Annotated in this window: 101 protein-coding genes (1 of these 101 running past the window's edge); 44 read left to right on the forward strand and 57 right to left on the reverse strand. The window is 71.5% G+C overall.

Translation table 11 applies throughout. The features are described 5' to 3' along the window. Positions 1-516: the final stretch of a DEAD/DEAH box helicase gene (locus QSK21_RS22050; protein ID WP_285698658.1), read on the forward strand. Its footprint begins 1,071 nt before the window's first position; only the last 516 of its 1,587 coding nucleotides appear in the window; its start codon lies beyond the left edge, outside the window; its stop codon occupies positions 514-516. A gap of 75 nt (positions 517-591) precedes the next feature. On the opposite strand, the gene QSK21_RS22055 is transcribed toward QSK21_RS22050, so the two are convergent. After that, complete coding sequence (locus tag QSK21_RS22055) at positions 592-1,386, reverse strand: glycerophosphodiester phosphodiesterase (protein ID WP_285698539.1); 795 nt, start codon at positions 1,384-1,386, stop codon at positions 592-594. A 69-nt stretch (positions 1,387-1,455) separates the two neighbouring features. Between QSK21_RS22055 and QSK21_RS22060 the strand changes: the two genes are divergently transcribed. Both QSK21_RS22060 and QSK21_RS22065 read left to right on the forward strand, forming a co-directional pair. Continuing rightward, the gene (locus tag QSK21_RS22060) at positions 1,456-2,334 is read left to right on the forward strand and encodes an alpha/beta fold hydrolase (protein ID WP_285698541.1); all 879 of its coding nucleotides are present in this window, start codon (positions 1,456-1,458) and stop codon (positions 2,332-2,334) included. Between the two features lie 102 nt (positions 2,335-2,436). Beyond that, positions 2,437-3,333, forward strand: coding sequence for an oxygenase MpaB family protein (locus QSK21_RS22065; protein ID WP_285698543.1), 897 nt, complete (start codon positions 2,437-2,439; stop codon positions 3,331-3,333). Here the strand turns inward: QSK21_RS22065 and QSK21_RS22070 are convergent. The 3 genes from QSK21_RS22070 to QSK21_RS22080 all read right to left on the reverse strand — a co-directional run bounded on the left by QSK21_RS22070 (position 3,330) and on the right by QSK21_RS22080 (position 5,697). Then, the gene (locus tag QSK21_RS22070) at positions 3,330-4,241 is read right to left on the reverse strand and encodes a RecB family exonuclease (RefSeq protein WP_285698544.1); all 912 of its coding nucleotides are present in this window, start codon (positions 4,239-4,241) and stop codon (positions 3,330-3,332) included. The genes QSK21_RS22065 and QSK21_RS22070 overlap by 4 nt on opposite strands. 4 nt (positions 4,242-4,245) lie before the next feature. Further along, the gene (locus QSK21_RS22075) at positions 4,246-4,956 is read right to left on the reverse strand and encodes an MBL fold metallo-hydrolase (protein WP_285698545.1); all 711 of its coding nucleotides are present in this window, start codon (positions 4,954-4,956) and stop codon (positions 4,246-4,248) included. Between the two features lie 93 nt (positions 4,957-5,049). Beyond that, positions 5,050-5,697, reverse strand: a complete 648-nt coding sequence (locus QSK21_RS22080) for a DUF6758 family protein (RefSeq protein ID WP_285698546.1) — start codon at positions 5,695-5,697, stop codon at positions 5,050-5,052. 82 nt (positions 5,698-5,779) lie between these two features. Between QSK21_RS22080 and QSK21_RS22085 the strand changes: the two genes are divergently transcribed. The 3 genes from QSK21_RS22085 to QSK21_RS22095 all read left to right on the forward strand — a co-directional run bounded on the left by QSK21_RS22085 (position 5,780) and on the right by QSK21_RS22095 (position 8,748). Next, positions 5,780-6,205, forward strand: coding sequence for an NUDIX hydrolase (locus QSK21_RS22085; RefSeq protein WP_285698547.1), 426 nt, complete (start codon positions 5,780-5,782; stop codon positions 6,203-6,205). 145 nt (positions 6,206-6,350) lie between these two features. Further along, positions 6,351-6,881: a hypothetical protein gene (locus QSK21_RS22090; RefSeq protein WP_285698548.1), complete on the forward strand. Its 531-nt coding sequence runs from the start codon at positions 6,351-6,353 to the stop codon at positions 6,879-6,881. A gap of 220 nt (positions 6,882-7,101) precedes the next feature. Then, on the forward strand, positions 7,102-8,748 hold the full coding sequence (locus QSK21_RS22095) for a serine/threonine-protein kinase (RefSeq protein ID WP_285698549.1): 1,647 nt from the start codon (positions 7,102-7,104) through the stop codon (positions 8,746-8,748). Here QSK21_RS22095 and QSK21_RS22100 read toward each other — a convergent pair. Further along, the gene (locus tag QSK21_RS22100) at positions 8,723-9,874 is read right to left on the reverse strand and encodes a CPBP family glutamic-type intramembrane protease (RefSeq protein ID WP_285698551.1); all 1,152 of its coding nucleotides are present in this window, start codon (positions 9,872-9,874) and stop codon (positions 8,723-8,725) included. The two genes, QSK21_RS22095 and QSK21_RS22100, sit on opposite strands and share 26 nt — an antisense overlap. Positions 9,875-9,938: 64 nt before the next feature. After that, entirely contained in the window at positions 9,939-10,880 is a 942-nt protein-coding gene (locus tag QSK21_RS22105; RefSeq protein ID WP_285698553.1) for an HpcH/HpaI aldolase/citrate lyase family protein, read from the reverse strand. Positions 10,881-10,923: 43 nt separating this feature from the next. Between QSK21_RS22105 and QSK21_RS22110 the strand changes: the two genes are divergently transcribed. Beyond that, positions 10,924-11,436, forward strand: a complete 513-nt coding sequence (locus tag QSK21_RS22110; RefSeq protein ID WP_285698554.1) for a hypothetical protein — start codon at positions 10,924-10,926, stop codon at positions 11,434-11,436. Here the strand turns inward: QSK21_RS22110 and QSK21_RS22115 are convergent, their stop codons facing one another. Together QSK21_RS22115 and QSK21_RS22120 are read right to left on the reverse strand one after the other, a co-directional pair. Then, complete coding sequence (locus QSK21_RS22115; RefSeq protein ID WP_285698555.1) at positions 11,437-12,339, reverse strand: RNA polymerase sigma-70 factor; 903 nt, start codon at positions 12,337-12,339, stop codon at positions 11,437-11,439. 2 nt (positions 12,340-12,341) lie between these two features. Further along, positions 12,342-12,914: a carboxymuconolactone decarboxylase family protein gene (locus tag QSK21_RS22120; RefSeq protein WP_285698556.1), complete on the reverse strand. Its 573-nt coding sequence runs from the start codon at positions 12,912-12,914 to the stop codon at positions 12,342-12,344. Between the two features lie 460 nt (positions 12,915-13,374). Between QSK21_RS22120 and QSK21_RS22125 the strand changes: the two genes are divergently transcribed. Next, entirely contained in the window at positions 13,375-14,718 is a 1,344-nt protein-coding gene (locus QSK21_RS22125) for a magnesium transporter MgtE N-terminal domain-containing protein (protein WP_285698558.1), read from the forward strand. A 2-nt stretch (positions 14,719-14,720) separates the two neighbouring features. Next, entirely contained in the window at positions 14,721-15,221 is a 501-nt protein-coding gene (locus QSK21_RS22130) for a DUF1003 domain-containing protein (protein WP_285698560.1), read from the forward strand. Between the two features lie 13 nt (positions 15,222-15,234). Here QSK21_RS22130 and QSK21_RS22135 read toward each other — a convergent pair whose 3' ends face one another. After that, positions 15,235-15,696, reverse strand: a complete 462-nt coding sequence (locus QSK21_RS22135) for a MarR family winged helix-turn-helix transcriptional regulator (RefSeq protein WP_285698562.1) — start codon at positions 15,694-15,696, stop codon at positions 15,235-15,237. Between the two features lie 132 nt (positions 15,697-15,828). Here QSK21_RS22135 and QSK21_RS22140 point away from each other — a divergent pair, with 132 nt between their 5' ends. Then, on the forward strand, positions 15,829-16,968 hold the full coding sequence (locus QSK21_RS22140; protein ID WP_285698563.1) for an Mrp/NBP35 family ATP-binding protein: 1,140 nt from the start codon (positions 15,829-15,831) through the stop codon (positions 16,966-16,968). A gap of 52 nt (positions 16,969-17,020) precedes the next feature. On the opposite strand, the gene QSK21_RS22145 is transcribed toward QSK21_RS22140, so the two are convergent. From QSK21_RS22145 to sigE, 5 genes are all read right to left on the reverse strand, one after another. Further along, entirely contained in the window at positions 17,021-17,383 is a 363-nt protein-coding gene (locus QSK21_RS22145; protein WP_285698564.1) for a sec-independent translocase, read from the reverse strand. Between the two features lie 103 nt (positions 17,384-17,486). Continuing rightward, the gene (locus QSK21_RS22150; RefSeq protein ID WP_285698566.1) at positions 17,487-19,400 is read right to left on the reverse strand and encodes a S1C family serine protease; all 1,914 of its coding nucleotides are present in this window, start codon (positions 19,398-19,400) and stop codon (positions 17,487-17,489) included. Between the two features lie 226 nt (positions 19,401-19,626). Next, positions 19,627-20,832 (reverse strand): sigma-E factor regulatory protein RseB domain-containing protein, encoded by a 1,206-nt coding sequence (locus QSK21_RS22155; protein WP_285698567.1) that lies wholly within the window; start codon positions 20,830-20,832, stop codon positions 19,627-19,629. Beyond that, positions 20,829-21,530 carry a zf-HC2 domain-containing protein gene (locus QSK21_RS22160; protein WP_285698568.1) on the reverse strand — a complete coding sequence of 234 codons (702 nt, stop codon included), beginning with the start codon at positions 21,528-21,530 and terminating at the stop codon, positions 20,829-20,831. The genes QSK21_RS22155 and QSK21_RS22160 overlap by 4 nt, the downstream gene beginning before the upstream one ends. Positions 21,531-21,692: 162 nt before the next feature. Beyond that, the gene (sigE, locus tag QSK21_RS22165) at positions 21,693-22,436 is read right to left on the reverse strand and encodes an RNA polymerase sigma factor SigE (protein WP_285698569.1); all 744 of its coding nucleotides are present in this window, start codon (positions 22,434-22,436) and stop codon (positions 21,693-21,695) included. Between the two features lie 257 nt (positions 22,437-22,693). Between sigE and QSK21_RS22170 the strand changes: the two genes are divergently transcribed. Together QSK21_RS22170 and QSK21_RS22175 are read left to right on the forward strand one after the other, a co-directional pair. Next, complete coding sequence (locus tag QSK21_RS22170; RefSeq protein ID WP_285698570.1) at positions 22,694-23,296, forward strand: O-methyltransferase; 603 nt, start codon at positions 22,694-22,696, stop codon at positions 23,294-23,296. 10 nt (positions 23,297-23,306) lie between these two features. Next, positions 23,307-23,903 (forward strand): hypothetical protein, encoded by a 597-nt coding sequence (locus QSK21_RS22175; RefSeq protein ID WP_285698571.1) that lies wholly within the window; start codon positions 23,307-23,309, stop codon positions 23,901-23,903. Here QSK21_RS22175 and QSK21_RS22180 read toward each other — a convergent pair. Both QSK21_RS22180 and QSK21_RS22185 read right to left on the reverse strand, forming a co-directional pair. Then, a complete protein-coding gene (locus QSK21_RS22180; RefSeq protein WP_285698572.1) occupies positions 23,900-25,375 on the reverse strand; it encodes a leucyl aminopeptidase in 1,476 nt (491 codons plus the stop codon). The genes QSK21_RS22175 and QSK21_RS22180 overlap by 4 nt on opposite strands. Positions 25,376-25,544: 169 nt before the next feature. Beyond that, entirely contained in the window at positions 25,545-25,712 is a 168-nt protein-coding gene (locus tag QSK21_RS22185) for a DUF3117 domain-containing protein (protein ID WP_285698573.1), read from the reverse strand. Between the two features lie 159 nt (positions 25,713-25,871). Between QSK21_RS22185 and QSK21_RS22190 the strand changes: the two genes are divergently transcribed. Together QSK21_RS22190 and QSK21_RS22195 are read left to right on the forward strand one after the other, a co-directional pair. Beyond that, the gene (locus QSK21_RS22190; RefSeq protein ID WP_285698574.1) at positions 25,872-26,657 is read left to right on the forward strand and encodes a PaaX family transcriptional regulator; all 786 of its coding nucleotides are present in this window, start codon (positions 25,872-25,874) and stop codon (positions 26,655-26,657) included. Positions 26,658-26,670: 13 nt separating this feature from the next. Then, positions 26,671-27,489, forward strand: a complete 819-nt coding sequence (locus tag QSK21_RS22195) for an enoyl-CoA hydratase-related protein (RefSeq protein WP_285698575.1) — start codon at positions 26,671-26,673, stop codon at positions 27,487-27,489. Between the two features lie 51 nt (positions 27,490-27,540). Here QSK21_RS22195 and QSK21_RS22200 read toward each other — a convergent pair whose 3' ends face one another. Genes QSK21_RS22200 through QSK21_RS22210 form a run of 3 tightly spaced genes read right to left on the reverse strand, consistent with a single transcriptional unit; the run spans position 27,541 to position 29,096 of the window. Continuing rightward, entirely contained in the window at positions 27,541-28,125 is a 585-nt protein-coding gene (locus tag QSK21_RS22200) for a DNA-3-methyladenine glycosylase I (protein WP_285698577.1), read from the reverse strand. A gap of 9 nt (positions 28,126-28,134) precedes the next feature. Continuing rightward, positions 28,135-28,629, reverse strand: coding sequence for an SRPBCC family protein (locus QSK21_RS22205; RefSeq protein ID WP_285698578.1), 495 nt, complete (start codon positions 28,627-28,629; stop codon positions 28,135-28,137). Further along, positions 28,626-29,096 (reverse strand): hypothetical protein, encoded by a 471-nt coding sequence (locus tag QSK21_RS22210; protein ID WP_285698579.1) that lies wholly within the window; start codon positions 29,094-29,096, stop codon positions 28,626-28,628. The genes QSK21_RS22205 and QSK21_RS22210 overlap by 4 nt, the downstream gene beginning before the upstream one ends. Before the next feature lie 44 nt (positions 29,097-29,140). Here QSK21_RS22210 and QSK21_RS22215 point away from each other — a divergent pair, with 44 nt between their 5' ends. Next, the gene (locus tag QSK21_RS22215) at positions 29,141-29,485 is read left to right on the forward strand and encodes a hypothetical protein (protein WP_285698580.1); all 345 of its coding nucleotides are present in this window, start codon (positions 29,141-29,143) and stop codon (positions 29,483-29,485) included. A 30-nt stretch (positions 29,486-29,515) separates the two neighbouring features. On the opposite strand, the gene QSK21_RS22220 is transcribed toward QSK21_RS22215, so the two are convergent. The 3 genes from QSK21_RS22220 to QSK21_RS22230 form a co-directional block, all read right to left on the reverse strand. Continuing rightward, positions 29,516-30,835: an alkaline phosphatase PhoX gene (locus tag QSK21_RS22220; RefSeq protein WP_285698581.1), complete on the reverse strand. Its 1,320-nt coding sequence runs from the start codon at positions 30,833-30,835 to the stop codon at positions 29,516-29,518. A 137-nt stretch (positions 30,836-30,972) separates the two neighbouring features. Continuing rightward, positions 30,973-31,611, reverse strand: coding sequence for an LOG family protein (locus QSK21_RS22225; RefSeq protein WP_285698582.1), 639 nt, complete (start codon positions 31,609-31,611; stop codon positions 30,973-30,975). Continuing rightward, positions 31,611-32,420 (reverse strand): LOG family protein, encoded by an 810-nt coding sequence (locus tag QSK21_RS22230; protein WP_285698583.1) that lies wholly within the window; start codon positions 32,418-32,420, stop codon positions 31,611-31,613. Before QSK21_RS22230 ends, QSK21_RS22225 begins: the two co-directional genes overlap by 1 nt. Before the next feature lie 295 nt (positions 32,421-32,715). Here QSK21_RS22230 and QSK21_RS22235 point away from each other — a divergent pair, with 295 nt between their 5' ends. Further along, positions 32,716-32,913: a hypothetical protein gene (locus QSK21_RS22235; protein WP_285698585.1), complete on the forward strand. Its 198-nt coding sequence runs from the start codon at positions 32,716-32,718 to the stop codon at positions 32,911-32,913. Here QSK21_RS22235 and dapE read toward each other — a convergent pair. Together dapE and QSK21_RS22245 are read right to left on the reverse strand one after the other, a co-directional pair. After that, positions 32,910-33,965, reverse strand: coding sequence for a succinyl-diaminopimelate desuccinylase (gene dapE, locus QSK21_RS22240; RefSeq protein ID WP_285698586.1), 1,056 nt, complete (start codon positions 33,963-33,965; stop codon positions 32,910-32,912). The two genes, QSK21_RS22235 and dapE, sit on opposite strands and share 4 nt — an antisense overlap. Before the next feature lie 21 nt (positions 33,966-33,986). Then, positions 33,987-35,315 (reverse strand): alpha/beta fold hydrolase, encoded by a 1,329-nt coding sequence (locus QSK21_RS22245; protein WP_285698588.1) that lies wholly within the window; start codon positions 35,313-35,315, stop codon positions 33,987-33,989. 310 nt (positions 35,316-35,625) lie between these two features. Between QSK21_RS22245 and QSK21_RS22250 the strand changes: the two genes are divergently transcribed. The 3 genes from QSK21_RS22250 to QSK21_RS22260 all read left to right on the forward strand — a co-directional run bounded on the left by QSK21_RS22250 (position 35,626) and on the right by QSK21_RS22260 (position 37,905). Then, positions 35,626-35,910 carry a cupin domain-containing protein gene (locus QSK21_RS22250; protein ID WP_285698590.1) on the forward strand — a complete coding sequence of 95 codons (285 nt, stop codon included), beginning with the start codon at positions 35,626-35,628 and terminating at the stop codon, positions 35,908-35,910. A gap of 107 nt (positions 35,911-36,017) precedes the next feature. After that, positions 36,018-36,707 carry an SMODS-associated NUDIX domain-containing protein gene (locus QSK21_RS22255; protein WP_285698591.1) on the forward strand — a complete coding sequence of 230 codons (690 nt, stop codon included), beginning with the start codon at positions 36,018-36,020 and terminating at the stop codon, positions 36,705-36,707. A 7-nt stretch (positions 36,708-36,714) separates the two neighbouring features. Continuing rightward, positions 36,715-37,905 (forward strand): hypothetical protein, encoded by a 1,191-nt coding sequence (locus QSK21_RS22260; RefSeq protein WP_285698592.1) that lies wholly within the window; start codon positions 36,715-36,717, stop codon positions 37,903-37,905. 62 nt (positions 37,906-37,967) lie between these two features. Here the strand turns inward: QSK21_RS22260 and QSK21_RS22265 are convergent, their stop codons facing one another. Both QSK21_RS22265 and QSK21_RS22270 read right to left on the reverse strand, forming a co-directional pair. Continuing rightward, positions 37,968-38,342 (reverse strand): hypothetical protein, encoded by a 375-nt coding sequence (locus QSK21_RS22265; RefSeq protein ID WP_285698593.1) that lies wholly within the window; start codon positions 38,340-38,342, stop codon positions 37,968-37,970. Positions 38,343-38,388: 46 nt separating this feature from the next. Beyond that, on the reverse strand, positions 38,389-39,225 hold the full coding sequence (locus QSK21_RS22270; RefSeq protein WP_285698594.1) for a 2,3,4,5-tetrahydropyridine-2,6-dicarboxylate N-succinyltransferase: 837 nt from the start codon (positions 39,223-39,225) through the stop codon (positions 38,389-38,391). 45 nt (positions 39,226-39,270) lie between these two features. Between QSK21_RS22270 and QSK21_RS22275 the strand changes: the two genes are divergently transcribed. Next, positions 39,271-40,170 carry a hypothetical protein gene (locus tag QSK21_RS22275; protein WP_285698595.1) on the forward strand — a complete coding sequence of 300 codons (900 nt, stop codon included), beginning with the start codon at positions 39,271-39,273 and terminating at the stop codon, positions 40,168-40,170. A 633-nt stretch (positions 40,171-40,803) separates the two neighbouring features. Here QSK21_RS22275 and QSK21_RS22280 read toward each other — a convergent pair. Next, on the reverse strand, positions 40,804-41,175 hold the full coding sequence (locus tag QSK21_RS22280) for an ATP-binding protein (protein WP_285698596.1): 372 nt from the start codon (positions 41,173-41,175) through the stop codon (positions 40,804-40,806). A 148-nt stretch (positions 41,176-41,323) separates the two neighbouring features. Between QSK21_RS22280 and QSK21_RS22285 the strand changes: the two genes are divergently transcribed. Genes QSK21_RS22285 through QSK21_RS22295 form a run of 3 tightly spaced genes read left to right on the forward strand, consistent with a single transcriptional unit; the run spans position 41,324 to position 42,510 of the window. Next, on the forward strand, positions 41,324-42,136 hold the full coding sequence (locus QSK21_RS22285; RefSeq protein WP_285698597.1) for a helix-turn-helix domain-containing protein: 813 nt from the start codon (positions 41,324-41,326) through the stop codon (positions 42,134-42,136). Positions 42,137-42,180: 44 nt separating this feature from the next. Next, complete coding sequence (locus tag QSK21_RS22290) at positions 42,181-42,300, forward strand: DUF397 domain-containing protein (protein ID WP_352231311.1); 120 nt, start codon at positions 42,181-42,183, stop codon at positions 42,298-42,300. Between the two features lie 39 nt (positions 42,301-42,339). Next, positions 42,340-42,510: a DUF397 domain-containing protein gene (locus QSK21_RS22295; RefSeq protein ID WP_502871590.1), complete on the forward strand. Its 171-nt coding sequence runs from the start codon at positions 42,340-42,342 to the stop codon at positions 42,508-42,510. A gap of 777 nt (positions 42,511-43,287) precedes the next feature. On the opposite strand, the gene QSK21_RS22300 is transcribed toward QSK21_RS22295, so the two are convergent. From QSK21_RS22300 to QSK21_RS22325, 6 genes are all read right to left on the reverse strand, one after another. Continuing rightward, a complete protein-coding gene (locus QSK21_RS22300) occupies positions 43,288-43,830 on the reverse strand; it encodes a hypothetical protein (RefSeq protein ID WP_285698599.1) in 543 nt (180 codons plus the stop codon). 82 nt (positions 43,831-43,912) lie between these two features. Beyond that, positions 43,913-44,365 (reverse strand): hypothetical protein, encoded by a 453-nt coding sequence (locus tag QSK21_RS22305; RefSeq protein WP_285698600.1) that lies wholly within the window; start codon positions 44,363-44,365, stop codon positions 43,913-43,915. Positions 44,366-44,542: 177 nt separating this feature from the next. Continuing rightward, entirely contained in the window at positions 44,543-44,995 is a 453-nt protein-coding gene (locus QSK21_RS22310) for a hypothetical protein (RefSeq protein WP_285698601.1), read from the reverse strand. Beyond that, entirely contained in the window at positions 44,985-46,568 is a 1,584-nt protein-coding gene (locus QSK21_RS22315) for a hypothetical protein (RefSeq protein ID WP_285698602.1), read from the reverse strand. Before QSK21_RS22315 ends, QSK21_RS22310 begins: the two co-directional genes overlap by 11 nt. A gap of 212 nt (positions 46,569-46,780) precedes the next feature. Next, entirely contained in the window at positions 46,781-47,752 is a 972-nt protein-coding gene (locus tag QSK21_RS22320) for a hypothetical protein (protein ID WP_285698604.1), read from the reverse strand. 138 nt (positions 47,753-47,890) lie between these two features. Continuing rightward, positions 47,891-48,667, reverse strand: coding sequence for a Crp/Fnr family transcriptional regulator (locus QSK21_RS22325; protein ID WP_285698606.1), 777 nt, complete (start codon positions 48,665-48,667; stop codon positions 47,891-47,893). A gap of 115 nt (positions 48,668-48,782) precedes the next feature. On the opposite strand from QSK21_RS22325, the gene QSK21_RS22330 reads away from it, so the two are divergent. The 4 genes from QSK21_RS22330 (at position 48,783) to QSK21_RS22345 (ending at position 52,179) form a co-directional block, all read left to right on the forward strand. Next, the gene (locus QSK21_RS22330; protein ID WP_285698608.1) at positions 48,783-49,319 is read left to right on the forward strand and encodes a hypothetical protein; all 537 of its coding nucleotides are present in this window, start codon (positions 48,783-48,785) and stop codon (positions 49,317-49,319) included. After that, entirely contained in the window at positions 49,316-49,927 is a 612-nt protein-coding gene (locus QSK21_RS22335; RefSeq protein WP_285698609.1) for a hypothetical protein, read from the forward strand. The genes QSK21_RS22330 and QSK21_RS22335 overlap by 4 nt, the downstream gene beginning before the upstream one ends. Positions 49,928-50,225: 298 nt before the next feature. Continuing rightward, the gene (locus QSK21_RS22340) at positions 50,226-51,278 is read left to right on the forward strand and encodes a DUF5753 domain-containing protein (protein WP_285698610.1); all 1,053 of its coding nucleotides are present in this window, start codon (positions 50,226-50,228) and stop codon (positions 51,276-51,278) included. 73 nt (positions 51,279-51,351) lie between these two features. Then, complete coding sequence (locus tag QSK21_RS22345) at positions 51,352-52,179, forward strand: SAM-dependent methyltransferase (protein WP_285698611.1); 828 nt, start codon at positions 51,352-51,354, stop codon at positions 52,177-52,179. A gap of 15 nt (positions 52,180-52,194) precedes the next feature. Here QSK21_RS22345 and QSK21_RS22350 read toward each other — a convergent pair whose 3' ends face one another. Next, complete coding sequence (locus tag QSK21_RS22350) at positions 52,195-53,337, reverse strand: acyl-CoA dehydrogenase family protein (RefSeq protein ID WP_285698612.1); 1,143 nt, start codon at positions 53,335-53,337, stop codon at positions 52,195-52,197. Between the two features lie 80 nt (positions 53,338-53,417). Here QSK21_RS22350 and QSK21_RS22355 point away from each other — a divergent pair, with 80 nt between their 5' ends. Continuing rightward, positions 53,418-54,125, forward strand: a complete 708-nt coding sequence (locus QSK21_RS22355; RefSeq protein ID WP_285698613.1) for a MerR family transcriptional regulator — start codon at positions 53,418-53,420, stop codon at positions 54,123-54,125. Between the two features lie 33 nt (positions 54,126-54,158). Here QSK21_RS22355 and QSK21_RS22360 read toward each other — a convergent pair whose 3' ends face one another. Genes QSK21_RS22360 through QSK21_RS22385 form a run of 6 tightly spaced genes read right to left on the reverse strand, consistent with a single transcriptional unit; the run spans position 54,159 to position 58,802 of the window. Beyond that, positions 54,159-55,781: a polyamine aminopropyltransferase gene (locus QSK21_RS22360; protein WP_285698614.1), complete on the reverse strand. Its 1,623-nt coding sequence runs from the start codon at positions 55,779-55,781 to the stop codon at positions 54,159-54,161. A 32-nt stretch (positions 55,782-55,813) separates the two neighbouring features. Continuing rightward, positions 55,814-56,242, reverse strand: a complete 429-nt coding sequence (locus QSK21_RS22365; protein WP_285698615.1) for a DUF350 domain-containing protein — start codon at positions 56,240-56,242, stop codon at positions 55,814-55,816. After that, positions 56,239-57,159 carry a hypothetical protein gene (locus QSK21_RS22370; RefSeq protein ID WP_285698616.1) on the reverse strand — a complete coding sequence of 307 codons (921 nt, stop codon included), beginning with the start codon at positions 57,157-57,159 and terminating at the stop codon, positions 56,239-56,241. Before QSK21_RS22370 ends, QSK21_RS22365 begins: the two co-directional genes overlap by 4 nt. Further along, the gene (locus tag QSK21_RS22375) at positions 57,156-57,611 is read right to left on the reverse strand and encodes a DUF4247 domain-containing protein (protein WP_285698617.1); all 456 of its coding nucleotides are present in this window, start codon (positions 57,609-57,611) and stop codon (positions 57,156-57,158) included. Before QSK21_RS22375 ends, QSK21_RS22370 begins: the two co-directional genes overlap by 4 nt. Further along, entirely contained in the window at positions 57,608-58,183 is a 576-nt protein-coding gene (locus tag QSK21_RS22380) for a DUF2617 family protein (RefSeq protein WP_285698619.1), read from the reverse strand. Before QSK21_RS22380 ends, QSK21_RS22375 begins: the two co-directional genes overlap by 4 nt. A gap of 10 nt (positions 58,184-58,193) precedes the next feature. Next, positions 58,194-58,802 carry a DUF4178 domain-containing protein gene (locus QSK21_RS22385; RefSeq protein WP_285698621.1) on the reverse strand — a complete coding sequence of 203 codons (609 nt, stop codon included), beginning with the start codon at positions 58,800-58,802 and terminating at the stop codon, positions 58,194-58,196. Positions 58,803-59,057: 255 nt separating this feature from the next. Between QSK21_RS22385 and QSK21_RS22390 the strand changes: the two genes are divergently transcribed. Further along, entirely contained in the window at positions 59,058-61,523 is a 2,466-nt protein-coding gene (locus QSK21_RS22390) for a PfkB family carbohydrate kinase (RefSeq protein ID WP_285698622.1), read from the forward strand. Positions 61,524-61,549: 26 nt separating this feature from the next. On the opposite strand, the gene dapC is transcribed toward QSK21_RS22390, so the two are convergent. Both dapC and fdxA read right to left on the reverse strand, forming a co-directional pair. After that, positions 61,550-62,635 (reverse strand): succinyldiaminopimelate transaminase, encoded by a 1,086-nt coding sequence (gene dapC / locus QSK21_RS22395; protein ID WP_285698661.1) that lies wholly within the window; start codon positions 62,633-62,635, stop codon positions 61,550-61,552. A gap of 181 nt (positions 62,636-62,816) precedes the next feature. After that, positions 62,817-63,143, reverse strand: a complete 327-nt coding sequence (gene fdxA / locus QSK21_RS22400; protein WP_197010200.1) for a ferredoxin — start codon at positions 63,141-63,143, stop codon at positions 62,817-62,819. A gap of 111 nt (positions 63,144-63,254) precedes the next feature. On the opposite strand from fdxA, the gene QSK21_RS22405 reads away from it, so the two are divergent. Continuing rightward, entirely contained in the window at positions 63,255-63,503 is a 249-nt protein-coding gene (locus QSK21_RS22405) for a putative acetyltransferase (RefSeq protein ID WP_285698623.1), read from the forward strand. A 50-nt stretch (positions 63,504-63,553) separates the two neighbouring features. On the opposite strand, the gene QSK21_RS22410 is transcribed toward QSK21_RS22405, so the two are convergent. The 3 genes from QSK21_RS22410 to QSK21_RS22420 form a co-directional block, all read right to left on the reverse strand. Continuing rightward, positions 63,554-64,258, reverse strand: a complete 705-nt coding sequence (locus QSK21_RS22410) for a polysaccharide deacetylase family protein (RefSeq protein WP_285698624.1) — start codon at positions 64,256-64,258, stop codon at positions 63,554-63,556. 250 nt (positions 64,259-64,508) lie between these two features. Beyond that, the gene (locus QSK21_RS22415; protein WP_285698663.1) at positions 64,509-65,381 is read right to left on the reverse strand and encodes a crotonase/enoyl-CoA hydratase family protein; all 873 of its coding nucleotides are present in this window, start codon (positions 65,379-65,381) and stop codon (positions 64,509-64,511) included. A 100-nt stretch (positions 65,382-65,481) separates the two neighbouring features. After that, positions 65,482-65,883: a hypothetical protein gene (locus QSK21_RS22420; protein ID WP_285698625.1), complete on the reverse strand. Its 402-nt coding sequence runs from the start codon at positions 65,881-65,883 to the stop codon at positions 65,482-65,484. A 138-nt stretch (positions 65,884-66,021) separates the two neighbouring features. On the opposite strand from QSK21_RS22420, the gene QSK21_RS22425 reads away from it, so the two are divergent. Both QSK21_RS22425 and QSK21_RS22430 read left to right on the forward strand, forming a co-directional pair. Continuing rightward, positions 66,022-66,840 (forward strand): class I SAM-dependent methyltransferase, encoded by an 819-nt coding sequence (locus QSK21_RS22425; protein ID WP_285698626.1) that lies wholly within the window; start codon positions 66,022-66,024, stop codon positions 66,838-66,840. A 45-nt stretch (positions 66,841-66,885) separates the two neighbouring features. After that, on the forward strand, positions 66,886-67,566 hold the full coding sequence (locus QSK21_RS22430) for a hypothetical protein (protein WP_285698627.1): 681 nt from the start codon (positions 66,886-66,888) through the stop codon (positions 67,564-67,566). A gap of 17 nt (positions 67,567-67,583) precedes the next feature. Here QSK21_RS22430 and QSK21_RS22435 read toward each other — a convergent pair whose 3' ends face one another. Further along, a complete protein-coding gene (locus QSK21_RS22435) occupies positions 67,584-68,594 on the reverse strand; it encodes a zinc-binding dehydrogenase (protein WP_352231310.1) in 1,011 nt (336 codons plus the stop codon). A gap of 4 nt (positions 68,595-68,598) precedes the next feature. On the opposite strand from QSK21_RS22435, the gene QSK21_RS22440 reads away from it, so the two are divergent. The 3 genes from QSK21_RS22440 (at position 68,599) to QSK21_RS22450 (ending at position 70,381) form a co-directional block, all read left to right on the forward strand. Further along, positions 68,599-68,931: a YnfA family protein gene (locus QSK21_RS22440; RefSeq protein WP_285698628.1), complete on the forward strand. Its 333-nt coding sequence runs from the start codon at positions 68,599-68,601 to the stop codon at positions 68,929-68,931. Between the two features lie 122 nt (positions 68,932-69,053). Next, positions 69,054-69,647: a hypothetical protein gene (locus QSK21_RS22445; RefSeq protein ID WP_285698630.1), complete on the forward strand. Its 594-nt coding sequence runs from the start codon at positions 69,054-69,056 to the stop codon at positions 69,645-69,647. 71 nt (positions 69,648-69,718) lie between these two features. Then, positions 69,719-70,381 carry a hypothetical protein gene (locus QSK21_RS22450; protein WP_285698631.1) on the forward strand — a complete coding sequence of 221 codons (663 nt, stop codon included), beginning with the start codon at positions 69,719-69,721 and terminating at the stop codon, positions 70,379-70,381. Positions 70,382-70,402: 21 nt separating this feature from the next. Here QSK21_RS22450 and QSK21_RS22455 read toward each other — a convergent pair whose 3' ends face one another. From QSK21_RS22455 to rraA, 4 genes are all read right to left on the reverse strand, one after another. Next, entirely contained in the window at positions 70,403-71,032 is a 630-nt protein-coding gene (locus QSK21_RS22455; protein ID WP_285698633.1) for a LysE family translocator, read from the reverse strand. 12 nt (positions 71,033-71,044) lie between these two features. Continuing rightward, positions 71,045-71,947, reverse strand: coding sequence for a Gfo/Idh/MocA family protein (locus QSK21_RS22460; protein WP_285698634.1), 903 nt, complete (start codon positions 71,945-71,947; stop codon positions 71,045-71,047). Between the two features lie 28 nt (positions 71,948-71,975). Further along, on the reverse strand, positions 71,976-73,289 hold the full coding sequence (locus tag QSK21_RS22465) for a hypothetical protein (protein WP_285698635.1): 1,314 nt from the start codon (positions 73,287-73,289) through the stop codon (positions 71,976-71,978). Positions 73,290-73,589: 300 nt separating this feature from the next. Next, positions 73,590-74,075 (reverse strand): ribonuclease E activity regulator RraA, encoded by a 486-nt coding sequence (gene rraA, locus QSK21_RS22470; protein WP_285698637.1) that lies wholly within the window; start codon positions 74,073-74,075, stop codon positions 73,590-73,592. 94 nt (positions 74,076-74,169) lie between these two features. Between rraA and QSK21_RS22475 the strand changes: the two genes are divergently transcribed. Beyond that, positions 74,170-75,282, forward strand: coding sequence for a protein kinase domain-containing protein (locus QSK21_RS22475; protein ID WP_285698638.1), 1,113 nt, complete (start codon positions 74,170-74,172; stop codon positions 75,280-75,282). On the opposite strand, the gene QSK21_RS22480 is transcribed toward QSK21_RS22475, so the two are convergent. Then, the gene (locus tag QSK21_RS22480; protein ID WP_285698640.1) at positions 75,279-75,767 is read right to left on the reverse strand and encodes an Lrp/AsnC family transcriptional regulator; all 489 of its coding nucleotides are present in this window, start codon (positions 75,765-75,767) and stop codon (positions 75,279-75,281) included. The genes QSK21_RS22475 and QSK21_RS22480 overlap by 4 nt on opposite strands. Positions 75,768-75,875: 108 nt before the next feature. Between QSK21_RS22480 and rocD the strand changes: the two genes are divergently transcribed. From rocD to QSK21_RS22495, 3 genes are all read left to right on the forward strand, one after another. Continuing rightward, the gene (gene rocD / locus QSK21_RS22485; RefSeq protein ID WP_502871589.1) at positions 75,876-77,090 is read left to right on the forward strand and encodes an ornithine--oxo-acid transaminase; all 1,215 of its coding nucleotides are present in this window, start codon (positions 75,876-75,878) and stop codon (positions 77,088-77,090) included. 100 nt (positions 77,091-77,190) lie between these two features. After that, positions 77,191-77,769: a PadR family transcriptional regulator gene (locus tag QSK21_RS22490; RefSeq protein WP_285698641.1), complete on the forward strand. Its 579-nt coding sequence runs from the start codon at positions 77,191-77,193 to the stop codon at positions 77,767-77,769. Further along, complete coding sequence (locus tag QSK21_RS22495) at positions 77,766-79,427, forward strand: DHA2 family efflux MFS transporter permease subunit (protein WP_285698642.1); 1,662 nt, start codon at positions 77,766-77,768, stop codon at positions 79,425-79,427. The genes QSK21_RS22490 and QSK21_RS22495 overlap by 4 nt, the downstream gene beginning before the upstream one ends. A 23-nt stretch (positions 79,428-79,450) precedes the next feature. On the opposite strand, the gene QSK21_RS22500 is transcribed toward QSK21_RS22495, so the two are convergent. The 3 genes from QSK21_RS22500 to QSK21_RS22510 all read right to left on the reverse strand — a co-directional run bounded on the left by QSK21_RS22500 (position 79,451) and on the right by QSK21_RS22510 (position 82,369). After that, positions 79,451-79,981: a DUF6113 family protein gene (locus tag QSK21_RS22500; RefSeq protein WP_285698666.1), complete on the reverse strand. Its 531-nt coding sequence runs from the start codon at positions 79,979-79,981 to the stop codon at positions 79,451-79,453. A gap of 23 nt (positions 79,982-80,004) precedes the next feature. After that, positions 80,005-80,913, reverse strand: a complete 909-nt coding sequence (mshB, locus tag QSK21_RS22505) for an N-acetyl-1-D-myo-inositol-2-amino-2-deoxy-alpha-D-glucopyranoside deacetylase (RefSeq protein ID WP_285698643.1) — start codon at positions 80,911-80,913, stop codon at positions 80,005-80,007. Between the two features lie 70 nt (positions 80,914-80,983). After that, complete coding sequence (locus QSK21_RS22510) at positions 80,984-82,369, reverse strand: serine/threonine-protein kinase (RefSeq protein WP_285698644.1); 1,386 nt, start codon at positions 82,367-82,369, stop codon at positions 80,984-80,986. 179 nt (positions 82,370-82,548) lie between these two features. Here QSK21_RS22510 and QSK21_RS22515 point away from each other — a divergent pair, with 179 nt between their 5' ends. Next, positions 82,549-84,663 (forward strand): S9 family peptidase, encoded by a 2,115-nt coding sequence (locus QSK21_RS22515; protein WP_285698645.1) that lies wholly within the window; start codon positions 82,549-82,551, stop codon positions 84,661-84,663. Between the two features lie 120 nt (positions 84,664-84,783). Here the strand turns inward: QSK21_RS22515 and QSK21_RS22520 are convergent, their stop codons facing one another. Then, on the reverse strand, positions 84,784-86,529 hold the full coding sequence (locus QSK21_RS22520; protein WP_285698647.1) for an ABC transporter ATP-binding protein: 1,746 nt from the start codon (positions 86,527-86,529) through the stop codon (positions 84,784-84,786). Beyond that, a complete protein-coding gene (locus QSK21_RS22525; protein ID WP_285698648.1) occupies positions 86,526-88,268 on the reverse strand; it encodes an ABC transporter transmembrane domain-containing protein in 1,743 nt (580 codons plus the stop codon). Before QSK21_RS22525 ends, QSK21_RS22520 begins: the two co-directional genes overlap by 4 nt. A 290-nt stretch (positions 88,269-88,558) precedes the next feature. Here QSK21_RS22525 and QSK21_RS22530 point away from each other — a divergent pair, with 290 nt between their 5' ends. From QSK21_RS22530 to QSK21_RS22545, 4 genes are all read left to right on the forward strand, one after another. After that, a complete protein-coding gene (locus QSK21_RS22530) occupies positions 88,559-89,821 on the forward strand; it encodes a PP2C family protein-serine/threonine phosphatase (RefSeq protein ID WP_285698649.1) in 1,263 nt (420 codons plus the stop codon). Positions 89,822-89,950: 129 nt separating this feature from the next. Next, the gene (locus QSK21_RS22535; RefSeq protein ID WP_285698651.1) at positions 89,951-90,640 is read left to right on the forward strand and encodes a succinate dehydrogenase cytochrome b subunit; all 690 of its coding nucleotides are present in this window, start codon (positions 89,951-89,953) and stop codon (positions 90,638-90,640) included. A 2-nt stretch (positions 90,641-90,642) separates the two neighbouring features. Then, positions 90,643-92,589 (forward strand): fumarate reductase/succinate dehydrogenase flavoprotein subunit, encoded by a 1,947-nt coding sequence (locus tag QSK21_RS22540; RefSeq protein ID WP_285698667.1) that lies wholly within the window; start codon positions 90,643-90,645, stop codon positions 92,587-92,589. Beyond that, positions 92,589-93,341: a succinate dehydrogenase/fumarate reductase iron-sulfur subunit gene (locus QSK21_RS22545; RefSeq protein WP_285698652.1), complete on the forward strand. Its 753-nt coding sequence runs from the start codon at positions 92,589-92,591 to the stop codon at positions 93,339-93,341. Before QSK21_RS22540 ends, QSK21_RS22545 begins: the two co-directional genes overlap by 1 nt. Here QSK21_RS22545 and QSK21_RS22550 read toward each other — a convergent pair whose 3' ends face one another. Next, positions 93,342-94,283 (reverse strand): LysR family transcriptional regulator, encoded by a 942-nt coding sequence (locus tag QSK21_RS22550; RefSeq protein WP_285698668.1) that lies wholly within the window; start codon positions 94,281-94,283, stop codon positions 93,342-93,344. Between the last annotated feature and the right edge of the window lie 377 nt (positions 94,284-94,660).

Genomic DNA, 94,660 nt, shown 5'->3' on the forward strand with positions numbered 1-94,660 from the left:
GAGACCTACTCCACCTCCGAGCACTTCTACGCGGCGCTGAACATCCCCGCGGGCACCACCGGCAAGCTCCCCAAGGAGCAGCGCGGTGAGCGCGCCGGGCTGGACGCCGAGGAACTCGAGGACATCGGCGAGACCGGCAGGTCCCGCTCCGCCCACCGTGTGCGCGACCGTGACCGGGATCGCCCGGTGCGGCGGCGCAAGCGCAGCCGTACCCGCACCCGCGGCGGCAAGCCCATCGAGGCGGCCTCCTCGGGAGCCGCCGCCTCCGCCAGGCAGGCCGGTGACACGGTGACCGGTGACACGGCGACCGAGTCCGCCCCGACCGGCGGCCCCGCCGTGGCGGCCGAGGGCGACCACCCCGCCACCGGTCGCAAGCGCGGCCGGAGCCGCCGCCGCACGCGCAGGGGCGACCCGGTCGTCCCCGCCTCCGCGGCGGCCACCGACGGCGACGCGGCGGCGCAGGCCGCGCAGCACACGCGCAAGGCGGCGCGGGCGACCGACGTCCACAACTCCTGATCCCGCTGCGAGATCACGCCCGCTTCGTGATCTCGCCGTGGGCGGCCTTCCCGCCGTGGGCCGGCTGGCGGTCGCCTACCGGACGCGCCGATGCGCGCGCTGGTGGGCGCGCAGGCCCAGGGCCGTGGCGGGATGGTCGGTGATCAGGACGGAGACCCGGGGGTCGTTCAGGAACCGCCGCATCAGCGGGACCGCGTTCACCGTCCAGAGCATCACGGGGAAACCGGCGCGGGCGCACTGGCCCAGCACGCCGGTGCGGGCCAGGCGGTGGTTGAGCGCCACCATGTCGGCACCCGAGGCGCGGAGTGTGCGCACGGGCGCGAAGTCGCGGACCATGCCGCGCTCCCAGGGGCCGCGGCCCACCGACAGCGCGACCGTCACGCCCGGGAAGTAGCGTTTGACGAGCGCGACCACGTCGGGGTCGCGGGTGGTGACGACGAGCCGTTCGGGCCCGCAGGTCTCCTGGGCCATCGTGATGACCTCGTGCTCGGCGCCGTGCTCCTTGAGGTCGAGGTGCGCGCCCGCCCGATCCCCGATGATCTCCAGCGCCTCGCTCACCAGCGGCACCGGGCGCGGCGCCAGGTCCAGCAGCCTGGGGTAGGTGCAGCGGCTCAGCGGCACCCCCGCCACGGTACGATCATGGTGGACGACCAGCGTCCCGTCGGCCGTGCGGCGGACGTCGATCTCGACGTAGTCGGCACCGGACGCGACCGCGGCCCGCAGCCCCGCGAGGCCCGTCTCGTCCCGGCGGTGCGCCGAGACGGCCGTCGCTCCGGGACGCGCGGCACGGTGTCCCGCGCCCTGTTCCACTCGACGTCCGGCGCGCAGTCCCATGCGGCGTCCGGCCCCCCGCCCAGCCCCCTGCTCCACGGCTTGGACGCTACCAGCCAAGCCGCTTGACCGGTTACCTTGGATCCGAATTTAGTATGGTGGCACTCTGTGAGTACGCCCCGGTTCGTGACCTTGCCTCCCGGCGTCGGCCGGACGTCGGTCCAGACCTCCCGAGGCGCCTTCGCGGCGCTGGAGGCCCTTCCGGGATCGGGCGTACCCGAACGCTGTCCCGCCTTGCTGGTGCCCGGCTACACCGGTAGCAAGGAGGACTTCATCGCCGTCCTCCAGACCCTCGCGCGGGCCGGGCGCCGTGTCGTGGCGGTGGACATGCGCGGCCAGTACGAGACGCCGGGCCCCGACGACCCGGCCGCCTACACCCGTGCCGAGCTGGGCGCCGACATCGCCGCGCTGGCGGAGGCGCTGGGCCCCGACCCGGTGCACGTGGTGGGGCACTCCTTCGGCGGGCTGGTGACGCGGGAGGCGCTGCTGTCGGGACGCCTCAAGCCGGCCTCGTACACGATCATGAGCTCGGGGCCCGCCGGGGTCACCGGCAGGTCGGCGGAGCGCGCCAGGGCCCTGGCCGACGCCATCCCGCAGCTTGGCATGAAGCGGATCTGGGAGCTGCACCTGGGCCCGGACGCGGTCGGACGCGGGCTGCCCCAGGAGATCGTCGACTTCCTCAAGGCGCGCACGCTGGGCAACTCCGAGACGGGCCTGGTGACGATGGCGGCGGAGCTGGTGTCCTGCCCCGACCAGGTGGACGAGCTGGCCAAGTACGCCGAGGACACGGGCCTGCGCACGCTGGTGATCTACGGCGAGGACGACGACGCCTGGGAGCCGCGCGAGCAGGCCGCGATGGCCGAGCGGCTGGACGCGGCGAAGGTCGTCATCCCGGGCGCCGCGCACTCCCCCGCGGTCGAGGCGCCCGAGACCACCGCCAGCGCCCTCACCGACTTCTGGAACCACGCCGAGCGCTGCACCCGCTGACGCGGTGACGTGCGCGGTCCTTCGTACGGCCGGGGCCGGTGGTACGGTCGGGGCGGTGTAATGACACACTTACCTTCGTTTGTCTCAGGAGGAGGTGCGTCCATGCCGGCGACCGTCCAGCCGCCCGAGAGCGTCACCTGGCGCGTCCACATCGACCGGTCCATGTGGGTCGGAGGGGTGCGCAGCCTCATGCTGCAAGCCCTGCACCCGCTGGCGATGTGGGGCGTCTGGCAGAACTCCAACTTCCAGGAGGACCCCTTCGGGCGGTTGCAGCGCACGTCGGACTTCGTCGGGGTGGGCACGTTCGGCAGCCCCGAGGAGGTGGAGAAGGCCGGGGCCAGGGTCCGCGCGATCCATCGCAGCCTGCGCATCCTCAACCACGACACGGGCAGGAAGGAACGCCTGGACCAGCCCGAACTGCTCCTGTGGGTGCACTGCGCCGAGGTCTACTCCTACCTTGAGGTCGCGCGGCGGGCCGGGCTCCCGATGACCGACGCCATGGCCGACCGCTACCTGGACGAGCAGCGGCAGAGCGCCACGTACGTGGGCCTGCACGCCGAGGACGTACCCGGCAGCGTCGCCGAGATGGAGACGTACATGGCCGAGATGCGCCCCCGGCTCAGGGTCACCGAAGAGGCCGCCGCGACGGTGCGCTTCCTGATGTGGCCCTCGATGCCCGAGAACCTGAAGTTCCTGGCCCTCGGTAAGCCCGGCTGGTTCACGTTCGGCGCGCTCTGCTACTACACGCTCCCCGACTGGGCACGCCACATGTACAAAGCCCTCCCCGAAGTGCCCCAGCCGGCGGTCACCGCGGCGTTGCGTTCCTTCCGGCTGGCGATGAACTCCGTCCCGGAACGCTGGCACGACTACGCCTTCGCCAAGCAGACCCGCGACATGCTGGCGCGAGCCAGGCAGCGGCTGGCCGCCGAAGGCTACGACGTGAGCCACGGACTGCGCGGCTTGAAAGACCCCCGGCGCTGGCCCACCTTCGCCGGTTAGGGGGCTTCGGGTTCCGGGGGGTTCGGTTCGGCCAGGGCGGCCCAGGGGTCCTTGCGGGGGGCGGCCGCCTGGCCTTCAGGGCAGTGGCGGGCGAAGTCGCACCAGGAGCACAGGGCGGACGGCCGCGGTGGGAAGAGGCCGTTGTAGGGGGTGTGGTCCACCGGGTCGGCCGGGTTGGCGCGTGTTGCGGAGCGGTGGGCGAGGTCGCGGTAGCCCTGGTCGGCGGCTGCGGCCTCGGCGGCTATCTGCTCGGCGCGGCGCAGGTGACGTTGCAGGGACTCATCGGTGTGGTCCCACGCGGCCACTTCGCCGGTGGGCAGGTGGTGCAGTTCCACACGGCGGCAGGGGCGGCGCAGGACACGGGCGGCGGCGAGGGCGTACAGGGCCAGTTGCAGGGACCCCCTCGCGTCGTCGGAGGTGAGGACGTGGCGGCCGGTCTTGTAGTCGACCACGACCAGTTCCGCGCCCCGCACGTCCAGACGGTCGATGCGTCCCGAGACGGCGATGCGGTCGGTGCGGGTGGCGACCGTGCGTTCCACCCCCAGGGGCTCGTCGGTGGGGTCGAGGCGCGCGACGTACCGTTCGACCATCTCGCGGGCCCGCTCACGCCACCGGGCGGACTGCTCGGCGTCCCGGTAGCCCTCGGTCAGCCAGCCGCGCCTCACCAGCGTGCCGGCCGCCTCGACGGTGCGCTCGTGCTCGGGGAGGCGCCACCAGGACGCCAGCGCGTTGTGGACGCTGGCACCCAGGCTGTTGTGCGCCCAGGGCGGGCCCTTCGGCGGGGACGGGCGATCCAGGTACGTCATCCGGTACCGCCTGGGGCAGTCCAGCCAGGCGTTCAGCCGTGACGGCGTACAGGTGTACAGCCGCTGCGGCATGCCGTCGAAGCCGAGCTGCTCGGCGGCCATGGTCTTAGTCGTCGTCGCCTTCTTGGGCCAGGGCGCCCCAGCTCTCCCAGCGGGCGTCCTCGTCACCGACCGTGGTCTCCTCCCCCTGGCCTGGGAGCACCCGCAGGTCCTTGGGCAGCGGGGTCAGCAGCGCGCCGATCGAGTTGAGCTGTTTGCGCAGGTCCTCGTACACCCCGCCGATCGAGCCCGGACGGCCGCGGTGCAGCGTGTCGCCGGAGAACAGGACGCCGAGCTGCTCGCTGATCAGGCAGACCGAGCCGGGGGTGTGACCGGGGGTGTGCACGATCTCCAGCGCGGAGCCGGCGATCTCGAAGACGCCGCCGTCCTCCAGCCAGATGTCCGGTTCGAGGGAGCGCAGGGCCTTGGCGTCGTCCTCGTCCTCCTCGTTCTTGGCGAGGCGGCCGAAGTAGTCGCGCCACAGCAGCCGGTCGCCGCGGTGCAGCGCGATCGGCGCCCAGTTCTCCTCGTCCTCCTCGCCGGCGGCGGCCACCTCCAGCACCGCGTTGAGGTGGTGCTCGTTGCCGTCGGTCAGGATGACGGCCATGACCTCCCGCTCGCCGACCTCCTTGAGGATGGCCTCGGCGTCGTACGCCGGGTCGATCACGATGACCTCGTCGTCGTCACCGACGAGGTAGGTGTTGTTCTCGACGTCGTACTCGGTGTCGTCCAGGGTGACCGTCCCGGACGTCACCACCTGTTCGATGCGCGCGTCCACGCCCCGCACCCTATCGCGCGGTGCCCACTGCGGGGTGCCCACTGGATGGGTCCCTCCGGACGCGGTGACGGCGAGGGGCTCGCCGGGTACGCGTCAGGGGTTGAGGCGAGGGGTGAAGGCGCCGTAGGGAAGGTCCAGTTCCATGCCGGGCTCGCGCAGGTCGAGCAAGTGCGGCTGTTCGAGGATGAGGACTCCCGCCTCGGCCGGCCACAGGACCACCCACAGCCAGTTGCCCATGGCCTCACCCGCGTACACGGCCCGGTCGGGTTTCGCGGGCACCGCCCACACGGGGACGGAGTGGCCCCCGCTGCCGGTGGGCCCCTGCACGTCCAGCTTGCCGTGGGGAGGGCTGCTGTCGAAACCGACTCCTGGGTCGGGCCCGTCCAGGCCCGCGTAGTACGCGCCCAGGCCGATGCCCGGTTCCTCCGCTATCAACAGCATGTCGGCGGGGCCGCTCAGAAGGCCCGGACCGGTCAGGGCGACCGTGCAGGCGCGGGCGCCGCTGCGTTCGTCGCCGACCGAGCAGAACCCGGTGACGAGCCAGCCGTGCGGCAGCGGCCAGGGCACCCATACCGGGACGCGGGCCTCGGCCAGCACGGCGGCGAGACCTACCGCGCTGGGGCGTTTCGGGGGCTGCCTCGGCAGCACCGCCCCGTGCGCGTCGCAGCTCCAGTCACTGGACCAGAGGCTGGGCGCGTGCAACCGCCCGCCGCAGCGGGGGCAGGTGGGCTCCGCCCTCATGGCTACCAACAGTGCGGTGTGGCCGCTATCACGTCAAGTTGGCGCAGCTCAACAGGAGGGAAAAGGGGAACAAAATACAGTCGTGAACGATGACGGCGAAAAGGCCGCCCGTCGCGCGGGGGTCACCGTGCGCTGCGTGGGCGGCATCGCGGTGGACGGGGACGGCCGGATGCTGATGATCAGGCGCGGGCGGGCGCCGTCGGCCGGGCTGTGGTCGGTGCCCGGCGGCCGGGTCGAGCCCGGCGAGAGCGATGAGGCCGCCGTCGTCCGTGAGCTGCGGGAGGAGACCGGCCTTGAGGTGTCCGTGGGACGGCTGGTCGGCACGGTGGAACGCCCCGGCCCGGGAGTGGTCTACGAGATCCACGACTTCGAGGTGACCGTGGAGGGCGGCACGCTGCGGGCGGGCGACGACGCGGCGGAGGCCCGCTGGGTCACGCCCTCGGAGCTGCGCGTTCTCCCGACGGCGCCGGGGCTGCTGGACGCCTTCACCGCCTGGGGCCTCATCTGACAGCTCCCCCGCGCACCGGCGGCTCCAGGATGCTGCACGGGCGGACGGGCGCCGGGGGTTCAACCGGAACACCAACTGTCACCTGCCCGATGGAGGTTGGTTCATCGCCCTTGCCCGTTTCTCCACCGGCTGGTGGAGTTGAAAGATGCGCAAGACGGGGTCGCTCCTGGTGCTGCTGGCCGGAGTGCTGGCCCTCACCACCCTGGGCACCGTCGTCCTGGTCCGGACGGTGTCGTCCGAACCCGCGGCCACCGAGCGCACCGCCGCGCGGAACCCCTCTCCCCCGCCGCCCCCGTCCCCGTCCATCCCCCCGACGGTGACCGCCACCTACGCCTCCCGCGTCAAGGACTCCCGCGCCGTCGTGGCGATGACCGTCCGCGGCACCAACGCGATCGCCTACGTCTGCGACGGGCGGCGGCTGGAGGCGTGGCTGCGCGGCAGGATCTATCCCGAGGGGCTGGTCCGGTTGCAGGGCCCGAAGGGCATCCTCACCGGATCGGTCCAGGGCACGAACGTGATCGGCGCGGCCAGCCTCGACGAGGACAGCCTGTTCGCCTTCAAGGCCGCCGCCGTCCAGGCCCCGTCCGGCCTGTACCGCGCGACCTCGACGGTGCGCGGCGCGCGCCTGGTCGGAGGCTGGATCGTGCTGCCAGCGGCGACCAGGTCGGTGTCGTGAACCTCGCGCGGACACCCCGCCCCGCGCCGCCGCTCGACCCCGCCGCCGGAGCCGTCACGGTCGACGGCGTGCGGATCCCGGTCGCCCCCGCCGACCCCGCCCGTCCCTAGCCGTCCTCCGGGACGACGGAGACACCACGAACATCGCGGAACCAGAACGGAGCCGGACGCTGACCAAGCTGAGCGGGACGGGCGCCCGCCGGGTCGGGCCGTACGAGGTGGTGCGGCGGCTCGGCGCGGGCGGCATGGGCGTGGTGTACCTCGCCGTGGCGCCGGACGGAGGCCGCGTCGCGGTGAAGGTGATGCACCCCGCGTGGGTCGCCGAACCGGGCTTCCCCCACCGTTTCGAGCGGGAGGTGGAGGCGATCAGGCGCGTCGCGCCCTTCTGCACCGCCCCCGTCGTGGACCACGCCGTCACCGAGGACGTGGCCTACATCGTCACCGAGTACGTGGAGGGGCGCACCCTCTGGGACACGGTGAAGGAGGACGGGCCGTTGTCCGGGGCGCGGCTGGAGTCGGTCGCGGTCGGGACGGCCGTGGCGCTGAACGCGATCCACCGGGCCGGGGTCGTCCACCGGGATCTCAAGCCGGGCAACGTGATCCTGTCCCCCGAGGGCCTGCGGGTGATCGACTTCGGGATCGCCAAGCTCGCCGGGGCGGGACCGATCACCGGGAACGTGGCCATGGGGACGCCTCCGTTCATGGCCCCGGAGCAGGCCGCGGGCGACGAGGTGACCCCCGCGGCCGACGTGTTCTCCTGGGGCGCGGTGGTGACCTTCGCCGGCACCGGCGAACCCCCGTTCGGGCAGGCGTCCCCGGACGTGATGTTCTACCGGCTGATGCACGAGGAGCCGCGGCTCGGCGGCCTCCCCGGCCGGCTCCGCACGCTGGTGGCCGGTGCCCTGGAGAAGCGGCCCGAGCGCCGCCCCGGGGCCCGCGAGCTGATCGACGAGCTGGCGGGGCGTCCCCTCGGGGAGTCCGCCAAGGCGGTCCTGCGGAGCGGCTGGAGCGCGCTGGGCCCGGTGCCCCCGACGGAGCGGGACCTGCCAGCAGAGGAGCCCGAGGAGCCCGAGGAGCGGCCCTCAGGCGGCGAACCGCCCGAACCGCCGGGGACGGAGCCTCCGCCGTCCACCGACGGCCCTGAGGCGCCGGACCGCCGCCTGGCGGGCCGCCCCACGGCGCTCCGGCTCGGGCGACGCCCGCTGGCCGCGCTGGCCGCCGGTGCCGTGGCCGTCGCGGGCTTCGCGCTCTACCAGGTGTACGGGACGGGAGGCACCGCCACGACGGGCACGTCCTTCGAGGAGTCGTTCGACACCGAGGGCGACTGGCCCCGCGCCGTGACCGCGGCCGGCACGGCGCGCTACTACAAGGGCGGCTACCTGCTCCAGCCGCTGCCCGACCAGGGGATGGCGGCGACCGCGCCGGTGAGGGCGGACCGGATGACCTCCGTCCGGCTGTCCACGACGGCCCGGATGCAGGTGGGCGCCGGCGAGTACGGGATCTGGTGCGCGGGCACGCCCGTCACCGACGCGCAGAGCCGGTACTCCTTCTCGGTCACGACGGACGGGCGCGCCGGGATCACCAAGGAGGGCAGGGACGGCGCCAGATGGGTGCTGGTCCCGTTCCGCCCCGCCCCGGGCGCCGCCGTCCCGTCCGGGGAGAACCGGATCGAGGCCGAATGCCGGTTCACCGGCGACGGCACCGCGCTGCGGATGCTCGTCAACGGACGGGAGGTCGCCGCGTTCCGCGACCGCCGCGCCGCCTACGGGCCGGGCGCGGTGGGAGTCGCCGCCATCTCCCGTCCCGGACCGGGCGGCGGCGCGACCGCGCGGTACGAGTCGTTCAGTGTCCGGAGGCCGCCGGAATAGGCTCCGGCTCGGCCTCGGCCGGGCCGGGGACGGTCGTCTCGATCCCCAGCCTCCGCACCAGCCAGAGCACCCCCAGCGCGTACAGGATCATCGGGACCACGTCGGCCAGCACGTACTGCCACGGCACCGCGCCTTGCACGATGTCGAGCCGGCCCACCGCCGCCGGCGCCAGGAACGCCAGGAAGTTGTTGAACACGTGCAGCGCGATCGACGCCTCAAGGCCGCCGCTGCGCACCGTGATCCAGCCCGCGATCACGCCGAACGCGAAGATGTCGAGGATCCCCCAGCCGGTGTAGCCGTGGCCGGAGGTGAACAGCGCCCCGCCGACCACGATCCCCGGCCAGGGCGTGCGGAACACGACGCTGAGCGCCCGCCCGACGCGTCCCCGGGCGGTCTCCAGGGTGCACGCGCCGACCGCCTGAAGCAGCCAGCCGCGGAACACGTACTCCTCGGCGGACGCCTGGAACGGCACCAGCAGGACGATCACGGCCGCCGCCGCCAGGAACCGGCCCCAGCCCACCCACCGCTCGTTCGCCTCGGCAGGATCGTCCACGGCCAGGTCCGCCAGCCACATCGTCCCGTACGACACGGCGCAGAACGCGATCGCCAGGCCCGCGCAGACCAGCAGCCAGCGCCAGCGCAGCCGCCCCACGACCGAGGAGACGGTGCCGGGACGCCGCCGCTGCACCAGCCAGGGCACCAGCAGGGCGAACGGCAGGAAGACGGCCAGCGTGGCGAGGTTGAGGCCCAGGTCGGCCAGGTCGTTGCCCAGGATCGAGTCGCCGGTCCCGTCCAGGTTCGGCTGCTCGCCGGTGATCAGGCTGGAGACGATCAGCGCCACGATGCCCAGGACGATCACCATGGCGAAGCCGCCGAACAGGATGGTGAACGTCCCCACCAGCGGCCGCCACCAGCGGTGCGCCGCCGTGCGCGCCATCCGGTGGTACGGGGACCCGGCCGGGGTCGGCACCGTCCATGGAACCTTCGCGAAGGGTGGTTGCAGCCCGTACTGGTGCGGATAGGGCGCCGGGTAGGCACCGGCCGGGAGAGGCTCGGCCTGCTCGGGTCCCCGGTTCACCGCGCCCGGATCGGGCGGGGCCCAGTCCCTGTCCGCCGGATCCGACACGCCAGACCTCCCTGCCAGGCGAAACGCTGGTCCTCACACAAAGCGTACGGGCCGGCGCGCGCCGTCAGGTCGACGGGGGCTCGAACACCGAGGTCCGCTTGAGGCCCGCCGCCCGTCCCTTGGCGGCGACGACCAGAGCCATCTTCCGGGACGCCTCGTCGATCATCTCGTCGCCGAGCCTGGCCGCGCCGCGTCCCTCCACCGTGGTGCTGTGATCATAGGCGTCCAGGATCAGCTCCGCCCGGTCGTAATCCTCCTGTGAGGGTGAGAACACCGCGTTGCCCGCCTCGATCTGGGACGGGTGCAGCACCCACTTCCCGTCGAAACCCAGCGCCGCCGACCGCCGCGCCACCCGCGTGAACGCCTCCACGTCCCGCACGTTGAAGTACGGTCCGTCGATCGCCTGCAGATCGTGCGCCCTGGCCGCCATGAGGATCCGCATCAGGATGTAGTGGTAGGCGTCGCCCTCGGTGTAGCCGGGCGGCTGCTCCCCCACCACCAGCGTCCCCATGTTGATCGACGCCATGAGGTCGCCGGGCCCCAGCACCAGGGACTCCAGCCGCGGCGACGACGCCGCGATCGCGTCGACCGCGACCATGCCGCGGGCGTCCTCGATCTGCGCCTCGATCCCGATCCGGCCGACCTCGTACCCCATGGCGCGCTCGATCTGGGTCAGCAGCCGGTCGAGCCACCGCACGTGGGACGGGTCGCTCACCTTCGGCAGCATCACGCAGTCGAGGTCGGCGCCCGCGCCCTCCACCACCTCGATCACGTCCCGGTACGCCCAGTGCGTCTCCAGGTCGTTGACCCGCACCACCCGGACCTTACCGGTCCAGTCGCCCTCCTTCAGCGCGGCCACCACGTTCGCCCGCGCCTTCTCCTTCGCCCCGGGCGCCACCGCGTCCTCCAGGTCGAGCATGACCTCGTCGGCGGGAAGCCCCTGGGCCTTCTCGATGAAGCGGGGGTTGCTCCCGGGAACCGCCAGGGTGGTACGTCGCGATCGCATGCAGCGGATGCTATCCAGCGGGCTCATGTGACACTCTGCCGGTATGAGCGAATGGTCGGCGCTGGTGGAGGAGGCGGCCAAGAAGTCGGGGCTGGTGTGGCTGGAGCTGCCCGGCCTGCCGCAGCCGCGCGCCGCCTGGCATCTGTGGCACGACGGTTCCCTGTACGTCCTGACCGGCGGCGAGGGCGAGCAGCCCCTGCCGGGCCTCCCCGAGGCGCGGACCGTGCCGGTGACCCTCCCCAGCAAGGACAAGCGCGGCCGCCTCATCACCTTCGTCGCCGCGGTCGAGCAGGTCCAGGCCGGCACGGAACTCTGGGACGAGGTGGCGCCGCTGCTCGCCAAGGAACGCCTCAACGCCGCCACGCACGAAGGGCAGGTGGAACACTGGGCGGAGGAGTCGTACATCGTCCGCCTCACACCGACCGGCGAGGTGACGCAGGAGCCGGGCCGGGACGCGGGCGACTACGCGACCGTGCGCCCCGTACCGAGCCCGGCCACCACACGTGGCCGGGCCCCGCGCATGTTCGGCGGCAAACGCCGCAAGGCGGACCGCTGACTACATCGGCAGCTCGCTGTTCGCCGTGATGGCGCGCAGCTTGTCGGGATTGGCGACGACGTGGACGGCCGCCACCTTCCCCCGCTCGTCGACGTCCACGGTGATCGTGCAGATCGGCCGCTCGGGCCCGTCCACCACGATGCCCGGCACGCCGTTGATGTCGGCGCTCCGGATCCGCATGTCCTCGGGTTGCACCCCCGCGTACGGCCGGCCGGTGACCCCCGCCACCCAGCGCGCCACCTTGTCCGCGCCATGGATGATCCGCCGCGCCGCCTTGATCTTGCCGCCGCCGTCCGTCCACAGCGCGACGTCGGGGGCGAGCACCTCCATCAGCTTGTTGAGGTCGCCGCCCAGCGCCGCGTCCACGAACCGGTCGATCACCGTTTGCCGCTCCCGCCGGTCGATGGAGAACCGGGGGCGCCGTGCCTCCACATGCTTGCGGGCCCGCGTACCGATCTGCCGCACGGCGGTCTCCGAACGGTCCAGCGCCTGCGCGATCTCCGCGTACGGGAACCCGAACACGTCCTTGAGCAGGAACACGGCCCGCTCCAAGGGGCTGAGCGTCTCCAGCACCACCAGCATCGCCATCGACACCGACTCGGCCAGCTCGGCCTCCTCCGCCACATCCGGCGAGGTCAGTATGGGCTCGGGCAGCCAGGGCCCGACATACGTCTCCCGCTGCACCTGGGCCGACCGAAGCCGGTCCAGCGCCAGGTTGGTCGTGATCCGCACCAGGTAGGCCCGGGGATCCTCCACATCGGACCTGTCCGCGGCCGACCAGCGCAGCCAGGCGTCCTGAACGGCGTCCTCGGCGTCCGCGGCGGTCCCCAGCATCCGGTACGCCACCGCGAACAACAGGTCGCGGTACTCCTGGAAGCTTTCCTCCAGCGAAGCGACCCCCACGTTCACACCTTTCCGCGCTTCACTCCGACCGGCACCGCCTCACAGCGGTCCTTGAACCCCTGGCCTGTCAGACCCGCCGCCGCGTTGAACCGCGACCGCAGGTTCTCCAGGGCCACCATCATCGTCAGCTCCACCAGCTGCCGTTCGTCCAGGTACCGGCGAAGGCCCTCGGTCAGCTCGTCCGTGACGACCGGAGGGTCCGCCGTCATCGCCTCCGCGTACTCCAGGACGAGGCGCTCGTCCTCGTCGAACAGGTCGCTCTCGCGCCACCGCGGAACGGCCTCCAGCTTCTCCAACGGGATCCCGTGCGTCACCGACTCCCACGTCCCGAAGTCCACGCACCAGGAACAACCGATCTTGACCGCCGACGCCATGACGGCCAGGTCCTTGAGCCGATGCGGCACCGCGTCCCAGCGCGCCACGGACATCTCCAGCATCCCGTACCCGGTCACCACCCCCAGGTGATGCCCCATCGCCCGCGCGGGATCCAGCTCGGCCCCGAACTTACGGCGCGAGAACCAGGAGAACAGCCGGTAACGCAGTGTCCGCGGCGGGTCAAGAGAGATGCGGCTCACGACAAACTCCTCCACTCACGCAGGTGTCGCCATGCACGACGCCCCCCAGCCCCAAAACGTGACAAGGCACCCAAAAATGTGAGCCACCCGACACCAACGGTCGCCCAGCGTTGCGCACCGAAGCCAGGGGCGAGCGCCAGCAAGACCCTGATCGCGCAGCGAGCCCCCAAGGCGAATCGAAGCGATGCAGCGATCCCACACAGCCGCGACAAGCGACGAGCGCAGCTCGCACCTGCAAATAAACACAGCCGCAACTACCTCAGCCCGCAACCCCAGCCCCGAACGGCGGCCAGGCGTTGCGATCGCGACCGGAGGCAGATTCGAGCGCCAGCGAGAATCTGATCGCGTAGCGAGCCCCCAGGCGAGTCGGAGCGATGCAGCGATCGCCGCAGGCGCGACAAGCGACGAGCCCCCAGGCGAGGAGCGCAGCTCGCGGCTGCCATAAGAATAAGCTCAGCATATGACCGGTGTTCCGGGGCGGGTTTTCATTGCGAGGCTGGCCGGGGTGGCCGTGTTCGATCCGGCGGGCGACCAGGTCGGGCGGGTTCGCGATGTGGTGGTGGCGTTGCGTCTGGGGGCGCGCCCGCCGCGGGTGCTGGGGCTGGTGGTGGAGGTGGCGCCGCGCCGGCCGGTGTTCTTGCCGATCACCCGGGTGACGGTGGTGGAGGCGGACGCGATCGTGTTCGACGGCCGGCTCAATGTGCGGAGGTTCCAGAAGCGCGAGGCGGAGACCCTGGTGATCGCCGAGATGCTGGACCGGACGGTGCGGCTGGTGGAGGGCGATGAGCCGGTCGTGGTGGTGGACGTGGCCATGGAGCCGACGAGGACGAGGGATTGGCTGCTGTCGAAGGTGGCGGTGAGCCGTGCCGTCCGGGGTGGGCGGTTGCGGCGGCGTGGCGAGACGTTCGTGGTGGATTGGGATGCGGTGCACGGGTTCTCGGCGGTGGAGTACGGCCAGGGCGCGGCGGGGTTGATCGCGGCGTTCGAGCGGATGAAACCGGCCGATCTTGCGGGGGTCGTGCATGAGCTGCCGGAGAAGCGGCGGGACGAGGTCGCGCGGGCGCTGGACGACGAGCGGCTGGCGGATGTGCTGGAGGAGCTGCCGCAGGACGACCAGGTCGAGATCTTGGGGCGGCTGGAGGTGGAGCGTGCCGCCGACGTGCTGGAGGCGATGGATCCGGATGACGCGGCCGACCTGCTGGGCGAGTTGCCGACCGAGCAGCGGGAGCGGCTGCTGACGCTGATGGAGCCGCAGGACGCGGCGCCGGTGCGGCGGTTGCTGACCTATCCGGATTACAGCGCGGGCGGTCTGATGACCACGGATCCGGTGGTGGTGCCGCCGGACGCCACGGTGGCGGAGGCGTTGGCGCGGATCCGCAATCCCGATCTGAACCCGGCCTTGGCGGCGCAGGTGTACGTGTGCCGTCCGCCCACGGCGACGCCCACGGGCCGTTACCTGGGCACGGTGCATTTCCAGCGGTTGCTGCGGGAGGCGCCGCCGACGCTGGTGAGCGGGATCGTGGACACGGAGCTGGATCCGTTGCGCCCGGCGGTGTCGCTGGAGGCGGTGGCCACGTACCTGGCCACGTACAACCTGGTGGCGGGCGCGGTGGTGGACGAGAACGGGCATCTGCTCGGCAGTGTCACGATCGATGACGTGCTCGACCACATGCTGCCCGTGGACTGGCGGGAGAACGCCATGGAAGCGGCCGCCGAGGGTACGGGGGATCCGGAGGAGGAGGCCCTTCGTGGCGGCCCGGCCGCCGGGGGTGAGCGGGACACGACCGACCGACAGGGGAGGTGACCATGACGACGCCACGCCTGGATCAGCCGCGTGAGCTGCGCCGTAGCCTGTTGCCCCGCCCGCATTACGATCCCGAGTCGTTCGGCCGGCTGTCCGAGCGCTTCGCCAGGTTCCTCGGGACGGCCCGGTTCCTGGTGTACATGACGGTCTTCGTCACGGTCTGGATCGGCTGGAACCTGCTGGCGCCGTCCTTCCTGCGCTGGGACCCGTACCCGTTCATCTTCCTGACGCTGGCGCTGTCGTTGCAGGCGTCGTACGCGGCGCCGCTGATCCTGCTGGCGCAGAACCGGCAGGACGACCGGGACCGGGTGCAGTACGAGCAGGACCGGGCCCGTGACGAGCGCGCCATCGCCGACACCGAGTACCTGACCCGCGAGATCGCGGGGCTGCGGCTGGCGTTGAGCGAGGTGGCCACCCGCGACTTCCTGCGTTCCGAGCTTCAGGCACTGATCAGGGAACTGGACGGGGAGCGCAAGGAGACCTCGGGCGCGCCGCTGCGCTGAACCGGGGCAAGGGTCAGCCGGGAGAGGCGGGGTCGCCGAGTTTGCCGAGGATCCGGGCGAACGCCTCCCGTTCCTCCTCGTCCAGCCGTCCCAGGACGTGCCGGCGGATGCCCTCCCGGTAGGTGGGGGTGGCCTCGTCCAGCCGCCTCCTGCCCTCGGGGGTGAGCACCGCGTAGAACCCGCGCGCGTCGCTGTCGCAGGCCGCGCGCTGCACCAGCCCTCCCCGCTGCATGCGGTCGATCAGCCGGGTCAGCCCGCTGCGCGACAGCAGCACCCGGTCGGCCAGGTCGTTCATCCGCAGCTTGCCGCCCGGGGTCTCGCCCAGGCGCACCAGGACGTCGAACGCGCCGAGCGCGAGCGCGTGGCGGGTCGTCATGTCCGCTTGGAGCCGGCGGGAGATCTGCACCTGGGCGCGCAGCATGTCCCGCCAGAGGGTGGATTCCTCGGCGTTGATGGAGGTGGACGACGTTGTCACGGGGGCGATCGTACGGCGCGCGGCGCCGGGGTGCGAGGGGAACGGCGTCTCGCGGAGAGTATCGGCCGTGTCGCATCAGGTAACGGGGTGCCGGGTTCGCGGGCATCGCCCGGGTGTCCATACCATGGGGGCATGGCCTCCCAGTTGACGACCGAGCAGGTGACCGAGGCGCTCGCCACGGTGAACGATCCCGAGATCCGTAAGCCCATCACCGAGCTCGACATGGTCAAGAGCGTCGACATCGCGCCCGGCGGCGCGGTGCGCGTCGGCGTCTATCTGACCGTGGCCGGGTGTCCGATGAAGGACACGCTGACCCGCAGCGTCACCGAGGCCGTCTCGCGGCTCGACGGCGTGTCCTCCGTCGCGGTCGAGCTGGACGTGATGAGCGAGGAGCAGCGCAAGGCGCTGCAGACCAAGCTGCGCGGGGGCGAGCCCGCCAAGGAGATTCCGTTCGCCAAGCCCGGCTCGCTGACCAGGGTGTACGCGGTGGCCAGCGGCAAGGGCGGCGTCGGCAAGTCGTCGGTCACGGTCAACCTGGCCGCCGCGCTGGCGGCGCAGGGCCGCAAGGTGGGCGTGGTGGACGCCGACATCTACGGCCATTCGGTGCCGCGGATGCTGGGCGTCCGGGAGGCGCCGACCAAGGTGCAGGACATGATCATGCCGCCGTCGGCGCACGACGTGAAGGTGATCTCGGTCGGGATGTTCACCGCCGGGAACCAGCCGGTGGTGTGGCGCGGCCCGATGCTGCACCGCGCGCTGCAGCAGTTCCTCGCCGACGTCTACTGGGGCGACCTGGACATCCTGCTGATGGACCTGCCGCCGGGCACCGGCGACATCGCGATCTCGGTGGCGCAGCTCCTGCCGTCCGCGGAGATCCTGGTGGTGACCACGCCGCAGCAGGCGGCCGCCGAGGTGGCCGAGCGGGCGGGCGCGATCTCGGCGCAGACCCACCAGCAGGTGATCGGCGTGATCGAGAACATGTCGTACCTGACCTGCGCGCACTGCGGCGAGCGGCAGGACGTCTTCGGCACGGGGGGCGGCCGGACGGTGGCGGACGCGCTGGCCAGGACGCTCGGCACCCGCGTCCCGCTGCTGGGGCAGGTCCCGATCGACCCGCGGCTGCGCGAGGGCGGCGACACCGGCACTCCGCTGGTCCTGTCGGATCCGGACGCCGAGGCCGCCAAGGAGCTCCGCACGATCGCCGACACCCTGGGCACCCGGTCGCGTGGGCTGGCCGGAATGTCCCTCGGCATCTCCCCGAAGCGGCGCTGACCGCGAGCCGCTCTGAGCCGGCGCCGCCGGGCCGGGTGGTTGGACGGCGCCGTTAGGTCGCCTCGTTGTCGAACGGGGGGCGCTCGCCGTATTCGAGGCCGCCCGGCATCGTGGTGTAGGACGGTTCGTCGTCGAAGACGCCGCTGCCGTTGGCGGTGGTGGGCCGCAGGTCGTCGTCGTGGTCTTCGAGCAGGTGCTTGCGGACGAACGTCTTCGGGTTGAGGTCGGCGACGTCGAAGTCCTTGAACTCGGGTCCCAGGCCCTCTTGCAGTTCGGCCTTGGCGTTGTTGGCCATCTGGCGTACCTGGCGCAGTGCCCGGCCCGCCTGGGCGGCCGCCTGGGGCAGCTTGTCCCCGAAGATGACCAGGGCGAGCACGACGAGCACCACCATCTCGCCGAGTCCGACGTCGAACAACCCGACCTCCACACGCGCCAAGGGGCCGGACCGTCGCGGTCCGGCCCCTTAAGGGTATCCACCTTCGGTCAACGCCCTGTATCGGGCAATCGACTCTTAACGGTCATCCTGCCTCCAGCGTCACCGGAACGGTCGTCTCCCTCCCGTCGCGCTGGTAGGTGACCTGGATCCGGTCGCCGGGCGCCTTGCTCCTGATCAGCGCGACCAGGTCGGCGGGCCCGTCGATCGGGCGGCCGTCCACCTTGGTGATCACGTCGCCGGGACGCAGGCCGGCCTTGTCCGCCGGGCCGTTCGGGGTCACCGGCTCCTGGCCCTGCGGGGCCGAGCCGATGATCCGCGCGCCGCCCTCCTGGAACTGCGGGTCGGGGATCACGCCGATCCTGGCCTGCTTGACCGAGCCGGTGTTGATGATCGACTCGGCCACCCGCTTGGCCTGGTTGATCGGGATGGCGAAGCCCAGGCCGATGCTGCCGGACTGGCTCTCCCCGCCGAGCCCGCGGCCGCCCACGGTGAGGATGGCGGTGTTGATGCCGATCACCCGGCCCTTGCCGTCCACCAGCGGGCCGCCGGAGTTGCCGGGGTTGATGGCCGCGTCGGTCTGGATGGCGTTGAGGTAGGAGGAGATCTCCCCGTTCTCGCCGCCGGTGGGCACGGCCCGGTTCAGCGCGCTGACGATGCCGGTGGTCACCGAGCTGTCCAGCCCCAGCGGCGAGCCGATGGCGATCACCGGGTCGCCGACCGCGAGCTCGTCGGAGTTGCCGGGGGTCAGCGGGGGCAGCGAGTGCTGGCCCTGCGGCTTGAGCACGGCGATGTCGGAGCCGGCGTCGCGGCCGGTGAGCGTGGCGGGCAGCCGCTTCTTGTCGTTGAACACGACCTCGATCTCGCCGCCGGACGCCACCACGTGGTTGTTGGTGATGATGTAGCCGCCGTTGACGATGAAGCCGGTGCCGCCGACGCCGTTGCCGCCGCCCTGGGAGACCCGGATCGACACGACGCTGGGCAGGACCCGCTGCGCCACGCCGGCGACCGAGTCCGGCGGGCGGTTCTTGGGCTGGCCCGAGTTGTCGCCGCCGAGGCTGACCGAGGGCTGGTCGGCGGGCCGCCCGTCCCCGCTGGCCATGACCCCGATGCCGGCGCCGACGCCGCCGGCCACCAGCGCCACGATCAGCGCGACCACGGCCAGCACGCCCAGGCCGGGCATGCCGCGGGACGCGGACGGGAGCGGCGGCACCGGCGCCCAGTTCGGGGAGCCGGGCGGGCCGCCGTACCCGCCGGGCGGCATGGGACGGGGAGCGCCGGGAGGGCCGCCGGCGGGCATCCCGCCCTGGGGCGGCCCCGCCTGGGGTCCCGCCGGAGGCGGCTGGTGCGACTGCTGGGGCGGCCAGCCGTACGGGGTGCCGTGGCCGCCCGCACGCGGGTCCTGGCCGGGCTGCTGGTGGGCCGCCATCCTCGGGTCGTGCGGCTCGTACCCGTGCGGGACGAAGCCGGGGCGCATCCGGCCCTGCTCACCCTGAGGCGGGGGCACGGGCCCGTCCGGGACGACACCGTCGGGGACCACATCCTGCCGGACCCCCTCACCGGGCCCGGCGGGCGGCGCGGGGGGCGCGCCCGGCCCGGCAGGGGCGGAGGCACCCTGCACGCCGGCAGCCTGCACGCCGGCACCCTGGACGCCGGGCATGGGCCGGTCGACGGCCGTCGGCTGCGGCGGCGCGGGAATGTCGGTGTCGCGGGCGTAGGAGTCGGGCGGCGCGAACCCTGCGACCAGGCGGTCCGCCACTCCGGGACCCTTCTCAAGACCCGCCGCTCCGGACGGCTCGGGGTCGTCGTCCCGATCGTCCGGGGCGTCGTCGCGGTCGCTGCGGACCTCCCGGGCACCCCGGTCGTCCCGGTCGTCGCCGGCCCGGACCTCGGCGCCCGTCTCCGAGGGCTCGGCCGCGTCGTCACGGCCACCCCCGGGACCGGGCGGAAGGCCGTCCTTCTCAGACGCCCCGGCCGGCCCGCGGCTCTCTTCCGTCATCCCCAACTCCTACCGAGCATGGTCTACCCGTCATCGCGCTCATCGTGCCCGGCGGGGCGTGTGATGAGCATAAAACGCCCCAGGCCCCCGTTCCCGCGCGGTCCCGCAAGGGTATGGCGTACAAAGCAGGCATACGGTTCCATGACATCATTCCCCGCACGCCACCTCAATTCGCGCCCGCCACGCCGGGCCGCCCGAGGCCCCCGGCCGCGCCGCCGGACGGGACTCACCCCAACGGGTTGGCCCAGGACAGCAGCCTGCGGAACCCCCGTCCCAGCCGGGAGCGGAGGGCGTCCTCCTCCCGCGGCAGGGAGTTCACCACCAGATCGGCGGTGTCGGGCGGAGCGTCGGTCAAGACCGTGTAAACATAGCCGTCCTTGGCCCAGACCGCCCAGTGGTGCAGCGAATCACGGCGGAACACCGTCCGGTCCCGGTTGGTGGTACGGCGCCAGCCGGTCAGGCGGGACTCGTCCAGCGCGCCCCGCTGGACGAAGACCGACACGGCGGCCAGCCCGTCGGAGTAGCTGAGATGGACGATGTCGCTCTCGGTCCTGTCCCGGGTCCTGACGGCCGCCTGCTCGTGGGGGCCGGGCCTCTGGGCGGCGGCGGGACGGCGCGCGTCGTACAGCGTCAGCCGCCCCGGCAGGGCGCCGGCGACGGGCCAGCCCTGGTCGCGCAGGACGGCCAGTTCCCTCCCGTCCAGCCGGTCGGCCCAGGGGACGGCGGACGCCGCCGTGCTCGGCGACGCGGTCGCGGTGAGCGTCCGCGGCCCGTTCCGGCCCGCGTCGCCCGGCCGCGACACGCGCAGCTCGCTGAAACCGGTGGTGGACACGGCCTGGCCCCTGGCGTTCATCAGCTCGCGGTGCAGCATGAGCCCGGTCTCGTGGTCGATCCAGAACCTGCCCGCGGTGGTGCCGTCCACCCTGCGGGCCTCCACGACCCGCGCCCGGCGGCCGCAGACCGACGCCTCCGGTCCCCGGACGACCCGGTAGTTGCGGATCAGCAGGCCCAGGATCTCCGAGGTGAAGCCCACCGCGCCGTTCCAGACCGGCAGGCTGTCCGGCTGGTACGTCCGCGCCGTGCCCGCCTTGGGCTGCGACCGTGCCCCGCCCGCCGGGAAGGAGGGATCGTGGTCGTAGTAGGTGCCGTCGCCCGGGGTGTGCTCGACCTTGACCCGCTGGGTCGCCGGGATGGAGCCGCTCCACGTGGTGAGGAACTGCGTGCCCTGGTAGCGAACGCGGAGCGCCGCGCCCGCCGCCGTGTGCAGCAGCCGCACGGCCTCGGGGTCGTTGCGGGCGCGCTGCGCCTTGTGCAGGTCGCCGGCCAGCGCGACGGCGACGGCCACCGCGCCTGCCACGCCGCAGACGAGTACCGTCCGCAACCGCCCCCGCCGCCCGGAGGCGGCGCCGCCCTCGGAGGGCCCGGCGATCACGGCTCCGGGACGGGCGGGACGGAGGAACCGTGGTCGACCGGGTCGCCCATCGGCACGTCGCCCGAGGTCAGCGCGTGCTCCACGGCGAAGCGGTCGAAGGCGGGGCTCACCGTCGGCACCTCCCGCTGGCCACCGGCCGCGTACGAGGCGGCGCCGAGCCCGATCACCAGGGTCGCGGCGCCGACGGCCAGATAGCGGCGCCGCACGTGGCGGGGCATCGTCGCGGGCCCGCCGTAGAGCGGGACGCTGAGGCCGTGCCGGGCCAGGGCGTGGGCCGAGGTGACCCGGGACGCGCGAACGTGGGCCGCGGGCCGGTTGGCGCGCGTACGCGGGCGCCCATGAAGGGGTGACGCGACCGGGACGCGGGGCGGTGAGGCGTCCAGCGGCGGCACGTCGACCGGGGGAACGTCCAGTGGTGGAACGGAGGGAGCAGAGGGTCCGGAGGGGGTGGCAGGCCCGGAGGCCGTCTCGGCGAGGCCGCGGAGACGAGCCAGGAAGTCGGTGGAGGGAAGGTCGTCGGACCCGTCGCTCGCGGGAAGGTCGCCGAGCCCGCGCAGCCGCCGCTTGAGGCGGCGCAGCATGTCGGCCTCCGAGCGGCACCGCGCGCACCCCGCGAGATGGGCCAGCGCGCGATCGCGTTCGTCGTGACCCAGCTCACCGTCGACCAGAGCGGTGAGACGCTCCCCCAGACAACTCACGCGGTTCCGGCTCCCTCGTGTCGATCCGTCGTCGCTCGGATGCGGTTCAGCGGTTCAGCGGTTTCATCGGCGTCGTGCTCGCGGTCGTGCTCGCGTTCCGCGCCATGGTGCGGCGGCCTCCTCCGGGGAAGCGCCACGGGCACGCGGACCCGCGGCGTGCCGTTAGCCGCCGCCTGACGGGGACTCGCCCGGGCCGCCGTGGGCGGGAGCCGCGACCAGGTCGCCGCCCGTATCCTCCCCCATGACCAGGGTCGCCGCGACGGGTTCGGCGTCCTCGCCGACCTCGGTACGGCGGCGCGGCGCGCGGTGCTCCAGCGCCGCCCTCAACTGGGCGCGTCCCCGGTGAATACGACTTCGCACGGTTCCCAGTTTGACACCCAAGGTCGCCGAGATCTCCTCATACGACAGGCCCTCGATGTCGCACAGCACCACGGCCGCGCGGTATTCGGGGGCGAGGGCGTCCAGGGCTGCCTGGACGTCGGCGTCGAAGTTGCGGTCGTCGAACGCCTGCGCCGGCGTGGGCTCGCGGCCCTGCAGGCGCTCGGCGGCGTCGTCGCCGAGCCCCTCGAACCGGATGCGCTGGCGGCGCCGCGCCATGTCGAGGAACAGGTTGGTGGTGATCCGGTGCAACCAGCCCTCGAACGTGCCCGGCGTGTAGTTCGACAGCGAGCGGAACACCCGGACGAAGACCTCCTGCGTGAGGTCCTCGGCGTCGTGCTGGTTGCCGGTCAGCCGGTAGGCGAGCCGGTACACGCGCCCGGAGTGCTCGCGCACGACCTCGTCCCAGGACGGCGGTGCCCACTCCGCGTCCGGCGCGTTCTCCCGGGCCGCGGCGGCGCGGCCACGCCCGGCGATGGCGGGCAGACCGCCCACGGCGCCGGTCAATGTCATTGCTGCGACTCCCATGATGCCGGGTCGTTCCTCTCTGCTGGCCTGGACGGTCGCGCCTGGGCTGGGGCGTTGGTGAACCGAGACCGTGCAGTCGGTGATCTCGCCTTTCCGTACCGGGCCATAACAGGCCGGCAAGGGTGAAGCGGTCACCCCCTACAACGCGCTGAACCGACGATGCGTTCCCGTGCAGCGATATGGTCTTCCCAGCATGAGCCAGGCGGGGGTCCCGCGAGGAGGCAGCCATCGACGCCATAGAGGCCACGCTGGCCTACGTGGAGGAATTCCTCCCCGAAGACGAGGCGCTACTGAACGCGCGGCGGCGCGGGGAGGAGGTCGGCGCTGCGCCGGTCGGTCCCGCCGCGGGTGCGGCGCTGCGCTTCCTGGCCGCCCTGATCGGCGCCAGGACGGTCGTGGAGGTCGGCTCCGGCTGCGGTGTCTCCGGGATCTGGCTGCTGCGCGGCATGGCCAGGGACGCGGTGCTGACCAGCGTGGACGTCGAGCCCGAGCACCAGCGGCTGGCCAAGCTGGCCTACGCGGAGGCGGGCCTGGGCACCTCCCGCACCCGCATGATCACCGGCCGGGCGCTGGAGGTGCTGCCGCGGCTCACCGACGGCGCCTACGACATGGTGTTCTGCGACGCGCTGAAGACCGAGTACCCGGAGTATTTGACGGCGGCGCTGCGGCTGCTGCGGCCCGGCGGGGTGGTGGCGTTCGACAACGCGCTGTGGCACCACCGGGTCGCCGACCCCTCCAAGCACGATCCGGAGACCACCGCGATCCGTGAGGTGGGCACCATGATCAGGGACGATGAGCGGCTGGTGCCGCTGCTGCTCCCGGTCGGCGACGGCCTGCTGTGCGCCGTCAAGCGGTCCTGAGGCGGGCGCGATGGCCGCCGGGGCGCCGTTCACGGTACGGACCAGGCCCTCGTGGCAGGGGGTCTGGCAGCTGGTGGCCTTCCTGATCTTGGTGCTGGCCTCGGCCGGGTTCGTGGGCGGCGGCCTGATCCGGGGCACCGGGTCCCGCAGCCTGGTGGTGATCATCCTGGGCACGATGGGGCTGGCGCTGTTCGGGGCGGGGCTGCTGGGCGCGGTGGGACGGGTCCTGGGACGGCGGCCCGTCCTGGAGCTGACCGACGAGGGGGTGCGGCGCCCGGCCCGCTGGCCGCTGCCGCGCCGGGCCGACCGGCTGCTGCCCTGGTCGCGGGTGGAGGCGCTGGCGGCGCTGCGCCGCGGGGTGCCGGGCACCCGCCGCGGCGAGCAGGATTACCTGGTGTTCCTGCCGTCGGACGAGCTGGTCGAGCTGGCCCGTACGGCGGAGCGGCCGAGGCTGGTCGCGCTGACCCTCACCGACGTCCCCGCCACGGCGGAGGCGGCCTCCTGGTGCTTCCCCGTGGAGCCGTCGTGGGACGCGCCGCTGAAGGAGGTCGTGGTGCAGGTGCGCCGCCGCCGCGAGGTCCCGGTGATCGACCGCCGGAACCGCTAGGAGCCCGCCAGCCAGCGGAGCAGCAGACGGGCGCCGAAGCCGGTGGCGCCCTTGGTGATCTCGGCGTCGTCGGACGTGGCGCGTCCCGGGCCCGCGATGTCCAGATGCGCCCAGGCCCGGTCGCCGGCGAACTCGCGCAGGAAGAGCGCGGCGGTGATCGTGCCGGCGCCGAACCCGGGGCGCCCGGTGTTGGACACGTCGGCCACGTCGGAGTCGATCGCCGCGCGGTAGTCGGCCACCAGCGGCAGCCGCCACACCGGCTCGCCCGCCGCGGCGCCCGCCCCGGCCAGCGCGTCGGCCAGGCCGTTGTCGGTGGCGAACAGGGCGCCGTGCCGCAGGCCCAGGGCCACCTTGGCGGCCCCGGTCAGCGTGGCCAGGTCGATCACGACGTCGGGGTCGAGCTCGGCGTCGGCGTAGGCGAGCGCGTCGGCCAGGACGAGACGGCCCTCGGCGTCGGTGTTGAGCACCTCCGAGGTGATGCCGCCGAAGTGGGTGATCACGTCGCCGGGGCGCATGGCCGAGCCGGACGGCAGGTTCTCCGCGGCGGCCACCAGACCGGTCACCCGGTCGGCGACACCGAGATCGCGCAGGGCGCCCATCGCCGCGATGACGGCGGCGCCGCCCGCCATGTCGGTCTTCATGGTCTTCATGCCCTCGTTGGGCTTGAGGGACAGCCCGCCGCTGTCGAACGTGATGCCCTTGCCGACCAGCACCACATGGCGGCCCGAGCCCGTCCCCGGGTAGGCCAGCTCGATCAGCCGTGGCGGGCGGGACGACCCCGAGCCCACCGCGATCAGGCCGCCGAAGCCGCCCTCGGCCAGCTCCTTCTCGCCGAGCACCCCCACCCGCAGGCCGGACGCGGAGGCGACCTCCTCCGCGCGCTCGGCCAGCCAGGACGGGCTCTTCTCCGCCGAGGGGGTGTTGGCCAGGTCGCGGGCCAGGGCGGTGGCGCGGGCGAGCACGGTGCCGCGCTCCACGGCGGGCCCGGCCGCCTCCGGCCCCGCTTCGGCCAGGACGGCCAGGGTGCCGAGCGGCGCCTTCGATCCCGTGGAGGCTTCGGCCTGGGCGCCGATCCTGAACCGGTACGAGGCGAGCAGGGCGCCCTCGACAAAGGCCGACAGATCGCCTTCGGGGACGCCCGCCGCCAGCGCCGTGCGGCCCTTCCCGCGGCGGGCCAGCGCCGCCCCGGCCTTCCGCAGGTCCGACGGCGACGCCTCGCCCACCCCGTACAGCAGCAGCTCGCGCACCGTGTCACCCAGCCGCACGGGCGCCGCGACGATCTCACCCGGCTCGCCCTTGGCGCGGTAGAGCTCCAGCAGCTCCTCCAGCGCGAACGGAAGCAGCCTGGCCGCCTCCGCCGGAGGCGCCACCGGTCCCGAGCGGACGGGCACCGCGAGCGCCTCGGCCCCGAGCTCGACGGCCGCCTCGGAAACGGCGCCGCCGACGGCGCGAACCCGGGTCTCGATGGGCATGGTGGAGATCCCCCTGATCTCGTTCGGTGGTCTGCGTTCGGGGGGTTCCAGGGGGTCGTCCCCCTGTTCCAGGAGCCGTCCCCCTGACTCGGCGCTCAGGGTGCCTCGGCCCGCGCCTCAGCGGGCATGCCTCCCCAGCCCCCGGGACCTGGTACCGCGAAAGGGTCGGTCAGCCGACGACGTCCTTGAGGGCGTCGCCGAGTTCCTTGGCCTCGTCGGCAGACAGCTCGACCACGAGGCGACCTCCGCCTTCGAGCGGGACACGCATGACGATTCCGCGCCCCTCCTTGGTCACTTCGAGCGGACCGTCTCCCGTCCGCGGCTTCATCGCCGCCATGCGTGCATCCCCTTCCTGCCTAGGGCCATATGGGGCCTCCGGGCACCGTTGGCCGCGTGGCCGCCTGTCGCATCCGCGTCATCAGTAGTGGTTCATTATCCCGTGTTCAGGGCGCGAAGTGGTAACGATCAGCAAGCGGGCACCCGGAGACTGGTTCACATGAACGCTCGTTCGGCGCTGTTCGACCTGTACGGCGACCATTTGCGGCAGCGCGGCGGGCGGGCGCCCGTCGCCGCCTTGGTGCGGCTGCTCGCCGCTCTCGGGATCGCCGCTCCCGCCGTCCGGACCGCGGTGTCGCGGATGGTCCGGCAGGACTGGCTGGAACCGGTGCGCCTCCCCAGGGGCGCGGGGACCGTCCCCGGGTACGCGTTGACGCCGCGGGCGGTGCGGCGCCTGGACGAGGCGGCGCACCGCATCTACCGGGATCTGGAGCCTTGGGACGGGCATTGGCACCTCTTGGTGGTCGAAAGGGTGCGTGAGCGGTCACGGCGGGAACGCCTCGCGACGGGCCTGGCCTACCTGGGTTATGCCCGGCTGGACGAGACCACCTGGATCGGGCCGCGCGCCAATCCGGAGCTCGACCCGCTGCTGACGGCCGAGTCGGTGCGGGTGGAGCGGTTCCGTTCCCGGCACGAGGGGGACGCGCACGGGCTGGTCGCCCGGGCCTGGGACCTGGAGGGCCTGGCGCGGGCCTACGAGCGCTGGGTGGCGGACGCGAAGGAGCTGCTGGAAGGGCATCCCGTGGACACCGACGAGCGGGCCTTCGCCGTGCGCAGCCGCCTGGTGCACGAATGGCGCAAGTTCCTGTTCCACGACCCCGGGCTGCCCCAGGAGCTGCTGCCTCAGGGCTGGCCCGGCGCGCTGGCGGCACGCTACTTCGACGACGCCTCCGCGCGCCTCTTGCCCGCGGCGGGGCGGTTCGTCGAAGGTTGCCTCGACGGATAGGGCGAGGCCGCGGATGACCGGCGGCGTGCAGGAGGCGAGGACGACGGTGTCTGGAACGGTGGCGTACGACCTGACCGACGGTGTGGCGACGATCACGCTCGACCGTCCCGACGCGATGAACTCGCTGACCGTGGCGATGAAGGAGGCGCTGCTGGCGGCGGTGGAGCGGGCGGCGGGCGACGACGCCGTCCGGGCGGTGATCCTCACCGGTGCGGGACGGGCCTTCTGCGCCGGCCAGGACCTGCGCGAGCACGCCGACAACCTCGCGGCGGGCCGGGGGCTGGACGACACCGTCCGCAGGCACTACAACCCGGTCGTTGAGACGATCACGTCCATGCCCAAGCCGGTGGTGGCGGCGGTGAACGGGGTGGCCGCCGGGGCGGGGGCGTCGCTGGCGATGGCCTGCGATCTGATCATCGCCTCGGACCGGGCGTCGTTCTCGACCGCGTTCACCGGGATCGGCCTGGCGCCCGACAGCGGGATGTCCTGGACGCTGCAACGGCTGGTGGGCCGGGCCAAGGCCGCCGAGCTGCTGCTGCTGGGCGAGCGGATCAAGGCGGCCGAGGCCCTGGGGCTCGGCCTGGTCAACCGGGTCGTCCCTGCCGACGAGCTGGCGCCCGCGGCGGTCGAGCTGGCCCGGCGCCTGGCCGCGGGCCCGACCCGCGCGTACGCGGCGGTGAAGGCGGCACTCGACCACGCCGCCGCCCACGACCTGTCCTCGTCCCTGGCCAAGGAGGCGGACCTCCAGGACGCGTGCGAGAAGACCGCCGACCACCACAACGCCACCCAGGCGTTCCTGAAGAAGGAGCAGCCGGTCTTCGAGGGGCGCTGAGACCGCGGGACCGGTCGGCCCGCCGCGCCCCGCCGCGCCGCCCCCGGCGGGTCACCCCGGCTGGGAGGCGATGGCGCGCCAGTGGCAGCCCTCCAGGTGGTCGTTCACCAGGCCGCACGCCTGCATCAGGGCGTAGACGGTGGTCGGCCCGACGAAGCGGAAGCCGTGCTTCTTCAGCTCCTTGGACAGCGCCTTGGAGCCGTCGGTGAACGGCGGGACGTCCTCCGTCGTCTTCGGGACGGGCGCGGACCCGTCGGCGTACCGCCACGCCGTCGCGGCCAGCCCGCCGGGGAGGTCGAGGGCGGCGCGGGCGTTGGCGATCGCGGCGTCGATCTTGGCCCGGTTGCGGACGATCGCCGCGTCGCCCATCAGCCGCTCCACGTCCCGCGGCCCGAACGCGGCGACCTTCTCCGGGTCGAACCCGGCGAAGGCGGCACGGAACCCCTCCCGCTTGCGCAGGATGGTCAGCCAGGACAGCCCGGACTGGAACGCCTCAAGGCAGAGCCTCTCGTAGATCCCCCGGTCGTCCCGGACCGGACGGCCCCATTCGTTGTCGTGGTAGGCGACGTAGTCGGGCGCCGACAGCCCCCAGGGGCAGCGGGCCAGGCCGTCGTCGCCGAGTATCGCGGTGCTCACCGCCCCGTTCTACTCCGGACCTCCGACGGAATCGGCGCCGCCCGCCGCTCCGGCGGACGCCGGGGCGGGTCCGGGCGCCTCGGCGAGCCGGGCCAGGCGCCGCAGCCCCACCCGGAGGAAGAAGCCGATCACCGGCCCGGCCGCCAGCCAGCCGATCCGTCCCAGCGGGCCGAACGGCAGGTCGATCCCCTCCATCCAGCGGACCCGGCAACCGCCCTCGGCAAGCGGCGTGACCTCGAAGAACGCCTCGCCGCGCACCAGCCTGCCGGTGTGCCGGACGGTGACCCTGCGGCCCGGCGTCCACTCGGTGATCACCATGGTGTCGCGGAACCCGACCGGGCCGATGCCCGTCCAGGCCATCAGGTCGGCTCCGACCCCGTGGCCGCCCTCCGCCCGGGTGAACGGCATCCACCGCTCGTGCAGGGGCCAGTCGACGAGCAGCGCGAAGACCCGGTCGGGCGTGGCGGACGACACGGCGTCGGCATGGATCGCGACACGGCTCATGAGCGGCTCCCGTCCCCCTTGATGCGGTCGGCGGCCGACACGTGGTGCTTCACCAGGTCGACGCGGCCCTCGTCCGTGGGCGTCCACGGCGGGGGCTCCGGCGCGTCGTCCACGGTGTCCTCCTGGGAGTCCTGGAGGGTGTCCTCAAGCTCGTGGCGGCTGTCGTGGGTCTCGTGGAGGCGGCGTTCCAGCTCGCCGATCCGGAGTTCGAGCGCGGCCATCCTGGCGTCCCGCTCGTACACCGCGCGGCGGAGCCGGCCGATGGCCTCGTCGGTCCTCTCGACCTGGTACCCCCAGAAGCCGCGCGGCAACGCGAACGGCTCGGGGCCGGTGAACGGCCGGTCCTCGTAGGGCGGCAACGGCGGGAGGTCGCGCCTGGCCGGCGACAGCTCGCCGCCCCGGCCCATCGCCAGCACCACGACGGCGGCCAGCACCGCCAGGCAGGCCAGGACCAGGACCACAGCCACGATCGCGCTCCGATCTGTCGACGTCTCCGCATGACGATCGTGCCATGCTCGGAGCCATGGAGTCGTACGAGCCGCGGGTACTGGCCCCGAACGCGCCCGTCCCCGACGGGGTCGTGGACGCCGGGACGGCCCCGTCCGCCGAACGCGTGAAGGAGCTGGTGGCCGGGGGCAGGCCGGTGTTGGTCACGCTCGTCCAGGAGGACGGCACGGGCGGGGACGCGGAGCCCGATCCGGGGCTGCTGGCCGCCGCGTCGGTCTACGCCTGGCTGGGGGTACGGGTGTTCCGTGTGCCCGAGGGGCAGGTGCCCGCGCTCAGGCAGGTGCTGGACATGGTCGCGTCCATCCAAGGGGTACGCCCGCCGACGCTGACCCGGCGCGGTCTCGCCTAGGCCGGGCCAGCGCGGCGGACGCGGACGGGGTCAGTGGCGGATGCGGTGCCACGGGCCGGTGATGGCGAAGGTCACGCCCGGGGACTGCCGGTTGGCGAACAGGGTGCGACCGTCGGGCGAGAAGGTCGCCCCGGTGAACTCGCTGTCGTTGAACGCGTTGCGCGCGAACGCGAACGCCCGGCCCTTGCGGTCCGTGCCCACCAGGTGCTGCTCGCCGTCGCCGTCCTCGGCCAGGATCACGCCGCCGCCGTACGGGGACACCGTGATGTTGTCCGGGCCGTCGAACCTGCCGCCCGGCTTGAAGATCAGCTCCAGCCTGATCCGGTCGGTCTTGGGATTGTAGGTCCAGACCTGGCCGGCGTGGTCGGCCGCGGCGCCCTCCTCCTTCTTGGAGTAGCTGGCGACGAAGTACGCCTTGCCGTGCCCCCACCAGGCGCCTTCCAGCTTCTGGCTGCGGGTGACCTGCTCGTCCTCGAACTGCTTGCGGATCGAGGTGGTCGTGGCGGCCCGGTCGGGGATCGCCTTCCACTTGACGCGGAACTCCTCGCCCGGCTCCTGGGCGAGGGACAGGTCGGGCAGGTCCCGGCAGACCATCACCTCCAGGCGCCCGCCCTCCAGGTAGGCGTGGTACTGGCCGCGGTGCGCGCGCGGGCGGAACCGGTAGAACAGCCCGAACGGCCCGCTCGCGTCCTCGGTGAGGTACGCCTCCAGGGTGTGCGGGTCGATGGCCACCGCCTCGTGGGCGAAACGCCCCATGCCGGTGATCGGCACGGGCTCGGTCCGCTTGCCGGTCGGGTCGACCTCGAACACCCAGCCGTGCGACTTGGTCTGGCCGCTGAAACCCTCGGTCTCCTCACAGGTCAGCCACGTACCCCAGGGGGTGCGACCTCCCGCGCAGTTAGTGGAGGTGCCCGCAAGGCTGATGCGCTGGTTCACAAGGTTGCCGTCGGAGTCCACCTCAAGCGTGGTGGTCCCTCCGAAGGCGGCGGGGTCGTACACCAATGAGGAGGGCGCGACGGGCTTGACGCCGCTGGCGGTCTGCTCGTGGTTGCGCACGAGGCGGACGGTGTCCTTGCGGCTGCCCTTGAACGTGGCCATGCCGTCGTGCGCACCCGGTACGAGCACGCCATCCGTGATGGTGTCGCCCTGCGCGGACAGGGTCTTGTAGGAAAAGCCCTCGGGAAGGTCCAGGACACCCCTGGGGTCCGGGACCAGAGGGCCGTAACCAGCGGCTCCACCGACCTTGGCCTCGGCCGAGGTCTGGAAAATCGTGTCGAGGCTGCCGGCGAGGGCGATGGACAGCGCACCGGCGGCGCTGCCCTTCATCACCCCACGACGGGACACAGACATGGCGGCTCCTTCGCATGAATAACGATCATGGGGAGCCTGGCGCGTGCCCTTGAACCGTCGGTGAACGAGCCCCGACCGCGGGCCGAACCCCCAGGACACACTTCTGATATCCGGCTAATCACACCAAACTGGCCGGGTCACAGCTCGGCCTCGGCGTAGTCCGCCGGGGTGTACTCGATCCGCGGCTGGGACCGCTCCAAGAGATCGAACGCCTCCGACACCGACGCCGACCAGCCGATCGCGTCCCAGATCTTGGGACGGGCGAACCCCTGCTCGGTCAGCCCGGTCATCAGCTCCCGCAGCGGCTCGTACACCCCCGTCGGGTCGAGGATCACGACCGCCTTGGAATGCATCCCCAGCACCCGGGCCGTCCAGATCTCGAAGAGCTCCTCCAGCGTCCCGATGCCGCCGGGCAGCACCAGGAACGCGTCGCTGCGCCGGTCCATCTCGCCCTTGCGGGTGCGCATGTCGGGCGTGACGACCAGCTCGTCGTTCTCGGGGTCGGCGATCTCCACGCTGACCAGCCCCTCGGGGATCACCCCGACGGTGCGGGCGCCGCCGGCCCGCGCGGCGCGGGCCACGGCGCCCATGCACGACACCTGCGCGCCGCCGCTGACCAGGCTGTGCCCGCGCCGCGCCAGCTCGGCCCCGACCTGCTCGGCCAGGTCCAGATACACCTTGTCGATCTTGTTGCTGGAGGCGCAGAACACGCACACGGCCAACCGGCGGGACGACTCGCCGGGCCCGTCCTCCTGGACCGGATCCGCGGTGGCCATCAGCTTCCGTCCCCGGCCTCGGCCTCGGCGGCGGCCCTGGCCGCCTCCTCCTCGTCACGCAGCCTGGCCTGCTGGACATGCGCGTCCACGATCACCCGGACGGCCTCCTCGGGATCGTCGGTGAGATGGACCAGATCGATGTCCTCGGGGGAGATCTTCCCGGAGGTCAGCATGGTCTTCTTCACCCAGTCGACCAGGCCGCCCCAGAACTCGGTGCCGACCAGCACGATCGGAAAGCGGGTGATCTTGCCGGTCTGCACCAGCGTGATCGCCTCGAACAGCTCGTCCAGCGTGCCGAAGCCGCCCGGCAGCACGACGAACGCCTGCGAGTACTTGACGAACATCGTCTTGCGGACGAAGAAGTAGCGGAACTCCAGGCCGATGTCGAGATGCGCGTTGAGCTTCTGCTCGAACGGCAGCTCGATGCCCAGCCCGACCGACAGCCCGCCGGCCTGGTCACAGCCCTTGTTGGCGGCTTCCATGATCCCCGGACCGCCGCCGGTGATCACCGCGTAGCCGGCCTCGTGCAGCCGGGCGCCGATGTCCACGGCCAGCTCGTACTCGGGCGAACCCGGCTTGGTGCGAGCGCTGCCGAAGACGCTCACCGCGCGCGGGATCTCCGCCAGCAGGCCGAATCCCTCCACGAACTCGGCCTGGATCCGCAGTACGCGCCAGGGGTCGGCGTGGACCCAGTCGGAGGGGCCACGGGCGTCCAGCAGGCGCTGGTCGGTGGTGGTCTGCGGCACGGCCTTGCCGCGCAGCATGGCGGGCCCCTGTCGCCGTGTCCGGTGGTTCGCGTCCGTTGTCATGTCCCTCACCGTAACCAAGCGACGGGCACGGCCGTGCATGGAAAGTGACGGCAGTGACGCTTTCCGTGCGAGCGACGCTGATCCCAACGTGGCAAGAAATCCCCGCTCTGCTGCCAGGTGGCTGCATGCCGCCCACCCGGTCAACGCCCGTCATCCGTCCGCCCGCCCGGATCCGGCCCGTCCGATCACCGCGACGCCTTCGCCGGACCGTCCCGCGTGGCTGCCGCCTGCGCGTCCCGGCCAGGTCCCTGAGCCGGACGACGCGCCAAGCCGCGGTGACCCCGCGCCGGTCTTCGTGAACTCCTCGGACCGCCGCGCCCGGTGGATCCGCCGCTTCGCCATCATGGCCGGTGCCGTGCTGCTCCTGAGCGGCGTCAACCTGGCCCTGGACACCGACGTCCCGCTGACGCCCTCGCCGACGGATGGCGGCCGGTTCTCCGGTCCCGCCGGTGAGGAGAGACCGACGATCGGCCCCAGGCCCAACGAGGGTTAGCCGAGCCAGGCGAGCATGCGGCGCTCGCAGTCGGCGATCAGGGGGATCTCGACGTGCTCCTCCTTGGTGTGCGCCAGGGTCGGCTCGCCGGGACCGTAGTTCACCGCGGGAACGCTTAGGTCGGAGAACCGGGACACGTCCGTCCAGCCGAGCTTGGCCCGTACCGCCGCGCCGCTGGCCGCCACGAACGAGGCGGCGGCCGGATGGTCGAGGCCGGGACGGGCCGCGGGCGCGCCGTCCACGATCGTCACCCGGTGGCCGGGGAAGAGGTCCCTCACGTACGCCTCGGCCTCCGCGAGCGACTTGTCGGGAGCGAACCGGTAGTTGACGGTGACCACGCACTCGTCCGGGATCACGTTCCCGGCGACGCCGCCACGGATGAACACGGCGTTCAGGCCCTCGTGGTACTCCAGGCCGTCCACCACCGGACGGGCCGGTTCGTAGGCGCGCAGCACGTCCAGCACCACGCCCGCGGAGTGGATCGCGTTGGAGCCCATCCAGGCACGCGCGCTGTGCGCCCGCCTGCCCTCGACGGTGATCTCGGCCCGCAGCGTCCCCTGGCAGCCCCCCTCGATCAGGCCGCCGGTGGGTTCCATCAGGACGGCGAAGTCCCCCTCCAGCAGCCCGGGACGGGTCTCGACCAGCCGCTTGAGCCCGTTGCGGTCGGCCTCGACCTCCTCGCACTCGTAGAAGACGTAGGTGACGTCGCGGCTGGGCGCGGACAACGCGGCGGCCAGCTTCAGCGCGACCGCGACACCGCTCTTCATGTCCGTGGTGCCGCACCCGTACAGCCGGTCCCCCTCGACCCGCGACGGCAGGTTGCCGTTCAGCGGGACGGTGTCGAGGTGCCCGGCCAGGATGACCCGCTGGTCGCGCCCGAGTTCGGTGCGGGCGACCAGTGTGTCGCCGTCCCGCACGACCCGCAGATGCGGCAGCGGCGCCAGCGCCTCCTCCACCGCGTCGGCGAGCGCCCTCTCGTTCCCGCTCACCGATTCGATGTCCACGATCGCCGCCGTGAGCGCCGCCACGTCCAGTCCCAGATCCAGCCGCATGCCCACCAAGCGTACGCAGGATCAGCGCCGGGCCCCCTGCAAGTGGTCGTCGAACTGCACCGAGATCCGGTGCGTGCTGGACGGCCACGCCGGGACCATCAGCGAGCCGACCCGTCCGGCGCCGCCGCGCGGCCGGGACACCACGGAGATCGAACGCCGTGCACCGGCCGGCATGAAGACGTCGATCCCGGTGATGAACGGCTGGGCGGCGAACGCGGGGATCGGCGCACTCAGATCGGTCACTCCGTCCTTGCCCGCGTCGTAGGCGAAGATGCCGATGGCGCGCTTGGTCCGCGGGGTGTTGGCGGCGTTCAGCACCTCCCGCCCGTTGATCCGCAGGGAGTCGCCCGCCGCGCCCTGGTCGCCCCACCACTCCTTCTGCCGGCTGATCGTCATGGCGGAGTGGCCGTCCCCGGTCTCCACCTGCGACGCCAGCCCCTCGCCCGGACGGCTCGTCAGCAGCCGGACGAGGTTGTCGGTACGCAGGAACGGCTGGAAGTACAAATGGTGCGTCGACGTCCGCCCCCACACCAATGCGAATTCATAATGGGCGCGGCCGTCGGCCTTGAAAGGCCCCCAAGCCCCATCCCCGGTAATGTGGAAGACCGCCTCAGGCCGCCTCGCTTCGCGCTTACCGTTGCGTGGATTCACCCGGTAGATCTCCAGACGCGCCCCCTCCGCCCCGACATTGGCGGGGAAGAGCACGGCCCGTCCGGACAGCCGCGCGTGCCTCTGCGGGATGATCGCGGTCGTACGCGGCGCCCGTCCCGTCAGGAACCGGTAGAACTCGGTGAACGTCTCGGGCGAGGTCACGACCTGCGTATGCGACTGGTCGGAGAAGTACACGTTGGTCGCCCCGCCCACCGCCCGCGCCGTGGACCCTTCACCCCACACCGCCAGCGTCGGCACGCCACCGGGCTGGTCGACCGAGGTCGCCCCGTCCAGATTCACATAATGAGCGACTGTGGCCGCCCTCTCAGGCGAGCTTCGCAGGTACGCCTGCATGAGCCCGGTCCCGAGCGAATGCGCGAGCAGGTCGACCTTGTCCGCCCGCGCCCTGGCGCGCAGCCGCGCGATCCGCCGGTCCAGGGACGCGAAGACCTCGTCGCGGGTGTTCTCCACGAACAGCGAGTCGTACTCGTGGGCCTCGATGAGGTCGGCCTGGTACCCGTTGGACGCCAGCCGCCGCGCCTGCGTCTCGAACTGCTGGCCGGACCCGCTGAACCCATGAACGAAGATCACCGGACGTCGCGCCGCGTCCCGTCCGGGCGGCCCCGCCTGAGCCCCGCCCGCCACCATCGCGGACACCAGCAGAAACGCCGCCACCAGGGCGGCAAGCCGTCGGAACATGGCGCCTGACCTCTCTCGCCGGGGGTCCCGCCAGCTTCCGATCACCCCACCCCAAGGTCAACCCTTCACCCACCCACCTGTGCCCACCCACAACCAACCCCCCGTCCGGCGATTGCCGCGCACAACCGAGAACGCGTTCGCGACCGTGCCATCCGGAAGAAGGGGTAGGCCGGGGTGTCGACGGGTAGGGCCTTGAATAACTGCATGGGGGGATGAAATGGTTAAACTCGCGACAAAGAATGCGGAAGTCAAGAATTTCCGGCAACCCGAGGAAACGCGCCCGTTCGAGGGGAACGGGCGGATCGAGATCGTGACCGTGGGCGGGCAGCCCGTCGCGCGCGGGACGTTCGAGCCCGGCTGGCGCTGGTCGCGGAACGTCGGCCCGATCGCGGGCACCGACCGGTGCGAGGCGTCCCACCTGGGGTACTGCCTTTCGGGCCGGATGCGGGTGACCATGTCCGACGGCGGCGGCATCGACGTGGGACCCGGCGACGCGATCGCCATCCCGCCCGGCCATGACGCCGAGGTCGTGGGGGACGAACCCTGCGTCCTGATCGACTTCGGGGAGGTCTCCGACTACGCCAGACGCGGCTGAGCCGCTCCGGCGCCCTGCCCGTGGCGCCCGCCACGACTGTGAACTCGGGCCTGTTCCACCGCCGCACGCGCTCCATAGGCTGACCCAAGGCTCTTCCGGAGGTCAGCATGATGATCAGCCGCCGACGTGCGGGGAACGACGTCCGGGTCTCCTTCTCCGCGCTGATCCGGTTGCGCGACGAGGACCGGCATGTGCTCTTCCACACGCCGAACCGTCCCGGTTCGTTCAATCCGCCCGGAGGCGTCTACAAATACTTCGCGCCCGCGGTACCCGTGCTCGACGACCTGGGCTTCCGTCCGGACCGTGCCGTTTCGCTGGCCGAGGTCATGCGGGCCGACCTGCGCGGTTTCCTGCCCGCCTCATCCGTGGACGCCTTCCTCCGCTGGTTCTCCATAGGCGCCTACCGCGAGGAGCCCATCGAGTGCCTGCACCGTGAACTGGCCGAGGAACTCGCCGAATGCGGTCTGCACGAGCTTCTGAACGTCGCGTCGGACATCACCTTCACCCATGTGCGTTCCGTTTTCGAGCGCTCCGTCGTCAACGGGCCGGTGCCGGGCAAACCGTACCGGCAACTGCGGCACTTCGAGGTGTACGAGCCGGTGATGACCGGCCCGGCCGCGGTCCGCCTGCGTCGGGCGCTCATCGAGTCGGGCGAGAATGACGCGGTGTCCACCGTCATCTGCGCCACGTCCGAGCAGATCAGGCACGGACGCAGCGGCACCGCGCTGCTCGGCGGCCACTGCGGCTACCTCATCGGTGACAGGCGCTACCAGCCCGATCTGCCGATGGTGCGCTGAGGCCGCCGTGTCAGCAGAAGAAATCGGCCTCTACACGATGCGCGGCTGGAAGCGCAGGAGCGTCCGCGTCTCCGGCGCATGCCTGGAAAAAGTACGCGCCGTCCCCATACCGATGGGCGATCCCCCAACGCAGGCTTGGGATCGTCCCCCTCCCGCCGGTCACGACGTGTTCGGGCTACAGGTACCGGTCGTGCTCGACCCCTCGCCCGCGCCGTGGCGCTACGCGGGCGTGTTCGTACGCGTAAGCCTGGACGACCAGCGCGTCAACGTACAAGGCGTCCAGCGGTATCCGGAAGCGGCGCAGGGAGACCTCCCCGTCACGGCCGAGGAAACGAACGGGGCGGCCGCAGGCGTGTTCTTCGGCCACAGCGCAGGCCCAAGGCGACCCGGGGTGCAGGACGGCCGGTACGGGCTCCGCGTCGTGTTGACCGTCCCCGTCGATCTGCCGGACCTCAGCGGCACGGTCCGCGTCGACACGACGTTCGCCCACCGCGGGTGGCTCCTCCGCCGCCCCCGCCTCGAACATGCCCATGGCGACACCCTGGTGCGCTTCACGGTGCGCCTACCGGACGAGCGTGTCCCGGCCGTGCCCGTCTCCGGCGCGGACCCGGCACACCCGCACGACCGGAGGCCGTCGGTGCGGTTGTGCCTCGCGGCCGACATCGAACGGTTCAGCCGGTTTCGGACACCCGAGGCGGCCCGTGCCCAGGAACGCTTCGTCGGCCTGCTGGCCGAGGCCCGCCGCCACGCGGGCATCCCGGACGGAGACGTCGACCCGCAGGAGTCGGGGGACGGCCGGTTCGAGGTCTTCCCCGCGCCGCTGGACGAGGCGAGCGTCATCCCACGGCTGGTCGAGGGACTACGCGACGCGCTCGCCCGGACCAACGCCGACCTCAACGCGCACGCCCGGCTGCGCATCCGGGTGGCGCTGCACCGCGGGCACCTCCACCACGGCGTGAACGGCTGGGTCGGCGAGTCCGCGATCGCCGTCCACCGCCTGCTGGACTCCGGACCGCTACGCCGCGCCCTGACGGACCACCAGGAGGCCGACCTGGCACTGATCGTGCCGGACGTCCTCTACCGCGACGTCATCGGCCACGGATACGGCGGCCTTCCCCCTGACCGGTTCCGCCCCGTCCACGTCCGCATACCGGAGAAGCGCTTCGAGGAACCCGCCTGGATCTACGTCCCCGACTAGCCGCCGCTCCCGGAACTCCCGACGCCCCGCCCGCGGCGTTCATGGGCCTTGCGCCGGGCGATCTACTCGGCGAACCGGCGGTGGATCACCTCTTCGATCTCCCCATCGTGCTTGTAGGAGTCCTCGAAGTCGGCGAGGTCGATGGTCATGTGCGGCCGCTCCGGCACCCGCCACAGCGCGAAGACCGTCTTGTCGAGGGCCTTGGCGTAACCCGCCTCGATGTTCAGGCCGACCCGCTTGGACTCGGCGTCGCCGGTGAGGTCCAGCAGGACCGCCTCGGCATCGGCTCGCGGAGGACACGGTCGAGAACCTGTCTCGGCGCGCTGCTGTTCGCGCGGATGCGGGGCTGTTGACCGGCAGGAGATCCAGCATCTGCGCTGCCGCGTGCCCCGCCGCGATTGACGCTGAACGCGTCGGCCACCGCTGTCACGACACAAATCGTCAGGAGGCCCGTGGCGACGGGCCACGGGCCTTGGGGTCGGGTCAGGTGTTGATGCCGTGGTCGCGGAGGATCTCGTTGAGGGCGGTCTTGTCGTGGCGCTGGCCTTCTTCGAGGCGCTTGAGGACGAGCACCGCGGGGAGGCCGAACGTGCCGCCCTTGAACTCCTTGAAGCGGGTGCCGCCGACGGCCACGCACCAGTCGGGGATGCGGCCGCGGCTGATCTCCTCGCCCGTCTCCACGTCGATGACCGGCATGGTGGCGGTCAGGTTGGTGCCGGAGGCCAGCACGGCGCCGGTCCCCACCCGGGCGCCGTCCACGATCATGGACCGGCTGCCGATCATCGCCTCGTCCCCCACCACGACCGGGACGGCGTTGGGCGGCTCCAGCACGCCGCCGATGCCCACGCCGCCGGACAGGTGGACGTTCTTGCCGATCTGGGCGCACGACCCGACGGTGGCCCAGGTGTCGACCATCGTCCCGGAGTCGACGTAGGCGCCGATGTTGGTGAACGAGGGCATCAGCACCACGCCGGGCGCCAGGTGCGCGCCCCAGCGGGCGATCGCCCCCGGCACCACGCGGACGCCGTCCAGCCGGGTCTTCAGCGGGATGCGGTCGTGGTACTGGAAGTCGCCGACCTGGGAACGCACCATGCCGAGCACCTTGAAGCTCAGCAGGATCGCCCGCTTGGCGCGCTCGTCCACCACGACCTCGTCGGTCGCGGGATCGACGAACGCGACCCGGGCCTCGCCGGCGTCGAGCTGGTCCACGGCCGCGACGATGGCGGCGCGCGCGTCGGTGTCATCGGGCGACAGCTCGGCCCGGCGCTCCCAGAGCTCGTCGATGGTGCCGGAGATCGGGCTGGTGAACGTTTCGGTCATGGGCACTGAGCTTATCCGGGCCCGTCTCCCGGTACCGTCGTCGGCGTGGCTGCATCGGCGAGGTTGAGCGGGCGACATCTCTGGCGGTGGACCGCCGTGGCGCTGGTGATCGTCGTGGCGATCGGTGTCGGCGTGTACGCCTTGCTGCACCGGGTCCGCCCGTTCGTCTACGGGTCGGGCTGCGCGGTGCGTACCACCCTCGGCACCAAACCGCTCGACCTGGAGCAGGCCGCCAACTCCGCCACCATCGCCGCGGTGGCGTTCCGCAAGAACCTGCCCGAACGGGCCGCCGTCATCGCGTACGCGACCGCCCTACAGGAGTCGCACCTCCGGAACCTGCCGGGCGGCGACCGCGACTCGGTGGGCATGTTCCAGCAGCGCCCCTCGCAGGGCTGGGGCAGCCCGGAGAAGCTGCGCGACCCCGTCCAGTCCACGAGCAAGTTCTTCGACGCCCTGGTCAAGGTGAAGGACTACCTCGACCGCGACCTGCACGACGCGGCGCAGAAGGTGCAGCGCAGCGCGGACGGCACCGCCTACGCCCAGCACGAACCCGACGGGAAGATCCTGGCCCGCGCCTTCACGGGACGCCAGGGCGCCGCGGTCCACTGCTGGTACCCGCCCGACGACAGGACCGCGCCCCGCCGTCCCGAGGCCCTGCGCGAGATGCGCCGCAACTTCGGCGCGCGCCTCCAGGTCGACTCGCCCCTGGCCATGCTCCGCACGAACGAGAACCGGGCGGTGACCGCCACCAAGCCCTCCGCGGACGCGGTCCGCGTCACCAGCACCCGGACCGGCTGGGCGGTCGCCCTGTGGGCCGTCACCCACGCCCAGCCGTACGGCCTCACCGAGATCCGCCACGCCCGCAAACGCTGGACCGCCGACAAGGGCCACGAAGGCTGGCAAGAGGACAAGACCGCCCCCACCGACCGCGTCCTGATCAAGTAGCCCCACCACCGGGCCAGGCGGGCCGGGTAGGTCTCGCGAACGCGAAGGGTTCGAGCGGTATCACGTCCTCCAAGACTCGGAGTGGAAAAGCAAAGCCCCAGGCAATCCGTCAGGGGCAGGGCAGGTTCAGCACCCGCGCCGGAGGACGGGCACCATCTGGAAGCCGCATCGTCGCCCGGGTCTCCAGGAGGGGACGGGAGACGTCGTTAGCGTCGGTAGAAGTCGATGGAGGCGCATACCCATTCCGCGCCGGGTCCGGCCTGCTGGACCCAGGTCCTGTCAGAGAGCGCCCGGACCATGACCAAGCCCCAGCCGCCAAAGTCGAAGGACGGGGCCGCGTCGATGTCCGTGACGCTGGACACGGGAAGCCGGTCACACAGTAAGCGGTGCGGCACTCCGTCCCTGACCGCGAAGCACAGATGCGGGTCGCGGCGCCCGGCGTACACGGTGACGACGGCCGGCCTTGATGGCGTTCGACATCAACTCGGTGATGATGGACCGCCCGGACTCCGCGTGCCGGTCCAAGCCGACCAAACGGAGGAACCCGGTCATCGCGTCCTGGGCGAGTCCCGCGGAGGCGTCACTGGCCAGCAGGTCTCTGGTCACGGCCGGGAAGTCCGTGCGCGCCACGCCTCACACCACCTCGGCGAAGACGACCTTGCCCCCGGCCGACGGACGGGTGCCCCATCGGACGACCACGCCGGACAGCAGCAGAATCCCGCGGCCGGACTCGTCCGAATCGCCGGGGGCGCACAGGACGGGCGGCCGCGGATCGGCGTCCCACACCTCGATGATCAATCGGACCGGGTCGTCCCCTGTCGGAAAGGCACGCAGGACGATGTCCTGCCGTTTGGACGAATGCCGCCACGCATTGGTCACCAGCTCGCTGGCCACCAGCCGCGGGACGTAGTCGTCGAGGCCGTACCCGCCCGCCACACAGGCCACGAAATCCCGAGCCTCCTTGATCGCTTGCGGCAATGCTTTCAAAACAAGCAAATCGGACATGAAGCGTTTCCTTTCCGCCGTTCTTGTGCTTACCCTGGCGCCAAGTGGGATTCTTGGTGAGAAACAACGAGCGCACCGGTTCAAAGTCCGGCCATCAATGGCGGACTCTGGTGATCTCTGGTCATCCACTGGTCATGAGGAGGATGCAGTGCCGCAACCCCCCAAGCAGCTGACCCCCAGCGACGGCGCGACACACCTGTTCGGATCCGAGGTCCGCCGCTACCGGATGATGATGGGCCTGTCCATCGCCCAGCTCGCGGAGCAGATCAACTACTCCCCCAGCTTCATCGGCGCGGTCGAACGCGCCGAATCCGGCTGCGAACGCGGCTTCGCCGTAGCCTGCGACCAGACCCTGGAAACCAGGGAGGCCCTGGCCCACCTATGGGACGGCCTGTTCTCCCGCCGCCCCGGCAACCCCGTCCCCGAGTGGTTCGTCGAGTGGCCGATCATCGAGGACGAGGCAGAAGCTCTCTGCGTCTACAATCCGTGTGTCGTGTACGGGCTGCTACAGACCGAGGAGTACGCGGAAATAGTCCTGTTCGGTGATCGCCCTCAGGTAGAGGCTCGCCTGGCCAGGCAAGCCGTTCTCACCAAAGCCGACGCTCCTCGTCTCGTTTACCTTCTCCCCGAACACGTGCTGTGGTACGACGTGGGTGGAGCGGGGGTGATGGGGCCTCAGCTCGACCGGCTCTGCGAGGCCGTCTCATCACGTCTCAGCGTCCAGGTCGTACCCAACGGCCAGTCTCACCCGGGCAACAAGGGGGAGTTCACTGTCGCCACGTTGCCCAGAGGAGCCGAAGTCGGCTATGTGGCGACAGCGGCTCGTGGCATGATCCTTGATGCGCACAAGGACATCGCCACGATGAAGGACGACTTCTCGGCGATACGCGCGCATGCATTGCCCGTCGGGATGAGCATCGATCTCATCCAACGCACGAAAGAGGAACGTTGGAAAACTTGAAGTGGCGGAAATCTAGCTACAGTGACAGCAGCGGCGGCCAGTGCGTGGAAGTCGCTGCCCTCCCGCACGGAATTGCTGTCCGCGACAGCAAGAACCCGGATGGTGCGAAGTTGCGCTTGGACCGCGACGCATTCGCAGCTTTCCTGGCCCACGTCAGGAAGTAGCATCAGTCCCCCACCAACCGCAAGGAGGGGTTTTGAATCATACGGAGTGGCCGAAAGGCGAGCTACAGCGACGACTCTGGCGGAAGCTGCATTGAGATCGCGCGCACCGGAACTCAGGTCGCCGTGCGAGACAGCAAAGCCCCGAACGGGCCGCAGCCATCCTTCGGCAATAGCGAATTCGCAGCGCTCATAACTTACGCCAGAAAGTAACCCCCGTACAGAACACCCCCGGCCACCGTCGGGGGTGTTACCTGTTATATTACAAACCTCGCGTGCGGTCGTCACATCCAACTCCCCCGTAACCGCCGTTGTAATCAACACCCGCCGCCACTCCTCCAGCAACCCCAATTGCGAACGCAACACTTCCGCCGCATTTTCTATGCGGGATCGCATCGATATTTTTCTGCTACTGCCGTTGAACCTCACCGTCCATCAACGGCAGGGGCGTTGCCGCAATCTTCGCGGAGCTTGTAGTAGCAATGCCAACCTGGTTTGCAGTTTGCCTAAAGTTCGGACGGCCATGCAGCAAAGCCAGTACGGAGGCCAGATGATCTGGAAGGACATGTCAACGATCCGCCCTTAGCGTAAACGTATGATTCTGATGAATTGATGTTTGATACATCCGCCTCGAACCGACGTCGGGGAACCGGTCGTCGCGCAGGGAGCCGCCCCGAGCGGTCTAAATCACCCCGCGCCGCCGCTCGGCCGCCGCGCGCAACCTGACGAGCTCCGGCGGCCCTCGGCTACGTCCTGCCCGACCCGGGCGCTTACGCCGTCGCCGCCGACGGACGGCAGCAGGTCACCGACGCCACAGGCCGGGTCGTACACCACCCCGCTCGTGTCGCCGGCAAACCGGCGCATCTCAAGGGCTGCCATCTGCCTATCGGATACCGGCATTATCGCTCTACCGATCTTGCGTGCGGGCCACCGAACGTCACGTCACCGATAACAAAATCCCACACATGCGCAACCTGACAGGCGTCCCGGTCAGGCCCCCGACGGCCCTTCGCCCTGGGGAATATGCGGCTGAACGAGCGGACCGACCTCATCCCAGATGCTGGGCAGCCTTTCGTTAACTTCCTTGGCGTAGTCCATCGTCTCCTGTAGGAATGCGTCCAGACCCGCCTCGCCGACGATGCCCTCGTCACGTAGCCGTTCCAAAATGAAAAGCGTGGCGGATACCAAGGCATCCAGGTTCTTCGGGAGGAGGACCTGTTCCTCCAAGGGCAGATTGTCGAGGGCGTTACGGATCCAGTCCTCGGCGACCTTCGGGTCGAGCTCATCGCGGTCCTTGCCCATGGATATCCGCAGCTCCGCGACGAACTCGATGATCGCATTGCGGGTGAACGACTCACCGAACCTCCGCCGCACCGCCACCGTGAAGGCCGAGATGAACAGCCACCACACCGCCTGCATCCGGGCATCCTCTGGATCGCCCTCCAAGGCGGCGAGCCCTTCCATGTCACCCACCATGAACCGCCGCAACAGCTCGAGATCTTCGTGCCGAAACTCGACCTTCGGAGGCTCCATCACGTCTCCAACCCCTCACCGGCCGTCCTCGTTACTACCTTTCAGCAACGATTCGAGCGGCCATCCCAAAAGACAGCATCCATCACATCTCCATCACGTCATCAGCGAGTTGCCTGGCCTCGTTAAGGAGAGATTCGAGCTCGGCATCACTCGCGAATTGCTCGTCGCGTACGAGGGCGACCAGCAACCACAGCTGCGTCTCGAAGATCACCCTTGCATCGATATCGTCGAGGTCGCCCTGATCGAGCGCACAGAAAAGAACACGTTCAGCGATCCTGGGATCAACCTCATCAGCGAAAGCATCGGACATCGATCGTGCGTGGGCAACGTAGGCCACAACCTCACTCCCAGGCACGTACTTGCCATTTCTGATGAACCGCTTCTCCGCCATCTCCAGCAGAGCCGCCGAAACAAGCGCCCCGTATCCGCGTGCCTGCTCTGCCGGATCCAGCTCATCGAGCAGGCGACCGTGCTCGTCACTTCGTCCCCTCAGAAGGGCAAGGAGGGCGTCATATTCCTTGTCCTTAACGGGCACTGTCCCTCCCGGCCTTTTCTTGGTCCACCTGCAGAGAGCTTGGTCGTCCTAAGCGGTCACGCTCACTACAACGATCGCAACAGCGTCATCGCCGGCTTGGAGCGGCTTATTGTCAGTACCAGGCATGTCGGTGGTGCCTTTTCTGCTCAGCCAGGGACTCGGCTCTCATTTTATAATTTATTTTTCGGCCAACCAAATGTCGGCCGTTTTCCTGGCTCGCATGAGAAAGGTATCGAGCTCCTCGTCAGAGAACTGCTCGTCATGGACGAGCGACATCAGCAGATAGAACTGCGCCATGGCAACGTCATTATTGTCGATGTCGGCCAGCTCGGCCTTATCCAGCGCAGCCAACATGACGCGTTCGGCAATGCCGGGTTTGAGCCCCTCCGCGAAAGCCTCTGATTTCTGTCTTGCAAAAGCGACATAAGCGACAATATCGTCATCCGGTGCCGCCACGCCCTCACGCATGAAGCGCTTGTCGATCAGCTCGAACACACCGGCGGCCACGAGTGCCGTGTAACCTCTCCCGACGTCGACAGGGCCCATCTCGTCGATCAGGCGACTGTGCTCCTCGCTCTGTCCGGTAAGCAGTGCCCTCACTGCCGCAACCTGCTTATCACTAACGGTCATGACCACTTCCTATTTTTCGCCCAAGCATCCGCGCGCCCCGCCTCACACCCAAATACACCACCGCACCCGTCACTGCAAGCCCGACGGCGGCGTCTCCTAGCTTCCAGGGCTGATGATCAGCATCGCGCATCTGGCTGGTGTCGCGAACGGTGCTCGGCAAAACATCCTTGTTCGGGTTTGGATGGAAGATATCGCCAGCCTTGTTCCCACCCTTCTTGACCGCGTCGCTGATTCCCTCTGCTTGCTTGAAGAACTGGTGCCTCGCACGCCTGTCGCGGTCGGTCGTTTCTGGATCCGGCTCGGTGATGTCCGGTACGTCCTGTTCTTGATTGGGCTCGCGGGTGCCCTCTCGGGTGCGGTCATAGAGTTCTGGACGGCCGAAATCCTCCGTCCGTTGGGGTGGTTGCTCGCCCGGGCGGACCGCGAAGATCTCCCCTTGTCTCAGCAAGCGCCCGTCCGGACCGACGGGGGCAATGATGTTGGGAGGCCGGTCGGCAGTCGATGGAGGCGAGGGTTCTGCCGTCTGGTCCGGCTTTGGCTGATCTGTTTCTGCTGTGGACGAGTCGTTGCCGTGCTCGGCGGTCTCAGGGCGCTCGGCTTCGGGTGTGGACGGGGTGCGGTCCCTTTCCTGCTCGGCTGGGAATTCGACCTCCTTTGGTTCGGTTGATTCGTCGGGGCGCCGGACGGGAGTCGGGTCGACTCGATCGGTGGACGCGTCGGCGGCTGTGGCTTCGGGGAGTTGCCCTTCGAAGGGGACTTCGCCGTCCCTGCTCTGGTCGATGCGGGGAGCGGACGGGGGTTTCGCCTCGGCGGGCTCGGTTGTGGTGCGGTCGGAGGAATCCGGCGCTTCGCTGTTGGCGGTTTCCTGGCCTGGCTTGGGAGCGTCCGTGCCGGATTCGCTCGGCGGGGTTCTCCAACTGCCATCGTTGTCGCGCGTTCGATCTGCGGCTTGCGCCGGCTGGTCACGGGGGCCGTTGGAGGTCCGATCGGTCTTGTCGTCCGGTGGCTGACCGGATGGGTGTTCCGTGACCTCGCCGGGATGATCGTCGCGGTCGGCGGCGCTGGGCTCAGCGGACTGCGGCGGGGCCTGGCGGTCGAGCGGGTCGCGTTGGCGGTCGTCCCGGACCTCCCGGGACGGTGTCTCGGTACGCGACCGTTCCTGCTCGCTCGTCTCGTCGTCCTGGACGGGGCCGGGGGTCTCCGTCCTGCGTTCGCCTGCGTTGGCGGCGATCCGGCGTGACTCCAGGCGGGATGGCTGGTTCGGCGAGCCGGGATTATCCGGAGGCGGCTCCCCACCACGTCGCCGCGAGCCGGCGGGCGCGTCGTTTGATCTGTCCGCCCTCTCCGGGCTGGTTCGCGCCTCCGTCGACTTCGCGTTCTTCTCGTCGTATTCCTTGCGTTCCTGGGCGTTGAGGCCGGCGTAGCGCTTGCTCTCCAGACGGGACGGCTGGTCGGGCGAACCGGGGTTGTCCCGAAGCTTTACGCCGCCGCCTTGCTGGTCGGCGGAACTGCCCTCCTGCTTGTCGGGCTTGTCAGGAGGCGGCTGGTTCGGATCGTTCCGATCAATCCCCATCGCTTCCCCCGGTATAGGCCACGGGCGGTGCACCACGGGCCTCGGCGTGAGCGTCCATGACCACGGAAATGGCCACCTCCGCTGGTCGGGCAACAGATCACAAAGATCACGGCCACACGAGCGCGGGGACGCGGCCGCCACCTCCACAGGGACGCGCCAGTCAGACTATTAAGTAATTCTCAGAAGGGGAACCAGTCAGGTGGAATCATGCATCAATCGGGCAGTATGCGAAGATTCGCGAAGACCGGAGGGTCTGGGGCACACCTTGGATACCGACCTTCCACACCCTTGAGCAGCGGGCACTTGGGCGGGTCGTCTGGGTCGTTGGGGTGATCTGGCGCTGGTTCGGTCTTACCGAGGAGGACGACTAACCGCGCCACGCCGCTTTCCGGCTGGGGCGGGACGCTTGGGGCGCTGCGGACGGATCCGTTCGATGGTGCCCGTCCCATGCCTTGAGTGGGTGAGGGTGGAACGTACGTTTCGCCGTTGGTTTGGCCAGGGGTGGTGAAGAGGAGCTTCCAGCCCAGGAGGCTGCCCAGGGTCAGGAGGACCAGGGCGGCGGCCAGGGCGATGCGGCGGCGGCCGGGGGACGTAGGTGCGGGCTGTGCGATGGGCAGGCGAATGGGGATGGGTTCGCGGGATGTGGCGGGGCGGGGTGGGGGTGGCTTGATGCAGAGCCAGATCGGTGGGTCGGCGTGGATCCTTGTGAAGTCGCCGGCGTGCAGATTCTCGCCGAACTCGGGTTCGACGTAGTTGCGGAAAAGGCCGTCATCGATGACGACGAGGACGGTTCCGGGCAGGGCGTTACGGAGGGCGTCCTGGAGGCGGGGCAGTTCGGCTTCGAGGACGGCCTGGTCGCGTCCGGGGCCGATGAGGCCGCCGGGGACCTCCTCGCTCGGGCCGCAGGAGAACGCCAGGATCGCCGCGACCTGGTCGGCCTCGTCGGCGTGCCGGTTGTGCCGCGCGAGCTGACGCAGCAGCGAGTCGGGCAGCCTTTCCACGGCGCCGTCGTGGCCGGTCGCCACGGGCATCGCGTAGAGCAGGCCGTCGGCCTCCCCGACCCTGACCACCGCGTCCTGGGGGGCGCCGACGGCCTCGGCGGCGCCGTCCATGAACGTCTTCATCAGGTTCAGCTGCCGGGTCCGGACGTGTACGGGACGTCCCGTGGCCGGGCCGAACGTCACGAGAAGATGCAGTGGACCCGCACGGCCACGTTGCCGTGTCGCGTTCTTCATAGCGGTAGAGCATGCCGCGCCACGCGAAGTGTTGCGAAGCGGGTTGGGCCATCGGATCGGCGCTGTGCACGGTCCATGACACAACGGTCAGGATCGCGCCAGCTCTTTGAGCCGTTGCATGTCCAGCACGATGATGGTCTTCCGCCCGGTCTTGAGAACGCCGTCCTTGCCGAGCCTCCTCAGGACGCCGTTCACCCTGTTGCGCTTGGTGCTGACGTACGAGCCGAGTTCCTCCTGGGTCATCCCGACGGCCAGTTCCAGGCCGTCACGGGTTTCGCGGCCGTGGCGCTCGGTCAGCTCGACGAGGGCGCGCGCCAGGCGGATCTCCAGGCTGCGGGGGCCGTCCGAGTGGCGCCTCATCTGCGCCCGCGCCTTCTCCCCCATGGCCACCTCGAGCCCGCGGCGGATCTCCGGCCGCTCGCGGGCGATCTCGCTCAGCGCGGCGAACGGGACGGCCACCACCAGGTTGTCGCGCAGGCTGGTCCTGACCGTGGCGCTGCGCGGGCCGCCGTCCATGAACGCGAACTCGCCGACGACGTCGCCGCTGGAGCGGATGTCGTGCAGCACGCACCCACGCGGCTTCCGATCGGTGAAGACCTTGACCGCGCCATGGACCAGCAGGAACACCGAGTCGCCCGGCTCGCCCTCCCGGATCAGGGTCACCCCCTCGCCGTGGGCCTGCGGCTTCCCACGCCTCAGCAGGTCCTTGGCGTCCTGGTCGGGCAGGCCGGACAGGAAGCTGGCGTCTGGCCAGGTGTCCCAGTGCCGCCGGACCAGAGCGTCGGCGTCATACTTGTCGATCATCGTGAGTTCCAAAATGATCTCGTGCGGTTTCCGGGCCGCACCGAGCTCGTACTTCGGCACGCGAAGCCCACCCCCGGCTCTCCGCGCACGGGTGCATATGCGAATGCATCGAATGGTACACAGGAAGGGCAGTCACGCCCGCCCCTCCCGTCCGCGGGAGTTAACGTCGTTAACCATGACATATGTACCTCACCAACTTCATCTGTTCTGGCATGTGCGCGACGACGCGGGCGCCATTCGCCGGTCGGTTTCGACGCTCCGCGACGTTGAAAAGATTATTCGCGGCACGCTGGAGGAGGCGGGCGTCCCGTCCCGCGGGACCTGGACCCGGGCGGGTGCGGGCGGGTGGGCGGTGACGCTGCCCGCCGACGCGGACGTGCCGTCCGTCCTCGCCGAGGTGCCACGGCGGGCGGCGGCCAGGCTCGCGCTTCACAACGGGCGCCGCGTCCCGGAGGCCCGGCTCCGGCTGCTCGTCGCGTTCGCGATGGGGCCCACCGTCGGCGGACCGGACGGGCCGGTCGGCCAGGGCCCGCGCGTCGCCGAACGGCTGGCCCGCCTGGTCGCGGCGCAGGAGGAGGCGGAGGCGCCGTTCGCGGTGGTCCTGTCGCGCGCTCTGTACGAGCAGTACGTCGCGCCGGGCTTCCGTCTGGACCTGAGCCCGGACGCCTTCCGGCCGGTCGCGGTGGACGGCACGAAGGCGTGGCTGGCATGAGCGGGGCCGCGAGCACGGACGCGCGGACGGCCTTGTGCTGCGCGGCGGACATCGTCCGCTGGAGCACCCGGCGTACGCCTGAGCAGCTGTTCGCGCAGGACGAGATGAACGAGGTCATGCTGAACGCGCTCCGCTCGGCCGGGCTGCCGGAGCGGATCGACCAGACGGCGGGGGACGGCACCCTGGTGGTGGCGCCCGGCGACATCGATCCGACCGTGGTGATACCGGACCTCCTGTACGCGCTGCGCGTCGAGTTGCGCGCGAGGAACGCCCTGCTCATGCCGCCCGCGCGGATACGGCTGCGGGTCTCGCTGACCATGGGTCTGGTTCCGGCCGGTTCGCTGGGCTTCGGCGGGGACACGATCGTCCGCTGTTTCCGGCTGCTCAACAGTCCTCCCGTCAAGGAGGCCCTCGCTCTCCTCCCCGAGGCCGATCTGGCCGTGATCGTCTCTGGGGTGCTCTATGACGACGTGGTGCGGCACGGCTTCCGGTCCCCCTGTCCGGAGGAGTTCCGGAGGGTGCGCTGTGCGCCGCCCGGCACGGACTTCGGCGAGGATGCCTGGCTCTACGTTCCCGGCCCGTGGACGGAGGGCGACATCGATATCTAGTCAAATACGACAGCGCCGGTCATCCTTCGTCAAGAACGACGCAACAGGCCGGATGACCTCGGACGCCATGCCCGTCTTCTCCGGGGAACTCCCCTGTGGCCATTTTGTGCACCCGGTGCCATCGCAACATCCTGCACCCGGTGCCAAAGAAACGGCTGTCAAGTGAAATCCCAGCGTTCACGGTGAATGTAGGTTTCGCCGGACTTCTTGCGAAGCCGGGGGCTAGGCTGCGCTGCCATGAAAAGGTCCCGTCCGGCCGGAAAGGTGATCGTAGACCGTGCCCGATGATCCCGCAGCCATGATCCATTCCCTCGTCGGCGAGTTCGCGAGGCTGCGCGCATCGGCCGGTCAACCCTCGCTCGCCCTGATCGAGCGGAGGTCGGAGCGGCTCCAGGCGGCCCGCACCGCGACGTACGGCGTGCGCGTGACCCGGCTGCCGCGCTCCACCGTGCACGACCTGCTTCACCGCGACCACACGCGCCCGCCCAGGACGGAACTGGCCGAGTCGCTGTGGGCCGTGCTGTGCGATCTCGCCGCCGAGAAGGGCCGTCCCCCGCGGCCGGACGGCCTGAACCTGCTGCGGCTCCGCCTCGACGCGATCAACGCCGCCTGGCAAGCGCGTCCCGTGGCGACCAAGAGCGCCCCGGACGGCGTGAGCACGGCGTTCGGGAAGGCACCCGCCACGTGCGACAGGGACAGGGACGAGGACGCCCAGCGCAGATGGCTGCTGGACTCGGCCGCGCGCAACACCGAGAACGCGTGGTGGCATGTCGGCCGCCATCTCGTGCCGGAATGGCTGGGGCCCTACCTGACCCTGGAACGCCGGGCCCGCCTCGTCCGCTCCTACGCGCCGCGTTTCATCCCCGGGCTGCTCCAGACGGAGGCGTACGCGCGGGCCGCGTTCCGGCGGGACCGTCCCACGGCGTCCACACCGGAACTGGACGGCCTCGTGCACCTGCGCATGCGCCGGCAGGAACCGCTGTGGCAGCCGAACGGGCTGAGGCTCTGGGCCATCATCGACGAAGGCGTCCTGCGCAACCCCATCTGCGGCGACGAGGCGATGCGCCGCCAGATCGACCATCTCTGCCGGGTCGCCGCGCTCCCGCCCGTGACCATCCAGGTGATGCCCGAGGACGCGCACGGCCACGACTCCGCCGACGGACCGCTCAGCCTGCTGCGTTTCGGGGAGCGGCGGCTGCCGGATGTGGCCTTCGTCGAGCAGCGCGACTACGGCCTCTATCCGACGCGGAGCAACGACGTCGGCCATTACCGCGCCTTGCTGGGGCGTCTCGCGATCGAGGCCCTCTCGCCGGAGGACAGCGAGCGGCTGCTGCGCGGGCTCCGGGGGTGAACGCGTTCTAGGCTCGCGGCGCGCCGTCTGTTCTCATGGGAAGAACGCCACCGACCCCCACGGAAGGGCGATCATGGGAAGCGACGAGCGCGACTTCTTCGCCAGCGCCGAGAAGGACCTCATGGCGGGGATCGACACCAGCGTTCCGCATTCGGCGCGGATCTGGAACTACTGGCTGGGCGGCAAGGACAACTTCCAGGTCGACCAGGAGGCCGGGGACGCCTACACGGCGGTGTTCCCCGGGATCGTCGAGCTGGCGCGCATCTCCCGCGAGTTCCTGGGACGCGCCGTCCGCCATCTGACCGCGGAGGAGGGCGTCCGGCAGTTCCTGGACGTCGGGACCGGGCTGCCGACCGAGGAGAACACCCATCAGGTCGCGCAGCGGATCGCCCCCGACTCGCGGATCGTCTACGTCGACAACGACCCGCTCGTCCTCGTCCACGCCCGCGCGTTGCTGTCGAGCCACCCGGAGGGCGCCACCCATTATGTGGAGGCCGATCTCCACGAGCCCGAGAAGATCATCGGTCTGGCCCGCGAGCACCTGGACTTCGACGAGCCCGTCGCGCTGATGCTGATGGGCATCATGGGCCATGTCACGGACGACGACGAGGCGCTCTCGATCGTCCGGCGCCTGCTCGCGCCGCTCCCGTCCGGCAGCTACCTGGTGCTGGAGGACGGCACCGACACCGACGCCGCCTTCCTGGAGGCCCAGAAGGGCTACGACGACACCGGCGCCGTCCCGTACCGGCTGCGCAGTCCCGCGCAGATCGCCCGGTTCTTCGAGGGGCTGGAGCCGCTGGATCCGGGCGTGGTCTCCCTCCCCCTGTGGAGGCCCGACCCGAGCCCCCTGGGTCCGCCCGCCGAGGCCCATGCCTACGGCGGGATCGGCCGCAAGCCGTGAGCCGCCCGGCGTTCCCTACACCCCGAGGGAACGGCCGATGATCTCCTTCATGATCTCGGTCGTGCCGCCGAAGATGGTCTGGATGCGGACGTCCTGGTACGCCTTGGCGATCGGGTACTCGGTCATGTAGCCGTACCCGCCGTGGAGCTGGACGCAGCGGTCGACGACGCGCTTGAGCAGCTCGGTGTTCCAGTACTTGAGCATCGCGGCCTCTTCGGCGCTCAGCTCGCCCCTGCTCTCCTTGAGGATGCACTCGTCGGTGAACGAGCGGGTGACGGTGAGCTCGGTCTTCATCTCCGCGAGCGTGAACCGGTTGTGCTGGAATCTGCCGATCGGCCGCCCGAACGCCTCCCGGGTCTTGCAGTACTCCAGGGTCTGCTCGAAGGCGGCCTCGGCCCCCGCCTGGGCGGTGGCGCCGATCGACAGCCGCTCGCGGGCGAGGTTCTGCATCAGGTAGATGAACCCCATGCCCTCCTCGCCGAGGAGGTTGGCCTGGGGGACGCGGACGTTGTCGAAGAACAGCTCGGCGGTGTCCTGGGCGTGCATGCCGACCTTGTCGAGGTTGCGGCCCCGTTCGAAGCCCTCCATGCCGCGCTCGACCATCAGCAGGCTGACGCCGTGCGCCCCGGCGGACGGGTCGGTCTTGGCGACCACGATCACCAGGTCGGCCAGGATGCCGTTCGAGATGAAGGTCTTGGAGCCGTTCAGCACGTAGTCGTCGCCGTCCCGCACCGCGGTGGTCTTGATGCCCTGCAGGTCCGAGCCCGCCGCCGGCTCGGTCATCGCGATGGCGGTGATCAGCTCGCCCGAGCAGTAGCCGGGCAGCCAGCGCCGCTTCTGCTCCTCCGAGCACAGCTTGAGCAGGTAGCTCCCGTTGATGTCGTTGTGGACGGCGAAGCCGGGGCCGTGCACGTTGGCCCGCGCCAGCTCCTCGTTCAGGACGACGTAGTAGCGGTAGTCGGCGATGCCGCCCCCGCCGTACTCCTCGGGGACCTCGATGCCGAGCAGGCCCTGCCGCCCGGCGGCCAGCCACACCTCGCGGGAGACGATGCCGTCCCGCTCCCACTGCTCGTGGTACGGGGTGATCTCCTTCGCGATGAAGGACCGCACCATGTCGCGGAACGCCTCGTGCTCGTCGGTGAAGATCTCACGTGCCATCCGGCGGGCTCCTCGCGCCTGGGTAAGTCATTCCTGACAGCAATAATGTAACACTGGAGCTGTCACATAGGAGGCCAGGGTTGCCCGACGACGAGATGACGGTCGACGAGCTCGCCGCCCGCGCCGGCCTCACCGTCCGCACGGTGCGGTTCTACGCGGGGCGCGGCCTGCTCCCGCCGCCCCGCCTGCGCGGCCGCACCGGTTGGTACGGACCCGACCATCTCGCGCGGCTGGAGCTCGTCCGGGAACTCCAGGCGCTCGGCCTCACGCTGGCGGCGATCGAACGGCACATGGAGCGGATCCCGGACGACGCCTCCCCCGAGGACCTGGCCCTGCAACGCGCGCTGCTGTCCCCGTGGGCGCGCGAGGAGCCCGAGCGTCTCGACCGGAGCGAGCTCGACCGGCGCATCGGCCGCCGGCTCGACGACGAGGCGCTGAAGAAGCTGGCCGCGCTCGGCGTGATCGAGCAGCGGCCGGACGGCACCGTCCTCCTGCTCGGGCCGGGCTCGCTCGGCACCGCGGCCGAACTGTCGGCACTGCCCCTGGACGCCCTGATCGCCATACACGAGTCGATCGAACGCCACACCTCGGAGCTGGCCGCCGAGCTCCAGCGCGTCTTCCAGGACACGGTCGTACGCCCGTACCGCGAACGGGGCCGCCCACCGGAGGAACGCGACGCCCTGCTGGAACTCGCCGTCAAGCTGAAACCCCTGATGATCCACTCCCTGGTCGAGTCCTTCCAGAGGGCCGTGGATCGCGCCATCCGGCAGTCGACCTCCCGCGACTGACTCCAGCGCCCCGCCCGTCCGGTGCGGAACCCGCTACACGTCCTTCCATTCGTCGTTCTCGTACTCGACCAGGCGGGGATGGACGAGGGTGTTGACGCCGACGTCGGTGCGGCGGAGGTCCTTGGCGAACGTGGCGGACGCGCGGAGCACCTCGGCGTCCAGGAAGCGCAGGCCGGAGGGCGGCGAGGCCGCGAGGCCCAGCGTGGGCGGTGCCGCGGACGACGAGGCCAGAACGTAGCCCCAGTCGCCGAAGCTGGGCACGTCCACGTGGTACGGGACGGTGGACAGCCCGGCCGCGCGGATCGTCCTCTCGATGCACCAGAACGAGCGCGGCGCGAAGAACGGGGAGCCGGACTGGACGACCATCCGCCCGCCCGGAGCCAGCGCGCGCCGGGCCAGGCCGTAGAACTCCACCGAGTACAGCTTCGCGGTGGCCACGTCGTCCGGGTCCGGCATGTCCACGATGATCGAGTCGTAGCGGCGCGGCGCCGAGCGCAGCCAGGAGAAGGCGTCGGCGGTGACGACACGGACCCGCGGGTCGTCGAAGGCGTGCCGGTTGAGGGCGGCGATCTCCTTGTGGGTGCGGGCCAGCCGGATCATCTCCGGGTCCAGCTCGACCAGGGTCGCGCTGCGCACGTCCGGGTAGCGCAGCACCTCGCGCAGCGCCAGGCCGTCCCCGCCTCCGAGGATCAGCACGTCCCCGCGCGCCCCCGCCAGCGCCGGGTGGACGAGCGACTCGTGGTAGCGGTACTCGTCCACCGAGGAGAACTGGAGGTCGCCGTTCAGGAACAGGCGCAGGTCGGTGCGGCCGGACAGCGTCACCTTCCGGGTCACCACGATCTCCTGGTACGGGGTGCGCTCGGCCAGCGTGATCGGGTCCTGGTAGAGCGCCTGGCGGGCGGAGACCTCGAAGTCGCCGGCGAGCGCGTAGGTGCCGCCCAGGACCGCCAGCACCGCGGCCATCCCCGCCCACAGCGCGGCCCTGGCGCGGTTGCCGATCTGCCGCCGGAACAGCCACAGCACGACGGCGATGCCCGCGACGGCGTTCACCGCGCCCACCAGCAGCGCGCCCCTGATGTGCCCGAACAGCGGCAGCAGGAAGAACGGGAAGGCCAGCCCGCCGATCAGCGCGCCCACGTAGTCGGCGGCGAACAGGTCGGCGACCGCGCTGCCCGCGTCCTGCCGCCGGATCCGCTGCAGGAGCGTCATCAGCAGCGGGATCTCCGCGCCGATCAGCGCGCCGACCGCGAACGCCACCACCACCAGCGCGGGCACGTACAGGTTCAGCCAGGCGAACGCCGCGTACAGAGTTAGCACCGACAGCCCGCCCAGCAGCGCCAGCGCGCCCTCCACCACGGCGAACGCGGCGACCGGGAACCGCTGCAGCGGCTTGGCGGCCAGCGACCCGACCCCCATCGCGAACACCATCACCGACAGCACGATCGACGCCTGCGTGACCGAGTTGCCGATCAGGTAGCTGCCCAGCGCCACCAGCGCGAGCTCGTACACCAGGCCGCAGGCGGCGCAGGTGAACACGGCGGCCAGCACGAGCGCGCGGGCCGCGCGGGCGGGCAGCCGCAGCGCTTCCGCACCGTCGGGGCGCTCCTCCCCGTCCGGCGCGGAGGCCGCGCCGGACGGGACCTGGGTTTCTGTCATGGGGACCTCCCCGAGACGGTCCCGAGACGCGCTCAGGAGATGGCGGCGGCGACGATCGCGGCGGTGCCGAGGTCGGTCGCGGCCACCACCCAGCACGAGGGGTGCAGTTCGGCCGCGTCGACCACGGTCGCGCCGAGCCTGCCCGGCGTGAGCAGGTCCAGCAGGTAGAACGCGACGAGCGTCAGCAGGATGCCGAGCACACCGTAGACCACCGTGCTCAGCACCCCGGCGGCCAGGTCGTCCTCGCTGGCGGCGATGGCGGTGGTGACGATCGCGCCCACGCCCAGCAGCTTGGCGGCCAGGATCAGCGCCGCGCCGCGGTTGCGGTCGGTCCAGATCTGCCGGCCCAGGCTGCCCGGCGTGGTCAGCTCGACCACCAGGTAGCCCAGGGCCATCAGGCCGATGCCGACCACGCCATAGGCCAGCGCGGCACCGCTCTCCTGGAGGATGTCTTCGATCATGAGGTGGTGCTCCTCCGCTTCCGTACGGCGGCGACGGCGATCCAGACGACCCCGCCCGCGATCAACACGATCCCGACACCTGTGAAGATCGGGCGGGCCAGGCTGGACCGCGGCAGCGTGTCACCCGGTGGAGCGCCCTGCGCCGTGCCCTCCGCGCCGGGCGCCACGGGCGGGGGCGGCGCCAGGCCCTCCTCCGCGACCATCAGCGGCAGCGCGGAGATCGCGTCCGCGAGCCTGGCGATGGCGTGGGGCCCGAAGAAGTTGTCGTAGTCGTCGTCCGGACCGGAGCGGGTGCTCTGCCCGAGCGCGTCCACGTAGACGGAGGACAGGTTGTATCTGTTCAGTTCGAGGTCGGAGCTGGTGTCCACGCTGAGGTACCCGTTGCTCCAGTACTGGCCGGTCCGGTCGTAGGTGTAGTCGGCGGTCAGCACCACCCACTTCGGGCACTGCTGGGGACGCTGGCGCGGGTCGATCCCGACGCCCAGATTGGAGCCGTACTCGACGCCGGGGTCGTTCAGCTCCTCCAGCTCCGTCTCGATCATCTCGCGCTCGATGACCGACGGGCCGGTCTCCGTGGGCGCCGGACTGGACGGCCGTGTCGGCATGGGTGCCGGGGTGCCGCTGTAGGAGGGGGTGACCTTGGGGATCGCGCGGGTGCGTCCCGACTCGATCACCCAGCCGTAGCAGACCCCCTGCGCGGCCGAGGCGGCGGACAGCCGTTCGACCAGTCGTCCCGCGTCCCGCGGGCCGAACACCGGGGCGGTCTCCACGCTCTCGTCGGTGCCGTCGATGAGGCCCTCGCTCCACATGGACCACAGGATCGGCACGACGACGACCAGCAGGACGAGGACGGCGATGATGGAGCAGCCGAGCACGCCGCCCTTACCGGACTTCTTCTCCCCGCCGCCGGTGCTCACTTGCCCTCCCCTGGTCCGCCGCCGCGGAAGGAGGACGCCCGCCCGCCTGGGCCGCCCCAGGCGCCACCGACCGAGGAGTGGTAGCGGGCGTAGCCGCGGTCCGGGTCGTCGACGGTGATGCGTGAGCCGCGCCCGCTCGGCAGGATCGCGACCACCGCGTTGTGGTAGCGGAGGAAGATCCCGCCGGGTGTGTAGACGCGGTGCTCGGTCTTGAACCTGCTGGTGATCCGCGACGCCACACGCAGCGGCGGGTCCTGGGCTTGGTAGGTGCCGGGCGCCACACGGGTGTAGTTCTGCGGAATCCAGCCGCGCGGCGACGTCCGCCCGGCGAACAGGGCGAGCAGCAGCACGGTCACGCCGAGCCCGACCAGCAGCATGGAGCCGATCGCGGGCCCCTTGAGGCCGCGCTCCCTTCCCTGCCCCGCGCCGGGCCTCGGCTTGGGCGGGCTCATCGCGCGCTCACCAACCGGCTCCGTGTCATGACGATCTCCTGGGTCTGGGGGTAGGCGTGCCAGGTCCGCCACCCGGCCCGCAGCGCGCGCCCGCCGGCGGGGACCGGGTGGTCCAGAGGTTCGAGGGACGGGCCGGGGAGCTCCGGCCCGCCGTCGCCCGCCGGGTCGAGGACCAGGGCGGTGACGGCGTACGGGGAGCCCGGGAACGTCCCGGTCAGGGCGTCGTCGCGTCCCGAGAGCAGGTCGCGCAGGTCGTCCACCGCCCGGCGGAACCCGGCGGCGTCGTGCGCCGCCGTGACGGAGGCGAAGTCGTACGCCCAGCCGCCGGCCGTCCCGCGGAACCGGCCGGGCACAGGCTCGCGCTCGCCGGGCAGGCAGGCCACGGTCTCGCTGAACGTCCCGGCGAGCACCTGGTGGGACGCGCCGAGCAGGCGCAGCTCGACGTGGACGCCGCCGCCGTCCGGTGCCTCCAGGGCGAGGACGGCCAGCGCGTCCAGGCGGGGCAGGCCGAGCGCGAACGACAGCGCCGCCGCGCTGGTGTCGGCGTAGGGGGTGTCGAGAGTCGTGCGCAAGGGCCGGCCCTCAGCTCCCGCTTCCCGGGTAGATCGTCAGGGTGCCGTTCGGGACGCGCTCGCCCGTGCCCGCCTCCCACGCGCCGCCGCCGTACCGCTCGAACGACAGGTACCGGCCGCCCGGCCCCTCGTAGTCGACGTACTCGACCCGGCCCTTCTCCCCGAGACCCGTGGTGCCCTCGCTGGCGTAGTCGGCGGTGCCGTGCTCCTCGCGCCGGTACTCCACGCCGTCCACGGTCAGCGTCCTCTTGTCGGGGACGAGGTCGCCGACGTCGAGCTCGGTCCACCAGACGACCTCCAGGTCGGGATCCTCCTCGACGGAGATCCAGACCTTGGTGCCCTCGATGGTGTCGGCGTCCAGAAGGTGCTCGCTCCAGGTGAAGCCGCCCTCGCGCAGCCGCACCGAGCCGCGCACGAAGTAGCGCACGCCGAGGTACTCGACCATGTCGCCCGCCTTGATCGTCCGCGGGTCGCCGGCGGCCTGGTCCTCGGCCGCGAACGGGTCGCGCGGCGTTCCCGCTGTGCCGGACGGGGGACGGCGCCGCGCCAGCAGGACGATGATGACGGCCAGGGCGCACAGGATGAGCGCCAACAGGATGGCGATCACTGGCCCGGCCACGGGCACCTCCACAGGGGAAAGGCGAACAACGCGCCGGATTGTATCGGGGGCCGGCCCTACAAGATTGACCATCCGGCCATGTACGGCCATACACGGCCATCAACCGACACATCGGTTTCACCGATTTTCGCCGGTTTTGGATGCCAGCCAACTGATCATCTCGGCTCGCACCCGTCCATTGACAGCGTTTCCGGTCGCCGGTTAGCGTCCCAGTGTTCAATTATACGATATATCGTTTCACTACATGGAATGCCTATGACGCGGCGCCCGTACGACGTGATCGCGATCGGGGAGGTGCTGGTCGAGCTGCGCTCGGAGGCGCCGCTGCGGCGGGCACGGCACGGCACCGCGCTGCGCCTGTCGTTCTCCGGCGACGCGCTCAACGCCGCCGCCGCGTCGGCCGCCGCCGGCGCGCGGACCGCGCTGCTCACCGCCGTCGGCGACGACGAGCTCGGCGCCCCGCTGCTCGAGCACGTGCGCGCGCTGGACGTGGACACCTCGCTCGTGTGGCGCGCCGCGCGTCCCAACGGCGCGTACCTGCTGTCGCCCGACATGGACGCGGACGGCGAGCGCGAGTTCGTCTACTGGCGCACCGGCAGCGCGGCCTCCACCCTGTCCCCCGGCGACATCGAACGGCTCTCCGGCGCGCTGTCCTCGGCGACGGCGCTCGTGGTCACCGGGATCACTCCCGCGCTCTCCCCGTCCGCGCGGGACGCCACGCTGGCCGCCGCGCGCCTCGTCCACTCCGCGGGCGGCCATGTCACCTACGACCCGAACTTCCGGGGACGGCTGACGACGGCCGCCGAGGCACGGGACGTCCTCGCGGCGATCGCCCCGTACACGGCACTGCTCACGCCCTCCAGCCCCGCCGAGACCCAGGCGCTCCTGGGCACGGCCGACCCGTGGAAGGCCGCGACCCGCGCGCTCGACCTCGGCGCGGACGCGGTCGCGGTGACCTCCGGCGCCGAATCCGTCCTCCTGTGCGACGGCAAGCGCTGGTGGACGGCGCCCATCCCGCCCAACCCGGGCCAGGTGGACACGACAGGCGCCGGGGACTGCTTCGCCGGAACCGTCACCGCCCGGCTCGCGCTCGGCGACGACCTGGGCCGGGCGGTGGCGCGCGGGATCGCGGCGGCGTCCCTCTCGGTGTCGGGCCGCGGAGGCACCGGCCATATCCCCTCCTTCGCCGCGACCGCGGAACTGGCCACGCGTCACGTGCGTCTCCGTCCCGCCGGACCGCCGTCCCTCCCCCGGCTTTCGAGCGCCACGTTTGCGGCGGCGAGGCGTCCCGAACGGCACCGGCCACCGGAACCGGGGATCGTCCACCTGGGACTGGGCAACTTCCACCGTGCCCACCAGGCCGTCTACACCGCCGCCGCACTGGCCGAAGAGGACGGGCCTTGGGGGATCGTCGGCGCCGCGCACCGTTCACGCGAGGTGGTGTCGGCGATGGCCGCGCAGGACCTGCTCTACTCGGTGGTCCAGATCTGGCCCGGCGGCGCGCAGGTGGAGGTGCCGGCCGTGCACACGGAGGTGCTGGTCGCCGCCGACGAGCCCGCCGCGCTGGTCGAACGGATCGCGGCGCCGTCCACCCGCGTCGTGACGCTGACCGTCACCGAACGCGGCTACACCTGCGCCCGCGCGTCGAGCGGCCTCGACCTGGACTCGCCGCTCGTCCGCCACGACCTCGCCGAACCGGACGCGCCGCGCACCCCGATCGGCCAGATCGTGGCGGGCCTGCGCGCACGCGCCCGCGCGGGCGGGCCGCCGATCAGCGTGGTGAGCTGCGACAACCTCGGCGGCAACGGCGAGCTCACGCGGCGGCTCGTGCGCGAGTTCGCCGCCCACCTCCCCGGCGGCGACGACCTCCTGGACTGGATCGGCGCGAACGCGGCCTTCCCGTCCACCATGGTCGACCGGATCGTGCCCGCCACCACGGACCGCCACCGCGCGCTGGCCTCCGCCCGGCTCGGGCTGGACGACCGCGCGCCCGTGCCCGCCGAGCCGTTCAGCATGTGGGTCCTGGAGGACGCCTTCGCCGCGGGACGCCCGCGCTGGGAGGCGGGCGGCGCCATCTTCACCGCGGACGTGGCCGGCTACGAGCTGCTGAAGCTGCGCCTGCTGAACGGGACGCACTCGCTCATCGCGTACCTGGGGCTGCTGTCGGGCCGGCGCACGATCCCCGAGGCGGTGGCGTTGCCGTTCGTCGAATCGGCGGCGCGCTCGGTGCTGGCCGCCGACTACCTGCCGACGCTGACCGTCCCCGCGGAGATCGAGATCGGGGAGTATGTGGGGCGGCTGTTCGAGCGGTTCGCGAACTCCGCGCTCGGGCACCGCACCGCGCAGGTCGCCTCGGACGGCTCGCTGAAACTGCCGCAACGCCTCGTCCGCCCGGCGCTGGACCATCTCGGCTCCGGACGCATGCCGCACCACCTCGCGCTGACGGTCGCCGCGTACCTGCGCTGCCTGGCACCGCTGCCCGGCGACGACCTTCCCGCCGCCGTCCGCGACGTGCGCGACACCGCCCGCGACCGGCTGGGCCGGCTCGCCGCGACGGCGGCGGACGGCGCCGGCCTGGTACGGGACGCGCTGCTCAAGGAGCGGCTCCTGGGCGCCGAGCTGGGCGAGCACTCGGAGTTCGTGCGGCGGACGGCCGAGCTGTACGACGTGCTGCGCCGCCATGGCCCCGAGGCCGCCGTCCGCGAAGCGGGCCGGGGCTAGCGGCGCCTGCCCCCGGCCGGGTGCGCTCACAGCCGGGCGGCGCCGGCTTCCACCCGCTCGTCGGTCGCGGTGAAGGCGACCCTGACGTGGCGCGCGCCCGCGGGGCCGTAGAAGTCGCCCGGCCCGACGATGATGCCGAGGTCGGCCAGGTGCCCCACGGTGTCCCAGCACGGCTCGTCCCGCGTCACCCACAGGTACAGGCCGGCCTCGGAGTGGTCGACGCGGAAGCCGTGGCGCTCGAACGCGGCGCGCAGGACGTCCCGGCGGGCCCGGTACCGCTCGCGCTGCTCGTCGACATGCGCGTCGTCGGAGAACGCCGCGGTCATCGCCGCCTGCACCGGCGCGGGGACGATCATCCCGGCGTGCTTGCGGGTCTCCAGCATGCTTGTGATCAGCGCCGGGTCGCCGAGCACGACCCCGGCCCGGTACCCGGCCATGTTGGACCGTTTGGACAGCGAGTTCACCGCGAGCAGCCCCTCGTGCGACCCGTCGCAGACGTCCGGGTGCAGGATCGAGATCGGCGGATGGGCCGGGTCCCAGCCGAACTCCAGGTAGCACTCGTCGCTGACGACGACCGTGCCGCGCTCGCGCGCCCAGGCCACCACCTTGCGCAGATGCTCGGCGGGCAGCACCTTCCCCGTCGGGTTGGACGGCGAGTTCACCCAGACGATCTTCGGCCGGACGGGCCCGAGGGACAGCAGCCCGTCCCGCGCGACCGGCTCCGCGCCGGCCAGCCGGGCGCCCACGTCGTAGGTCGGATAGGCCAGCTCGGGGAACACCACGCGGTCACCGGGGCCCGCGCCCAGCAGGGTCGGCAGCCAGGCCACCAGCTCCTTGCTGCCGATCACCGGCAGCACCGCGTCCGGGTCCGCGCCGGTCACGCCGAGCCGCCGCCGCGCCCAGTCCGCCACCGCCTCGCGGAGCCGGGGCGTCCCGTAGGTCTGCGGGTAGCCCGGGGAGTCGGCGGCGGAGGCCAGCGCGTCCCGGACGAACCCGGGCGTCGGGTCGACCGGCGTCCCCACCGACAGGTCCACGACGCCACCGGGATGCCCGGCCGCCCGCCGCCGGTACGGCCGCAGCTTGTCCCATGGGAAGTCCGGCAGCGTCCGCAAGCCCACCTGTCCTGCCTCTCCGCGCACCTCGGGAACGGCGCTCACAGCTCCTCACAGCCCTCAAGGCCGTGGCCTCGACGCAAGGAGACCACGGCCTTGAGGGTACGCAACCCTTGTCTATCGGAAGTCCACGACGTCACACGGGAGGGCCGCGGGACGTCCGCTCCGGACCCCGGAGCGACTACTCGTCGTGCTCCTGGGGCGGCAGCGCGGCCACGATCGGGTGGTCCTTGTCGATCTTGCCGACCTTGGAGGCGCCACCGGGCGAGCCCAGGTCGTCGAAGAACTCCACATTGACCTTGTAGAAGTCCTTCCACTGATCGGGGACGTCGTCCTCGTAGTAGATCGCCTCAACCGGGCAAACCGGCTCGCAAGCACCGCAGTCGACACACTCGTCGGGGTGGATGTAGAGCTGGCGCTTCCCTTCGTAGATGCAGTCGACCGGGCATTCCTCGATGCATGCCTTGTCGAGCAGGTCCACACAGGGCTGCGCAATGACGTAGGTCACGTCGGTGACTCCTCTCGGGTTTTCCGGCCCCGCCGCACGTCACGGCTCACCGCATGCTCGCTGTGAATAGTATTGCCATCACGGCTCGGTCGATTCGACACGGGGGTCCTCATGTCCGGCCACATCGCCGCGCGGCTGGTGGTGACCATCACGCCCGCCGACGTCGGCCAGCGGATCTCGCTGCGCCGCCGGATGGCAACGGGAGAGTACAGCGACGTGGTGGGGGTTCTCGAATCCTGGTCCGGCGGACTGCTGCGGGTGCGGCGGCGCACCGGCGAGACGGTCGAGGTCCCCGAGGAGATCATGGTGGCGGCCAAGGTGGTGCCGCCGCAGCCACCACCTCGCCGCCGCCCACGATAAAGAGCGCCTCCCGCGCCCTATTTCGTCACCGCGTCCTTCACCGCAGGGCCTTACTCAAGGTTCGTGTACGTGGCCTGCGCCTCGAACCGCTTGCCCTGGAACAGTTCCGACACCGTCACCAGCGTGAAACCGCGTCCCTTCAAGGTCGACAGCATTTTCGGCACCGCCCTGACGGTGGACCCGTGCGTGTCGTGCAGAAGGATGATCCCGCCGGGCCGCGCCTCCTTCATCCCGGTGGCGATGCCCTTGCGGGCCTTCGTCCGATGCCAGTCCATGCAATCCACGCTCCAGGTGATCTGCGGCATGCCCGCCGCGCGCGCCACCCGCTCATCCGTCGCCCCGTACGGCGGACGGAACAGCTTGGGCGTGACGCCCGAAGCCTGCCTGACCGCCTGCTGCGTGAGCTGGATCTGCCTGCGCATCGCGCGCGGCGAAAGGCTGGGCATGATCGGGTGGGACCAGCTGTGGTTGCCGACCTCGTGCCCCTCGTGGACCATCCGCCGCACCGTGGAGCCATGCCGTTCCACGTTCTGCCCCAGGACGAAGAAGGTGACGCGCGTGTCGGACCGGCGCAGCGTGTCGAGCAGCTTGGGGGTGTGGACGCTGGGGCCGTCATCGAACGTCAACGCCACACACCTCACCTTGGCGCAGTCGATCCGCCGCTGGGCGGGGGGCAGGGCGGGACGGGCGGCCTGGTTCCCCGCGGCCGGCGCCTGGTCGCTCTCGACCTCCGCGCCGCCGTTCCCGGCTCGCATCGTGCCGCAACCGGTGGCAAGCGCCGAGAAGAACAGTCCCAATACGAAGAGTGCCCGATAAATAGTGCTTCGCACCTTGCCCCCTAAAACGTCTTGAATTGGACATCCAATTCGCTCGTGGGGCGCTAGATACCCTAAGGATCTGGCGGTCACACACCAACGTTTCCCCTGGTTAGGGTGAACTTCCCTCGTACCCCAAAATGACCGTCAACTCGGCGTAAGAGCGGCAGATCCGGGCAGCGGACAACGCTTATGGCACAGGCCAATCGGGGACCTCGGCCGGAAGATCCTCGCTGATCCGCATGACGAAACGGGCCGGTCGCTTTTCGAGAAACGACGTCACGCCCTCGGCCGCGTCGGGGGCGCCGCCGAGTGCCGCCATCAGCCGGGAATCGGCGCCATGTGCGTCCCAGGGGGACGGTGCCGACAGACCGGACCACATGAGCCGGCGGATCACGGCGACGGAGACCGCCGACGTGTTGTCGGCGATCTCGCGGGCCAGCGCGTACGCCGCCGGCAGCAGCTCGTCCGGCGGGTACACGCGGGAGACCAGCCCGCCCGCCAGGGCCTCTCCGGCGTCGAATACCCGTCCCGTGGCGGCCCATTCCATCGCCTGCGCGATTCCGACCAGGCGCGGCAGGAACCAGCTCGACGCCGCCTCGGTGACGATCCCGCGCCGGGCGAAGACGAACCCGAACCTGGCCTTGTCGCTGGCCAGCCGCACGTCCATCGGCAGCGTCAGGGTCACGCCCACGCCGACCGCGGCGCCGTTGAACGCGGCGATCACCGGCTTGAGGCAGCGCGCGATCCGCAGCGCCACCTTCCCCCCGCCGTCGCGCGGCGTGCCGTCCTCCAGGACGTCGGTGTCGCCCTGGTACCTGTCCGGGGACTTCTCCCGGTCGAACGTGGCGCCGCCGTGCCCGAGATCGGCGCCCGCGCAGAACGCCCTCCCGGCCCCGGTGACCACGACGGCCCGCACGTCGTCGTCGGCGTCGATCCGGTCGAACGCGTCGATCAGCTCCGCGCACATCGTGTAGGTGAAGGCGTTCATGCGATCGGGGCGGTGGAGGGTGATCGTGGCGATCGCGTCGCGAACCTCGTACTCGATCTCGCCGTACGGCACCTGGCTCTTCGGCAACTGTCGGTCCTTCCCGTGGCGCGGCCCGGGGCGGCGGCTCGCGGTCCCGGGTTGAACAGAATCCGATTCTAAAAAGGCGGGGGCGTCAGGAGTGGGCGGAGGGGAAGAGGGCGAGAAGGACCTCGCGGCGCCAGTCCTCGACCCGCCCGGTGAAGCCGCCCGGCGGGACCGCCACCAGATCGCCCCGATCGGCCTTGAGCCCGATCAGGACCGGCGTGCCGCCCTCGCCTTCGGGGGTGAGCTCCATCTCATATGGCTCATGTGACTCAGATGGCTCAGATGGGCCGCCGGCCGGAACGCGCGCGAGCCGCCCGGCCAGCGCGGCAAGCACGCGCGCCCAGCCCTGACCCAGGTACGGGGGCAGGCCGGAGACACGGAGCTCGGGCCTTCCGCGCGCCGCGAGGCCCCGGGTGCGCAGCTCCAGGCCCTCCGGACGCTCGGTCCCCACGATCCTGATCTCGGCCCCGGCCGCGTCCCGCCCGTCCATGGCCCGACCGTAGCCGACCGCGCGCCGCCGCGGGCCGCCGGGGGCCTCACGCCTGACCTGCGTGAAACGGAACGTGCAGAGGCGGCCCGCATCGGCAACGCGACCTCATCCCGAGGACCGATCGGATAAATTACGACGGTGAACTGGGCCGTGACGACGTACGACTCCGCGTTCGGGTACGTCTCCGCGCATGGCGCGCCACTGGTGGACCTGCTCGACCCGCAGCCCGGCGAGCGGATCATCGACCTGGGGTGCGGCACCGGCGCGTTCACCGCGGAGATCGCCGAGCGGGGCGCAGAGGTACTGGGCATCGACGGCTCGCCCGAGATGATCTCGCAGGCCACCGCGCAGCATCCCGGGCTGTCCTTCGCGGTCGGCGACGCCTACGAGTTCACCACCACCGAGCCCTACGACGCGGTCGCCTCCAACGCCGCGCTGCACTGGATGACCCGCGATCCCGACGCGGTGATCGCGCGGGTGCACGCGGCGCTGCGTCCGGGCGGGCGGTTCGTGGGCGAGCTGGGCGGCGCCGGCAACTGCGCGGAGCTGATCGTGGCGATGCAGACCGCCTGGCGGGTCTTCGGGCTCGGCGAGCCGGAGCTGCCGTGGTACTTCCCCAGCCCCGCCGAGTACGCCACCCGCCTTGAGGAGGGCGGGTTCACTCTGCGGCTGCTCGAACACGCCGACCGCCCGTCCCGGATGACCGAGGGCCCCAACGGCGCCGCGGACTGGGTCCGCGTCTACGCGCCCCGCGCCCTCGCCGACGTGCCGCCGGAGCTGGTCGAGCCGCTGCTCGCCCGCATCAACGACCTCGCCGCGCCCGCGTTGCGACGCGAATCCGGGTGGGTCGCCGACTACGTGCGCCTGCGTTTCGCCGCCGTGCGCAAGCCCGACGGGCCCGTGCCCATGCCCGACGGGCTCTCCTCCGGCGGGCTCGGGCAGACCCCCATCATCTAGCGTCGGTCCCCGCCCCTCCGCGGAGTCGAACGTAGGGTTGGGCCCATGCTCCGCCTGCGAGACCACCACACCGGACAGCTCCAGGAGCTTCCGCCGTACGCGCTGCACATCCACGTCCACGGGGGAGGCGAGAGGGCTCTGATCACCGCGGACCTGCTGCGGCGGCTGGCGGAGCGGTCGCGCCGCAGGGTCGCCCTGACCCGTTCCGCGGAGGTACGGCCGCACGTCGGCTTCGGCGAGCTGAACCTTCCCGAGGTCGGCGCCATCGCGCCCGATCTGGTGCCCGAGGGCGCGGTGTGGGTGGGGACCCAGCCCGTGCCGGGCCGCCGCTGCCTCGTCGTCCCGCCGGAACGGTACGCGTGGGAGAAGCTGGTGGAGAGCACACGGGTCGATCCGCTGTGCGTTCGGCTGGCAATCCTGCGCGAACGCTACGACGCCCCGGACGTGATGGACGGCGATCTGGTCGTCGGCGCCGGCGACGACCTCGCGCACTGGCGGGAGTCGATGGCCGAGTGGTCCACCCGGCCGGGACGTCCCATGGACCGCGCGTACGCGGACCGCGCCGAGGAGGCGTTGGCGGACGATCTCGACAGCCCCACCGCCCTGGCCGTCCTGGACGAGCTGACCGCCGACCCGAGCGTCGAGCCCGGGGCCAAGCTGGAGACCGTCATCCAGCTCGACCTGATCCTCGGGCTCGACCTGGTCTCCGGCATCGGCCGCGCCTGATCCCGCCTGCCTACCGGTCACACCTCCAGCAGTGTCTTGCCCACGGTGGCGCGGGACTCGATCGCCGCGTGCGCGTCGGCGGCCCGCTCCAGTGGGAACCGCTGGCCGATCACCGGGCGCAGCCGTCCCGCCCGCGCCTCGTCCAGCGCGCTCTCGGTGGCCGCGCGCAGCAGCTCCGGCGTGGGCCGCGGCTGGACGAGGGCGACCCCGCGGGCACGGGCCTTCTCCTCGGGAACGCCCGCCCACTCGCCGCTCGCGAGCCCGAAGCTGACCATCCGCCCGCCGCGCCGCAGCAGGTCGAACGCGGCCCGGCCGATGTCGCCGCCGACCCCGTCGAACACCACGTCCACCGGTCCCGCCGTCCGCGTCCACCCCGGTCGCGTGTAGTCGACCACCACGTCGGCTCCCACGTCCCGTGCGACCGCGCCCTTGCGGTCACCGCCCGCCGCCGCCACGACCTCGGCACCGGCGGCCTTGGCGAGCTGGACGAGCAGGGTCCCCACTCCCCCGGCCGCCGCCTCCACCAGGACCCGTTCACCGGCCCGCGGCGACGCCGCGCCCATCATCAGCGTGGCCGTACGGCCATCGGCGAGCAGAGCGACCGCGTCGTCCAGGGCGAGCCCTTCGGGGACCACGAACAGACCTGCCGCGTCCACGGCGGCCAGCTCCGCGTACCCGCCCGAACCGCCCGTGCCGCTCACCACCCGGGCGCCGAGCAGACCGGGATCGGCGCCGTCCCCGACGGCCGCGACCACACCGCCGACCCCGTTCCCCGGGATCAGCGGCGGCTCCCCCTTGAACGGCCCCTGGCCGTCCCCGGCCCTGAACTGCGTCTCCACGAACGTCACGTTGGCGAACCGCACCTCGACGAGGACCTGCCCGGCCCCCGCCACCGGATCCGGCGCGTCACCCGCGACGAGGACGCCGGGTCCGCCGAACTCCTTCAACCACACCGCGCGCATCGCCTTCCCCCTCTCCTCGACGCCCACCCTGCAACCTCGACCGGAGTCGAGGTCAAGTACCGTCACGCCCATGACGATCGCCCGGTCCCTGCTGCTCTTCGCCCTCGCGGCGCTCGCCGAGATCGGCGGTGCCTGGCTGGTCTGGCAAGGGGTCCGCGAACACCGCGGCATCGCCTGGATCGGCGCGGGCGTCGTGGCGCTCGGCCTGTACGGCTTCGCCGCCACCCTCCAGCCGGACGCCCATTTCGGCCGCATCCTCGCCGCCTACGGAGGGGTCTTCGTCGGCGGCTCCCTGCTGTGGGGCATGGTCCTGGACGGCTACCGGCCCGACCGCTACGACGTCATCGGCGTCACCCTGTGCCTGCTGGGCGTGGCCGTCATCATGTACGCCCCCAGAACCTGACGTTCGACGAGCCCCTCCCGCCCCAGCTTTCCGCAACGAATCCCTTTTCTCGCTTCAAGCTCCTCTGTAAGCTTTCGCGCGTACTCCGCCTCGTTATCGCGACTGGACCATCAGGGATGGCGATGCACGCCCGGTTGGTACGTTCCTCCTCCTACGGGCGTCCCTGCCTACGACCCGTCCTCCTTTTGGGCGTACTCGTCCTGTCCTTGGCGGCCTGCGGCAACGACACGTCCTCGGGCACCTTTCGACCCAACGGCTCGCTGGCGGGCAACACCCCGCCCGCCTCCGCTCCGGACGCGCAGGCGCCCTCGGCCCTTCCCACGGCGCAGGTGAACAAGACCGTCCTGGCCCGCTACGCCGAGTTCAGGAGGATCTACAGCCAGGCGTACAGAAGCAACGACCCCGCCCGGCTCGCCGCGGTGGCCGTGGACCCGATCCTCGCCGAGACCACGCGTTCCATCGAACGCTTCCAGGCCAGGAACGAGGTCTGGCGCTTCACCACCGTCTCCAACGCCCGGATCTACGGCCGTTCACGTGACGGCCTCACCGTCTACGTCATCGACTGCCTGCGCACCCTGGGCGCCTACCGCTACTCGTTGAGGACGGGGAAGCGGATCGGGACCATCCCCGAAGAGTCCTCCCTGTACCGGACGGCGGTCCGCTACGTCCAGGGCACCTGGAAGGTCTCCGACTCCGTACGGGACAAGCAATGCTGACACTGCGCACCACCCCACGCCGTACCACCTCACGCCGTGCCGCCCGCAGAACCGTCGTCACGGTGGGCGCCATGGCGGCCGTTCTGATCGGCGTGCCCTCGGCGCACGGCGCGCCTCCGGTCTGCAACAGTCCCGGCTTCCTTTGCGGCGAGATCACGTCCCCTGGAGGCTCTTCGGGCGGCCGTGCCCCGTCAGGCGGTGGCGGCGGCACCACGGTTCCGACCCCCGACCCCGACGTCACCAACAACTTCCAGGATCTCGGGGCGGCCGCGCCCACGACCGTGGACCTGGCCCAGCGGGTCAGGGACCTGGCGCCCTTCCCCTCCGTCACGGTGCACACCTCACCGGCCGACCGGACCTACGTCCGGGTGCGCACCGGTCTCTGGGTGGACGGCTTCCAGCCCGTGCAGACGGAGCCGATCACCCTGGCGGGCCAGACCGTGCAGGTGACGGCGCAGCCGAAGTCGGTCACCTGGAACCTGGGCGAGACCAGCATCACCTGCACCGGTCCGGGCAGGCCGAACGACACCTCGTGCGGCCACACCTACCAGCGCTCGTCCGCGCGCCAGCCGGGCGGGGCCTACCGCGTCAGCGCCGTCATCACCTGGACCGTCTCCTGGACCTGCGCGGGCGCCGCCTGCGACGACGCGGCGGGAACCCTCCCCGACGAGGAGATCCCCTCGGTGCCGGTCTCCCTGGTCGTGGACGAGATCCAGGCCAACACCCGCCCCTGAACCCGGCGTTCCGGCGCTGACCTAGCGTTCGGCGGCCAGCCCCACGCCCAGGGTGATGAAGATGCCGCCGGTGGCGGCGTCCAGGCGGCGGCGGACGGTCGTGCGGCGGCGGAGCCAGGTGCCGATCCGGCCGGCCAGGACGCCGACCGTCCCGTCGACCACGAACTCCAGCGCGATGAGGATCGCGCCGAGGATCGCAAACTGCAACCAGACGTGCCCCAGGGAGGGGTCGATGAACTGCGGCAGGAACGCGATGGTGAAGGTGACCATCTTGGGGTTCAGGAGGTTGGTCACCAGGCCGTTGACGTAGGCGCGCCGGCCCGGCATGCCGGTGCCGGACGCTGGGTCGTCCTGGTCACGGCCGCGGTTGCGGATGGCCTGGACGCCCAGATAGATCAGGTACGCGGCGCCGGCCACGCGGACCACCGTGAAGGCGTACGGGACGGCCGCGAAGAGGGCCGCCAGGCCCGCCGCCGCGACGGCTATGTGGACGGCCTCGCTCGTCGCGACGCCGGCGGTGGCGAGCAGCCCGGCGCGGGCGCCCCCGCGGATCCCGCAGCCGAGGACGAACATCATGTCCGGCCCCGGGGTGACCATGGCGATGATGGTGGTCACCGTGAAGACCGCGAGAAGTCCCTGATCAACTGGCATACCGGAAGTGTGTCACAAGGCCGACTCGACGATGCGCTCGCACAGGCGGTGGGTCTCCAGGGCGTCGGCCGCGGACGGGTGCTCGCCGGTGCGGACGCGATCGAGGAAGGTCAGGGTGATCTGCTCGATGCCGCGCTGGTGCGGTACGGGGGTCCAGTCGCCGCGGCGGCGCAGCAGGGTGCCGCACTGGTCGCCACGGTGGTCCACGACATCGCCCAGGTCGTGGACCACGCGTTTGGTGTCGCGCCCCATGACCTCCAGGATCTCCTCGGTCGAGCCGTTCGAGCGGTTCATGATGCCGATCGCGGTGAAGCCGTCCCCGGAAAGGGTCAGGACGATGTGGTGCAGCGCGCCGCCCACGACGCGGGTGCGGACGTCGGTGTGCGTGACCTCGCCGGGGACGAGGAAGCGCAGCGTGTCGACGACGTGGATGAAGTCGTCGAAGACGACGGGACGGGGCGCGGCGGGCAGGTGGAAGCGGTTCTTCTGCAGGACGATCAGGTCGCGCGGGTGGTTGAGCAGGGCCCGGTAGCCGGGGGCGTAGCGGCGGTTGAAGCCGGCCATCAGGCCGGTGCCCGTCCGTTCCGCCAGCTCGACCAGGTGGGTCGCGTCGGCGAGGTTGTCCGCCAGGGGCTTGTCGACGTAGGTGGGCACGCCCGCGCCGAGAAGGCGCTCGGCGATGGCCCGGTGGTCGGCGGTCGGGGCGTGGACGAACGCGGCGTCCGGTTTCCGGGCGAGGAGGTCGTCGAGGGTGGCGTGGCGGTGCGGGATGCGGTAGGCGTCACCGACCCGGTCCAGGGTCGCGGGTGTACGGGTGTGAAGGTGGAGTTCCAGGCCGGGCTGGGCGGTGAGGACCGGCAGGTACGCCTTGCGTGCGATGTCGCCGAGCCCGATCACGCCGACTTTGAGCGTCATGGGCCCGAACGTTACGGCAGTCGCGTCCTCAGCAGCGCGGATCGTGCATACCGTAGAGGGCCCGGCGGCCGGGGTGTTCCGCGATGGTCCACATCCGGTGCTGGCCTCTCCAGCAGTACAGGTCTTCGGGCCCGAAGGAGATGGCCGTGCGCCGGACGTCCTTGAAACCGTTCGACCACCGCGCCCGGAGCAGCTCGCCCACGTTGCTGTTCTGGCCCGGCGGGTACGGCCTCTCGTCCCCGGGGACGTTGCGCGTGAACCACCACATGCCGTTCGCGGTGGCGCCGCCTTGGATATGGGACGCGGGAAGCCTCATCACGGAGGCCGGGACCGCGTGGCCCTGGCCATCGGTCACCAGGTCGCCCGAGGCCGGCGCGGAGCGGCCGTTGGGTCCCGAGCCCGGGTCGGTCAAGGGGAACTGCGCCACGCGGCCACGGTCGTCCTCGCACCACTCCCCCGTCACAAGGGTGTCCTGCCCGGTGCGGTTGACGGACAGCCACGAGTGGTTGGGCGTGCCCTCGGACGTGCACGGCTCGCCCGACTGCTTGTTCGGTACGTAGGAGAGCACCTGGGGCATCACGTAGCGGTACCCGTACGCGTGGTAGGTGCCGTCGTGCAGGCCGACCAGGTCGCGCCGCGCCGTGGAGCCGTTCTTACCCAGGTCGAAGATGCGGCGCATGTCGAAGACGCGCAGCCCGCTGCCGGTGTCGGCGACGTAGAGCCGGTTGCCGTACCAGGCCAACCCGCCGGCGTGGATGCCCGTATCGGTGGCGCGCGTCCCGATCGGTTCGTAGGTGATCCTGCCCTGCGCGTTCCGGTACGGCCAGACCAGCAGGACGTGCCGGTAGGTCCCGGTCCTGGTGTTGACGAAGGTCAGGCGGGCGCTCTTGTCGACGCCCCGCCGGTCCTCGTCGTACCAGCTCACCAGGAGGGGCCGTTCGGTGCCCCATCGCTCGTCCGCCCGCGCGTCGGAGACGCCCGTGATGCCCTGCGGGTACCATTCCGTGCTGCGGTCGTCGGCGGCGTTGAAGCAGAACACCTTCGCTCCCGCGGGCACCCGTGCGTCACGGCCACAGGATCCGTTCCACCTGCCCTTGAGGCCGCCCCGCGGGTTGAGGACGGCGCGGACGGTGGTGAGCTTGAGGCTCTTGGTCATGCCGTCGAGCGCGCCGGGGTCGAGCTCGTCGCCGACCTTGAGCGTGTAGGCGTCCTTGGAGGGGGCGACGTTGGCCGTGGCGGCGACCCGCTGGGAGTAGTCGGGGACGAAGCAGGCGAAGGTCGCGACACCGGCGGCCACCGCCACGAGCGGCGCCGCCAGGGCGAGGAGTCGCCTGCCCTTCATCCGATCACCTCCCGCGGCGATCAGGGAAACTAACATCTCCGGACTTTTCGTCCAATATCACGCTTTGCAGCGCGACGGTCGCACCAGGAGATCTTCCGAAGGTCAGCCGACGCTTACGCTCACCTCCAGACGACGGTCACCGCCCAGAAATATTGATAACGATTCGATAGCCCCGGTAAACCGAATCCCGTCCATGCATACGGGCCCCGCCAATGGCGGGCTGGCAATTCACGCCCGCGGCGGCTGCCGGCGGCGGCCGTGCTGCCGCCGCTCGCGCGCCCGCCTCGCCCGCGCGAACCGTCAGGGCTCCAGGAGGGAACGGCGGGCGGTGACGATCCCGTCCTCGTCGCTGTACAGGTGATCGCCGGGACGGAACTCCACGCCGCCGAAGGTCACCGGGACGCCGACCTCGCCCGTCCCGTCCTTGGAGCTCTTGCGCGGGTTGGAGCCCAGCGCCTTGATGCCCAGGTCCAGGGTGCGCAGCGCGGCCACGTCCCGCACCGCGCCGTTGATCACGACCCCGGACCAGCCGTTGCCGGCCGCCGACGCGGCGATCAGGTCGCCCATCAGCGCCGAGGCCAGCGAGCCCGCCCCGTCCACCACCAGCACGCGGCCCTCCCCCGGCTCGCTGAGCACCTGCTTGACCAGGGCGTTGTCGCGGTGGCAGCGCACGGTCGCGATCGGCCCGGCGAACGCGGCGCGGCCCCCGTAGTCGCGGAACTGCGTCTCGCAGCTTTGCAGCTCGTCCCCGAAGTCGTCGATGAGATCGGCGGTCGCGAAGTCCATGCGCCGCAGCCTACTGGGAGGTAACAGGCCGGTCCGGGACGACCCGTGCGCTTTCGGCCGGAGGGCGGGCGGGAAATGGTATTTTCGGGGCGCCATGCAGCCCCCCAGCCGCCACGGCCTGCCGTTCGCACCGCTCGGGCCCGGAGATCCCCCGCTGATCGGCGGCTATCGCACGCTCGCCCGGCTCGGCTCCGGACGGCTCGGCCCGGTGTACCTGGCCACGACGCAGAGCGGGCGGCGGCTGGCCATCAAGACCACCGGTCCCGAGCTCGCCGCCGACGAGGCGTTCCGGCGGCTCCTCAAGAGCGAGATCGCCGCGGCGCAGCGCGTGCGCGGCCGGTTCCTGGCGGCGGTCGTGGACGGGCACGCGGAGGGCACGTCCCCCTGGCTGGCCACCGAGTACGTGCCCGGCCCGAGCCTGGAACGCGCCGTGGAGGAAGCCGGCCCGCTACCCGTCCCGGCGGTCCGGACCCTGCTCGGCGCGGTCGCCGAGGCGTTGCAGGCCATCCATGACGCCGACCTCGCTCATGGCCGTCTGGGGCCGTCCAACGTGCTGCTGGCCGAGGACGGGCCGCGCGTGACCGACCACGGCTCGGCTGGGGACGAGGCGGACCCGGCAAAGGACATGCTCGCCCTCGGCCTGCTGGCACTGTTCGCCGCCACCGGCCAGAGCCCGTCCGGCGAGGAGCCGCCCGACCTCGGCGGCTGCCCCGAGGAACTGCGCGAGCCGATCGCACGCTGCCTGGCGGCCGACCCGTCCGAGCGTCCGGAGCCCCGCGCGCTCGCCGCCGAACTGGAAGGGGACCGGCCAGGCCCCGGCTGGCTCCCGCCCGGCGTCGCCGCGCTGCTGCCCGCCTACCAGGGCGACCCGCCCCGCCCCCACGCCGCTCCGCTGCCCACGCCGAAGCCCTCCTTCGAGCCGCCGCTCGACCCCTCACCGGCGGGCGCCGCGCCTGCGGGAGGCGGAGCAGCGGTGACCGCCATGGACGCACCGGCGGCCGGGCCGGCGCAGGCGGCGCGCGAGCAGGCCCCCCGGCCCAACTTCGCCCTGCCGCTGGAGGCGCCGGCGACCGCTCCCGGCGTGATGGCGGGGCACGTGCCGCCCGTCATGGACAGCTACCGGCATGACCTGGCCATCGCGCTCGCCATCGGCGCGGGCGCCTTCGGCCTTCTCGTCCTGATCCTGCTGCTGGTGTTCCTGCTCTAGGCCCCGACGGCGCCGGGCGCGGCGGAGGACCCGTCCGCGGGGGTGTCGATGGGACGGCCGATCAGCCGGGACAGCACGATCGCGGTCTTGGTCGCGGTGATGTTGTCCTCCCGCCGCAACCGTTCCAGCGCCTGCTCCAGATGCTGGATGTCGCGGACCCGCACGTGCACCAGGGCGCTGGCGTCGCCGCTGACGGTGTACGCGGCGACCACCTCGGGGTGCTTGCGGATGCTGGAGTAGATCTCCTCGGGGGACGTCGCCCCGGTGCAGAAGATCTCGATGAACGCCTCGGTCGTCCAGCCCAGCGCGGCCGGGTCGACCACCGCCGCGAAGCCGGTGATCACGCCGTCGGCGCGCAGCCGGTCCACGCGCCGTTTCACCGCCGGGGCCGACAGCCCCACCCGCTCCCCGACCTGCGCGTATGACGCGCGGCCATGTTCAAGGAGCTGCGCAACGATTCGCCGGTCCAGGTCGTCAAGACGCAATGAATCGTCCCCTCCCAGTCACTATCGCCTACTCGTGACCCCGTCACTTCCGAACATACGCTGTTTTACGGAACCCGGGACCGCTCCGGCCCGGCGACCGCCCAGTTCATGATCAAGGGGAGGAGCACCGTGAGCCCGACCGACCGGCTGAGGGCCATGTCCGATCGGCACAGCGCGCACAACTACCACCCGCTCCCGATCGTGATCGCCGAGGCCGAGGGCGCCTGGGTGACCGATGTCGAGGGCAGGCGCTACCTGGACATGCTGGCCGCCTACTCCGCGGTCAACTTCGGTCACCGCAACCCGCGGCTGCTGGAGGCGGCGCGCCGTCAGCTCGACCGGGTCACGCTCGTCAGCCGGGCCTTCGACCACGACCAGTTCGGGCCGTTCACCGCCGAGCTGGCGGAGCTGTGCGGCAAGGACATGGTGCTGCCGATGAACAGCGGCGCCGAGGCGGTCGAGACGGCGCTCAAGACCGCCCGCAAGTGGGGGTACGAGGTGAAGGGGGTCCCGGCGGGGCGGGCGAACATCATCACCTTCGAGGGCAACTTCCACGGCCGCACCACCACGATCGTCAGCTTCTCCACCGACCCGGACGCCAAGGACTCCTACGGCCCGTACACGCCCGGGTTCCGCACCGTCCCATACGGCGACGTCCAGGCCCTCCGGGACGCGATGGACGACGACACGGTCGGGGTGCTGATCGAGCCGATCCAGGGCGAGGCCGGGGTGAACGTGCCGCCCAGCGGGTTCCTGACCGCGGTGCGGGAGCTGTGCACGGAACGCGGCGTGCTGATGCTGGCCGACGAGATCCAGTCGGGCCTGGGACGCACCGGCACCACCTTCGCGGTGGAGCACGAGGGCGTCGTCCCGGACGTGTACATCCTGGGCAAGGCGCTGGGCGGCGGCATCATGCCGGTGTCGGCGGTGGTCGCCGACCGTGGGGTCCTCGGGGTGTTCAAGCCGGGCCAGCACGGCTCCACGTTCGGCGGCAACCCGCTGGCCTGCGCGATCGGACGCGAGGTCGTGGCGATGCTGCGCACCGGCGAGTTCCAGGAGCGTTCTCGCACGCTGGGCGGGCACCTGCACCGGCGGCTCGGCGACCTGCCGTCCGACCTGGTCAGGCAGGTGCGGGGGCGCGGGCTGTGGGCCGGGGTCGAGCTGCACCAGAAGGCGCGGCCGGTGAGCGAACGGCTGATGGAGCTGGGCGTCCTGGCCAAGGAGACCCATGACACCACGATCCGGCTGGCCCCGCCGCTGGTGATCGACAAGGCCGACCTGGACTGGGCCCTGGACCGTCTGGAGATCGCGCTCAAGGGCTGAGCGAGGCCGATTCGAGCCCCGGGTCCGAGGCACGGGCCCGGGGTTGGCATCTGCCATCCACTCGGATTAGTCTAAGCGGACTAATCCGATTGGATGCGCAATGTCCCGACCACTGACCCCCGTCGCCCTCACCGTGCTCCGCATGCTGAGCGACGGCCCCATGCACCCGTACGAGATGCAGCAGCGGATCCGGCAGTACGCCTACGACCGGTCCGTGAAGATCACGCATGGCTCGCTGTACCACTCGGTGGAACGGCTGGCCCAGGGCTGCCTGATCGAGCCGGTGGAGACCGCCCGCTCCGGCAGGCGGCCCGAACGCACCGTGTACGCCATCACCGACCAGGGGCGCGAGGTCGCCCAGCAGCGCATGGCCGAGCTGCTGGCCGAACCCGCCGAGGAGTTCCCCCTCCTCGGAACCGCGCTGGCGTTCATCGACCTGCTGCCCGAGGACGAGGTGGCCCGCCAGTTGCGGCGCCGCGAGATGAGGCTGGAGGCGTCCCTCGCCGCCGACCAGGCGGTGTACGAGGCGCTGCGCAAGCGCGGCCTCGAACGCTACAAGCTGATCGACCACGAGCTGGTCATGGCGCGGAAGAAGGCCGAGCTCGACCTGGTACGTGACCTGGCGGCGGACCTGGAGTCCGGCCGCCTCACCTTCATCGACGACAAGGAAGACTCATGACGCGATGGCGTGGCAATCCGTGGGCGATCCTGCTCACGCTCTCCCTCGGGTTCTTCATGACCCTGCTCGACCTGACCATCGTGAACATCGCGATCCCCGGCATCATGGACGGGCTCGGCGCCTCCCTCGACCAGGCGCTGTGGGTCGTCAACGCCTACATACTGGTGCTGGCCGTGCTGCTGATCACCGGCGGCAGGCTGGGCGACCTGGCGGGCCGGCGCAACCTGTTCATCGCGGGCGTGGCGCTGTTCACCCTGGCCAGCCTGGCCTGCGGGATCGCCCAGGACCCGACCCAGCTCATCGCCGCCAGGGCGGCGCAGGGGCTGGGCGCGGCACTGCTGATGCCGCAGACCATGTCGATCATCATCGACACCTTCCCCGCCGAGCGGCGCGGGGCGGCCCTCGGGATCTGGGGCGCGGTCGCCGGGCTGTCCACGATCGCCGGGCCCACCCTGGGCGGGCTGCTGGTGACCAGCCTGGACTGGCGGTGGATCTTCATCGTCAACCTGCCGATCGGCGTGCTGGTGCTGGTCATGGCCGTGGCGGTGCTGCCGGCGCACACCCGTACCGTCCGGCACCGTTTCGACGTCACCGGTGTGCTGCTGGCCTCCGCCTCGCTGTTCTGCCTGACCTTCGCGCTCACCGAGGGCCAGAAGCACGACTGGGGCACCGGGATCAAGGTCCTGTTCGGCGCCGCCGCCGTGCTGCTGGTGGCCTTCCTGGTGCACCAGCGGTCCCGCCAGTCGGCCGAGCCGCTGGTCCCGTTCGCGCTGTTCCGCGACCGTAACTTCGCCATCCTCACCCTGGTCGGCGCCACCGTCTCGATCGGCATGGTCGGGCTGTTCCTGCCGCTCACCATCTACCTGCAGTCGGTGCTGGGGCACAGCGCGCTGGAGGCCGGGCTGATCCTGGCGCCGTCCTCGGTGGTGTCGATGGTGCTGGCGCCGATGGCCGGACGGCTCTCCGACCGGATCGGCGGCCGGTTCATCCTGATGGGCGGGCTGGTGCTGTTCGCGCTCGGCATGCTCTGGCTGGCCCTCGGCGCCGAGGTGGACTCGTCCTGGACCGCCTTCATGGGGCCGGTCGTGCTGATGGGGGTCGGGATCGGCGGGGTGTTCGCGCCGATGGCCACCGAGGCGATGCGTTACGTCCCGCCCCGGCTGGCCGGCGCGGCGTCCGGGGTGAACAACACCGCCCGCCAGGTCGGCTCGGTCCTCGGCAGCGCGGTCATCGGCGCCGTCCTGCAGAACCGGCTCGCGGTCGCGCTGCACGACGAGGCCGTGACACGGGCCTCCGCGCTGCCGCCGGACCTGCGCGCCGGGTTCGTGGACGGCTTCGCGGGCGCGGCCAAGGGCGGCCTGGAGGTCCACGCGGGCCAGGCCGAGGGCCGGCGGCTGCCCCCGGGCGTGCCCGCCGACGTCGCGCACCGCGCCCAGGAACTCGCGGGGCAGGTGTTCGCGCACGGGTTCGTCGACGCGCTCACGCCGACGATGATGGTGCCGGTCGTGGTCATCCTGCTGGGCGCCGCGGCCTGCGTGGGGGTGCGCCGCTACCGCGTCCAGCCGTCCGTCCCGACCGACGCGCACGGCGGGCACGACGGGGACGGCCCCGTCAAGCACACACCGGTCGGCGAGGACGACGAGCCGATCCGCCGATGACCGCCCGCCTCCGTCCCCCGGGACTACCTCCGGGGGACGGAGGCGCCGCGGGTGAGCCAGCCCCCCGGTTCGCGGGTGGACGGCACCAGTGCCACCGCGGCCACACCGGACACCAGGCCGCCGATGATGAACAGGTAGCCGGTCATCGTCCCGGGGACGATCAGGTCGCCCTCTCCGCGCTCGATCGACAGGATGAACGCCACGTCCGCCCAGATGAAGACCGGGAGCGCGGCGGCCAGGCGGGTGCCCATGGCCCAGCCCGCCAGCCGCGGCACCACGAAGTTCACCGCGATCAGCGCGATCGCCCCGGCCGGCACCGAACCGGCCCACCAGCCCTGCGCGAACGACCCGATCAGCCCGAGGATCCCGCCCAGCAGCCCCAGCGCCATGTAGGCCGCGCCCGTGACGAACGCGTCCCTGGCGGGGTCGGTATCACCGACGTCCCCCACGTACGGGAACGCCGCCGACGCACCGGACGGCGCGGACAGCGCCCGCCCGGCGGCGGCGCCCTCCTCGGGGTCGCCCGACGCGTGAGCGGGCACGGGCTGGTCCATGTTCACGCCCGCCAGCGTAGCGATCAGTCCGTCGGCCCGGACGCGCCGGGCGGCTCGGCGAACAGGTCGGTCTCCCGTCCGCCCGCGGGGGCCGGGCCTCGCTCACCGGCGAGCAGGATGTAGTACTCGGTGCCGAACGCCTGCTGGCCCAGGTTGTTGGACAGCGCGAAGAACGGGCCCACCTCGTCGGGCGCCACCGTGATCTGGGTGGCGTGGGCGCGCAGCGCGGCGATCTTGGCGGGGAGGTGGTTGCGGGCGTCCACCACGGTGGTGACCTTCCCGTCCGGGACGCCGGAGCCGAGCTCGTCCAGGCTCGCCACCCGCCCGAACGGCAGCCGCGCCTCCCGCATCACCGCGATGGCCCGCGCCAGGACGGTGCGCGGCGTGGCGTAGGCGTAGAACTTGGCGGCCCGCCACGGCTCGCCGCCGTCCTCGTAGGACGGGTCGGCGGCCAGCTCGAACGCCCGCCAGGTGACCCGGTGCGCCTGGATGTGGTCGGGATGGCCGTAGTTGCCGCGCTCGTCGTAGGTGACGATGACCTGCGGGCGCACCTCCCGGATGACCTTGACCAGCTCGCCGGCGGCCTCGTCCACGTCGGCCCGCCAGAAGCAGCGGGGGTCGTCGTTGGTGGGGGCGCCCATCATCCCCGAGTCCCGCCACCGGCCGGGGCCGCCCAGGTAGCGGTGGTCGGTGACGCCCAGCGCGGCGCACGCCTCGGCCAGCTCGCCGATGCGGTACTCGCCCAGCCGGTCCTCCTTGTCGGAGGCCAGGTGGCGCAGCTCGTCGGGGATGACCTCGCCCTCCTCGCCCAGCGTGCAGGTGACGAGGCAGACATGGGCGCCCTCGGCCGCGTACTTGGCCATCGTGGCCCCGGTTCCGATGGACTCGTCGTCCGGATGGGCGTGGACGAACAGGATCCGCGGCTCCTTCATAGGACACGAGCCTACTCAGGACCGGGGCGCGCAAGGAAAACCGGGCCGGACGCTCCACGCCCGGCCGGGCTCAGTTGTCCCCAGGGTCGCCGGGGCCCCCTGGCCCGGGGTTGCCGCCGTCGCCGCCGTCGGTGGGCGTGGGCTCCGGGGGCGAGCTCGGGGTCGTGGGCGGCGTGGTCGGCTCCTCGGTCGTCGGCCGCGTGGTCGGCGTGTCCGGCGGACGGGTCCTGGTGCGGGTGCGGGTGGGCTCCGTCGTGGGCTCTTCCTCGGTGGTCTCCTCCTCGGACGGCGAGTCGGAGACCGACTCCGACACGGTCGGCGAGGGATCGCCGGACGGGTCGCCGTCACCGCTGTTGGCCAGCAGCAGGCCGACCACCAGGGCCAAGGCGAGGATCGCGCCGATCCCCGCCACGATCGGCCAGCGCGACCTCTGCTCGGGCTCCCAGTCACCCCGGTAGGGGCCGCGCTGCGGCGGCGGATAAGGGCCGCGCCTCGGCCCGTACCCGGTCGGCGCCGCCGCCCCGACCGGCGGCAGCATCGCGCGGGTGCGGTCGCCGACGGGAAGGGTGGCGTTCGGCGCGCCGGCGGCCCGGTTCGCGCCCTCCGCCAGCACCGTGGTGGCCTGGGCGGGGTCGTCCATCCGGGTCTGGGCGGCCGGGCCCGCGCCGATCAGCGTCATCATCAGCTGCTGCGCGGTGGGCCGCCGCTCGGGCTCCTTGACCAGGCAGGAGGCGATCAGCCTGTGCAGGTCGGGCGGCAGGCCCTCCAGCATCGGCGGCTCGTGCATCACCCGGTTGATCACCGCGACCACGGTGTCGTCGCCGAACGGCGGCCGCCCGGTCGCGGCGAACACCATCGTGGTCCCCCACGCCCACACGTCCACGGCCTCGGTGAGGGTGGCCCCGGCGACCTGCTCGGGCGCCATGTACGAGGGGGTGCCGATCGCCTTGGTCGCGGCGGTCTGACCCGCGTCCAGCGCCCGCGCGATGCCAAAGTCGATCACGCGCGGCCCGTCCTGGGCCATGATCACGTTGTGCGGCTTGAAGTCGCGGTGCACGATGCCGGCCTGATGGATGGCCGTCAGCGCGGTCAGCGTGCCGATCCCCAGCCGCTCCAGCGCCGCCCCGGAGATCGGGCCCTGCTCGGTGACGAACCTGTGCAGCGAGGGGCCCGGCACGTACTCGCTGGCGATGTACGGCTGGTCGCCCGCGACGTCGGCCTCCAGCACCTGCGCGGTGCAGAACCTGGCGACCTGCTTGGCCGCCTGTGCCTCGCGGACGAAGCGGTTGCGGGCGTCGGCGTCCATGGCGAGGTCGGCCCGCAGCAGCTTGATCGCGGCCTGGTTGCCGGAGGCGTCCACGCCCAGGTAGACCACGCCCTGCCCGCCCTCGCCAAGCCGTTCGAGCAGTTCGTACGAACCCAGCCGCCGGGGGTCTCCCGGCTGGAGCTCCGGCATGGACAACTCTCCTTCGTGCCGCCGACCGCGCCGACTCGGTGAACCCATGGTCGCGCCGAAACCATGATGGGGAGGTTCCGAGCTTACGCGAGGCCGCCGCGATCTCCGGTCGCTTCTCGATCGGGCACCCTACAGCCCGTCGCACGGACCGGGGCGGCGTACTGGCAGACTCGTACCTCATGAGCATCGGCTATCCACGGCAGAGCGCCCGCACCCGGCGGTTCACCCTCGGCGTCCCGCGCGCCTTCCAGATCGCCGCGGACGGGTCCTACGTGGCCTTCCTGCGGACCAAGGCCGGCGACGACCCGGTCACCTGCCTGTGGACGCTCGACACCGCGACCGGCGAGGAACGCCTGATAGCGGACCCGGCAGCGCTGAACGTGCCCGGTGAGGAGAATCTGCCGCCCGAGGAACGCGCCCGGCGCGAGCGCGCGAGAGAGTCGGCGGGCGGCATCGTCGGGTACGCCGTGGACCGGGACGTGAGCAAGGCGGTGTTCACCCTCGCGGGCCAGCTCTTCCTGGCCGATCTGCGCGCGGGGACGGTGCGCGCGCTGCCCGCGCGGACGCCGGTGTTCGACCCCAGGCTCGACCCCGCCGGACGCAAGGTGTCCTACGTCTCCGGCCGCACCGTCCATGTCGTGGACGCCGACAGCGCCGACGACCCGGGCATCACGCTGGTGCAGCCGGAGAGCGACCAGGTGTCCTACGGGCTCGCCGAGTTCGTCGCCGCCGAGGAGATGGGCCGGATGCGCGGCCACTGGTGGTCGCCGGACGGCACCTCGCTGGTGGTGGCCCGGGTGGACGAGACCCCGGTGATCCGCTGGACCATCGCCGACCCCGCCAACCCCGATCGCGGCGCGAACGAGGTGGCCTACCCGGCGGCCGGCACGCCGAACGCGATCGTGTCGCTCGCCGTGGCGAAGGCGGACGGCGGCGGGCGGGTCGGGATCGCCTGGGACCGGGGCGAGTTCCCCTACGTCGTCGCCGTCGTCTGGGACCGGCACGGGCTGCTGGTCGTCGTCCAGTCACGCGACCAGCGCGCTCAGCGGGTCCTGCGGGTGGACCCGTCCAACGGCGAGACGACGCTGCTGCACACCGCGCACGACCCGGTGTGGACGGAGATCGTCCCCGGCGTCCCGGCCCGCACCGGCGACGGCGGCCTGATCTGGGTCGTGGACGACGCGGAGGCCGACACCAGGCGGATCACCATCGACGGCACCCCGGTCACGCCGCCCGGCCTGCAAGTGCGCTCGGTGCTGGGCGTGGAGGACGCCAGGATCCTGTTCACCGGCACCGAGGAGCCCACCGAGCTGCACCTGTGGTCCTACGGGGACGGGCGGGTGACCCGGCTGACCGAGGGCCGGGGCATGTTCGGCGGCGCCCGGGCCGGCGAGATCACCGTGGTGACCGGCTCGCTGTTCGACGGCGCCGGGGTGAAGGTCGAGGTCAGGACGCCCTCCGGCGTGCGGGAGATCGCGTCCCTGGCGCAGACCCCGGAGATCACGCCCAAGGTGGAGCTGCTGCGCGCCGGGAAGCGGGAGATCCGCACCGCCCTGCTGCTGCCCACGGGCTGGGAGCCCGGCCACGGACGGCTGCCGGTGCTGATGGACCCGTACGGCGGCCCGCACGCCCAGCGCGTCCTGGCGGTGCGCCGCGCGTACAGCGAGGCGCAGTGGTTCGCCGACCAGGGCTTCGCCGTGGTGATCGCGGACGGCCGCGGCACGCCCTCCCGCGGCCCCGCCTGGGAACGCGCCGTCCGGGGCGACTTCACGCAGCCGGTCCTGGAGGACCAGGTCACCGCGCTGGAGGAGGCGGCCCGCCGGCACCCGGACGCGCTCGACCTCGACAGGGTCGGGATCCGCGGCTGGTCGTTCGGCGGCTGGCTGGCGGCGCTGGCGGTGCTGGCCCGCCCGGACGTGTTCCACGCGGCGGTGTCCGGCGCGCCGGTGACCGACTGGCGGCTGTACGACACCCACTACACCGAGCGCTACCTGGGTCATCCGGAGGAGGAGCCGGAGAACTACGCCGCCAACTCCCTCATCGAGCTGGCGGGCAAGCTGAGCCGCCCGCTGATGCTGATCCACGGCCTCGCCGACGACAACGTGGTGGCCGCGCACACCCTGCGGCTCTCCTCGGCCCTGCTGGCGGCGGGACGGCCCCACACCGTGCTGCCCCTGTCAGGCGTGACGCACATGGCCTCACAGGAGGTCGTCGCCGAGAACCTGCTGATGCTCCAGGTGGACTTCCTCAAGGCGAATCTTTGTGGGGGGACGACCCCCCACACCCCCCGGTAAGCACACGGATCTTTGTGGGGGGACGACCCCCCACACCCCCCGGTAGAAGGACGCGACCTTCCACTCCGCTGGCGCTCCGCTCCAGGTCACGCTCCGCGCGCCCTACCCGTCGGGGCTGGGCTAGGCGTTCGGGGAGCTGCCGTGCCAGGAGGACCAGAGGGCGGCGTAGGAGCCGCCCTGGGCGATCAGCTCGTCGTGGGTGCCGAGCTCGGTGATGCGGCCGTCCTCCACCACGGCGACGCGGTCGGCGTCGTGGGCGGTGTGCAGGCGGTGCGCGATGGCGACGACCGTTCGCCCGTCGAGGACGGCGGCGAGCGAGCGTTCGAGCCTGCGCGCGGCGCGCGGGTCGAGAAGCGAGGTCGCCTCGTCCAGGATCAGGGTGTGCGGGTCGGCCAGCACCAGCCGGGCGAGCGCCAGTTGCTGGGCCTGGGCGGGTGAGAGCGTCTCGCCGCCGGTCCCGACCCTGGTGTCCAGGCCGGGGCCGTCCCAGCCGACCGCTCCCAGGGCCGCCTCGGCCTCCTCGGTGGACGCGCCGGGACGGGCCATCACCAGGTTCTCGCGCACGGTGCCGCGGAAGACGTGATGCTCCTGGGTGATCAGCGCGACCTGGCCGCGCAGCTCGTCCACAGTAAGCTCGGTGAGCGGCACCGAGCCCTCGCCCGAGCCGACCGTGACCGATCCGGCGCGGGGGCGGTCGATCCCGGCGAGCAGGCGGCCCAGAGTGGATTTGCCCGCGCCGCTCGGCCCCACGATCGCCAGCCGCTCCCCCGGCCGCAGGTCCAGGTCGACGCCGTGCAGCACGTCCCGTCCCGGGCGGTAGGCGTACCGGACGCCCCGCACGCTGAGAGCGTCGCCGTCCGCGCGGCGCCCGCCGCGCGGTGGCCGGCTCTCCCCGGCCTCGCCGACGCCCAGGACGCGCGCCAGGGACGCGCCGCCGAGCTGGAGCTCGTCCAGCCAGTTCAGCAGCGTCTCGACCGGCGCGATGAGCTGTTGCACGTACAGGGTCGCCGCGGTGACCTGCGCCAGCGTGGCCATGCCCTGCGCGTAGAACAGCCCTCCGGCCAGCAGCGTCGCCGCAATCGGCAGCACGAACGAGAAGTTGATCACCGGGATGAGCACCGTGCGGAGCCCCAGCGTGTACCGCTCGACGGCGTACGACCCCGCGATGTCGGCGTCGCCGCGGCGGTGGCGGCGCTCGGCCAGCCGCAGCGCCTCGACGGTACGGGCGCCCTGCACGGTCTCGGCCAGGCCGTCGGTCAGCTCCGCCCAGCGCTCGTTCTCCCGCAGGTAGCCCTTGTGGGCGCGCGGCAGGTACCACCGCATCACGCCCCACAGCAGCGGGACGGCGATCAGGCACGGCAGCGCCACCAGCGGCCCGGTCAGCACCAGCGCGCCGACGGTCAGGGCGGTCACCACGATCGCGATCAGCATCTCGGGCATCGCGTACCGGACGCTGGTCGCGAGCGTGGCCACGTCGCGGGAGGTGCGGCTGACCAGGTCGCCGGTGCCCGCGCGCTCCACGGTGGTCAGTGGCAGCGCCAGCACCCGTTTCACGAAGTCCTCGCGCAGCTCGGCCAGCACCCGCTCGCCCAGCCATGCCGACACGAGGTAGGCGTACCGGGTCAGGACGCCCTGCACCACGACGAACACCGCGATGGCGGCGCCGACCATGTCGATGTTCGCCTGGCCACGTCCCACGTCCTCGACCAGGTCGCCCAGCAGGCGGGGCGTGACCAGCCCCGCGACGGCCGCGAGCGCGTGCAGGGCCAGCGCGCCGAGCAGTGCGCGCGGGTGGCGCAGCATCAGCCGGCGCGCGTACGCCCGCACCTGCGACGGCTCGGCCACCGGCAGGATCTCGGCGCTCACACCTTCCCCATGTGCTTCCCCATTTCCTCGTACGCATCGCGGCGCTCCGGCCCACCGTTGGCCTCGCCACGGGTCACGGTGGCGGCGTAACGCGGGTCGAGGGCCAGGAGGTCCTGGTGCGTGCCCTCGGCCACGACCGTCCCGTCCTCGACGTAGGCCACATGGTCGGCGCGGTCGAGCATCAGCGGGCTGGTCGTGCACACCACGGTGGTGCGGCCCGCGCGGTGGACGCCGAGCCGGTCGGCGATCCGCGCCTCGGTGTGCGCGTCGACCGCGCTGGTGGGCTCGACCAGGATCAGCACCTCGGGGTCGGCGGCCAGCGCACGGGCGAGGCGGAGGCGCTGCTGCTGGCCGCCGGAGAACTCGCGTCCCGCCTCGACCACGGGGGCGTCCATGCCGGTCGCGGCGATGATGTCCTCGGCGTTCGCCGCCTCGATCGCCCGTTCCAGCGCGCCCTCCGCCGTCCCGGGGGTGGTGAGGCTTTCGGCGAGACGCCCGGAGAACAGGCGGTCCTCGTTGACGGCGAGCAGGATCCGCTCGCGGACGTCGGCGAGAGCGGCGAGCGGCGTCCCGCCGTACGTCACGTCCCCTTCGGCGTAGCGGGCCAGGCGGTCGGCGATCGTTTGCGCGTCGCGGGGCTCGGCCGCGGCGACCGCGGTGAAGCAGCCGGGACGCACGGTCAGCCCGGAGGCCGCGTCCACCAGAACCCCGCCCGGCTCGGGACGGGCCGTGCCCTCCAGCGGTACGTCCGGCCGCAGGTCCAGGATCGCGACCACCCGGCCGGACGCCACGTACGCCTTGGTCAGCTTGCCCGCGGCCTCGCCCACCGTCTTCAGCGGGTGGATCAGGAACCAGGCGTACCCGTAGAACGACACGAGCTGGCCCACGCTGATCGTCCCGTTCGCGGCGAACCGGGCGCCCAGCCAGGTGACCAGCGCGATCAGCAGGCCGGGCAGCAGGATCTCCGCCCCGCTCAGCTTCGACTCGGCGCGCGCCACCGCCACGCCCGCCTGCCGCACCCGCTGCGACTCGGCCCGGTACCGCTCGGCGAACAGCCGCTCGCCGCCGATGCCGCGCAGCACCCGCAGCCCGGCGACCAGGTCGGTGGCGTGCGTGGTCAGCTCGCCGACCAGCTCGCGATGCCGCTGCTCGCGTTCGCGGTACGGGCGCAGCAGCGGCGCCGCGGCCACCAGGATCAGCGGCACCCCGATCAGGACGACCAGGCCCAGCGGCGGGGACGCGGCCAGCATGATCCCGGCCACCGCCACGATGGCCACGACGGCGCCCGTGCCGCGCGACACGATGTCCATGGCGTCCCCGATATGGGAGACGTCGGAGATGCCCACGCTGACCACTTCGCCCGCGCCGAGGCGTTTGGGAAGGGTAGCGCCGAGCCGGGTCGCCTGGCGGGTCACCACCTGGACGGTCCGGTACGCGGCGGCCAGCCAGTTGAACGTCGCCATGCGATGCCGCGCCATTCCGCTGGCGGCCTGCGCGGCGCCGAGCGCGAGCACCGCGCCCGACCAGGTCAGCAGCCCTCCCGTGTCGCGGGCGGCGACGCCGTCGTCGATGGCACGGCCCATCGCCGCGGGCAGGAGCGCCTGGCTGAGCATCCACAGCACGCCGAACGTGGCGCCCGCCGCCAGGGACATCGCCTGGGTGCGCGCGATCCACAGCAGGTAGCGCGCCGGCGACCGGTGGCCGGGCGCGCCGGGATCCTCCACCGGCAGCGGCTTCACGCCCGAAGATTAGGCAGCCGGATGCCCCGAACTCGACTGATTTTCCGGTCGTGCGGTGAGCGGCCCGTTGCGAAATCCCGGCGATCATGGGTCGGGGCGGACGGCCTCCATACTGTAGAGTCGAGCAAGCACCGGAGCGATGTTCCTCCGCTCCATGAGCCGGGACCAGCGGCGGCTGCGACCTCGCCGCCACCCCGGCGCGGTCCGGTCTCAGGGCCTTCGCGGACGTTCGCGGCTCTGGGGATGCCCGCCGTTGCCTGTGCCGCCGTCATCGACACTCCGGAAGCCTTGTGAGCACCATCAGCCACTCGCACAGCCAGCCGTCGCCCAGCCGCGGCCCTCGCGCGCCCAAGGCCGCCCAGGCGACGGAGGACGCGATCGAGGTGCTGCTCATCGACGACGACCCGGCGGACGTCCTGCTGGTCGAGCGGATGCTGGCGGAGAGCGGGCTGGAGTTCCAGCTCGTGCTGGCCGACGACCTGGAGGCGGCCAGGCGCGCCCTGACCCGGCGCACCCAGTGCGTCATCATCGACCTGTCGGTGCCCGACGACCACGACCCGCTGGAGCAGCTACGGGAGACGCTGGCGATCGCCGATCGGGCCGCGGTGGTGGTGCTGACCGGGTACCACGACGCCCATCTCGGCGTGCGCGCCGTCGCGGCCGGAGCCGCCGACTACCTGGTCAAGCAGGAGGTGGACGGGCCGCTGCTGGCCCGCGCGATCCGGTACTCGATCGAGCGCAAGCGGGCCGAGGAGACCGAGCGCCGCCTGGTGGAGGCGCGGATCCTGGGACGCGAGAACGCGCGGCTCGAACGCGGGCTGCTGCCCGTCCCGCTGATCGACGACCCCGGCCTGCGGCACCACACCCGGTACCGCCCGGGTCGGCGGCGTGCGCTGCTCGGCGGCGACTTCTACGACACGGTGCAGAGCGCGAACGGCGCCGTGCACCTGATGATCGGTGACGTGTGCGGGCACGGCCCCGACGAGGCCGCGCTGGGCGTCCAGTTGCGGATGGCATGGCGGACGCTGGTGCTGGCCGGCCACACCGGGGAGCAACTGCTCGGCACCCTGGACACGGTGCTGGGGCACGAGCGGCGCAGCGAGGAGATCTTCACCACGCTGTGCATGGTGACGATCGCGCCGTCGCTGCGCACCGCGCGGCTGCACCTGGCCGGCCATCCCGCGCCGCTGCTGTTCCGCGAGGACGGCGAGGACAGCGAGGTCGTGGCGCTGCCCGAGTACGCGCACGGCCCCGCCCTGGGCCTGGTGCCGGGGGCGGAGTGGCCGACCACCGAGGTGGAGCTGGGCGAGTCGTGGAGCCTGATGCTCTACACCGACGGGCTGATCGAGGGACGGGTCGGCCCCGGCCCCGAGCGGCTGGGCACCGAGGGGCTGGTGGAGCTGGCGCGCTGGGCCCGGCGCCGCGGCCGGTCGGGACGCGGACTGATCGACGCGCTCGTCCACAAGGTGGAGGACCTGAACGGCGACGCGCTGACCGACGACCTGGCCGTGCTGCTGCTGTCCCGCGACGGCGCCGCCGCTCCCGAGGTGTGAGGTCTCTCACCTCGGGAAACACGACGGACGCCGGAAATGCCGGAATCACCGGCTCCATAGCCTGAGGCTATGGAAACCAGTACTCCGATGACTTGGATGTCTTACCGGGTCCGGTCGTACCGTGCGGGCGTGGCACTAGCGATACCAGCGATCTACCGCTCCACCGTCGGCAAGAAGGCGGTCATGGCGGTCAGCGGCGGCGTCATGGTGGCGTTCCTGGTCCTGCACATGATCGGGAACCTGAAGATCTTCTACGGCGCGGAGAGCTTCAACCACTACGCGCACTGGCTGCGGACGCTCGGTGAGCCCGCGGTGCCGTACCGCACCGTCCTGACGCTGATCGAGATCGCGCTGGTCGTCGCGGTCGTCCTGCACATGTGGTCCGCGGTGTCGCTCGCCCGCCGCGCCTCCGCGGCACGTCCCGTGAAGTACCGGTCGAAGAAGAAGTCCCACGCGCAGGGCTACGCCGCCCGCACCATGCGGTACGGCGGCGTCATCATCGCCGTCTACATCGTCTGGCACCTCCTGGACCTCACCTTCTTCGTGGTGAACCCCAAGGACGGCGGCGCCACCCCCTACGAGCGGATGGTCGCCGACTTCGACCCGTCCCGCTGGTACATCACCGTCTGGTACGTCCTCGCGGTCGTGCTGGTCGGCCTGCACCTGCACCACGGCATCTGGAGCGCGTTCCAGACGCTGGGCCTGCGCACCGCCCGCGCCGAGCGCGCGCTGCGACGCCTCTCCGCGACCGTCGCCGGGGCGGTGACGCTCGGCTTCGTCTCCGTCCCGATCTCCATCACGTTCGGATGGGTGAGCTGACCATGAGCGATGTGAACGGCTTCTACACCGTCGGCGAGCCGATCGCGGACACCAAGGCACCGCCCGGTCCCATCGAGGACCGCTGGACCACCCGCAAATTCGAGGCCAAGCTGGTCAACCCCGCCAACAGGCGCAAGAAGACGGTCATCATCATCGGCACCGGGCTGGCGGGCGGCTCGGCGGGCGCCACGCTCGGCGAGGCCGGATACCACGTCATCCAGTTCTGCTTCCAGGACAGCCCGCGCCGCGCCCACTCCATCGCCGCGCAGGGCGGCATCAACGCCGCCAAGAACTACCGCAACGACGGCGACAGCGTGCACCGCCTCTTCTACGACACGGTCAAGGGCGGCGACTTCCGCGCCCGCGAGTCCAACGTGCACCGGCTCGCCGAGATCTCCACGCAGATCATCGACCAGTGCGTGGCGCAGGGCGTCCCGTTCGCCCGCGAGTACGGCGGCCTGCTGGACAACCGGTCGTTCGGCGGCACCCAGGTGTCCCGCACGTTCTACGCCCGCGGCCAGACCGGCCAGCAACTGCTGCTGGGCGCGTACCAGGCGCTGATGCGGCAGGTGGACGCGGGCAACGTGGAGCTGTACCCGCGGCACGAGATGCTCGACCTGATCATGCAGGACGGGCGCGCCCGCGGCGTCGTCGTCCGCAACCTGGTCAACGGGGAGATCAAGCACTACACCGCCGACGCGGTGGTGCTGGCGTCCGGCGGCTACGGCAACGTGTACTTCCTGTCCACCAACGCGATGGGCTCGAACGTCACCGCGTCCTGGCGCGCGCACCGGCACGGCGCGTACTTCGCCAACCCCTGCTACACCCAGATCCACCCGACCTGCATCCCGGTCAGCGGCGACCACCAGTCCAAGCTGACGCTGATGTCGGAGTCCCTGCGCAACGACGGCCGGGTGTGGGTGCCCAAGAAGGCGGGCGACACGCGCAAGCCGTCCGACATCCCCGAGGACGAGCGCGACTACTACCTGGAGCGCATCTACCCGTCCTTCGGGAACCTGGTGCCCCGCGACATCGCCTCCCGCGCCGCCAAGAACGTCTGCGACGAGGGACGCGGCGTCGGACCCGGCGGCCTGGGCGTCTACCTGGACTTCGGCGACGCGATCAAGCGGCTGGGCCGGGTCGCCGTCGAGGCCAAGTACGGCAACCTCTTCGAGATGTACGAGCGCATCACGGGCGAGAACCCGTACGAGACGCCGATGCGCATCTACCCCGCCGTCCACTACACGATGGGCGGGCTGTGGGTGGACTACGACCTCCAGTCCAACATCCCCGGCCTGTTCGTCATCGGGGAGGCCAACTTCTCCGACCACGGCGCCAACAGGCTCGGCGCCTCCGCGCTGATGCAGGGCCTGGCCGACGGCTACTTCGTCCTGCCCACCGGCCTCGGCGACTACCTCGCGCGCAACGGCGACCTCGGCCCGGTCGGCGACACCGCGATCGACGCCGCCGAGCGGCGCGTCCGCGCCCAGATCGACCGGCTCCTGTCGATCGACGGCGACCGTTCCGTGGACTCCTTCCACCGCGAGCTCGGCCACATCATGTGGGAGTACTGCGGCATGGAACGCACCGAGGAGGGCCTGCGCAAGGCGCTGACGCTGATCCCCGCGCTGCGCGAGGAGTTCTGGACGCGCGTCAAGGTCACCGGCAGGGGCGACGAGCTCAACCAGCAACTGGAGAAGGCCGGCCGGGTCGCCGACTTCCTGGAGCTGGCCGAGCTGATGGTGATCGACGCGCTGCACCGCACCGAATCCTGCGGCGGCCACTTCCGCGCCGAGAGCCAGGACGAGGACGGCGAGGCCAAGCGCGACGACGACGCCTTCTCCTACGTCGCCGCCTGGGAGTGGGCCGGGGCCGGGGAGCGACCCGTCCTTCACAAGGAGCCCCTCGAATTCGAATACGTCAAGCCAAGCCAGAGGTCGTACAAGTAATGCACCTGACACTTCGGATCTGGCGTCAGAGCGGCCCCGACGACAAGGGCGGGATGGTCGACTACGAGCTCGACGGCATCTCCCCCGACGCGTCGTTCCTGGAGATGCTGGACGTCCTCAACGAGAGGCTCATCGCCGAGGGCGAGGAGCCGGTCGCGTTCGACCACGACTGCCGCGAAGGCATCTGCGGCATGTGCTCCCTGGTGATCAACGGCACCCCGCACGGACCCGAGCGCAACACCACGACCTGCCAGCTCTACATGCGCAAGTTCTCCGACGGCGAGACCATCGACATCGAGCCCTGGCGCGCCAAGGCGTTCCCGGTCGTCAAGGACCTGGTCGTGGACCGCTCGGCGTTCGACCGGATCATCAAGTCCGGCGGCTACATCACCGCCCCGACCGGCACCGCCCCCGAGGCGCACTCCACGCCCGTCCCCAAGCCGGACGCCGACAAGGCGTTCGAGGCGGCCGAGTGCATCGGCTGCGGCGCCTGCGTCGCGGCCTGCCCCAACGGCTCGGCCGCCCTGTTCCTCGGCGCTAAGATCACCCACCTGGGCCTGATGCCCCAGGGCCAGCCGGAACGCTGGGACCGCGTCGTCGACATGCTCGAAACCCACGACGCGGAGGGCTTCGGCGGCTGCACCAACACCGGCGAATGCACCGTGGCGTGCCCCAAGGGCATCCCCCTGGACGTCATCGGCCGCCTCAACCACGACTACCTGAAGGCGACGGCCGGAGGCGCGAAGAAGTAGTCAGGACACCGCCTCCACGCCCGCCGGGAGGCTGCCGCCGAGCGCGGCCTCACCCACGTACGCCTCCAGCGTCTCGGAGAACGCACGCGCGGCATGCGTCGGGTCCACGTCCTTACGATGCGCGAGCGCGATCGTCCGCTGTAGCCCGGCGGGCTCGTCCGGCAGGACCAGCGGCGTGCCGCGCAGCCCGGGACGGCCCGCCAGCACCATGCTCGGCACGACCGCGATCCCCAGCCCGGCCTCGACGAACCGCAGCACGGCGTCCATCTCGCCGCCCTCCACCGCGAACCGCGGCTCGAACCCGGCCGCCCGGCACGCCCCGATGGTCGCCTCACGCAGGTCGTACCCGGACCGGAACATCACCAGCGGCCGGTTCCGCAGGTCCTCGATCCGCAGAAACGAACGCCGCGGCACCTTCCCGGGCTCGACCGGCGAGGCCACCACCAGGTTCTCGCGCAGCACCGGCGTGGTCTCCAGCGGCGGATCCCCGTGCAACGGCAAGATCACCAACGCCAGATCGAGCAGCCCCCGCGTCAGATCCCGCACCAGATCCCGCGACCCGCCCTCCTCAACGATCAGCCGGATCCCCGGATAGGCATCGTGAAAACGCCGCAGCACGTCCCCCAGCAACCCCGCGCACAACGAAGGCGTCGCCCCGAGCCGCACCCGCCCACGCCTCAGCCCGGCCAGCTCCTGCACCTCCAGCCGCGCCGTCTCCACATCGGCCAGGATCCGCTTGGCCAGCGGCAGCAGCGTCTCACCCGCCGGGGTCAGCGTGATGTTCCCCCGAGCCCGGCTGAACAGCGACGCCCCCAGCTCCGCCTCCAGCGCCCTGATCTGCTTGGACAGCGACGGCTGCGCCACATGCAAGATCTCGGCCGCCTGCGTGAAGTGCCGGACCTCCGCGACCGCCACAAAGTAAGCAAGCTGCTGCAACTGCACGAGCCACAGCGTACGACCCCAGCTCATCCCCCCACCCAGCCACCACCCCACCCCCGACCAGCACCAAGCGCTGCACCCGCAACCAAAGCCAGCCCCCAAAGCGAGTCCAAGCGATGCAGCGATCGCACCCAGCCGCCACAAGCGACGAGCGCAGCTCGCGCCTGCAATAAACACCCTCGCACCCACCCCAGCCCCCAACCCCAACCCCGAACGGCGCCCAAGCGCTGCGATCGCGACCGAAGGCAGGTTCTGTTGATTCCGCCTGAAGACTGACCCTGTGGTTCCGGCCGAATCGTGACCCGCCCCTGGACCCTGGTGAGGTGTTGAAGGTGGAGGACTGGGCGGAGATCCGTCGGTTGCACCGGGCTGAGGGGCTG

Source organism: Actinomadura sp. NBRC 104412 (assembly GCF_030269515.1).
Lineage (GTDB): Bacteria > Actinomycetota > Actinomycetes > Streptosporangiales > Streptosporangiaceae > Spirillospora.

Coding starts and splice junctions, on each gene's coding strand:
- QSK21_RS22410 (WP_285698624.1), bottom strand. CDS start 64,258: ATGCGAGCCGGGAACGGCGGCGCGGAGGTCGAGAGCGACCAGGCGCCG.
- QSK21_RS22070 (WP_285698544.1), bottom strand. CDS start 4,241: ATGGCCGCCGAGCAGCTCGGCTTCGACGGCATGCCGCAGCGGCTGTAC.
- QSK21_RS22080 (WP_285698546.1), bottom strand. CDS start 5,697: ATGAGGGCGGAGCCCACCTGCCCCCGCTGCGGCGGGCGGTTGCACGCG.
- QSK21_RS22220 (WP_285698581.1), bottom strand. CDS start 30,835: ATGTCTGTGTCCCGTCGTGGGGTGATGAAGGGCAGCGCCGCCGGTGCG.
- QSK21_RS22345 (WP_285698611.1), top strand. CDS start 51,352: ATGGGAAGCGACGAGCGCGACTTCTTCGCCAGCGCCGAGAAGGACCTC.
- mshB (WP_285698643.1), bottom strand. CDS start 80,913: ATGAAGGAGCCGCGGATCCTGTTCGTCCACGCCCATCCGGACGACGAG.
- QSK21_RS22500 (WP_285698666.1), bottom strand. CDS start 79,981: ATGGACCAGCCCGTGCCCGCTCACGCGTCGGGCGACCCCGAGGAGGGC.
- QSK21_RS22440 (WP_285698628.1), top strand. CDS start 68,599: ATGACGATCGCCCGGTCCCTGCTGCTCTTCGCCCTCGCGGCGCTCGCC.
- QSK21_RS22545 (WP_285698652.1), top strand. CDS start 92,589: ATGCACCTGACACTTCGGATCTGGCGTCAGAGCGGCCCCGACGACAAG.
- QSK21_RS22255 (WP_285698591.1), top strand. CDS start 36,018: ATGATGATCAGCCGCCGACGTGCGGGGAACGACGTCCGGGTCTCCTTC.
- QSK21_RS22515 (WP_285698645.1), top strand. CDS start 82,549: ATGAGCATCGGCTATCCACGGCAGAGCGCCCGCACCCGGCGGTTCACC.
- QSK21_RS22475 (WP_285698638.1), top strand. CDS start 74,170: ATGCAGCCCCCCAGCCGCCACGGCCTGCCGTTCGCACCGCTCGGGCCC.
- QSK21_RS22540 (WP_285698667.1), top strand. CDS start 90,643: ATGAGCGATGTGAACGGCTTCTACACCGTCGGCGAGCCGATCGCGGAC.
- QSK21_RS22445 (WP_285698630.1), top strand. CDS start 69,054: ATGCACGCCCGGTTGGTACGTTCCTCCTCCTACGGGCGTCCCTGCCTA.
- QSK21_RS22340 (WP_285698610.1), top strand. CDS start 50,226: ATGATCCATTCCCTCGTCGGCGAGTTCGCGAGGCTGCGCGCATCGGCC.
- QSK21_RS22090 (WP_285698548.1), top strand. CDS start 6,351: ATGCGCAAGACGGGGTCGCTCCTGGTGCTGCTGGCCGGAGTGCTGGCC.
- QSK21_RS22350 (WP_285698612.1), bottom strand. CDS start 53,337: ATGGCACGTGAGATCTTCACCGACGAGCACGAGGCGTTCCGCGACATG.
- QSK21_RS22230 (WP_285698583.1), bottom strand. CDS start 32,420: ATGACAACGGACGCGAACCACCGGACACGGCGACAGGGGCCCGCCATG.
- QSK21_RS22365 (WP_285698615.1), bottom strand. CDS start 56,242: ATGATCGAAGACATCCTCCAGGAGAGCGGTGCCGCGCTGGCCTATGGC.
- QSK21_RS22195 (WP_285698575.1), top strand. CDS start 26,671: ATGACCGGCGGCGTGCAGGAGGCGAGGACGACGGTGTCTGGAACGGTG.
- QSK21_RS22420 (WP_285698625.1), bottom strand. CDS start 65,883: ATGGACGGGCGGGACGCGGCCGGGGCCGAGATCAGGATCGTGGGGACC.
- QSK21_RS22175 (WP_285698571.1), top strand. CDS start 23,307: ATGGCCGCCGGGGCGCCGTTCACGGTACGGACCAGGCCCTCGTGGCAG.
- QSK21_RS22490 (WP_285698641.1), top strand. CDS start 77,191: ATGTCCCGACCACTGACCCCCGTCGCCCTCACCGTGCTCCGCATGCTG.
- QSK21_RS22335 (WP_285698609.1), top strand. CDS start 49,316: ATGAGCGGGGCCGCGAGCACGGACGCGCGGACGGCCTTGTGCTGCGCG.
- QSK21_RS22360 (WP_285698614.1), bottom strand. CDS start 55,781: ATGACAGAAACCCAGGTCCCGTCCGGCGCGGCCTCCGCGCCGGACGGG.
- QSK21_RS22300 (WP_285698599.1), bottom strand. CDS start 43,830: ATGGAGCCTCCGAAGGTCGAGTTTCGGCACGAAGATCTCGAGCTGTTG.
- QSK21_RS22190 (WP_285698574.1), top strand. CDS start 25,872: ATGAACGCTCGTTCGGCGCTGTTCGACCTGTACGGCGACCATTTGCGG.
- QSK21_RS22105 (WP_285698553.1), bottom strand. CDS start 10,880: ATGCGATCGCGACGTACCACCCTGGCGGTTCCCGGGAGCAACCCCCGC.
- QSK21_RS22310 (WP_285698601.1), bottom strand. CDS start 44,995: ATGACCGTTAGTGATAAGCAGGTTGCGGCAGTGAGGGCACTGCTTACC.
- QSK21_RS22450 (WP_285698631.1), top strand. CDS start 69,719: ATGGCGGCCGTTCTGATCGGCGTGCCCTCGGCGCACGGCGCGCCTCCG.
- QSK21_RS22455 (WP_285698633.1), bottom strand. CDS start 71,032: ATGCCAGTTGATCAGGGACTTCTCGCGGTCTTCACGGTGACCACCATC.
- QSK21_RS22390 (WP_285698622.1), top strand. CDS start 59,058: ATGACGCGGCGCCCGTACGACGTGATCGCGATCGGGGAGGTGCTGGTC.
- QSK21_RS22205 (WP_285698578.1), bottom strand. CDS start 28,629: ATGAGCCGTGTCGCGATCCATGCCGACGCCGTGTCGTCCGCCACGCCC.
- QSK21_RS22460 (WP_285698634.1), bottom strand. CDS start 71,947: ATGACGCTCAAAGTCGGCGTGATCGGGCTCGGCGACATCGCACGCAAG.
- QSK21_RS22375 (WP_285698617.1), bottom strand. CDS start 57,611: ATGAGCCCGCCCAAGCCGAGGCCCGGCGCGGGGCAGGGAAGGGAGCGC.
- rocD (WP_502871589.1), top strand. CDS start 75,876: ATGATCAAGGGGAGGAGCACCGTGAGCCCGACCGACCGGCTGAGGGCC.
- QSK21_RS22245 (WP_285698588.1), bottom strand. CDS start 35,315: ATGTTCCGACGGCTTGCCGCCCTGGTGGCGGCGTTTCTGCTGGTGTCC.
- rraA (WP_285698637.1), bottom strand. CDS start 74,075: ATGGACTTCGCGACCGCCGATCTCATCGACGACTTCGGGGACGAGCTG.
- QSK21_RS22280 (WP_285698596.1), bottom strand. CDS start 41,175: ATGTCCGATTTGCTTGTTTTGAAAGCATTGCCGCAAGCGATCAAGGAG.
- QSK21_RS22225 (WP_285698582.1), bottom strand. CDS start 31,611: ATGGCCACCGCGGATCCGGTCCAGGAGGACGGGCCCGGCGAGTCGTCC.
- QSK21_RS22430 (WP_285698627.1), top strand. CDS start 66,886: ATGCTCCGCCTGCGAGACCACCACACCGGACAGCTCCAGGAGCTTCCG.
- sigE (WP_285698569.1), bottom strand. CDS start 22,436: ATGGGAGTCGCAGCAATGACATTGACCGGCGCCGTGGGCGGTCTGCCC.
- QSK21_RS22185 (WP_285698573.1), bottom strand. CDS start 25,712: ATGGCGGCGATGAAGCCGCGGACGGGAGACGGTCCGCTCGAAGTGACC.
- QSK21_RS22405 (WP_285698623.1), top strand. CDS start 63,255: ATGTCCGGCCACATCGCCGCGCGGCTGGTGGTGACCATCACGCCCGCC.
- QSK21_RS22270 (WP_285698594.1), bottom strand. CDS start 39,225: ATGACCGAAACGTTCACCAGCCCGATCTCCGGCACCATCGACGAGCTC.
- QSK21_RS22140 (WP_285698563.1), top strand. CDS start 15,829: ATGGCCTCCCAGTTGACGACCGAGCAGGTGACCGAGGCGCTCGCCACG.
- QSK21_RS22330 (WP_285698608.1), top strand. CDS start 48,783: ATGACATATGTACCTCACCAACTTCATCTGTTCTGGCATGTGCGCGAC.
- QSK21_RS22465 (WP_285698635.1), bottom strand. CDS start 73,289: ATGAAGGGCAGGCGACTCCTCGCCCTGGCGGCGCCGCTCGTGGCGGTG.
- QSK21_RS22180 (WP_285698572.1), bottom strand. CDS start 25,375: ATGCCCATCGAGACCCGGGTTCGCGCCGTCGGCGGCGCCGTTTCCGAG.
- QSK21_RS22150 (WP_285698566.1), bottom strand. CDS start 19,400: ATGACGGAAGAGAGCCGCGGGCCGGCCGGGGCGTCTGAGAAGGACGGC.
- QSK21_RS22495 (WP_285698642.1), top strand. CDS start 77,766: ATGACGCGATGGCGTGGCAATCCGTGGGCGATCCTGCTCACGCTCTCC.
- QSK21_RS22215 (WP_285698580.1), top strand. CDS start 29,141: ATGCTCGGAGCCATGGAGTCGTACGAGCCGCGGGTACTGGCCCCGAAC.
- dapE (WP_285698586.1), bottom strand. CDS start 33,965: ATGCGGCTGGATCTGGGACTGGACGTGGCGGCGCTCACGGCGGCGATC.
- QSK21_RS22315 (WP_285698602.1), bottom strand. CDS start 46,568: ATGGGGATTGATCGGAACGATCCGAACCAGCCGCCTCCTGACAAGCCC.
- QSK21_RS22110 (WP_285698554.1), top strand. CDS start 10,924: ATGAGCGAATGGTCGGCGCTGGTGGAGGAGGCGGCCAAGAAGTCGGGG.
- QSK21_RS22130 (WP_285698560.1), top strand. CDS start 14,721: ATGACGACGCCACGCCTGGATCAGCCGCGTGAGCTGCGCCGTAGCCTG.
- QSK21_RS22065 (WP_285698543.1), top strand. CDS start 2,437: ATGCCGGCGACCGTCCAGCCGCCCGAGAGCGTCACCTGGCGCGTCCAC.
- QSK21_RS22125 (WP_285698558.1), top strand. CDS start 13,375: ATGACCGGTGTTCCGGGGCGGGTTTTCATTGCGAGGCTGGCCGGGGTG.
- QSK21_RS22510 (WP_285698644.1), bottom strand. CDS start 82,369: ATGCCGGAGCTCCAGCCGGGAGACCCCCGGCGGCTGGGTTCGTACGAA.